Source organism: Verruconatronum alginivorum, assembly GCF_056590205.1.
Map to the genome: position 1 here is coordinate 2,133,712 of NZ_JBWPVQ010000001.1, position 115,343 is coordinate 2,249,054.

At 57.6% G+C, this 115,343-nt stretch carries 82 protein-coding genes, 1 tRNA gene and 2 pseudogenes (2 of these 85 only partly in view); 35 read left to right on the forward strand and 50 right to left on the reverse strand.

Translation table 11 applies throughout. From position 1 onward, the window contains the following. A protein-coding gene (locus tag ACWUI2_RS07540) for a PKD domain-containing protein (RefSeq protein WP_486982244.1) crosses the window boundary here: on the forward strand, nt 1-719 show its 3' end. Its footprint begins 1,732 nt before the window's first position; the window shows 719 of its 2,451 coding nt (coding positions 1,733-2,451); its start codon lies off the left edge, out of view; it ends in the stop codon at nt 717-719. A 199-nt stretch (nt 720-918) separates the two neighbouring features. After that, nucleotides 919-1,003: transfer RNA gene (locus ACWUI2_RS07545), tRNA-Leu, on the forward strand. A 645-nt stretch (nt 1,004-1,648) separates the two neighbouring features. Here ACWUI2_RS07545 and ACWUI2_RS07550 read toward each other — a convergent pair. Next, nucleotides 1,649-2,101 (reverse strand): hypothetical protein, encoded by a 453-nt coding sequence (locus tag ACWUI2_RS07550; protein ID WP_486982245.1) that lies wholly within the window; start codon nt 2,099-2,101, stop codon nt 1,649-1,651. An 858-nt stretch (nt 2,102-2,959) separates the two neighbouring features. Further along, nucleotides 2,960-4,714, reverse strand: coding sequence for a hypothetical protein (locus tag ACWUI2_RS07555; protein ID WP_486982246.1), 1,755 nt, complete (start codon nt 4,712-4,714; stop codon nt 2,960-2,962). 318 nt (nt 4,715-5,032) lie between these two features. On the opposite strand from ACWUI2_RS07555, the gene ACWUI2_RS07560 reads away from it, so the two are divergent. The 9 genes from ACWUI2_RS07560 (at nt 5,033) to ACWUI2_RS07600 (ending at nt 22,417) form a co-directional block, all read left to right on the forward strand. After that, nucleotides 5,033-5,815, forward strand: coding sequence for a PEP-CTERM sorting domain-containing protein (locus tag ACWUI2_RS07560; RefSeq protein ID WP_486982247.1), 783 nt, complete (start codon nt 5,033-5,035; stop codon nt 5,813-5,815). A gap of 95 nt (nt 5,816-5,910) precedes the next feature. Continuing rightward, nucleotides 5,911-6,588: a type II secretion system protein gene (locus ACWUI2_RS07565; protein WP_486982248.1), complete on the forward strand. Its 678-nt coding sequence runs from the start codon at nt 5,911-5,913 to the stop codon at nt 6,586-6,588. 42 nt (nt 6,589-6,630) lie between these two features. After that, nucleotides 6,631-7,581, forward strand: a complete 951-nt coding sequence (locus ACWUI2_RS07570) for a hypothetical protein (protein ID WP_486982249.1) — start codon at nt 6,631-6,633, stop codon at nt 7,579-7,581. A 65-nt stretch (nt 7,582-7,646) separates the two neighbouring features. After that, nucleotides 7,647-10,742, forward strand: a complete 3,096-nt coding sequence (locus tag ACWUI2_RS07575) for a PHP domain-containing protein (protein WP_486982250.1) — start codon at nt 7,647-7,649, stop codon at nt 10,740-10,742. A gap of 190 nt (nt 10,743-10,932) precedes the next feature. Beyond that, entirely contained in the window at nt 10,933-11,730 is a 798-nt protein-coding gene (locus ACWUI2_RS07580) for a PEP-CTERM sorting domain-containing protein (protein ID WP_486982251.1), read from the forward strand. 209 nt (nt 11,731-11,939) lie between these two features. Beyond that, nucleotides 11,940-13,805, forward strand: coding sequence for an alpha-L-fucosidase (locus ACWUI2_RS07585; protein ID WP_486982252.1), 1,866 nt, complete (start codon nt 11,940-11,942; stop codon nt 13,803-13,805). A 223-nt stretch (nt 13,806-14,028) separates the two neighbouring features. After that, nucleotides 14,029-16,545: an NHL repeat-containing protein gene (locus tag ACWUI2_RS07590; RefSeq protein ID WP_486982253.1), complete on the forward strand. Its 2,517-nt coding sequence runs from the start codon at nt 14,029-14,031 to the stop codon at nt 16,543-16,545. Between the two features lie 1,246 nt (nt 16,546-17,791). Continuing rightward, a complete protein-coding gene (locus ACWUI2_RS07595) occupies nt 17,792-19,987 on the forward strand; it encodes an NPCBM/NEW2 domain-containing protein (protein ID WP_486982254.1) in 2,196 nt (731 codons plus the stop codon). Nucleotides 19,988-20,167: 180 nt separating this feature from the next. Continuing rightward, complete coding sequence (locus tag ACWUI2_RS07600) at nt 20,168-22,417, forward strand: NPCBM/NEW2 domain-containing protein (RefSeq protein WP_486982255.1); 2,250 nt, start codon at nt 20,168-20,170, stop codon at nt 22,415-22,417. A gap of 71 nt (nt 22,418-22,488) precedes the next feature. Here ACWUI2_RS07600 and ACWUI2_RS07605 read toward each other — a convergent pair whose 3' ends face one another. Beyond that, nucleotides 22,489-22,803, reverse strand: a complete 315-nt coding sequence (locus ACWUI2_RS07605) for a hypothetical protein (protein ID WP_486982256.1) — start codon at nt 22,801-22,803, stop codon at nt 22,489-22,491. A 188-nt stretch (nt 22,804-22,991) separates the two neighbouring features. Between ACWUI2_RS07605 and ACWUI2_RS07610 the strand changes: the two genes are divergently transcribed. After that, entirely contained in the window at nt 22,992-23,126 is a 135-nt protein-coding gene (locus ACWUI2_RS07610) for a hypothetical protein (protein ID WP_486982257.1), read from the forward strand. Between the two features lie 752 nt (nt 23,127-23,878). Here ACWUI2_RS07610 and ACWUI2_RS07615 read toward each other — a convergent pair. Next, complete coding sequence (locus ACWUI2_RS07615; RefSeq protein WP_486982258.1) at nt 23,879-24,088, reverse strand: hypothetical protein; 210 nt, start codon at nt 24,086-24,088, stop codon at nt 23,879-23,881. A 270-nt stretch (nt 24,089-24,358) separates the two neighbouring features. On the opposite strand from ACWUI2_RS07615, the gene ACWUI2_RS07620 reads away from it, so the two are divergent. Then, entirely contained in the window at nt 24,359-24,946 is a 588-nt protein-coding gene (locus ACWUI2_RS07620) for a hypothetical protein (protein ID WP_486982259.1), read from the forward strand. 218 nt (nt 24,947-25,164) lie between these two features. On the opposite strand, the gene ACWUI2_RS07625 is transcribed toward ACWUI2_RS07620, so the two are convergent. The 7 genes from ACWUI2_RS07625 to ACWUI2_RS07655 form a co-directional block, all read right to left on the reverse strand. Beyond that, the gene (locus tag ACWUI2_RS07625; RefSeq protein WP_486982260.1) at nt 25,165-28,380 is read right to left on the reverse strand and encodes an NPCBM/NEW2 domain-containing protein; all 3,216 of its coding nucleotides are present in this window, start codon (nt 28,378-28,380) and stop codon (nt 25,165-25,167) included. 455 nt (nt 28,381-28,835) lie between these two features. After that, entirely contained in the window at nt 28,836-29,330 is a 495-nt protein-coding gene (locus tag ACWUI2_RS07630; RefSeq protein ID WP_486982261.1) for an NAD(P)-dependent oxidoreductase, read from the reverse strand. A gap of 225 nt (nt 29,331-29,555) precedes the next feature. Beyond that, complete coding sequence (locus ACWUI2_RS07635) at nt 29,556-30,257, reverse strand: RraA family protein (protein ID WP_486982262.1); 702 nt, start codon at nt 30,255-30,257, stop codon at nt 29,556-29,558. A gap of 29 nt (nt 30,258-30,286) precedes the next feature. Further along, nucleotides 30,287-30,643, reverse strand: a complete 357-nt coding sequence (locus ACWUI2_RS07640; protein ID WP_486982263.1) for a hypothetical protein — start codon at nt 30,641-30,643, stop codon at nt 30,287-30,289. Next, nucleotides 30,640-33,012 (reverse strand): NPCBM/NEW2 domain-containing protein, encoded by a 2,373-nt coding sequence (locus ACWUI2_RS07645; protein WP_486982264.1) that lies wholly within the window; start codon nt 33,010-33,012, stop codon nt 30,640-30,642. The genes ACWUI2_RS07640 and ACWUI2_RS07645 overlap by 4 nt, the downstream gene beginning before the upstream one ends. 136 nt (nt 33,013-33,148) lie before the next feature. Continuing rightward, nucleotides 33,149-34,678: a sulfatase-like hydrolase/transferase gene (locus ACWUI2_RS07650; protein ID WP_486982265.1), complete on the reverse strand. Its 1,530-nt coding sequence runs from the start codon at nt 34,676-34,678 to the stop codon at nt 33,149-33,151. A gap of 25 nt (nt 34,679-34,703) precedes the next feature. Continuing rightward, nucleotides 34,704-37,055, reverse strand: coding sequence for an NPCBM/NEW2 domain-containing protein (locus tag ACWUI2_RS07655; protein WP_486982266.1), 2,352 nt, complete (start codon nt 37,053-37,055; stop codon nt 34,704-34,706). Between the two features lie 49 nt (nt 37,056-37,104). Here ACWUI2_RS07655 and ACWUI2_RS07660 point away from each other — a divergent pair, with 49 nt between their 5' ends. The 5 genes from ACWUI2_RS07660 to ACWUI2_RS07680 all read left to right on the forward strand — a co-directional run bounded on the left by ACWUI2_RS07660 (nt 37,105) and on the right by ACWUI2_RS07680 (nt 44,418). Further along, entirely contained in the window at nt 37,105-37,407 is a 303-nt protein-coding gene (locus ACWUI2_RS07660; protein ID WP_486982267.1) for a hypothetical protein, read from the forward strand. Next, nucleotides 37,397-38,746 carry a CehA/McbA family metallohydrolase domain-containing protein gene (locus ACWUI2_RS07665; protein ID WP_486982268.1) on the forward strand — a complete coding sequence of 450 codons (1,350 nt, stop codon included), beginning with the start codon at nt 37,397-37,399 and terminating at the stop codon, nt 38,744-38,746. Before ACWUI2_RS07660 ends, ACWUI2_RS07665 begins: the two co-directional genes overlap by 11 nt. A gap of 121 nt (nt 38,747-38,867) precedes the next feature. Continuing rightward, nucleotides 38,868-41,216, forward strand: a complete 2,349-nt coding sequence (locus tag ACWUI2_RS07670; protein ID WP_486982269.1) for a glycosyl hydrolase family 95 catalytic domain-containing protein — start codon at nt 38,868-38,870, stop codon at nt 41,214-41,216. Nucleotides 41,217-41,410: 194 nt separating this feature from the next. Then, complete coding sequence (locus ACWUI2_RS07675; protein WP_486982270.1) at nt 41,411-42,817, forward strand: sulfatase family protein; 1,407 nt, start codon at nt 41,411-41,413, stop codon at nt 42,815-42,817. A gap of 89 nt (nt 42,818-42,906) precedes the next feature. Then, nucleotides 42,907-44,418: a sulfatase-like hydrolase/transferase gene (locus tag ACWUI2_RS07680; RefSeq protein WP_486982271.1), complete on the forward strand. Its 1,512-nt coding sequence runs from the start codon at nt 42,907-42,909 to the stop codon at nt 44,416-44,418. A gap of 107 nt (nt 44,419-44,525) precedes the next feature. Here ACWUI2_RS07680 and ACWUI2_RS07685 read toward each other — a convergent pair whose 3' ends face one another. Both ACWUI2_RS07685 and ACWUI2_RS07690 read right to left on the reverse strand, forming a co-directional pair. Continuing rightward, complete coding sequence (locus ACWUI2_RS07685) at nt 44,526-44,876, reverse strand: hypothetical protein (protein ID WP_486982272.1); 351 nt, start codon at nt 44,874-44,876, stop codon at nt 44,526-44,528. A gap of 75 nt (nt 44,877-44,951) precedes the next feature. Beyond that, entirely contained in the window at nt 44,952-45,590 is a 639-nt protein-coding gene (locus ACWUI2_RS07690) for a hypothetical protein (RefSeq protein WP_486982273.1), read from the reverse strand. Between the two features lie 333 nt (nt 45,591-45,923). Here ACWUI2_RS07690 and ACWUI2_RS07695 point away from each other — a divergent pair, with 333 nt between their 5' ends. Beyond that, nucleotides 45,924-47,471 carry an NPCBM/NEW2 domain-containing protein gene (locus ACWUI2_RS07695; protein WP_486982274.1) on the forward strand — a complete coding sequence of 516 codons (1,548 nt, stop codon included), beginning with the start codon at nt 45,924-45,926 and terminating at the stop codon, nt 47,469-47,471. A 294-nt stretch (nt 47,472-47,765) separates the two neighbouring features. On the opposite strand, the gene ACWUI2_RS07700 is transcribed toward ACWUI2_RS07695, so the two are convergent. From ACWUI2_RS07700 to ACWUI2_RS07725, 6 genes are all read right to left on the reverse strand, one after another. Beyond that, the gene (locus ACWUI2_RS07700; protein WP_486981012.1) at nt 47,766-49,364 is read right to left on the reverse strand and encodes a transposase; all 1,599 of its coding nucleotides are present in this window, start codon (nt 49,362-49,364) and stop codon (nt 47,766-47,768) included. A 235-nt stretch (nt 49,365-49,599) separates the two neighbouring features. Next, a complete protein-coding gene (locus tag ACWUI2_RS07705; protein WP_486982275.1) occupies nt 49,600-51,306 on the reverse strand; it encodes a hypothetical protein in 1,707 nt (568 codons plus the stop codon). Between the two features lie 494 nt (nt 51,307-51,800). After that, entirely contained in the window at nt 51,801-53,507 is a 1,707-nt protein-coding gene (locus tag ACWUI2_RS07710; RefSeq protein WP_486982276.1) for a hypothetical protein, read from the reverse strand. 43 nt (nt 53,508-53,550) lie between these two features. Beyond that, nucleotides 53,551-55,296: a hypothetical protein gene (locus tag ACWUI2_RS07715; RefSeq protein WP_486982277.1), complete on the reverse strand. Its 1,746-nt coding sequence runs from the start codon at nt 55,294-55,296 to the stop codon at nt 53,551-53,553. A gap of 225 nt (nt 55,297-55,521) precedes the next feature. After that, a complete protein-coding gene (locus ACWUI2_RS07720; protein WP_486982278.1) occupies nt 55,522-56,931 on the reverse strand; it encodes a sulfatase-like hydrolase/transferase in 1,410 nt (469 codons plus the stop codon). Between the two features lie 4 nt (nt 56,932-56,935). Continuing rightward, on the reverse strand, nt 56,936-58,351 hold the full coding sequence (locus ACWUI2_RS07725; protein WP_486982279.1) for a sulfatase-like hydrolase/transferase: 1,416 nt from the start codon (nt 58,349-58,351) through the stop codon (nt 56,936-56,938). 483 nt (nt 58,352-58,834) lie between these two features. On the opposite strand from ACWUI2_RS07725, the gene ACWUI2_RS07730 reads away from it, so the two are divergent. Beyond that, on the forward strand, nt 58,835-59,512 hold the full coding sequence (locus ACWUI2_RS07730) for a type II secretion system protein (protein WP_486985053.1): 678 nt from the start codon (nt 58,835-58,837) through the stop codon (nt 59,510-59,512). Between the two features lie 49 nt (nt 59,513-59,561). On the opposite strand, the gene ACWUI2_RS07735 is transcribed toward ACWUI2_RS07730, so the two are convergent. The 3 genes and pseudogenes from ACWUI2_RS07735 to ACWUI2_RS07745 all read right to left on the reverse strand — a co-directional run. After that, nucleotides 59,562-60,470: a helix-turn-helix domain-containing protein gene (locus ACWUI2_RS07735; protein WP_486982280.1), complete on the reverse strand. Its 909-nt coding sequence runs from the start codon at nt 60,468-60,470 to the stop codon at nt 59,562-59,564. Between the two features lie 102 nt (nt 60,471-60,572). Further along, nucleotides 60,573-61,175: pseudogene (locus ACWUI2_RS07740) on the reverse strand (aldo/keto reductase); the annotation flags it as partial. Between the two features lie 50 nt (nt 61,176-61,225). Then, nucleotides 61,226-61,483 (reverse strand): annotated as a pseudogene (locus ACWUI2_RS07745) (aldo/keto reductase); the annotation flags it as partial. Nucleotides 61,484-61,890: 407 nt separating this feature from the next. Here ACWUI2_RS07745 and ACWUI2_RS07750 point away from each other — a divergent pair. Both ACWUI2_RS07750 and ACWUI2_RS07755 read left to right on the forward strand, forming a co-directional pair. Beyond that, nucleotides 61,891-63,300, forward strand: a complete 1,410-nt coding sequence (locus ACWUI2_RS07750; protein WP_486982281.1) for a sulfatase family protein — start codon at nt 61,891-61,893, stop codon at nt 63,298-63,300. Nucleotides 63,301-63,695: 395 nt separating this feature from the next. Next, nucleotides 63,696-65,528: a sialidase family protein gene (locus ACWUI2_RS07755; protein WP_486982282.1), complete on the forward strand. Its 1,833-nt coding sequence runs from the start codon at nt 63,696-63,698 to the stop codon at nt 65,526-65,528. A 69-nt stretch (nt 65,529-65,597) separates the two neighbouring features. Here ACWUI2_RS07755 and ACWUI2_RS07760 read toward each other — a convergent pair whose 3' ends face one another. The 12 genes from ACWUI2_RS07760 to ACWUI2_RS07815 form a co-directional block, all read right to left on the reverse strand. Continuing rightward, complete coding sequence (locus tag ACWUI2_RS07760; RefSeq protein WP_486982283.1) at nt 65,598-66,374, reverse strand: HpcH/HpaI aldolase family protein; 777 nt, start codon at nt 66,372-66,374, stop codon at nt 65,598-65,600. A 450-nt stretch (nt 66,375-66,824) separates the two neighbouring features. Beyond that, nucleotides 66,825-68,087 carry a UxaA family hydrolase gene (locus tag ACWUI2_RS07765; protein WP_486982284.1) on the reverse strand — a complete coding sequence of 421 codons (1,263 nt, stop codon included), beginning with the start codon at nt 68,085-68,087 and terminating at the stop codon, nt 66,825-66,827. After that, nucleotides 68,084-68,389 carry a UxaA family hydrolase gene (locus ACWUI2_RS07770; RefSeq protein ID WP_486982285.1) on the reverse strand — a complete coding sequence of 102 codons (306 nt, stop codon included), beginning with the start codon at nt 68,387-68,389 and terminating at the stop codon, nt 68,084-68,086. Before ACWUI2_RS07770 ends, ACWUI2_RS07765 begins: the two co-directional genes overlap by 4 nt. A gap of 240 nt (nt 68,390-68,629) precedes the next feature. Continuing rightward, the gene (locus ACWUI2_RS07775; RefSeq protein WP_486982286.1) at nt 68,630-69,244 is read right to left on the reverse strand and encodes a BMC domain-containing protein; all 615 of its coding nucleotides are present in this window, start codon (nt 69,242-69,244) and stop codon (nt 68,630-68,632) included. Beyond that, nucleotides 69,241-70,314, reverse strand: coding sequence for a dihydrodipicolinate synthase family protein (locus ACWUI2_RS07780; protein ID WP_486982287.1), 1,074 nt, complete (start codon nt 70,312-70,314; stop codon nt 69,241-69,243). The genes ACWUI2_RS07775 and ACWUI2_RS07780 overlap by 4 nt, the downstream gene beginning before the upstream one ends. 225 nt (nt 70,315-70,539) lie before the next feature. Beyond that, nucleotides 70,540-71,376 carry an amidohydrolase family protein gene (locus ACWUI2_RS07785; protein WP_486982288.1) on the reverse strand — a complete coding sequence of 279 codons (837 nt, stop codon included), beginning with the start codon at nt 71,374-71,376 and terminating at the stop codon, nt 70,540-70,542. Between the two features lie 2 nt (nt 71,377-71,378). Beyond that, nucleotides 71,379-71,717 (reverse strand): L-rhamnose mutarotase, encoded by a 339-nt coding sequence (locus tag ACWUI2_RS07790; protein WP_486982289.1) that lies wholly within the window; start codon nt 71,715-71,717, stop codon nt 71,379-71,381. Continuing rightward, nucleotides 71,714-72,226, reverse strand: coding sequence for a MaoC family dehydratase (locus ACWUI2_RS07795; protein ID WP_486982290.1), 513 nt, complete (start codon nt 72,224-72,226; stop codon nt 71,714-71,716). The genes ACWUI2_RS07790 and ACWUI2_RS07795 overlap by 4 nt, the downstream gene beginning before the upstream one ends. Beyond that, nucleotides 72,223-73,389 (reverse strand): CaiB/BaiF CoA transferase family protein, encoded by a 1,167-nt coding sequence (locus ACWUI2_RS07800; RefSeq protein WP_486982291.1) that lies wholly within the window; start codon nt 73,387-73,389, stop codon nt 72,223-72,225. The genes ACWUI2_RS07795 and ACWUI2_RS07800 overlap by 4 nt, the downstream gene beginning before the upstream one ends. Nucleotides 73,390-73,422: 33 nt before the next feature. Beyond that, nucleotides 73,423-73,878, reverse strand: coding sequence for a MaoC/PaaZ C-terminal domain-containing protein (locus ACWUI2_RS07805; protein ID WP_486982292.1), 456 nt, complete (start codon nt 73,876-73,878; stop codon nt 73,423-73,425). An 8-nt stretch (nt 73,879-73,886) separates the two neighbouring features. Beyond that, entirely contained in the window at nt 73,887-75,038 is a 1,152-nt protein-coding gene (locus ACWUI2_RS07810; protein WP_486982293.1) for an extracellular solute-binding protein, read from the reverse strand. Next, nucleotides 75,035-76,117: a Gfo/Idh/MocA family protein gene (locus ACWUI2_RS07815; RefSeq protein WP_486982294.1), complete on the reverse strand. Its 1,083-nt coding sequence runs from the start codon at nt 76,115-76,117 to the stop codon at nt 75,035-75,037. Before ACWUI2_RS07815 ends, ACWUI2_RS07810 begins: the two co-directional genes overlap by 4 nt. A gap of 47 nt (nt 76,118-76,164) precedes the next feature. On the opposite strand from ACWUI2_RS07815, the gene ACWUI2_RS07820 reads away from it, so the two are divergent. Then, entirely contained in the window at nt 76,165-76,935 is a 771-nt protein-coding gene (locus ACWUI2_RS07820) for an IclR family transcriptional regulator (RefSeq protein ID WP_486982295.1), read from the forward strand. Nucleotides 76,936-77,280: 345 nt separating this feature from the next. Here the strand turns inward: ACWUI2_RS07820 and ACWUI2_RS07825 are convergent, their stop codons facing one another. The 5 genes from ACWUI2_RS07825 to ACWUI2_RS07845 are packed head-to-tail and all read right to left on the reverse strand — an operon-like array spanning nt 77,281 to nt 82,829. Beyond that, nucleotides 77,281-78,531, reverse strand: a complete 1,251-nt coding sequence (locus ACWUI2_RS07825) for an enolase C-terminal domain-like protein (protein WP_486982296.1) — start codon at nt 78,529-78,531, stop codon at nt 77,281-77,283. Next, nucleotides 78,528-79,286 carry an SDR family NAD(P)-dependent oxidoreductase gene (locus ACWUI2_RS07830; RefSeq protein WP_486982297.1) on the reverse strand — a complete coding sequence of 253 codons (759 nt, stop codon included), beginning with the start codon at nt 79,284-79,286 and terminating at the stop codon, nt 78,528-78,530. Before ACWUI2_RS07830 ends, ACWUI2_RS07825 begins: the two co-directional genes overlap by 4 nt. Beyond that, nucleotides 79,286-80,452, reverse strand: coding sequence for a mandelate racemase/muconate lactonizing enzyme family protein (locus ACWUI2_RS07835; RefSeq protein ID WP_486982298.1), 1,167 nt, complete (start codon nt 80,450-80,452; stop codon nt 79,286-79,288). The genes ACWUI2_RS07830 and ACWUI2_RS07835 overlap by 1 nt, the downstream gene beginning before the upstream one ends. Before the next feature lie 38 nt (nt 80,453-80,490). Beyond that, complete coding sequence (locus ACWUI2_RS07840; protein WP_486982299.1) at nt 80,491-81,723, reverse strand: cytochrome P450; 1,233 nt, start codon at nt 81,721-81,723, stop codon at nt 80,491-80,493. 23 nt (nt 81,724-81,746) lie between these two features. Next, nucleotides 81,747-82,829: an MFS transporter gene (locus ACWUI2_RS07845; RefSeq protein ID WP_486982300.1), complete on the reverse strand. Its 1,083-nt coding sequence runs from the start codon at nt 82,827-82,829 to the stop codon at nt 81,747-81,749. A gap of 437 nt (nt 82,830-83,266) precedes the next feature. Between ACWUI2_RS07845 and ACWUI2_RS07850 the strand changes: the two genes are divergently transcribed. Continuing rightward, nucleotides 83,267-83,437: a hypothetical protein gene (locus ACWUI2_RS07850; protein ID WP_486982301.1), complete on the forward strand. Its 171-nt coding sequence runs from the start codon at nt 83,267-83,269 to the stop codon at nt 83,435-83,437. A 155-nt stretch (nt 83,438-83,592) separates the two neighbouring features. Here the strand turns inward: ACWUI2_RS07850 and ACWUI2_RS07855 are convergent, their stop codons facing one another. From ACWUI2_RS07855 to ACWUI2_RS07870, 4 genes are all read right to left on the reverse strand, one after another. After that, complete coding sequence (locus ACWUI2_RS07855; RefSeq protein WP_486982302.1) at nt 83,593-83,757, reverse strand: hypothetical protein; 165 nt, start codon at nt 83,755-83,757, stop codon at nt 83,593-83,595. 44 nt (nt 83,758-83,801) lie between these two features. Further along, nucleotides 83,802-83,987 carry a hypothetical protein gene (locus tag ACWUI2_RS07860; RefSeq protein ID WP_486982303.1) on the reverse strand — a complete coding sequence of 62 codons (186 nt, stop codon included), beginning with the start codon at nt 83,985-83,987 and terminating at the stop codon, nt 83,802-83,804. A gap of 235 nt (nt 83,988-84,222) precedes the next feature. Next, entirely contained in the window at nt 84,223-85,068 is an 846-nt protein-coding gene (locus ACWUI2_RS07865) for a RecB family exonuclease (RefSeq protein ID WP_486982304.1), read from the reverse strand. Next, a complete protein-coding gene (locus ACWUI2_RS07870) occupies nt 85,065-85,565 on the reverse strand; it encodes a hypothetical protein (protein WP_486982305.1) in 501 nt (166 codons plus the stop codon). The genes ACWUI2_RS07865 and ACWUI2_RS07870 overlap by 4 nt, the downstream gene beginning before the upstream one ends. A gap of 561 nt (nt 85,566-86,126) precedes the next feature. Between ACWUI2_RS07870 and ACWUI2_RS07875 the strand changes: the two genes are divergently transcribed. The 7 genes from ACWUI2_RS07875 (at nt 86,127) to ACWUI2_RS07905 (ending at nt 96,756) form a co-directional block, all read left to right on the forward strand. Continuing rightward, nucleotides 86,127-87,938 (forward strand): type I restriction-modification system subunit M, encoded by a 1,812-nt coding sequence (locus tag ACWUI2_RS07875; RefSeq protein ID WP_486982306.1) that lies wholly within the window; start codon nt 86,127-86,129, stop codon nt 87,936-87,938. A 160-nt stretch (nt 87,939-88,098) separates the two neighbouring features. Beyond that, nucleotides 88,099-88,998, forward strand: coding sequence for an Abi family protein (locus ACWUI2_RS07880; RefSeq protein ID WP_486982307.1), 900 nt, complete (start codon nt 88,099-88,101; stop codon nt 88,996-88,998). After that, on the forward strand, nt 88,995-90,335 hold the full coding sequence (locus ACWUI2_RS07885) for a restriction endonuclease subunit S (protein ID WP_486982308.1): 1,341 nt from the start codon (nt 88,995-88,997) through the stop codon (nt 90,333-90,335). The genes ACWUI2_RS07880 and ACWUI2_RS07885 overlap by 4 nt, the downstream gene beginning before the upstream one ends. Before the next feature lie 9 nt (nt 90,336-90,344). Further along, nucleotides 90,345-91,430, forward strand: coding sequence for a DUF4268 domain-containing protein (locus tag ACWUI2_RS07890; RefSeq protein ID WP_486982309.1), 1,086 nt, complete (start codon nt 90,345-90,347; stop codon nt 91,428-91,430). Between the two features lie 7 nt (nt 91,431-91,437). Next, nucleotides 91,438-92,709: a PDDEXK-like family protein gene (locus ACWUI2_RS07895; RefSeq protein ID WP_486982310.1), complete on the forward strand. Its 1,272-nt coding sequence runs from the start codon at nt 91,438-91,440 to the stop codon at nt 92,707-92,709. 21 nt (nt 92,710-92,730) lie between these two features. Further along, nucleotides 92,731-95,853 (forward strand): type I restriction endonuclease subunit R, encoded by a 3,123-nt coding sequence (locus tag ACWUI2_RS07900; RefSeq protein ID WP_486982311.1) that lies wholly within the window; start codon nt 92,731-92,733, stop codon nt 95,851-95,853. A gap of 81 nt (nt 95,854-95,934) precedes the next feature. Further along, nucleotides 95,935-96,756, forward strand: a complete 822-nt coding sequence (locus tag ACWUI2_RS07905; RefSeq protein ID WP_486982312.1) for a hypothetical protein — start codon at nt 95,935-95,937, stop codon at nt 96,754-96,756. A gap of 102 nt (nt 96,757-96,858) precedes the next feature. On the opposite strand, the gene ACWUI2_RS07910 is transcribed toward ACWUI2_RS07905, so the two are convergent. The 3 genes from ACWUI2_RS07910 to ACWUI2_RS07920 all read right to left on the reverse strand — a co-directional run bounded on the left by ACWUI2_RS07910 (nt 96,859) and on the right by ACWUI2_RS07920 (nt 101,417). Beyond that, nucleotides 96,859-98,607 (reverse strand): PQQ-binding-like beta-propeller repeat protein, encoded by a 1,749-nt coding sequence (locus tag ACWUI2_RS07910; RefSeq protein ID WP_486982313.1) that lies wholly within the window; start codon nt 98,605-98,607, stop codon nt 96,859-96,861. Next, nucleotides 98,607-99,758: a hypothetical protein gene (locus ACWUI2_RS07915; protein ID WP_486982314.1), complete on the reverse strand. Its 1,152-nt coding sequence runs from the start codon at nt 99,756-99,758 to the stop codon at nt 98,607-98,609. Before ACWUI2_RS07915 ends, ACWUI2_RS07910 begins: the two co-directional genes overlap by 1 nt. Nucleotides 99,759-100,055: 297 nt before the next feature. Further along, a complete protein-coding gene (locus ACWUI2_RS07920) occupies nt 100,056-101,417 on the reverse strand; it encodes a hypothetical protein (protein ID WP_486982315.1) in 1,362 nt (453 codons plus the stop codon). Nucleotides 101,418-101,965: 548 nt separating this feature from the next. Here ACWUI2_RS07920 and ACWUI2_RS07925 point away from each other — a divergent pair. Continuing rightward, nucleotides 101,966-102,433: a hypothetical protein gene (locus ACWUI2_RS07925; RefSeq protein WP_486982316.1), complete on the forward strand. Its 468-nt coding sequence runs from the start codon at nt 101,966-101,968 to the stop codon at nt 102,431-102,433. An 18-nt stretch (nt 102,434-102,451) separates the two neighbouring features. Here the strand turns inward: ACWUI2_RS07925 and ACWUI2_RS07930 are convergent, their stop codons facing one another. Beyond that, a complete protein-coding gene (locus tag ACWUI2_RS07930) occupies nt 102,452-103,222 on the reverse strand; it encodes a hypothetical protein (protein WP_486982317.1) in 771 nt (256 codons plus the stop codon). Nucleotides 103,223-103,475: 253 nt separating this feature from the next. On the opposite strand from ACWUI2_RS07930, the gene ACWUI2_RS07935 reads away from it, so the two are divergent. Beyond that, nucleotides 103,476-104,807, forward strand: coding sequence for a hypothetical protein (locus tag ACWUI2_RS07935; RefSeq protein ID WP_486982318.1), 1,332 nt, complete (start codon nt 103,476-103,478; stop codon nt 104,805-104,807). 552 nt (nt 104,808-105,359) lie between these two features. Here the strand turns inward: ACWUI2_RS07935 and ACWUI2_RS07940 are convergent. Beyond that, entirely contained in the window at nt 105,360-107,219 is a 1,860-nt protein-coding gene (locus ACWUI2_RS07940; RefSeq protein ID WP_486982319.1) for an FAD-dependent oxidoreductase, read from the reverse strand. A gap of 238 nt (nt 107,220-107,457) precedes the next feature. Here ACWUI2_RS07940 and ACWUI2_RS07945 point away from each other — a divergent pair, with 238 nt between their 5' ends. Continuing rightward, nucleotides 107,458-109,575 carry a hypothetical protein gene (locus tag ACWUI2_RS07945; protein WP_486982320.1) on the forward strand — a complete coding sequence of 706 codons (2,118 nt, stop codon included), beginning with the start codon at nt 107,458-107,460 and terminating at the stop codon, nt 109,573-109,575. Here ACWUI2_RS07945 and ACWUI2_RS07950 read toward each other — a convergent pair. Both ACWUI2_RS07950 and ACWUI2_RS07955 read right to left on the reverse strand, forming a co-directional pair. After that, on the reverse strand, nt 109,569-110,003 hold the full coding sequence (locus ACWUI2_RS07950; RefSeq protein WP_486982321.1) for a hypothetical protein: 435 nt from the start codon (nt 110,001-110,003) through the stop codon (nt 109,569-109,571). The genes ACWUI2_RS07945 and ACWUI2_RS07950 overlap by 7 nt on opposite strands. A gap of 22 nt (nt 110,004-110,025) precedes the next feature. After that, nucleotides 110,026-114,666: an NACHT domain-containing protein gene (locus tag ACWUI2_RS07955; protein ID WP_486982322.1), complete on the reverse strand. Its 4,641-nt coding sequence runs from the start codon at nt 114,664-114,666 to the stop codon at nt 110,026-110,028. 408 nt (nt 114,667-115,074) lie between these two features. Between ACWUI2_RS07955 and ACWUI2_RS07960 the strand changes: the two genes are divergently transcribed. Next, on the forward strand, nt 115,075-115,343 hold the start of the coding sequence (locus tag ACWUI2_RS07960; protein ID WP_486982323.1) for a glycoside hydrolase family 98 domain-containing protein. It continues 3,277 nt past the right edge of the window; the window shows 269 of its 3,546 coding nt (coding positions 1-269); the start codon lies at nt 115,075-115,077; the stop codon falls past the right edge of the window.

Here is a 115,343-nt window from a genome sequence, read left to right on the forward strand (position 1 = left end):
CTTTGAAGGTTGATTTTACCGACGAATCGGATGGTTTGGCGGCGGCTTATTTCTGGGATTTCGGGGACGGAAACACATCGACCGAGCGCAATCCGACGCATACCTATCGCGAGGCTGGAAATTATGCCGTGGTTCTATCGGTCACGAATCCTCAGGGGAGAGTGACGTCCAACGTGACTCCCGTTTCGATTGCGGTGGCCCCACCGATGCCGTTTTGGCAAAAGGTGCTAATTGGAGCGGTGGCCGCAGTGATCGTGTGGGTTTGGCTGATCGTGCCCAATGTGTTGCGGCCGTTGTTCGCGCTGGAGAAAGGGACGAAGTTGGTCGGAGCCCGCACCTATTACTTGCACGGCCTTCGGGAACGCGGTGTTTCCCGGTTTTTCTGGCCGAAGACTAAAGCGACGATCGGGACTATCGCGCAGGCCGACATCCGGGTGTCGACAGCTGAAGGGAAGCGGGAAAATCTTGCGGTAATCGCCCGGACGCCGGGTTCGTCCAGTTATTCGATTCGGCCGATCCGGGACGGTGCGGTTTTCAAGTTTGAGAAACGAACCAGTCTGACCGCTCCGGAGTCGGAGGAGAAGGTGAAGGTGACCCGAGCCAGGATTCTCAAGGACGGCGAATCCTTTGAAATCGGCGGCGAGCGAATGACTTGGTGCAAGCCGGTTTCCCGTCGCGTTCGCCGCCCGGTCAAACGCGGAGCTCTGGCCCGCGCCTGAGCACGGGTCGAACATTCACCTGAAGTCTTTCCCGCGACAATCCCTGACCCGATCGGGTCAGGGATTGTCGCAAGGAGGATCGGTGGCCCGGTGGGAGAGTTGGTGTTCAAACGGGGGGCAGCAGTGGGAAAAAATAGGGGGGAAGGGGAAAAAGGAGGTTTACTTCGCCCGAATTGTCGCTTTATTTGGAACGATCATTGCCCGGATGGCGGAATTGGCAGACGCGCCAGACTCAAAATCTGGTTCCTTCGGGAGTGCCGGTTCGACCCCGGCTCCGGGTACCACTCGCTGAGTATCAGCGAGTTGCGAATGTGGGCATTTTGTTTTTTGACGAGGAACGCCTGTTGTGGTTACACCACGGTTACACCTTTTGTGCTTTTGAAACCTCTTCTTTTCGGTTTTTTGCTCGGCATAACTAAAAGAAAAAAGCTCCTTTCCCGGCGGAGGGGCGATTATTTTTTTTCCGTTGGGTCATCGACGCCCTTACGTCTGTCGCCGTGCAGCCGGTGCTGGCGGCCCGCCCGCAGACGGCGTGATCCCGAACCATAAACGGCTCCTCGTGGGACCTAGAGGACCCGACGGTTCTTCGTTCCGACAGCTAAACAGCTAAAAGAAAGGCCTCCCACCTTCCCCCTACGCGAGGGGCCGGCCTTTCTTTCTTCCGTCCCTTTAATCCATCGGCACCCGTAGGCGCCAGTCGCCGCTCCCCGGGCAAAAGGCCATCGACTGAATGGTGAAGTCGTGGGTGACCGGCGACGCGCCAGTTTTGCCAATGCCTCGTCCAAGGTCACCGGGATTCCCTTCTTCAATCGTCTGAGCAAGGCCTGGTAGCGGGGCCGGGTATCGTTCAGCCAGTCCTGCCCGAACTCATCGGTGGTGATTTCCCGCCCGTTCAAGCCGCGGTTCTCGACCCCCGCGAAATGGTTGGTTTAGACCAACACGCCGTTCTCCCCGGTGCGCCGAGAGGTCTCCGGGCCGAATCCCTGAAGGACCACCTGCTCCGAGGGTCGCCGTCCGACCACATGGGCGAAGAACGGGGTGAAGGTCTGGTATTCCTCCAGCCGCCTCAGCAACTGCGAGTAGGTCCCGAAACCGTCGCAGACCGCCCGCAGACGCTGCGCGACCGGCGCCTGGCCCAATTGGAACGGCAGCGCGTGCGATGGGGCCTGGTTCAACGTCAGCGCCCAGTTGCCCGGCCGCATCGCGGAGAGGATTCCGGTCATGCCGGCGACGCCCAGGGAAAGGTAGCTTTTGCGGCCGTGGTGAAAGCGGACCACGACGGCGTATTTCCCGACTCCCACCGGAGCGATCGAATGAGCGATGAGGGAGTCCAGGCGCGGGGCGATTTCGTTCACCAACATGTCTCCGGTTGCAGTATCCATGTGTTGTTCCTCGAATTGATAACCGCGTACGCAAAAAAACCGCCGGAGGGAGCGGTCGTCCCCACCGGCGGTTGAAAGAAGATAAGAGTTATCCTGTCACGTATTTATAACACGGATACTGATGGTGTTCCGGATTCGGCGACCCGCCCTATGCGCGGCTCCCTGCGCCTTCGATTCTGGCTACTGCTTCCTAAACTGGCGGCCGGGGATCTTCGGCAAAACCGAAACCCGGTTCGTTTTTCCTACTTTAGGTTCGGATTGGATGATGCCACTACCTCCACGGGCGTTGCGAGAACGACTCGGCTGCACGGGTCCTCCGCTGCCAGACACGCCAGGACTCACGGAGACCGTCCCCGGGGAAATTCCGGCCCTCTCATTCGACGGGTCATTTTGACCTTTCGAGGTTTTGTGTTCCCACGGCCGACCCGCGACGTTTCTTCAAACTTGGTCCTCGCTGGAAATATGCGGGACCCAAATTCGTCGCGACGGCCGTGCTGACTTCAGCCTCGGTTTGAACGGCCCGGTCATCTACTGATAAGGTATGGCAAGACGGAACGGCTTGCCGCTCAATGCCAGGCTTCGGAAGGCGCGACAGGCTGACACGCGGGCGTTAAGCCATCGTTAGCCGGTCAGCAGCGAATTTTATCTGCGCCCGTAAAAGTGGGCGCTGCGGCTCCAGCAAGGCAGAATGCGACGAAAACCGACAGGTGGAGCGGCCGGTGTGCGAGGGGGTGGTTGGGATGGTTTCATGGCAGTTAAAGGTATCAGACTATGTCAACTGAACCCATTCGGGGTGGCAAATCTTTGCTTTACAGCAAAGAAGACAAAGTTTGTCCTATTCGGATAAGCTTTGATTGTTCACTCTCGCGAGATTTCGATCAGACCCCACGGCTCGAGGAAGGGAATTCTCAACCGGAGTTCACCTCCGTCGTGCTCCGGCGTGAGAATGGTCTCTTCTACAAGGCGCTCGAAACGGCTGGTTGCATTGGCGAGAGCGTGGGCGTCCGCATCGTAGGGGACGGGCATGCGAAGGCGGAAGACGAGTGAATCCGGGTCGGTAAATGCCGTTGCGTCGATCACAAGGGTGAATGGCTCTGGGTCTGTGCGTTCGATGTTTTCCGATGGCGAATACATCCGGATGCGTTCACCGGAAGGGGTGCGGAAGTGGCTCGGTGCCCCCGGCGGTGACTTTGACCGACCCCAGTCGACGAGGTGTAGAAGAACCGGCTGTTCGGGACGGTGAATTGGGGCATGGGCAAACCCGTAAACCCCGCCGCTGCCCCCCTCTGTGCGGATCGCTTCAATCCCCGGGCTTTCCCCTTCAATCCCCGGGCCGAAGGCGGCACCTTCGCTATAACCGTGCCAGTCGTGGGCGCGCACGAAGGCGTAAAGGTCGGCGATGTCGGCGGGCTGAACAAAATATCGGCTGCGGCCGTCCGGCGACTGATCGAAGACATCCCAGGGGACCTTGCCGATCATGCCGCAGGCATACGCCGTGGCCACGACGCGGCGCAGGAGGGTGGTTTTAGCGGTTTCTGAGACGGGTTGCGCTCGTGTCTTCGGCGGACCGAGGACTTGCACTTTCCCTACCTCGCGCGCGATCCGGCTCCGTTGCCAGATATGCACGGGATTCGCCGTCTCAAGAAGCAACTCGGAAATGGCGAAGTCAAATTCGCGATGGTAGCTCTCCCACATTTGCAGGGAGCTGTTGTTGGCGGAAAAGGTCAGGCTATCGCCGCCGTAATCCTTGATCTCCGCGAGGAAACGGTTCCAAAAGGCCGTCGTCGTCTCTTCCCAATACCGTATCCAATAAGGTTTGACGGGGCAGTCGAAGTGGGCGAAGTCGTCACCGGCGGGCGCACCCGCGGCGCGGAGGTGTTCCGCGTAGTCGAAAGCCGCAACATCGTCGATTCCGAGGACCTTTAGTTCGGCGGTATTCAGATTGTTGGCCAGCCATTTCCGGAAGCCCGCGATTCCGGTCGGGGAAAACCCGCCGCCGTAGCGTTCGGCGGCAAACACGGGAGATTCGGGTTCATCGCGGTGCAAGGTTTCCGCGCCCCAGTCGATGATGCGGCGGTAGTAGGCGAGGTGGTGTTCGTAGAAGGCGGGGTTGGATGGATCGCCGATACCGCGGAACTCGTCCCAGGCCCGCATGTGCGGTTGCACGACCGGATTGCCATCGAGATCGAGCATGTGGGTGTCCCTCGGTTGCTGCGGAAACGCGCGAATGGAGCCGTGCAGACTCGCCGATCCCGCTCCGCCGAAGATCACCCCTGAACGCCGGACCTGCCGGATGTTCGTGCGGTCGCGTTCGTCGAAGTCGATATAGGTCCACTCGAGGCGGTTGGCGTGAAAGTCCCGGATGGCCTGGAACGGATCCATTAGTGATCCGGGCGCGACGTCGCGGAATTCGAGTGTGCGCATCGTCACGTCGTTGGGCCCCGGACCGATCCGCTCAAAAGCGGGGACGGAGCGGGCTGTCTCATGAAAGATCGACCAATCGGCCACGAGCGCCGGTGCCGCGATCGTGCAGGTGAATGCGGCGCTGAGTGACCCTGCGAGAAAGTGTAATGGGCGGGGCCGGAGAAGAGTGCGGAATCGGGCGTTGATCATCGTCGCGATAAAGTCTGGCGGTCAGACGGTTAAAACGGAATCTTCCGTGACTGTAGCGCTTCACTCCCGCCCGACTCAACCCAGCTCCACCGCGCAAACCGGACATTTCGTGCAGAAACCGGACGGCGCCATCTGCTCATTGACGTCGTTCGGCCACCCATTCGCCTTGAATTCATTCCGCGGGCAACTCCTCGCCCTGTCGCATGTCCGTTTTTGCTTAAGATTTTCAGATCTGAGATACTCTTCGAGCTGGTCGTTCAGTTGAATTTGCTGAAAAATTCCAATTCAAGCAGACTTCTCTAACCTGAAAAAACTCCTATGACATCAAACATCCTGAAGCAATCCGCCCTGTTCGCTCTCGCGGCATATTCTGCAACAACTCTGGCCGCCTCTCTTTTCACGGAAGATTTTCAGTCCGGTTACAATACCGGTAATTGGGTCGGGCAGCAGGGCTGGGTATTCGGTTCCCTCGAACATCCGGCCACGATCGAGGTGGAAAACGGAACCTTTTATGGAAGCAGTACGAGTGATAGCCGAACGATCAAGCAAGTCGACAACTTCGGGCTCACCACCAGCAGCGTTATTACCTTGATGTTTGATTTATATGTCGGAACGGGAACAACCTTTGCCGCGTTCGGAGTGAGCGGGTTTCAGCAAACCCCGGCCATGTTCGGCATTCAGGGGGGGAATTGGATGGTGCGCCCCTGGGGCTTTGGCACCACGGTTCCGGCCAGGCAGAACACCCCTCCGCCGACCACGATACAAGGAACGGAGGGCAGTTGGTATCGCGTCCAATCCGTGTGGGATCTTGCCGGCGAGGGAAGTGCAACCTTGGCTATCATGAATCTCACGGCCGGTGAAACTGAATTCACTCAGCTCTTTTTTGATACGGACCAGACAATCTCCAGCGTTTCGTTGGGGATTTCGGCTTCCGATCCGGTAACGGGATGGGACGGTGTCTATGTCCGGATTCAAAATGGAGGGGTCGACAATCTGAGCGTAATTCCGGAGCCGTCGACTTACGCTGCCGTCTTCGGGCTGCTGGCATTGGCGGGAGCGTGTTTGGTTCGCCGCCGTCGGCTCCTGGATGCCGCCAAATAATGAATGCCATTTATGTTCCACCCGGTGCCAGTGATTTCGCAATCAGAGCGAACCCGACCCGGTTTTCATCTAGCCTCGTCTGATAATAGAAAAAAATGACAAATTTCAGGTTACGCCTTGTTCGAAGCCCGGCGCGTCAAGTTTCAGGTTTCACACTGATTGAACTGCTCACGGTGATTGCGATCATCGGGATCCTGGCCGCGATTTTGATACCGGTTGTCGGGCGGGTCCGGCACGACGCCGCGAGGTCCTCGTGCGCATCCAATCTCAGGCAAGTCGGAACGGCCATCTACTTGTATGCGAATGACAATGACGGTCGTTTGCCCGGCCCGGCCTGGGCGGGAATCCCCTTCGACGTTCGGATGTTCACCTCGACTCCTTATACGGGCATGGGATATTATCTGGCGCCCTACTTGTTACAGGACCATATTGCGCCCGGGCAAATTGTTCGTCTGGAAGTCTTAATGAGTCCTTCCTACCGGTTGAATCCTCCGCCAGGGGTGGCGGAGGCTGATATTGATCGTCATTATGCCCGGACGCACGACAGTGTGATGCCATTCGGCCACCGGGAGGGATCCAGTGATGATAATATCAATGGACCCAGACGGATCGAAGAATTGTCGGCACTTTACAGCTTCAAGCCGTTGTCCCAGATTTGGGGGGTCCGGACCCAACATGACACTCCCCAAAATGGTCGAAACTATCTGTTTTTCGATGGGCATGTGGCCTTTTACCCACGCGGTCAGAATTTGAACAACGACCAGGCATGGTAGGATAGATCCTTCCTTCCGCTGGTTTTACCTGACACGCATCCTATGCCGCGCCATTTCGATTCGTTTTGCCGGAGAATGTGGAACCGGAGTGTTTTTATCGTTCCGATGCTGCTTCTTGGAACGCCCTTTGTGGAAGAGGTCGCTGGCGAGGGTGTTTTGACTGAAACTCCTGTCACCGTCCGCGGAGGAGCGTTTGGGGGCAGCGGTGTTGTAGCCGGGCCCATTCAGATTCTCGAGGGAGGTGCGCTTCTGGGAGGGGACGGAAGGGTCAACACTTTTTTGACGACGACCGGAAGTCTTGTTTTGGACAATGGAGCCGAGATTCGACTGGCCCTGGGCGCGGAAGAAACCAGCAGTTCAATTGTTCGTGCTGGACCTGGAACCTGGACTTTCGGAGAGGAGATTCGCTTCCGTTTCCAGGATTTCGATGCAACTCCCGGTTTATACCGTGACATCCTGACTGGCCTTGACGACGATCCAGGGGTTTCTCAATGGACGGTCCTGAATTCCGGCTGGGAGGGGGAATTTATTTATGACGATGGAAGTATTCACTTCAGACTCCTGGCTTTGGCTGCGGATACGGCCAAGACCTTCGCGCAGTGGCGAACTCAGCATTTTTTGAAAGAGGAACTGGACGATGACGAAATCAGCGGCCCCAAGGCCACTCCCGCCCGCGACGGAGTTCCCAATCTGATGAAATTCGCTTTGGGTCTCCTGCCCAAAGCCGCTGCTGACCGCTCCAGCTTGCCTGCGGTCGGTGTGGAAGGCGACTATCTTACCTTGAGCTATCGTCGTGCAAAAGATGCCAGCGGCGTGGAGATTGTGGTGAAGGTCTCGGACGACCTCATCAGTTGGACTTCAGGAATCGATGTCATGGAAGTGATTGATGAAGACGATCAAGGCGATGTGGACGTCGTCACTGTTCGCTTACTACCCGGAATCGCCGATGTCTCGCGGCTCTACGGTCGCCTTTTGATTCAACTTTCCGAGTAAGGCTGATACCGAGACCAACTCAAAGCTACGGCTTATCAGGAATGAACCCAATACAGACCAATTAGATGAAGAATGAAGTTATCCGAAATTTTTCGAACTTGATGTGCGTGACCGTTCTGTTTTGCGGCGCCACTTGTTTTGCGCAGACCACCTACACCTGGCAGACAGGCACGGGTGCATGGGAAAATCCCGCGAACTGGTCGCCGCCGGGTGTACCGGATATTGGCGATTCGATCATCACCAATCCCGGCGGTGCTGTCCGCATGAATATCGATTCATCGCTGACGCCCCGGATCTCGCTGGTCGATGCCGATTTCTCCACGGCTTCCGCAGACAACCAGATCTTCAATAATAGCGGGGGAGGTCATGTCGACCTGGAGATCACCGGCACGTTGCGGAAAGGCGGAAGTGACGACCGTTTGACGATCCGCGGCCATTCCGGCGGAACCATGAGCCTGACGATTAACAATATCGAGCTGACCAACGGGATACTGATTCTTGGGGCGGGAAATCAGCCGAACTTTCAGCTGACCGGTCTTGAGGTGTTGGGAACGGCGAATCTTGGAGGCACCCGTTTTCATATCGATACCGCAGACGGTGTCGGCGCTTATTTTAACCGTGTCAATTTGACGAACGGTATTCAGTTCCGGCTCAGTTCTAGTGGCGGCGGTGTGTCCAGGGAAGTGACAATCAATCACCTGAATGGGACCAGCGGAACCGAAATTGCCGGATCCGTCGTGAGCGATGCGAACCATTTGAATGTGACGACCTTGACTTTGAATCCGGATGCTGGTGTCAACACCTATGCCGGGGATCTGGTGGACGGGAGCGGAAACGGAGCCAAGGTCCTCCATTTAGTCAAGGACGGGGAAGGGGATCAGGTCCTGACGGGAACCGTGGCCCATACCGGGACAACCACCGTGATCAATGGCAACCTGTTGGTCAATACCCCGCCGGAGCCCGCCGCTACGATTACCTTTGGCGGAGTCGAATGGGCGGTGAACCCGCCCGGGACCGCGAGTTTGACCGGCGAAGGTCATTTGATCCTGGAGGCGGAACAATCGGCGGGAACCGTGACAGGGGCTCGTCTCCGGATAAATCCGCCCCCGGACTGGTGGCGGTATTCGGAGGATGGCGCATGGTTTGAGGTGACATTCCTGTATGACATCAACGACATGTTTTATGCGAGAGTTCTGAGTGGTGCGAACGGAGTTGATGCCTTTTATGGGATCAATTGGCCACTAAGTGTGGATCATCATTTTCACATAACAGAGGATGGGGCCCGCTATAGGCCGGGGCCCCGTTTCTTCCGGGAGAACGGATCCAGGCACACCATCGCGATGGAACGTTTGGCTGACGAAGTCCGCATCAACTATTATTTGAACGGAGCTTTGGTGGAACAAGGGCGGGGGCCGTCACAGAACATCGGAATTCTTGATTTGGCGACCCGCAAGCGAAGTGTCGACGGAGCCAGTGTCGGGGGGGCGATTACGTTGACGGACTTCAAGTGGGGGACGGGACGTTATCCCGGGATCGCCTATCTGGCTGGGGATGCGGTGATCTGGAATGGAGTCGATTGGAGTGTTTTGGCTGGCGCGGCGGGCTTCGATCCTGGCGGGAACCTCTTGCTTGATGGGGAAACATCGGAAGGTTCGAAGATTCAGGGGCGTTTCGATTCCGATTGGGCCGGATCAGGAGAAGATGTCTGGATCCAGGCAAAGTTCAAGTATACGGACGGCACGGATGCACGGGTCGGATTTGTTGATCGGATCTCCGGATGGCACCTCTTTTTGATTCAGGAGGAGATGGAGACATTTTACCTTCAGACGGACGGGTCGATTGTGGAGCTGGATGGGGCGGGCCAACCGCAGGCCGGAATCCTTTACACCCTCACCCTTAACGTTGATCCTGGCGAAGCAACGGTCAAATTGTATCTTGAAGGCGGATATGGATTGGGGAGGCTGCTGGTTTACGAAGGTCCTTACGATAATTTTGACATAACCAGCATCGACGCCGTATTCGAAGGCTGGCTCGCCGATGGTGCGTTGACAGGATCAGGAGTCGAGGTCCGGGATATCACCTGGGGGCAAGGATATCATCCGCCGGGAGAAGCAGTCCGTTATCGCAGGCAGATCCGTTTTCCCGACGTGGATAGCGATCCGCTGATGCCAAGCGGGGGTTCCGGAGAAACCTATTCCGTTCTCCGCGGGGACTTCCATCTTCATACGCTGCGTTCGGATGGAGATCTTTCTCCAGTCGACCGGGTCATGGAAGCATGGGAATACGGTTATGACGCTATTGCCATAACGGATCACCGGAATTTTTACGCCTATGACGAAGCCGTGGGCATTGCCGAAGCGTTTGGGATGGTTTTGCTCCGGGGAATGGAAACCGGATTGGGCGATCTCAACAACACGGATCGTGAACATGTCGTGGCGCTTGGTTTCGATTCCAGTTATGTTCCAACCGACGAACATCGATGGGCGCTCAATCGAGATATGCCGCAAGTTTATTACCAGGATCAGTTCAAGAAAATGGTGGATGATGCGGGAGGATTTGTGCTCTATGCGCATCCCAGTCGCGGAATGACGGATGAAATGCTGTGGGCCGCGAATGAAGGCTACCTCGAAGGAATTGAAGTCAGGAACGACAATGTTTCCGGTTTGGCGGGCCGGAGTTACACGGCCGCCTTTTGGGCTGCACTGAATCACAATCTGGCCTTTTTCGCCAATTGCGATGTGCATGGGATTAGATCCGAGTACAACCAGCCGATGTCGTCGACGCTGGTCTTTGTTCAGGACCGGTCGGAGGCCGGAGTCATGGCCGCGTTGCGTGATCGCCGAACCGTGGCGCACATCGGTCCCGATAACCTCTATTGGGGCAGGGAGGAATTGTTGGAAATGATGATCCTCAATTACGTGAACGTGCGGTTGTTGCCAATGGACGACGGTCAAAGCTCGATCCTTGTTGTAAAAAACCAGAGTCCGATGGAGCTTTTGATGACAAGGGACGGGGTTCAGGGGGAAGGAATGCTGCCGCTCGGCCCATATGAGGAAGTCGCGTTTCAGTTTTCCGGAAATCCGCCCGAGGAAATCGCCCTCGTCTGGAATAATCTTTGGATCGATCCGGATACCAATTTGCGAACGGTCCATGGGTTTTGAGTGCTGGACAGATTGACAATTTCCCGATGATTCCGAGCCATCCGCATATGAATTGCCGCAAGGCCAAGAGGCCGAAATGTCTGATTTATGATGGTCATTTCCGAAATTGAATAGAGTCTGAGGTGGTTGGAGTTGAATGGATTCGTGATGATGAAGAGGTCTCAAAACAACAAAATCAACAGACTCCACAATGATCACTACACGTATTCTAGCTGCATCGTGCCTTGCCCTCCTCACAGTATCTACGGTGTCGGGGGCAATTTACTCCGAAACTTTCCAGTCCGGTTACACGACCGGAGATTTGTCAGGTCAACAGAACTGGGCGCAAGGGTTTGGGGCAAGTCCCACGCCATCTGCGATCGTCGAGGAAAGCGGCGGCAATTATTTTGTTAGCAGTGAAAGTAATGGATATAGCATTAATGAAGTAGGTAACTTCGGTTTGACCAATACCGATGTTATAACTCTTACATTCGATTTATTTGTCGGACCGGGTTCAACTAATGTTGCCTTCGGGATCGGAATATACAATCAACTTCTCAGTAGTCATGGAACTCCAGCTATGTTTGGTGTGCAGGGCGGGAATTGGATTGTCCGCCAATACGAATTTGGATCTACCAGTCTCGTCAGACCTCCGGGCCCTGGCACCGGGACGGTTGCCGCCGCGGAGAACACCTGGTATCGCGTCCAGTCGGTTTGGGATTTGAGCGGGAATGGCACGGGCACCCTGGCTATCATGAATTTAACGGAAAACGAAACCGAGTTTACGACGTTGTATTTTGATGGAGCGCAGACTCAAACGACCGCATCGCTGGGACTGAACCATGTGAACAACACCGGGGTCAGCAATTGGAGTGGAGTTTATTTCAGGCTTCAGAATGGGTCGATCGACAATATATCGGTGATTCCCGAACCATCGACGTATGGACTGATGTTTGGTGGGCTGACACTGTTGGTTGCCTATTCCATTCGCCGCCGGATGCGTCCCTGAGCTGTTGGCTGATTTGCACAGGAATGCCGTTCCCTTTTGTGAAGGGATCGGCATTCTTCTTTTTCGCAAACTTGATTCCCCTCCATTCGCCGCGGAGATTCTCCCGGTGAGGTTCGTCGCAATTCTCCTGCGCCGAAACCGTCCGGAATTTGCATGAAATGACCGCAGGGGGGAAGTCAATAGGCTGGAGGCTTCGGTACGTTGCTTTCATGCTGTTGGCAATGAATTCGGTGCGCGAGAAGACGATCAAACCAAACCGGTTGCATTGGTGGCAGGAGTCCAAACTTGGGCTTTTCATTCATTGGGGGCTCTATTCGGCGACAGGTGGCCGGTGGAAGGGTTTGGAGGTGCCCTATATCTCGGAATGGTTGATGGAGCGGGCGAGAGTATCCAGGAAGGAATATGGCGCAATTGCGGATACCTTCGATCCGGCCGGTTTCGACGCGGACCGGTGGGTGGCGCTGGCCGCTGAGATGGGTGCCGGGCATATCGTGTTTACCGCCAAACATGCGGACGGTTTTTGCATGTTTCGATCGAAGGTTTCCGATTACAACGTGGTTGAGCGGACTCCTTGGGGGCGCGATCCCTTGGCCGAATTGGCTTCCGCGTGTCGCCGTCGCAAAATCAAGCTCGGGATTTATTATTCCCAGGAAATGGATTGGTATCATTCCGATGCCCCGGCCAATTATTGGGAAAATCCTCGTCGTGAGACGCACTATCAGAGATTTCTGGATACAATCGTCAAGCCACATCTGACTGAATTGCTGACAAATTACGGGCAGGTCGATCTTCTCTGGTTCGATGTTCCCAAGATTATTTCGGAACGGCAAAGCTCCGAATTGAGGAGCCACGTGGAGAAATTGCAGGGTGACTGTATTATCAATGGGCGGATTGGAAATGGTCTGGGGGATTATCAATGTTTTGGAGACAATGAACTGTCTGGACTTCCGATTTCGGACCCGTGGGAAACTTGCGGAACCACCAATCACAGCTGGGGGTTCAAGGCGTCGGACACGAATTGGAAATCGCCCAGGATGTTGCAGCGGATCTTTTCAACGATCCTTTCGCGGGGCGGTTGTTATCTGTTGAACGTCGGGCCTGACGATCAAGGCCGGATTCCACCGGCCGTGTCAAAGAGTTTGCGGAAGTTCGGCGAGTGGATACGAGTGAACGATCCGGCAATCCGGGGGAGTTCGGGAACTGATCCTTACTTGAATTTCCCCTGGGGGGTAACCACGGCCAAGCCGAAGCATTTCTATTTCTTCGACCATACGGAGGGTCGGGAGGAAGTCATCCGGATCCCGAACGTGACCGGGCCGGTGGAGGAATGCCGGTTGGTTCGGACCGGCGAACAATTACAGTGGAGACGGGTCCAAAGGGGGAAGGGGGCCGACTTAATTGAAGTCTATACTCCGCCATCGACAAACGGGGATGTCCGGGTGATCGACCTCCGGATGAGAGCGACCGGAACCACTCCCGGCCGTACGATTCAGGCGGACCCAGCGGGAAATGTGCTGTTCCCGGCTCACTTGGCGCGGATCCATGATCCAGAAGGGTCCGGATTGCGGGTCGGGGGCGGCGGAGTGGTTCAGAACTGGACGGATAGCGATGCGTTCTTGGAATGGACCTTCATTCCGGACTCGCCTGGTCCGTATCAAGTGGTGGCATTGGTGGGGGTGGACCGGGTCAATGGATTTGTTCCTGGATTCAACCTGGAGGTCACGATCAATGGTCACCGTCTCTGTGGTCCCTTGAGGGACGAGGGACGCATGGAAAATCTTTGGACTTCCAACCGGCAAGATGTTGTCTCCTTCCTCGGATCGGTCGAACTCCTGGGAGTCAAGGAGTCTCGAATCAGGGCTCGGATCGAAATCCCATCCCGGCATGAATGGGCGCGGAACGGCCTGGCGCTTCGGAGTCTTTGGCTCGTTGAGGAAGGGATGGTCGCCGAGTTACCGTTCCGGTTTCAACCGGCGCAGGAACCGCTGGCCGATGTGTTCCGCAATTTCCGGCGCGCGCTTGGTGTCGATGAAGCGCCGGCGCCGGTCGATTTGCCGGAAGAAGATGGGGGATGAGGCAGGGGGGCGGAATTTTGGGAAGTGACAATGAGTAGGATGACCGTTTTTCGATAGAAATAGCTCATTTGGAAAAGCCAATTCATTTGAAGCGGGTGTCCCGGGAAGTGACAATCGCTCTATGGTAAAAAAACTCCTTCTGCTTGCCTCATGGTCTATTTTCACGCTTTCGAATAGTCTCGGAGCGTCGTTGTACTCTGAAGACTTTCAGAGCGGTTACATTGTGAATGACCCGTTGGCCGGCCAGAACGGGTGGACCGTCGGATTCGGAGCCAGCCCGACACCGTCCGCCCTGGTCGGAAGTGAATCGGACACCCATTATATCTTCAGTTCTTTCAACGCTTACAGTATCAAGAATATCGGGCGTCTTGGGCTTACGGGGCGTTCTTCGATAACGTTGACGTTCGATCTGTATGTCAATGCGTCGGGACACGCCGCGGTCGGGGTGGGCCGGTTCCATCCCGAAGGTTCCGGAATGGGAACGCCTGCCCTGGTCGGAGTGCAGGGTGGAAACTGGATTGTTCGCGGCTTCGGCTTTGGAACCACGACGTTCGCTAGAACCCCCGGTGGGGTGGCGATGCAAGCGGTTCCCGGAAACTGGTATCGGGTCACGTCCACCTGGAATTTAAACGGTGAAGGAGCCGCCACCCTCGCCATTCGAAACCTGACGGCCGGGGAGACTGAATACACTCAATTGTACTTCAATACCCCTCAGACCATCGCGACCGCCTCTTTGGGACTCGGGAGCCCCAATAATCCCCAGCTGCCAAATTGGAACGGGGTCTTCGTTCGCACTCAAGATGGACGATTGGGGGCGATTGAAGTAAGTCTGGCAGAGTCGCCTCCGGAACCAGTCGGTTTCGAGGAAAGTTTTGACATCGGCTATTCGACCGGCCAACCGCTCAATGGTCAGCAAGGCTGGACGGTTGGTTTCGGGGGGAGTCCGACCCCCTCGGCCGGGGTCGGAACGGATGGAACCAACACCTACATTTTTAGCGCCGATAATTCGTACAGCATCAAAGATCTTGGGCTGTTGAACTTGAGCACCGACACGTCTCTTACCTTGACATTCGACTTATATATGGAGGCCGCCGGCGGAAATGCCGCATTTGGCGTGGGGAAGTTTAATCCGACGAGTTCCAGTATCGGAGTTCCGGCGGTGTTTGGCGTTCAGAACGGTAACTTTCTCGTGCGCGGCTGGAGCTTTTCGACCGTTTCCACCCTTGCTCGCCCTCCCGGAGGGGGGACCGTTACACCTGCTGTGGGCAACTGGTATCGGGTCAGGTCGACCTGGAATCTGAGCGGGAGCGGGCTCGCGACATTGGCGGTCAAAAATCTGACAGCCGGTGAGACGGAGTTTACCCAGCTCTTTTTTGATGTTGCCCAGACCGTTACCGAGGCATCCCTGGACCTCGGGGCTGCCAGTAATCCGGGGGTGATCAACTGGGATGGTGTTTTTGTTCGCACCCAAAACGCTCGCGTCGACAATCTCACTCTTGTGCCGGACGATGGTTGGGGTTTTCCCGGCGATTCCGAATTGCGGGTTTTCTGGACGGAAACCCGTCTGGGGGAAATTCAGTCCTCTCGCGGCGACGGATCCGGCCGGGAGTTCCTCATCGAAGGGCTCAATCGTCCAATCGGGATTCAATTGGATCAAGATAATGGATACGTGTATTGGGCGGAGGAAGGAATCTTGAATCAAAGCGGCGATGGGAAAATCATGCGGGCCAACCTCGATGGAAGCGGGGTCACAACACTGTACGCGTCAGTCGACGGCGATGTCGGCCTGGATATGCCTCAACACATCGTTCTCGATCCTGCCAACGGAATGATTTATTGGGCCGACCTGGAATCGGGAATCTACGCGGCTCCACTGGACGGATCCGGTCCCGTGGAAACGGTATTCTTCGCCGACTGGGAGAATTTCAGACCGATCGCTCTCGATGCGGCGAATCAACACCTTTTTTTCGGAAATCCGGAGAGCGGCAACGTCTGGAGGATAGATCTTGATCAGGGGGGGCTGGACGCGATCGGAACCGGACTTGCCGGTCACGACAACTTGAACGGACTGGCATTCGATCCTGCGACAGGGGAACTCTATCTCTCCGACGGCAACGCGATTCGGGTGTTTCAAACAGGTAACAGCAGTCTCAGTACGTTAGCGGATGGTTTGGGAACCGTGATGGGAATGACGCTTGGCCCCGATGCCGATGCCCTGGTCTTCCTGGAACGAGGCACGCGGCTTTTGAGTATGCTCAATTTGGATGGATCCAACCTTCACCCGCTGGTCCGGGAACTTGATTCACCGTCTGGCGTGGCGATCATTCGGCAGGTGCTGTCGGGATTCGAGCAGTGGCGTGCGGTCAAGTTCACTCCCGAGGAGTTGGAAGATATCAACATCAGTGGACCAGCGGCGGATCCAGCCGGGGATGGCATCGGCAATTTGTTGAAGTATCTGTTTGGTTTGGAGCCGAAAGAACCGGCGCGCGGTTCTCTGCCGAGCGGTGAGATCGTGGATGGGGAATTGCACTTGACCTATTTCCGTGATCCGGCCGCCACCGGAGTCGACGCGATCGTTGAAGTTTCCATTGATTTGATTGATTGGGATTCGGATTCGGCGCTGATGGATGTCACGGTGGACGACAGCGGAGAGTTGGAGGTTGTCACGGTGCGCCTCCTTGCCCCTGTTTCCGGGGAAGACCGCGCCTTTATGCGCATCCGTGTGGTAACCTCGGATTGAGCAACTTCAGGAGCCTGGACGCCTATCGCCGGGCGTCCAGAGCCGTCGGATCGGACGGAAAACGTTTGGAGGCAGTTAATGAACACCCGCCGAATCGGCGGGGGGAAGACTTGGACCGCGATATGAATCGTGCGCGGTTTTGTGTTCACAATACCGACGGCCGGCCTGAGAGATTTGCCGGCTGACGATCCTCCTTATCCTGATGGAAAGACGCAACAGATGGATTCCCATGGGCATTACGTCTTTCGATCGAGCGACGACCGTGGGCGGCCGCGGTCGAAGGAACGTGGCGTCATTCCGGTCCGGGAGTTCTAAATGGATCGGGAAAACTCGACCGGCGGCAGGATTCAATTGTTCTGGAACGTAGGGCGGGCCACCACATGGGGGCCAGTCTGCTCCTTCGACTTTATAAAGTCGGGGGGGAGGGGGACGGATGGTTCACCAGTTCCGAGGGAGCGCTCCTTCGCTCGGACGATCTATGCAGTATGGAGAAGCCGCTTGATCCCTCCGCGAGATGAATTTTGTCTGGAAGCTTCGCGACGGCGGGTTACCTCCATTTCTTCCATAATCATGGGGGCCAATCTCTCCGGGAACATCTCGACCGGCGGACTCTCCGTTATGTCGGCGGAAACCCAGTCCGGCTCTGCCGAAGGTGGGAAGCCGACTCCGCCGATGGGTGAACCCTGGAATGGTCGGAACCGGAAATCGCATTGTATGAGGACGATCCGCTGATCCGCGGAGTTGGAGGCTGTTAATTCGTATCCTTTAAACGGATACAATTGAAAGGACTTGCGTTTCTTCGATTTCGAAAGCGCTCGCCCTTCTTTTTGCCGATTTTAGAACCGAACCCTGACCCCGGCTGAGGTGGAACTTTTGGTCCACGAAGATTGGAACGAAATCGCCTCCCTGAACCTAATCTGGCCATCCGTGTCTGTATTCGTATAGATATGGCAGGAATGCCAAACCCTTTAGGCTGTTCCTTCTCCCCGTGTTCATGAAATATGGTTTAATGTTACCAGCTATGTATCTATCAAATCCCTTTCTCCTGGTCAGACAATTGGTCACTCGTCGAGTGCCTGCCGGTCTGCTACTTGCCTCTTTCGGAATTCTGGTGGTCGCTTGTGGAGACGTCGATTCATTTGAGGCATCGCAGGTTTTGGAACCTGCGGCACCTGTAGCGGACGGGAATGCCTACATTCAAGGCTCGCAGGATTCCCCTCCTCCAATCCGTTTGGGAGATGTCCTCATGCGTAGTCTGCGCCCTTGGCCGCGAGACGAGCAAGATGAACGAGACACCTTGGCGACGGCTAAGAAGTTTGGTGTCGATCGGATCCTTTGGATCTACGAGAACACCGCGGAGTTCAACGAGAGGGTCCGCGCCGAGGGGATTGGGATTGGAACCACGATGGCCCAAAACGGGCGCGAGCAATGGATCGACACCCTTTCCCGGCCGGATATCCTCGATTTTGTCGCGCGCTTCACAATCCGGAACATCGACGGAGAGCAGGTGATTCGCGCTCACCGGACTCATTTCGGCCCCGATCACAGGGTAACTCATTTTGAGCCGGACCAATCCGATCCGGAGTGGCTGGATTTCTACGTGGATTACGTTTCCGGACTCTATGAGACCGGCATTGATGCAATGCATCGGGACGATGCGGCCGGGACATTTTATGCTCCGCGTTCGGGGGGGACTTTTACCAATTCCGCGATGGCGTATTTCAGGCAGTATCTTTCGGAGAATCTGAGTGACCGGGAATTGATCGCATTGGGAATCGATGATCTGAATACATTCGATTTGCGGGGACATTTCAGGGCGGCCGGAGCTCCCGCGGATGATTCGCTGTGGCAATGGCGGGGAAGTCCGTTGATCGGTCATTATTCCGATGCCATGATGGCGGCGGACCGCGAGTTCTTCCTCAAGCTGAAGGAGCGGGTCGAGGAGAAGGTGGGACGGCGGATTCCATGGTCTCTCAATGCCACCGGACCGGTCCGGGATTTTGAGGCCGCCTTCGATTTCCGGATTGGCGAGTACCAGTCCCACCACAATCAGCCGCAGACACTCTTCATTATGAGCCAGTATGCTCAAAGAAACGGGATGAAGCAGGCCTGGATCTCCATGGTCGACGGAAATTACGCCAATTTGCCGGAGTTTACCTCGGATCTGCGCCGGAACATTGCCACCGCTTACGCAATGGGGACGATTCCGCTGGTCCCCTGGTGCATGTATATGCATCAGGCTCCTCGTTATTATGGCACTGTGGAAAATTATGGTGACCTCTTTCACTTTGTTTCGGCGAACCGCGAATTCTTCGACGAACATCAGTTGTATGGTGCGGCCGGTTTGGATACGCTGGCCAACCTGTATTCGTGGCTGCCGAATAAGGAGCTCGTTTACGATGGGAATCAACCGGGAGCGCGGGTCTGGCTTGGGGGGGCGAATTATTTCGCACTCACGCGCAAGAGTGAAGAGATCGAAGACCGGGCGGTGATTCATCTCATTGATTGGAATCCTCAACCCGAGGCCATGGAGGTCACCTTTAGCCCGTTTGGCATGGTCGGAACGCATTCGGCCAGGGTGACTCTTCTACGGCCCGGCGCGGATCCGATCGTGTTCGACGACTACGTTGGAGAAACGTTTAAGGTTCCGGCTTTGGCCCCATGGGGGATATTGGTTGTTGAAGCGAGCGACGGCTTGAATGGATCGATCCCGGCGCCATCGCTGAAGTCCCCTTTGCGGGCGGTTGTCCCTGCGGGGACATCCATTGACTTCCACGATCTCCCGGAAGGTCAGAGGGTGGAGGCACGGTTCCTTCCGGCCGTCGAGAGAAACGGGTCTGATATTCAATGGAGTTCTACTTTGGGGGAGACCGCGATTTTTCGCCAGGGAGTTTTAGAGGCGGTCACGGTGGAAACGGGCACCGCCCGTCGTTCGGCTCCGGTGCGGATTCCTTTCAGTGTATTCGAGGACCTGTCGGTTCCGGATCCCGCGACTATGGGGAGGAGGAGCGCTGTTGATCTGAGCGAACAATTCACTGCGATCTCAGGCGAAATCAAGGTGAATGGGTCTTTTCACACTGATGAGATGCAGTTGATGGGCCGGGTCGTTGAGCGTGGATTCTCGACGCAAGGGAACGCCCACCTTCGAGCGGATGTAGAAGAGAATTGGACCCATTTCGCGGTTGAGGTGGGAATCGATGATTTCGAAAGCCGTCGTCCGGCGGGCCGGTTTCAGGTTCGTTTCGACAATCGCCTGGCCTATGAGACACCAATTATCAATCCTTCCAAACTCGTTCTCGATGACGAAGCGCGCCGGGTATTCCGGATTGCGGTGGAGATTCCGGAAGGAGTCCGGACAATTCAATTACGAGCCGTGCCGGGCGGATTTTTTCCGGCGCAGAATACGTTCATCTGGGCCGAACCGCGTGCATATACCCGCTGAATGGACGATTCTTTTTACAGTATGAAGATTTTTTTTTCGCCCTTTCGTTCGTTTGGAGGCTTGGTGGGCCGACTCAAACGAAGCCGTTTTTGGATCGTTCCGTTGTTCGCGGTTCTTTGTCCTGTGCCCGGAGAAGCTGACTCGACTTTAAGCGAAGATCAGGCTGGAGCGTCTAAGGCCATGGATTCATCGGTTGAAATCCGTTATGGAGACGTGTTGATGCGGAGCCTGTTCATTTGGCCAGGTAATGACGGAGACCGGCACGACACACTGGCGACCGCGAAGGCCTTCAAGGTTGACCGGGTTCTTTGGGTTTACGAAAACACGGCCGAGCAGAATCTTCGTTTTCAGGCGGAAAACATCGGTATAGGGACGACGATGAGTCATAACGCCCGGGAAGTCTGGATTGATCGGCTTTCCAACGACGAGGCGAAAGAATTTGTACAACAATACACGATCACTAATCTCGATGGAGATCAGGTGATTTTGGAGCATTTTAAAAATTTCGCCAACCATTTGATCGCGTTTTTTCAACCTGATCAGACCAATGAAGAGTGGAAGAAATACTATACCGATTACGTAGTGTCTTTGTACGAAACCGGGATTGATGCCTTGCATCGTGACGATCAGGCGACATGTGGCTGGGCGCCCCGGTCTGGCGGTACTTTTACTGATTCGGCGGTAGAGTATTTCCGGCGTTACCTGGAGGAGCGGTTCACGACTTCCCAGCTGGCGGACCTTGGCGTGGACGACATTGAAACCTTCAATGTGAGGGAGTTCTTTATAGCTCTCGGTGCTCCTCGGGACGGACGGCTCTGGGAATGGCAGGGAAGCCCCCTCATGTCACATTTCAGGCGGGCCATGACCATTGCGGACCGTGATTTTTTCGTTGATCTAAGGCAAGCCGTTGAGGAGCGAACGGGACGGAGGATTCCGTGGTCGTCGAATCAGGATGGTCCGATTTTGCCGCTCGAGGAAGCGTTCGACTTCCGCGTCACCGAATACCAATTACATCACAATCAGCCCCAAACCGCGCTTGCCCTATCCGCGTATCCCCGAGAGGCGGGTATGATGCAAGCTTTAATTTCAGTCGTCGATTCCCAATGGACCCAGCATCCGGAGCAATTCGTGGCCGATACCCGGCGGCACATTGGGACCGCTTATGCAGTCGGAATGATTCCGTTGGTTCCATGGTGCATGTATATGCATCAGGAACCGAGGTACTACGGGACGCCGGAGGATTTCGGAGACCTTTATCATTTTGTTTCGGAGAACCGGCATCTTTTTGATGAGCACGAACTGGTAAGTGTGTCGGGCATCGACACCAACGAAGCCATGCAACGACGGACCGCTCGGGGAATGTCGCTTTACACCTGGCTGCCCAACAAGGAACTGATTTTCGAGGAAGGAGATCCCACGGCCCGAATCTGGATCAATCGTGAAAATCTCTTCGCCTTCCTTCGCAAGAACGCGAATACGAAAAGTTCGGTGATCCATTTGGTCGATTGGAGCGAGACACCTTCCCGGTTTGAATTGGCTTTCTGCCCGAATCAAGTGGTGGGATCCACCGCGGCCAGGCTTACATTGTTGCGTCCTGGGGCGGGACCGGTGGTGCTGGCTGAAAATTATCTCGGCGAAACGATCCGCTTGCCGGCCTTGGCCCCTTGGGGAATTGTCCAGGTGGAAGCGGCCGATGGCGTGAAGGATCTGGTAGCGGTGCCGAGGATAAAGTCTCCATCGCGGATGGTTGTCCCGGAAGGCGTTTCTGCGGACTTCGGTGAGCCTTCCGGGAAGACAACAGTCATGGCTCGATTTCTTCCCGGGGAACGGGTGGGGGAGGTGCCGTTTATGTCCATTCATGAAGCGGGATTCCCCAGGATCACGAGTGATGGACGAATTGAAGCGTTTGCTGTCGACCGGGAAAGCGGAGCTCGATCGGCCGTTTTAGGGGTGGAGTTCAGGACTTTTCGGGATCATACGATCAACGGCGTTCCGTCTGGTAATGCCACGGATCTGTCGTCACGATTTTCTATTGTGTCGGGTGATATGAGGCCGAATGCTTCGTTCTTGACCGGGTCGCTGGCATTGATGGGTGAGGAAGTCGGGCGGGGAATCTCGACCAAGGGAGACGCCACGATCAGTGCGACGCTTGATCCCGCGTGGAAATATTTTAGCGTTCGTGCAGGATTGGATGACGCTGAAGATCGTCGTCCGTCGACCCGGCTGCAGGTTTTGTTTGACGATCAACTCGCTTATGAAACCCCAATTATCAATCCGTCGAAGCTGATGCTGGCCGATGGGGTGCGACGACGGTTTGATATTGATTTGAAGATTCCTGAAGGCGCTCAAACCGTCCAATTGCGGGCGGTAAACACCGGTTTCTTTCGGGATCATAATCACGTGATTTGGGCTGATCCGACGGCGTTTTGACCCTTTGGGAACGTCCATGAATCCTTGGGCCGGACTTATGTTCCGTTCGCCACACCCCACTCGTTGTGCCGTCACGGGGAGGTCGTGACAACAACCGGTTGGGTCCATGCCTCCTGGTTCTTTCCCGTCGCCACCCGCTCGGAGACCTTTTCGGAAGAAACGACTTTTGCCCGGATGTAAAGTTCGGTTCCGTCGGCATGGTAGGAAGCTGGAATCGAAGTGGTTTCGTAGAGGACCGTTCCGATCTCGTCGCTGTAGCGGCGGGTCACTTCTTGCAAGACGTCACCGGCATCGTTCGTGACGGGTTCCGATCTGGGGTCGAAGTCGTGCCGCGTTCCATAGAAAGTGGTGGTGTAGGTGGCACCGGATTCGACCACTCTCTTCATCGCGGAAATGAGGCTGTCCAGATTCAAGTTGTCCGCGATGATCCGGACCCATCCAGGTCTGTTTTCCCTGTCCGGGTCAAAATGATAGCCGTGGTCGTCATTGGTGGCCACGCCATAAATGACATTGCCGGGGGTTCACGCAGGCGAAAGGCAAGAAGTATGTCCCATAACCGATCCATTGGCTTCAAATGACGATTGGGAATACCCCAATTCCGTCGACTTTGGCCGGCGTTGAAGATTTCGAAAAAGCGGAGTTCTTCGACCCGCAGGATTTCCTCGATGGGAATTCCGGCGTGGTGATTGATATAGCAGAGAAACGATAGCATCGGTTGTTGATACTCCGATTCTTGCTGTTGGACGCTTCGCACCATGCTGCTGATGTGAAAGTCACCGGTGGTCCGGTTCGGAGGACGGTATGGTGGTCGGTGATGAAGAGGAAATTGTAACCATTGTCCCGGTACCAGGCCGTTAAAACCTCCGGGGCACTGGCTCCGTCACTCCACAGTGTATGGGCGTGCGTCTGTCCTTTGAACCATTGTTTTCTATCCCCTTCCTGAAAGTGAAACGGACCTGTTGAAGCGCTTTGCTCTGAAGAGGGGGTGGCGGAAACCGTCAGGCAGGAAGAGAAAAGGTGGAGGGATCCGGCGAGTATCACAAAAAGCGCCGAGCGAGGCTTGAATGAATCGAGTCGTTCTCTATGAAGGGTGTGATGCAAGACGTGCATGTCGCTTATTTTTTGGGTGTTCGGGGCTATGGACAAGTTCAATGGATTGTGCCTGCCGGTCGTATGATTTGAGATACAGACATAAGTCCCGGTTTGCTGGGAAACGAAATGCTCAACGTATGGCGTTTCTACGACCTCAATGTCCGGTTTTCAACAAATATTACTGGAATTGGATAGGGCATTTGATTGATGTGGAAGGCAAGATTTGTATTTGATGGAATATCAAACCGAAACAGAACGTTTCATTTGCCGCGTCCGCGGTCATTGTAACCCGAAACCTGCCAAATATTCAATATGATGCTTGCTAGATCTCTCCCCGTAATATGCGCTGCGGTTCTTTCAATTACGAATTCAGCATTCTCCATTGCGTTCTTCGAAAATTTTCAGTCCGGTTATGTCGCGGGCGATTTGGCCGGTCAGCAAGGCTGGGTTCAAGGGTATGGCGAAAATCCAACGCTGTCTCCCATTATCGCGGAAGAGGACGGGAATTACTTCATTCAGGCCGACGACAATAATCGCTACACCTTGAAGGAAGTTGGAAACTTTTTTATTACGAATCAAGACTCAATAATTCTGACTTTTGATTTGATGGTAACTTCGACGGCTCCTAAACAAGCGAGCTTTGGCATAGGAAGATATTGGCAAAGCAGTTCGGGGATCGGACGGCCGCCGGCCGTTGGAGTCCAGGGGACCAATTGGAACGTGCGAGGCTGGAATTTTGGCACCTCCACGCCGGCGAGGAATAGCGCGGGGCAAGTTTTTGGTCCGGAGCTCGATACCTGGTATCGCGTGCGGTCAGTTTGGACGCTGAGCGGGAGTGGGACAGCGACTTTGGCGATTAAGAACCTGACAGCTGGGGAAACCGCGTTCACCCAGCTCTATTTTGACGCCGCCCAGACGGTCGATACCGCTGTTCTGGATTTGGATGATGCTCTGAATAGCGGAGCGCACTTGTGGAGGGGAGTTTATCTTCGAAACCAGAACGCACGCATCGATAATCTCAAAGTGGTTAGAGTCGGAGGTTTCGAGCATTGGCGCCATGAAATGTTTTCTCCCGAGGAAATGTCGGATGAAAGCATCAGCGGCCAGTTCGCGGATCCGGCGGGTGATCGGGTGCCGAACCTTCTGAAGTATTATCTGGGATTGGAACCGAGGGAGGCGGGCCGGGAGCATTTGCCAGGAGTAGCGATTCTTGGAGATGAAATGCAATTGAAGTATTCCCGCCCGACCAACACCCGGAGGGTGGTCCTGATACCGGAAGTTTCTACCAACATGGTTGACTGGAACTCTGGCGAGGAATACACGGAGACGGTAACCGAAAGCCAGGGCGATCAGCAACAGGTGACCGTTCGCCTTCTTTCACCTGTCTCTGGCGAGGATCGTGCGTTCATGCGAATGCGCCCTGTGAACCTCGACTGAGGATCGAGTTTTGGCCGGCCCGCTTACAAGAGTCCCGGAGCATCGCTTCACCGGAGGGCGAGGGGCTGAATCCGGTCCCAGCCCACGTCCGCGAACTCAGGCTTGGTGTCAGGCCATCCAAACACGATCTGCCAGGATCCTTCGGGATGGCTGTATGATCTGTTCGGGTTTCCGTTGAAGGAGGTGCCAGGCCGGCGATCGTCTGCTCGTCAGGCCGTTTACTCCATGAGATCAATGGTCACGTTCATGAACCCCGATCCTTCCTGGTTGATCGAAAAGGGAGATCGGTAGCGGAAGACTTCGACATCGCCTTCGTCCCAGGGACCCTGGTAAAGGACAGCCTCTTCTCCATGGGTTGCCAAATCGGCGAGGTGTCGAGAAGCGCGGACCGCCCAAGCGGCACCGGTCAGGTTTTTTCGAATACGGACATCAAGGACCATGAAATGGTCTTCTCCGGTCCCTGGCGCGATATCGCTATCATGGACTAGTTCGAGCCGAGGAAGGTTTGAACGAATCAATTCGGTTGAGGGCATGCCGAAGACGTATCGGGCGGCGTTTGAAATTCCGGTTGACGCCGGATCGGCCATCGGATCGCGTTGTCCATCAGGCAATTCTTCCGCCCATACTTCATAATCGAACGAATCGAGATAGGCGCGGGGATTGGCCCAGACGAGCGTGCTTTGTTCGGGAAAGAATCCGGAGGGTACCGATTTAAGGGTGACCTGGGAGACTCCTTCGGGAATGGCCACCACGATGTCGAACGATCGCCGGGCCTCGTCGAGAATGTCCCCCTTCAACGGATTGATGATCGGCGATTCGTAGGCCAGTGTGCCGTCGAACAGGATTTGCACGCGGGCGCAAGGCCGGCGGTATTCGGCGTCGTCGAAGCCGGCGGTGACGGTAAGGAATTTCCACCGGGGATCGACCTCGCAGACGATTTCAGAATGGTTCCGGACGGAGATGCCATTCGAAACCGGATTCCCCATCAATCGCAGGGAGTCGCCCATGAAAGATTCATTCACCAGCATTTCCCCCAGTACCGGAGTGAACCGGTGGGTCAGGGAAATGGAATTGCCGGCGTAGGGGGCAAGATCGTCACCCGGGGCTCTGACGTCTGCGAAGCCTCGCAGCCGAATCCGGATACGAGCGGATTCGTTGCCGGAAGCGGTTTCCCGCGTATAGGCTTCGAGAATGCGGTCTCCGTTGACTACGGGGACGGTTCCCGGCGGTGAATAGGAGGTGAAAGGGAGGCCGTCGATCTGGTTGCTGGTTCCGATTCGGTAGAAGATCTGTTTGCCCGGGCCGGGGTCTACAAAGGAGACAGCGGTTCCCAGCGGAATGATCGACCGAGCTGGAGACGCGAGGCGTGGCGCCACCGGGGAGGGAGAAGAGGCATCTGTTCCTTTCACCAGCAACATGCCCCACGGGGAAAGCGCGGGAATGGTGAGGGTGCCGCCTCGATAGTTGTTCCAGCTTTGAGTTGTGCCCTGGGGGGTGATCAAGGTGATATCGACTGTATCCGAACCGGAAATACGGTAAGGATCGAGACCGATCAGGAATGGATCGTTTTGCGAATTCCAATCCACCAAATGAATGACCGAGACTGTGTTTTCGGGCGATTGGCGAAGGAAGCCAAAGATATTGTTTTGGTTGATCCAAACTCCGGCGTGCATGGTGGCCTCCGGAAGAACCAGTTCCCGGTTGGGTATCCAATTGTAGAGGTTATGGCGGAAGTCGACACCGGAGGTGCCAACCAGATCGTATGAATCGAAGTAATTCCGGTAAGTTGAAACAAAATGGAAGAGATCCCCGTATTCTTCCGGTGTGCCGAAGTAGCGCGGAGCGTCATGCATATACATGTCCCACGGTACGAGTGGAACCATGCCGAGCGAGTAAGCCGTTGCGATATTGAGCCGGGTGTCCGGCAAGAACGAAGGTTTGGTTTGATAGTTCGCATCGACCATCGAAATCAATGCCTGAAGTTTTCCCTCGCGAGCGGCATTATTTGCCATCACCAGCATGGTTTGTGGTTGATTGAAGTGGGCCTGGAACTCGCCGATTCGAAAATCGAAGACCCGGTCGATGTCGTTCCAGTCATTCACCCCGTTGCACGACCAGGGGATCGCTTTGCCCGTAATGGTTTCGACCGCCTCGCGGACGCTTTGGTAGAAATCGACCGTGGCTTCCAGTTGTGCTTTCTTGAACACCGGCATCAAGGGGCTCCCGGTCCATCGCCAGAGGTCCTGGTCGTCCGGAGCCCCCAGGTCGAGAAAATGGGCGCGGAGATTGAAGGTTTCGACATCGTCGACTCCGAGTTGGCTCAATTCGGCGGCGGTAAAGTTCTCCTCGAGGTAATTCCGGAAAAATTCCACGGAAGCGTCGGTGAAGCTCGCGCCGTAACGAATGGCTTGATAATTTCCGTGCGGATCATCCCGATGAAGGGAGACGATGTTCTGGTTCAGCAAGCCGGTCAGATAGTCACCGTAGTATTCGATCCAATCGGGAATGTTGGTATCTGGGATGAAGTGGGTGATGGGGGCGTTCGGACCGAAGTTTTGGGCGGCATGGGTCGCGATGACCTGTTCGCCATTTACATTGCGGATCGTGAAGTGATTAACCAGATCCTGGATTTGTTGGCTCGATTGATTGGCCCAGACATCGCGGGCATTGGCCTGCATCGCGGTTCCTACATTGACTCCAAGGGCCTTGGCATCAGCGATCCAGCCATTGGTGACCTCATAGATCCAAAGGATGTTATCCACTCCGAACGCGGTGGCTGTTTCAAGGGTATTATGAGGATCGTTGGTGTTGACCGGACGCATTCGCAAACCTCGCATCAAGACGTCACCCCGTTGGATCGGGGGGCGGTTGGTGTTGATGGAGAGATTGAAAATCGAGTTGTTTCCGGATGCGTCCGGGTTGGTGCCGAGCCGGAGCCAGACGGCATCCCATCGGTTTGCCGGGGAGACCGCCGACAACTGGAGGCTGGGAGCGTTGATGGTCTGTCCTGAGTTGAAATACAAGGGAGTGAACTCTGTTTCGCCCGCGGTGAGATTCTTGATCTCCAGAGTCGCGGTGCCTTCACCGGCGAGATTCCAGACTGAACGGATCCGGTAGCGGTGGCCGACGATGGGCCCCAATCCGGCTCCGCTGGGAGCCCGGGCAATATGGGTGGCTCCGAATGAACTCCCCCGGATGACCCATACCCCATTTTGAACCCCGATATAAGCTGGAGTTTCGCCATATTTACCCGGACCGAAACCGAGATGGTCATGGGTGGTGGCCGACCAGGCGGTCAATTCCATTTCGACCACGACATCCGAGTCCGTCGTGAGATTCAGGCTGTTGATCGGACGTCTGGCCCGGGCTTGCTGGTTCGCGTCCGCCGTGCGCGGACCGGTGATGCGGTTCTCGTTCGACTGCCATTCGATCATGGGAGAAGGGAAGGATCCTATCGACTCCCAAGGCGGGTTCCCTACTCCTGCCAAAGGCCGGGCGGGGGTGTAACGGAAGGATTCGTGGTAGGATGCGGCCGTAGAATCCGGCGCAAGCGGACAGAGGCAAACCGTGATGAGAAATCCCAGGATTGTCTTGGGAAAACGAGATGCAGCGAGTGAGATGGCCATGATTGTCGTGATTGGAAAACCGGACGCCTGGCTTCGAGGCGGATCCGGCTGGTTGAAGAAAGGGATCGCATCGGACCTGGTCCGAATGAAGCTTAATCAAGCATCATTCGGCATCCGTCACCATGCGAAAAACCTTTGGCGTTTGGACATTGGTTGCGGAATCCTGACATCAACGAATCTCAAATGGAAGAGGCCTTGGAGGAATCGAGGGTGCTCACGGCCAGGTCTCTGTTGGACTATGTCCGAATTCCGATTGAATTTGCCTAAACACGAACACGGATTTGTTCGATCCCAGTCGAACAGCGTGGTCGGTTCAGTCGGGCTGATTGACGGGATCGGGAGGCTTTTGCCCGGCCAACACCGCGGCGACGTTTTCTCAAGCCATCCGCTCGGGATTCCCTCGTGCCTCCGCCGATGTGGGGAGTCAGGACAACGGTCTTCATGCCGATGAGCGCCGGACGCACGCTCAGTTCGTTCTCGAAGACATCGAGGCCGGCTCCGTCGAGATGCCCCCTTGGCAGGGCTGCGGTCAGGGCCGCCTCGTCCATGGTCTGTCCCCGTGCGAGATTCAAGAAGATCGCGCCCGGTTTCATGCTGGCGAAGCGGTCTTCGCTCATCAGGCGCCGCGGCTCGGGCTGGAGGGGAACATGCAAGGAAACCACGTCGGTCACAGGAAGAAGTTTGTCGAGGGAACGATCCCGAGAGTCTTGCGGATGAGCTCCATCCCATCCCGGCGGCCGGGCTGAAAACTCTTCCATTCGCTCGAGCGGACAAATATACCCGCCTCCAGGATACACCGGGCGACGTTGAGGAGTAACGCAAAGGTGCAATTCGCCGTCGATTCGACGAAAGTGCCGGGGGCATGAGGTCTCCGCCGGCTGGGCCCATGATAATCCTGGTTTTTCCCCGGAGGGATCTGGTCACGTTCTTCGGGACCGTGTTGGTGATGAGATCTGTTGGTTGCATAAGAGTCATTTCCGTCGTCAGAAAACGCCAAAACGATCCCAGGCTTCCTGGGCGCCCATTCCGTTTTTGATTGCCTGATACACCTGCTTTTCTCCTTTTGCCTTTTTGAGTGCTTCCGTGAAGGTTTCCCGTTCGAGTTCCCGAGGCACGACGCAAACGCCATCAAGGTCGCCGAAGATGATATCGCCGTCGCGGACGGTCACCTCGCCGAAGCGGATATTGCATCGGAAGTCGACGACCTTTCCGCGAGGGCGCTGGTCCTGGGAATATCGTCCCATCGAAAAGACGGGGAAATTGGCTTCAAGGATACCGCGCGTGTCGCGGGAATAACCATTCATGACCGCCCCCGCCGCCTTCCGGTTCTTCGCGGCCGCACTCATCAGTTCTCCCCAGAGGGCATATCTCGGCGACGAGCCGGAGCAAATGTAAACATCCCCCGGCTGAAGATCATCTAGGGCGCGCAGCATCAAGCCGAAAGGTTGCCGGACGACCTCACTGCGGCGGGACGGGCCTTCGCCTCCCTCGTCGTCAATTTCCAGCACCGGCATGGCACGGCCGATAACGACCATACTCTGGTGCAATGGCTGGATTGCCGGAGGAAGAAACTGGTTTCTATAGCCAAGAAGGTCGAGGATATCGCCGACGACAGCGGTGTAGAGTTCCGCTCGTGCCACCGCGAAAAGTTCGGCATCGTTGGTCCAGGAAATGTTGGTAATCATAAGTGATAAACGTTAAGGGAGTTTAATCCTCAGCTGACCTGCGGAACCAAGGGAGGGGAACTTGCGAGAGCTGAAGCTTCGCATACCATTAGAGCGCGACCATAGATCCGAAGGGAATGGGCCTGACGCGAGAGGGTCAACCGGGGGTGTCCGGCGACATCTTTCAATCCCGGGCTGAAACGGCTCCAGCCGAATTGGAGATTGTGCCCGCCGTCGCAGAAGCGACTGTCGACGACGAAGCTGACGATTTTCGGTCCGCCGTCGACGATGACGACGACGTGGTGGGTTTTGCCGGGAAGGAGCAGGTGAGGTTCGCTCCCGTGGAGCGGGCGACCGTCCGAGATATTCCTCCAATCCGGGAATCCTCCTCGGCCAACATCGGTCAAAAGACAGTCGGGTTTGCCCAGACGGCGTGGTTTTGTTCGTGAAAGAATCCATTGGGCACAACGCGGAGTTCCAGGCGTTTGGCGTCTCGTGGGATTTTGACTCGGATCGAAGTAACTTCCCTGTCTTCGTCGTTCAGGATCAATTTCGACGGATTGAAGACGCGGGATTCGTAGGCGAGCCGATCGTCGAACCAGAGTTGGAAACGTGCCGAAGGACGCCGGTCCTCGGCGTCATCGATGCCGACATCGACGGAGAAGTATTCCCACTCCGGTTCGAGGTCGAGGGCGAGTCTGGTATGTCCTCTTGTCGTCACCGCCTTCTCCACCCTATTGCCGAGCAAGGTAAGCGGGGCCGCCAGGAAGGAATCATTGACCTTCATTTCCCCTGACACGAGCGTGAAGGAGCCGGACAGATCCTTGCCGCCACCTGTTCCCGTCGCATCGTCCGGCGCGCCTGAAAAATCGCGGTAAACCAGGTGAAACGTGTTTAGTCCTTCGGAGCGATCTCCGGTCCTATCGTCGACGAGGTAAGCCTGAATATAGCCCCGGCGGTTCAGGACCGGCGGCGATTCCGCTCGAAACGGTATGAAATCGCTTTCAGTTGAATTTGGATCGTCGGTCAGGCGAACCATCAAGGTCTTCCCATTCGCAGGCTCGGCAAATTGGATGGGAGTGCCTGCCGCGGCGACGATCGATTCAGGGGAGTTCAAAACCGGCGCGGGGAGGGCGCCGGGAGATGCTTCGGATGGTTCGACGATGAGGAGTCCCCATGGCGTGACCGCGGGGATGTCGATGGTGTGTCCGCGATAGGCCGGCGCGATTGCCTCGGGGGGAAGGCCCGGACGCAACAGGGTGAGATTGGCGGTTTCCTGACCCAAAACATCTTGCGGGGGGAAGGTGATCGAAAACGAATCCGGTTCTTCCGACCAGTCGACCAGGTGAATGACCGCGCCGGTTCGATTTGGATGATTCCTGATAAAGCCGAAGATGCCTGGTTCATTGATTCGAAGAGGCGATGAGGGGGGCTCATGGCGGAACCGGATCTGGCGGTTTGGCAGCCAGGCATACAGCCTGGAGTCATGTGCGAGGCCCGAGACCGATGAAAACGTATGCCCGTCGAAATGCTGGCGGTTATCGGATACGAAATGGTAGAGATCCCCAAAGTCGTCCAGGGATCCGTAATACCGGGGGGCGTCGTGCATAAACATGCACCAGGGGACCAGTGGAATGGTTCCGACGGCATAAGCGGTGCCGATGTGTCGCCTGGTGTCCGGAACGAAATCCGGATTCGTGGCGTAATTCCGGTCAACAATCGAAATCCAAGCCTGGGTGAGATTGGCATCGTGAGAGTAGGTTGCCATTTCCAGGATGGTCTGGGGCTGGTTGTGGTGGTTTTGATACTCGCCGATGCGGAAATCGAATGCCTCTTCGAATTTCTGGATTGGACCTCCACCATTTAATGACCATGGAATACTCATCCCTGTTTCTTCCTCGACTCTTTGTTTGGCCATAAGGAAAAAGCGCCGGTCCGCCTCCATCATGGCGGCGAGGAAGAGAGGCATCAGGGGGCTTCCCCGCCATTGCCAGAGGGAATTGTCGCTCGGAGCGCCCAAATCGAGAAAATGCTGTCGAATATCGAACGTCTCGACATCTGTCACTCCCAGCCGGGCGAGTTCATCCTCGGTGTGGTTCTCACGGAGATACTCCCGAAAGAACCGGATGGAATGTTCGGTGTAAGTCCCCCCGGATCTGACGGCCCACGAATTCGAGGCGGGATCATCCCGATGAAGGGTGTCAATGCCGGTGCCGTAGAGCATTTTCAGGTAATCGACGTAGTAATCCAGCCATTCGGGATCGGCCTGATCGGGGACGAAATGGGTCACCAGGTGGTCATCGAAGTTTCGAAAATGCTGCGGCATAGTCTGTTCTCCTTCCAGGGTGCGAATGGTGAACCGGTCGACCAGTTTCTTCGCTTCGCTTCGCGACAGATTTCTGTGCCAAAACTCCCGGGCATTGGCGGCCATTGTAGTTCCAATACCGATACCTTCCTGGCGAACCTTTCGGTTGAATTCCGGAGAGTTTTCGTAGATCCAGACGATATGGTCGACCCGGAAGGCCTTTGCCGTGGCGAGGGTGTCGTGTTTGTCCTGTTCGTCGCGCGGCCAGACGATGAGACTTCGCATTAAAACATCGCCCAGTTCGATCTCGCGGTTCGAATGTGGAGGTGCCGGTTCAAGATGTTGTTGACCGGTTCCATTCTCGGCGGGGGTGACGGTGGCGGCGGTAGTGGGAGGTGCGTCGGCGCAGCCGGTAAGAGCGAAGGCCAGAAGCAGGCAGGAAGATTTAAGTATGGAAGAAAATACATTCATGTTGATTCAGGAATTGTTTGGGAGGTGAGCCGGCAGATTAATTATTCCCTTGTCCAGGGGCCAGGACCCGCCGTTTTGGAGTGCGCGGACATGTCCGAGCTTTCCCTCGTGACTTATTGATGAGAAAATATGGGCATTAATAGCGTTCCAGTTCTTTGGCGGTCGACTCCTCCGTAACGATGCCGGCTTCCTTCAGGCGGTGGAGAAATTCGTCGAAGCCGTATGGCATATCCGCGAAAACTTCCTGTCGCCATGCTTCGAAAGCGCGGGTCATTCGCTCCACTCGTTCGGGATACTGTGCGGCAAGATTTTCCGTTTCCGCTTTGTCTTGGCGGACATTGTAGAGCTCCGGGGGCCGGTTGATATGTGAACGAAGCAGTTTCCAGTCACCATCGCGCACGGCGAAAAGGCGGTTTCCGAAATATTCCATCCAGACCTGGTAGGGTTTTTCCCAGAAGAGCAGGCGTTCCTCGATCTCTCCGTCACCCCTGAGGAGAGGCGAGAGATCGGCTCCGTCCAGCGGTTTGGCGTGGGAGGGTAGAGAGATGCCCGAAAGCCCCAGGAAGGTTGGAAAGAGATCCATGGTCATGGTTGGCACATCGGAGATCCTTCCCGGTTCGATCGCGTTCGGCCAATGGACCACCATTGGCACTCGTACGCCACCCTCATAAACGGTCTGCTTGCCCATGTGCTGGTTGAGTGGAGGGTAGCCGTAGCCATTTTGCCCATTGTCCGATGTAAACAGGATCAAGGTGTCTTCTGCCAGTCCCATTTCAATGAGCCCGTCATGGATCATCCCGACCGCTTCGTCGAGCGCCTCCACCAGTTCCTTGTGTATGCGAGGATAGTCGGTGCGAAAGGTCTCCTGGTAATCCCACCGGTTCGCCTCTTCCCTGTCCCCCGGACCGATGCGGGAGGAGGGATGCGGGGCAGTGAAGGGGAGATAGATGAAGAAGGGACGATCGTCATCCTTCCGGATAAAATCCAATGTTTCGTGCGCTTGCACATAGGTCCAGTATTCGCCGGAGGCTTCGGCACGCTCGCGGCCCCGGAACAGGATGGATCGTCCGTTCCGAATCATGGAGAACATGTTGCCCGCGCTCCCCTCCACTCCGACGAAATGTTCGAACCCGTGATCCATCGGATGATATCCCGGAGTTTCGAGGGGGCCGAGGTGCCATTTGCCGATCATCGCGGTCCGGTAACCGCCATCGCGCAGGACCTCCGCGACGGACACGTTCTCCGGGGAAAGGCCACGGAACGGGGTCTCGGCATCCGGGAAGACACGCGCGAAGGCATGCGAGGTTTGCCCAAGGACGTTTACGATTCCAGTCCGGTGCTGGTAGCGTCCGGTGATGATTGCTGCCCGGGTGGGGCTGCAGACCGAGCAGTTGGCGTAAAAATCGGTCATGATCAAACCATCCCGTCCGAGGCGATCGATGTTGGGAGTCGCTATAGGCGGGAGACGAGATTCGGATTGACGCTCACGCTCCTGGGGAGAAGGGGGACCGTCGGTTCGAAAAAGCTCCACGCAGCCGTAGCCGAGATCATCGGCGACCATCAGGATGATGTTTGGGCGGCTCTCCGCGAATGCCAGGCCGGGAGCGACGCAGAGGAGAGAGGTGGCAAAGACGGAAACCGATAGAGGTGTTCGTGTTATGGTCATGGCAGGAATGATACGGTTCAGGCTTTCAGTACGCTCTGGGATTGGCCCAGATAAAGTTGTTTTGTCCGGGAAAGAAACCACCCGGAATGGCTCGCAGCTCGAGTTGCCGGGCGCCTTCGGGAATGCGAACTGAGATTTCGAATACGCGGCGACCGTCGTCGTGAAGCTGAAGCTTGGAAGGATTGATGATCGGCGTTTCATATGCCAGGCGACCATCAAACAGGACCTGGAAGCGCGCGCACGGGCGCCGGTCCTCGGCGTCATCGATGCCGACTTCGACGGCAAAGAACCGCCACTCTTCATCCAGATCCGCACGGATGGCCGCATCTCCGCGGGTGGAGACCCCGTGGTCGATCCTCTTCCCCATCAGTCGCATTTCATCGGCGAGGAAGGATTCATTGGCCTTCAATTCTCCCGAGGTTGCGGTGAAACGGGTGGAGAGACCGGCGCCCGGACGGGAGGGTAGATCATCCCGGGAGACCGAAAGGTCGCGATATGAATCGAATCGAACGCGGATGACTTCGGATCTTTCGTTCGCCCCGTTGTCCATGACGAACGCTTCGAGAATGCCGCTTCTCCGAATCGTGACTCCCTCATTGTTTGACACGGCGGAAAACTCGGGACTGGCATCCCCGTCCACCAGGAAACGCGCCATGACCCGCCGGTTTTCCGGCAACGCTTCGAACCGAACATCGGTGCGGGCAGGGAGAATGGACCGGTAGGGGGAGCGGATGCGCGGTGCCGGAACAGGCTGTTCCGTTCCTTCGTTCCCGTCCACCAGGAGAAGTCCCCATGGAGTGACTGGCGGCAGTTCGATTGTCTCTCCAGTGTAGCTGGTGATCGTCACGGGATCCTCTCCTGGACGAAGGAAAGTGAGCCGGGCGGATTCCGAACCGGCGACTTTTGCCGGATCGAAGGTGAGTTCGATCGGGGAGTTTTTTTCGTTCCAATCGACAAGGTGAATCACGGTCGAATCTTCCGCCGGGTTGGCGCGGAGAAAAGCAAAAACATTCGGTTGGTTGAGCCAGATCCGTCGTTCCGGGGCTCCCTGGTCAAAGAGCAGCTCTTTGTTCGGCAACCAGGAGTAGAGCCGGGCCAAAGTGTCGATTCCCGAGACACTCAGCATTTCATGGCCGTCGAAGTGTTTCCGGTAATTGGATACGAAATAAAAAAGGTCTCCGTAGTCTGCGAACGTGCCGTAGTAACGCGGAGCGTCGTGCATGTACATGCACCAGGGAACCAGAGGAATCGTGCCGATGGCATAGGCGGTTGCGATATGCCGCCGCAAATCATTGGTGAATCCGGGAATCTCTTCGTAGTTCCGGTCGACCATGGAGATCCAGGCTTGTGTCTTGCCCGCGGTCCGGGCGTATTCGCTCATGATCAGAAGGGTTTGGGGCTGATTGTGGTGGGATTGATACTCTCCGATGCGAAAATCGAAGGCCTCCTCGTAGAGGTGAACCGGTCCGACGGCATTGAGCGACCAGGGGATTTTCCGCTGGGTCCGTTCTTCTACCCGTTCCCTGAGCTTCAAAAAGAAATCCCGGTCCGCCTGCAGCATCGCGTCCAAATAGACTTGCATGAGGGGACTGCCGCGCCATTGCCACAATCTCTGATCGGTCGGAGCTCCGAGTTCCCTGAAATGGGAACGGACATTGAAGGAAGTGACATCTTCCACTCCCAAGGCGCGCAACTTCTCGATGGAAAAGTTTGCCTGCAGGAAATCTCTGAAGTAATTGACGGCGGAATCGGTAAAGTTCCCCCCTGAGCGCGGCGCGTAATAGCTCGAGGCCGGATCGTCGCGATGAATCGTATCAATTCCCGTTTCGTACAGGCTTAGCAAGTAATCGACGTAGTAGTCGAGCCATTCAGGGTTGGTGTGGTCCGGTTCGAAATGGGTGACCATGTGATCCGCTCCGAACCGCGTCCGGTGGTGCCGAATCACTTGTTTGTTCTCCACACTGCGAATGGTGAAGCGATTGACAAATTCGAGGGTCTCCGGCCGGGATAAGGTGTCGATCCAAAGTTCGCGGGCGTTTTGCTGCATGGTCGTGCCGATCCCGATATTTTTCGCCTGGACCTTTTGGTTGAATTCACGCGTGTTCTCATAGATCCAGACGATCCGGTCGACATTGAATTCGTTGGCCACCGCGATCGTATCCCTGGGATCCCTCTCGGTTCCGGGCCAAGGGCGAAGGCTTCGCATGAGAACATCCCCCAGGTCAATCGGCGCGGGCGGGGTGCCGGTCTCCGGAACATCCGCGTCCCCGGCGACAGGCCTCCCGCCTGTTTGGCTAAGACTGTCGAATGATTCGCGGCGCTCCTGCGTCGGCGCGTCCTCGCAGGCGCTCAGGAGCAACATGGAGGAGAGAAGCACCGGCGTGAGAAGTGCTCTTGGCCGAAGCTTCTTCCGGACCGAGCGCGGCTTGGGCAAAATCAAATTGAGCATCAGTGATGAGCATGCCATCGGCGGCCGGCCGCAAACAGCGGAAAACCTTTGTGTATTTCGCCATCTCAATAAGAAAACGGACATGACGGATTCGGGAGTGGGGGAACTCCCGGAACATCGACCCCATTCGCCTGGTGCGGCTGAGAGCGCGGAGCTTGTCCTGGCCAATGCGGTGGACCCGCGGATATGTCCGGTTATCGATGAGAATGGCGTTTTTTTTGAAGCCCCTGGGGTTGAAGGATTACCAGCTAAACCACAGTATGCCCGTAATGACAAATAAATCTTTCATACTTGCCGCGTCAGTTATTTTCACCCTGGGCACGGTCGTCATTCCTCGTTCGGCCTTAGCGCAGATTCATCTTAAGGAATGCGATGAAAGGCAATGGTACAAGGGCCAGACCCACGTTCATACGCTCTGGAGCGACGGTCAGAGCCCGCCTGAGTTGATAGCGGCCTGGCACAGGGACAACGGATATCATTTTGTGGTGATGACCGATCACCATGTGGTGCATCAAGGGAATGGATGGTATGAAATCAGGGAGGAGGGAAACCTGACACAGGCGCGCGTGGAAGCACTTGTTGACCGGTATGGTAAGGATTGGGTTGAAATCCGTCGCAATAACCACTGGGAAGAAATGCGATTAAAGACCATGGATGAGATCAAGGCAAAGTTCGACGAACCCGGCCGGTTTCTTGTAGGCCAGGGAGAGGAAGTGACCACAGTGACGCGTTTCACTGAGAACGGGAAGGACTTGCGGAGAATCGTGCATGTGAACGCGCTCAATACCCGCGAACCGGTTGCCGTACCTTCACTCCGGACGACGGGCAATTTTAACATCAGTCACATTGTCCAAAATGTCAGTCACCAGGAGGAGAAATACGGCATCCCGATGCTTGCATTTCTCAATCATATCAACCACCATGAAGGCTTCCCGCCAGGCGAGCTGATTGACGTCCGGGATTTCCGTTTTTTTGAAATCTTCAACAGTGGTCAGCGTGACCGGAACTGGGGAATTTCTCACCTGCATCAGGAATCCATGGACCGCATTTGGGATATATTGTTGGCATTCCGTTTACAGGACGATCCGGAGAATTTACTCTATGGAGTCGGAACGAGCGATGATCACGGGTATCGCTATGATCCGGAATCTGGTGACGATGAGGCCTGGATTCAGGTGCTTGCTGACGAGTTGAGCATGGAGAGCCTTATCCGGGCCATGAAGCGGGGTGATTTCTATGCGAGCACGGGAGTGAAACTTAACGAGATCTCCTGGGATGGCAGAGAATATAAGGTAGAGCCTGCAGTGGAGGATGGCGCAAGCTACCGCACGGTCTTCTACGGGACGCGGAAGGGCTTCGATCCGACATCGATGCCGGCATTGGACGACGATGGCAACGAGATCACGAGCGATTTGCGGGACTTTAGAACCTACAGCGACGAAATCGGCATAGTTTTGCATGAGACGAAGGAAGTGCCGGCCATATATAAGGCGAAAGGCGACGAACTCTATGTACGAGCGAAAGTGATTTCGTCGAAGGAAATGTCTGTAAGGGGAGTGCCAGATGCGAAGCAAAAGGCATGGACGCAACCAGTCGTGGTTCGAGATGAAATGCGATAAGGGGAAAATGCATGCTCATTCTGCTTCCGAAATGACTTCCGGGGATGGATTTCTTACAGGCCCCGCCCGGCATCCCATCGTTCATCAAGGTGCGGCTGAGGACTTCTTTGAAGGAGCGCTCATGGGAAACGGGGGGCTCGGATGTGTGGTGACGGCGCGTCCGGATGCCTTGCACCTTTATTTTGGCCACAATAATGTATGGGACCGGCGCATACCTGCTCCCCCGGCATCCGACGACGACACGTTTCAAAAAGTCTTCGAGAAAATCGCTCAATTGCCGGGGAACTTGCCCTCTCTGCGCGATGATCCCTGGTTCGAGCGTCATTTCGCGTATAACTTTTCCCGTTACGGCGAAGAGTATCCCCGGCCGCTTCCCTGCGGGAGCATCGTGCTGGGGTGGGACCGTAGAAAGTATGAGGTCATTCGGTATGAGTTGAGCATACTCGACGGGGTGCTCCGGATCGAATTGTTGCACGATGACGGGAAGGTTTGGTTGGAGTTGTTTCTCGAACTGGGGGCAGATTCCGTCTGGATACGTTCGGTGGATGAGCGGGGAAGCCCGGTTGAGAGTCCGGTCGAGAGGGTGGCGCTTTATCCGGATTCCTCCATGCCCGCGGAGTTTCCCATATATCAGGCCTTCGCCAATCCGGAGACCGGGCATCTCGGTTTTTCCCAGGAACTGCCATTCCGCACGGAGTCGCCGGAAGAGGGTGAAGAGGACCGCTTCTTTCAGTTGGAGTTCGTTGCTGACATCGTGTTGGAAGACCGGCGGGTCTCCCTGAATATGAATCATCCGAAACGGTACGTGGATGCCGTTGAACCCGATTTTTCCGCACTGAGCCAACGCACTCCGCTTCTGGAGAAATATTTTAAATCCAGCGACCCCCTGTTGGTCCGGATCGATTTCCGGGAGGGACTTCTCAGCGAGAAGCCGGCGGCGCAGGCGTCCAGGCCACCCGTCGCGGAAGGATGGAATTCCGCGTGCCGGGGGTCAGCGGATCTCTGGCGGGAATTCTGGGCAAGCTGCGCCGTGACCTTGGACGATGAATTCCTTGAGCGCATCTGGTACCACAACAACTATTTTCTGCGCAGTGTGTTGCGCCCGGGAGCCAACGCCCCGGGGATTTTTGGGCCGTGGGTCTTCGACCGGATCGGGACCGCATGGCATGGCGATTATCATTTCAACTACAACACGCAACAAGCCTTTTGGGGGTGCTTTTCGAGCAATCATCCCGAGTTGCACCTGCCTTACGTCGAACTCCTGGAGCATTGTCTGTTGCCAATGGCGGAAGCATGGGCGGAGGAGTATTACGGGATGCGAGGCGCCTGTTTTCCCTATTGCGCGGTGCCGGTCAAGATGAAGAAACCACTGCTATTGGGGGCTGACTGGAGCTGGGGCGTGGGGATCAGCGCCTGGATCGTGCAGAGCACCTGGTGGCATTATCGCTATACTGGCGACCGCGATCTCTTGAAGAACCGGACGTATCCATTGCTTCAAGCCGTGGCGCTATTTTTGGTCGACTACCTGTCGCGTCCTGAGTGCCGGGGGGAGCGTTGGGGGGATGACCGTATCCATATTTTTCCATCCCTTTCCCAGGAACTTTACCGGATGCGTCCCGGCTTCGCTTTTAACTGCGATGGCATTGCGGATCTGGCGATGGTCCGTTTCCTGTTTCGCGCCTATCTTGAGGCCTCGACCGTCCTGGAACAAGCAGGGGAAGCCCTCTGCTCCGAGGTGAGGGAAATCCTCGACAAGCTGGCTCCGTATCCGACTGCGACGGGGAATTCCGGAGAGGTGTTTGTTTCCATGCCGGGAGAGGACCCGGAGGTCGTTCACAATGCGCCCCAGCCGCTGATGCCGGTTTTCCCGGCAGAGGAATACGGCCTGCACTCCGCGCCGGAGGTTTTGGAGATGGCCCGCCGCACCTATCGCAGTCACCGGAACGAAGGCGGGAACGAGCTTGTTTTCTATCATTTGCAAGGAGCGAGGTTGGGATGCCTCGATCTCGACCGTTTCAAGCGTCAGGTGCAGTATTGCCTGCTCCCAAACGGCACTTGCACCGACAAAAATCTGATGGCTGGCGGGCGGTTTGGGGACATTCATTCCTTTTCCTACATGAAGCGCATGGGAATCTGGGTGGAGAATTTCTCATTGCCTGCGGTGATCAACGAGTGCCTGTTGCAAAGTTATACGGGCATATTGAGATTATTTCCAAACTGGACCCGGCCATCGGCTTCCTTTCGGAACCTTCGCGCGGCCGGCGCTTTCCTGGTGTCGGCGGAAAAGCGGGAGGGCAAAATTCTGCGTTTCGAGGTTTTCGCGGAACACGAAGGCAGCCTTCAATTTTATAATCCATGGCCTGGAAAGCCGGTCATTCAGAATGTTCGTGGCGTTGAGGAAACCCTCGAGGGGGATGAGATCGAGGTCTTCGTTATGGCCGGCACACGGAGTATCTTTATTTCTAGGTGACTTTACCGATGAAACTTCACTGTATATGCGGGGCCATGGAAGCGGCGGGTTCGGACCTGGATGGCGCCCCCGGGCCCATGACGCTGGAACATTTCCGGTTTAATTAGTCAAGTAATGGCTATGGCACGAACAAAGAGATGATTTGGGAAAGATTACGGCTTGGGTTCCGGCGCTGTTCCTGGCTTGGGTTGGCAATGAGCGCGATTGCGTGGCCGGTTTCCATTCGAGCGGAGACAGGCGTCCAGCCGAACATCGTCTTCATTTTGGCGGACGATCTCGGGCGGGAATGGGTCAGTGCTTATGGATCGGAGAAGATCCGGACGCCGCGAATCGACCAGCTCGCCGATGAAGGTATGCGGTTCGAAAATGCCTATGCGATGCCTCAATGCACGCCCACGCGCCTGACGCTCCTGACCGGTCAGCATCCCTACCGGCACGGTTGGGTGAACCACTGGGACGTTCCACGTTGGGGGAACGGGGCGCATTTCGATACCCGTGAGAATACTTCAATGGGCCTGATCATGCGCGAGGCGGGTTACAAGACGGCGGCCTCGGGGAAATGGCAGGTGAGTGATTTCCGTGTTGAGCCTGACGCCATGGACAAAGCGGGATTTGACGACTGGGCGATGTGGACAGGCGGAGAGGCGGGAAACCTGCTGGTCAGCCAGGAGAGGTATTGGAATCCCTACATTCACACCCGCGACGGCAGCCGGACGTATGACGGCGAGTTTGGTCCTGACCTGTTCTCGAGCTTCTTGATTGATTTTATGTATAAGCACGCGTCCGATCCGCTGTTTATTTATTACTCGATGGTCTTGCCGCATGTGCCTTTTACTACGACTCCGGACGAACCGGATGCAGAAGGAGAATTGGGCCAATACAAGGCCATGGTGCGATATTTGGACAAGATGGTGGGACGATTCATTGATGCGGTTAACGAAGGGGATTTTGCGCGGCCGACCCTGATCATCTTTACCAGTGATAATGGAAGCACCAACATTCCTGGAAGAATTCACGGAAGGGAGGTTACTGGAGGGAAGACGGAGCTGAACGAGTTTGGCACAGCGATGCCCTTCATCGCGTGGGGGCCGGGGTTGGTCCCCGCGGGAGTGGCTACGGCGGCGCTGACTGACTTCGCCGACCTTCTCCCGACATTCGCAAAGCTTGCGGGTGTTCCGCTGCCGGACGGACCCGGACGGGAAGTGGATGGAAGGTCGATTGTGCCGGTGTTATTCGGAGATTCGGATTCCTCGGACCGCGAGTGGATTCTGTCGATGGGCGGGCATCCGGCGGAGTTCAGAGAGGGCCGTGTGGTTCCGAGGGTGGACTTCGCCGCTCGTGTCTTGCGTGACAAGCGATGGAAGGCATGGGTCAACGAGGATCGGGAAATCCATCGCCTGCATGATCTGGGGAACGATCCCTTTGAAGAAGTAAATCTAGTCGGTTCCGATGATGTGGAGGCGATTGTCGCCCGAAACCGTTTGGCTGAAATTGTTCGTTCCCTGCCGGAGCGAGACGCTGCTCCGCGATATCGGCCGAATCCACCGCGGCCCTGGGATAAAGATCCCCGGTGGGGTGAGGACTCGCATGAGAAAGAATGATTCATGTCAGATCATAGCGCCGTTTTCTGCCTCATTTTATACACTAATATTAAATGGCCATATCAATGTTGATCGAAACCAGAAAACCGATGACACACACGCTCCGGAAGACATTCTTCTTTGGTCTCACCATGGCCGGTGTTTTCTTTCTCGATGGGCCGGTCCATGCGGATAAACCTCTCAACATCGTGCTGTTGGTTGCCGACGACCTGGGATACGGGGATGTATCGCTGTTCCGGGAGGAAGGTCTTCCTTCTCCCCAAGGAGAGAATCGACCCCCGATCTACACACCCGAGATCGACGCCCTGGGAACGGACGGATTGATCCTGACCGATTTCTATGCCAACTGCTCGGTATGCAGCCCGACCCGGGCCGCCATCATGACAGGGAGGTATCAACATCGGAGCGGAGTTACGAACGTGTTGGGTCAAACCAGAAACGCCTTCATCTCGGCCTATCCGGAAGCCGAAGAACCGTTTGTCGGACTGCGGTCCGATGAGACAACCGTCGCCGAGGTCCTCCAGGCGGGTGGATACCGGACCGGAATGATCGGCAAGTGGCATCTGGGTCCCCTTGAAGAACCGGGATACCATCCGCTGGACCACGGTTTCGAGCATTTCGTCGGGGTGCAGGGAAGCGCCGAAAACATGTTTTCCATGGTCCGGAGCGGCCAGTCCATCCTTTACCGCAATCGCGAACGGGTGCCTGCGTCAGGAAGGTATTGGACCTATGTTCAAGCTGAGGAGGCCTTGGCCTTTGTGGATCAGGAGGACGACCGTCCCTTTTTCCTTTACGTGGGGTTCAATGCTCCTCATGGGTCCTCCAGAGTCGGGCCTGGCGACAAGGATAGAACGGAAAACGAATGGAGTCCGACTGGCCCTTTCCGCACCGATTACGGGCGAATCCATAAGGAGCTCGTCGAGGCGCTGGACGAGGCAGTGGGAATGATACGCAAAGGTCTCGAAGCCCGGGGGCTGATGGAAAACACACTCCTCGTCTTCACTTCGGACAACGGTCAGTCGGGGTATGGTTATCCGCCCTTCAATCAACACCTGGGAAAGCAAACCGTGTATGAGGGAGGGGTGCGCGTGCCAACGGTGGTCTATTGGCCGGGGAGCATCGAGGCGGGCCGGATTTCGGGAGCGCCGACCATGACGATGGACCTTTTCCCCACCTTTCTGGGGTTGACCGGGGTGGAGCCGTTTCCGGATGCAAGGCCGTTCGACGGTATCGATCTTTCCGGTCTCCTCAGGCATGGCGAAGAACCCGAGAGGATATTGTTCTGGGAAAAACCTTACCAGGTATGGATGGAGCATTTCGAGAACCGGATTTTTGCGGTACGGGACGGCGACTGGAAGTTGATTCGCTCCCACGTGAGCCGCCCGTTGGAATTATATAATTTGAAGGAGGACAGATCGGAATTAAACAACGTCACCGACGAAAACCCGGAACGGGTTTTAAAGATGATGCGGGCTTTCGCATCATGGCGGGAGGATGTTTGGAGCGACGCTCCCTATGACCGGGATGATTTTGTCAAGCGGCTTCGGGAGAATGGGACTATCACCGATGAGACCACCAATGAAGTCAAACGCGGCTACTGACCTGTTCCGGTTTCGCGCCGGTGGAATACAATTCAATTAAGAGTATCGTAATGCGAAATCAGAATCGGCGTATTACAAGATGGCAGGGAAACCTGTTCATCGTGGGTTTATCGACAATCCTCACGGGCCTGTTGCACGGGGCGGCTTTGCGGGAGGATTTCCAAAAAGGCTTCGGTCCGGGGGAGCTTTCCGGGCAACAAGGTTGGACACGGGGCTTTGGCGCGGAGCCGCATCCCTCCGCCTGGGTCGAGCAGGAGAATGGAGTCCAATTTCTGGGCAGCCGCGACGACTCGCGGAACCTCTTGCGCGTCGAACGCCTTGGTATTGGCAAACGAAGCGGGCTGACCTTGATTTTCGATGTGCGGGCCGTCGCGGAGAACGCGAACGCGGCGTTTGGAATCGGAACCTTTGATCCGGGCCGGGCCAGCATCGGCCAGGCGGCCCATGTCGGCCTTCAAAATGGTGTTTGGATAGTGCGGGGTGAAATCCTGGGGGAGGCCGCTCAGGCCCGCGACACAAATGGAAATACAGTATCACCGGTCGTTGGTCATTGGTATCGGGTAAAGTCTGAGTGGGATCCCGCCGACGGCGGAAAGGCCACGCTTGCGATCAAGAATCTCACCGAGGGAGAGGCGGACTTCACCCCGCTTTATTTTGATGCCGGGCAAAACGAGAATCAAGCCCCCCTTGGCATTGGATCCCCCGGAGCGACGACCGGCTGGGATGGAATCTACATTCGCCTTCGGCAGGCCAATCTTGACAACCTTTCCGTCTCGGGGAGAGAGGCGGAAGTTCTGAATGCCGGGGGAGGCGCCGGGGACTTTGAAAACTGGAGGGAGCTTCGTCATGGGGATATCCTGATGCGCAGCATCCGGCCCTGGCCTCGGCCTCCGAGGGTGGAAAGGGACACCCTGGCAACCGCTGAAGCCTTCAAGGTCGACCGCATCGTCTGGATTTATGAAAACGATTTTGAATTCAACCAGCAGGCCAGACAAAGGGGAATTGGCATCGGGACCACCATGGCACAAAATGCCCGGGAGTTTTGGATCGATGACCTGCCCCGCGACGAAATCCTCGACCTGGTCGAGCGTTTTACCATCCGCAATGTCGAAGGCGAGCAGGTGATTCGCAGTCACCGGATGCGGTTCGGAGGAGACCACCTGGTCACCCATTTCGAACCCGACCAGACCAATCCGGAGTGGACGAAATATTATGCGGAATATCTTGTTTCACTGTACGGCCTTGGCATTGACGCCATCCACCGCGACGATCCGGCCGCATCCTATTTTGCACCACGTTCGGGAGGGAATTTCACCGATTCCGCGGTGACTTACTTTCGAAACTACCTGAAGGACAATTTCGACGAAACCCAACTGAGGGCCCTCGGGGTGGAGGATGTGGAAACCTTCAACGTGAGGAGGCATTTCAGGGAGTTGGGAGCGCCGCCGGACCACACTCTGTGGGCTTGGCGGGGCAGCCCCTTGGTTCCGGTTTACCTGGATGCCATGATGCAGGCCGACCGGGATTTTTACCTGGAGCTTAAGGCGATCGTTGAGGAGAAAACGGGCATAAAGATCCCCTGGTCGTTGAATAAATCCGGGCCGATGTTCGAGTATGAAGCAGCCTTTGACTTCCGGATAGGAGAATTTCAGGCCCATCTCAACCAGCCGCAATCCATGCTCATCAAGTCTGAGCGTGCCCGCGGGGCGAACAGAATGCAGGCGCTGGTGTCGATGGTAGACCGAAATTATGAGACCAATCCTGATTTTGTTCCGAATTTACGACGACACATTGCCACAGCCTACGGGACGGGAATGATTCCAATGGTTCCCTGGTGTATGTATATGCACGATGCTCCCCGTTATTATGGAACTCTAGAGGATTTTGGGGACCTCTACCATTTTGTTTCCGGGAACCGCGAATACTTTGACGATTATCACCTTGTGAGTACGTCCGGGATTGACGAAATCGCGCGCCTATACTCCTGGTTGCCGAACAAGGAACTGATTTATGAAGGGGGAGGGGATTTGACAGATAGAATCTGGATCAACACGAAAAATGTTTTCGGGTTTTTGCGAAAAAATCCCGATGCGAACGTCCAGGTGATTCATTTGGTCGATTGGAATGAGGAGCCGGCCGCAACACGGGTGACCCTGGATCCGGGGCCAATCGCCGGCTCGGAAAACGTGCGGTTAAGCTTTCTTCGCCCCGGTGAAGAGCCTTGGGTCGTTTCACCCTACCGGGGCGAGACCGTCGAGTTGCCAGCCATCTCGCCGTGGGGCATCATCTTGTTGGAGCCCCTGCGCGAAGGCGGTGCCGGGATTAAGGCTCCTGGAATTCGGGAACCGCGACGATCGATTGTTCCCAGGGGTTCTACTATTCTCTTTTCCGAAGCGGACCGGGGCCATAAGATCATGGCCCGGTTGGTCGACCCCGCGAATCGAGGCGACCGGGGATCCTTCCAGGAAGTCAATCCCGCAAAAGGTCTGAGCATCAATTCGGATGCTATTCTCGAAGCATACGTGCTGGATCCACAAACCGGAAGGCAATCCGCGCAGATCAACGTGCGATTGAGGGTATTTAAGGATTATACTGTCCCGCAAAAAATAGATCGCAACGGTCGCCGGGCGGTCGATCTATCTGAACGTTTCACGGCCGTTTCCGGCGCCTTGAAGACCAATGCCTCCTTCCATGGCGAAAAGATTTTTCTCATGGGCCAGGAAATCACACGAGGGTTCTCAACCCAGGGAGATGTTCGCCTGAGGACAGAGGTTAATCCGGAGTGGGAATTTTTCTCGGTCCGGGTGGGAATCGACGATCTGGAAGACCGGCGTCCTTGCGGGAGATTTCAGATTTACTTCGACAACCGGCTGGCTTACGAAACTCCTATCGTCAACCCCTCAAAACGACAACTGATTGACAGCGAAAGGCGCGAATTTTCAATCACTCTGCGCATTCCAGAAGGAACCGATAGGATTGAACTCAGGACCGTGCGGGGAGGTTTTTTTGAGGATCAGAATAATTTCGTCTGGGCCTATCCCTCGGCTTTCTGAATAACCGACCGTTCGCTTTATTATCACTCAAGCCTAAGCGTTAAAGGTTCAACCTCATCCCTTGAAATAACATTCATGTAGTTAGATTCCATCCGAAAAGGGTTTTTACGAGCGGCGATTGTTTGATTGAAGATGGATGTTTGGTGGATGGGTGGAATCCGGCACCCCCAAAGGCAGTAACCAAACAGTGAATACGGTCCGAATCGTCGTTTTGGAACCAAATTGAGCAGGATCGGTACAGGACCGATCCTCCGTCTTCGACGTTCTTTGTTTGGAATGACGGGGGGACCTCGCTCAAGCGACTTGGCACCGTCGTTTTCGCTTTCGCAGCAGGATCGTCCGACACGCATTGTAGGCCAGGCACTTCTCCAAAAATTCCTCGCGGGCTGCCGCAATGCCTGTCCGGCTGAGTTGGCCGAAGTCGAAGCCATACTTCAGGCAAAACATTAAAGACTCCACGGCCGAACGGCCGGCCCGGGCCAGGCGATACTCCTCCCCGTCCCAGTCCTCGCCAAGGAGCTTCTTTCCCTTCGATCCACTGATGCTGACGATCTCCACTCCCAACTCCCTGACCCGATCATGGCCCTCCCGCGAAGAATAGCCGTCGTCCACGCTGGTCAGGTGCGGTATGACTCCAGTGTTGGCGATCGCTCTTTCCACCATCGGCACCAGGTTGGAGGAATCGGAGGTGTTGCCTGAATCGACCTTCAGCGCGACGACATATCCATTGGCGCTTCGGGCCAATTGCGGCTTGTAGCCGATGACCGGCTGGCGACCTCCCTTTTGGATGTAAGCCGCCGAGCGGTCGTGAACGCTCAAGACGCGCTCGGTCGAAGGAAAGGTTTTTTCTTCGAAAATGCGTTGGCGCATTTGTTCGAGCGACTTCGTGGCGAGGTGCAGACTCTCGACAAACAGATCGACACGCGCTTTGGCCTGTTGGCGCAAGCTGGGCAGGATCCGCCCGTTGTCGAGTCGTTCGTTCCAGCTTGCCTCCACGCGCTTGAACTCGTTATCCGCATGGCAAAGAAGTTTGGCCGCCAACTCAATGAACTCCCGGCAAAACTTCTGGAACTTCTTCTTTTTCTTAGCGTTAAGATTGATTTGAAAAGGCTTTTTCGAGAGCTCTTCGAGGTAGCTCTCCATGCGTCCCGGGCGGATATTTGCCAAACCGAAAAGCTCGAACTTGCGGCCGATCTCATAAAGGCGCCGGGCCAGGACGAAGATGGTCTTGGCATCGGTCGGCCAGCACGAATTGGCCTTGGTCGCGGTACTATCGATCAGGACCTGATCGAAGCTGTCGAGCTCTTCCCGGCTGGCCCGGTTTAACTGGGCGGAAAGGATCGCCTCACGCGTTTCAAGGCTGATCGCATTGAGCAACTCGCTCATGGTCGAACGCCCCGGCAGGCTCAGCCCGCGTCCGACCAGAAAAGCTTCCAGGCTTTTGGACTCGCCCATGAAATCCAGCGCTTCCTTGTTGGTGCAGGAGCCGTGATAGCCGCGCGTCAACAGCAAAACCCCCGCTACCGCGCCAGGCATCCGTGGCCGCCCTTGTTCGAGCACCTCCAGTTTACCCGGCAGTTTCCGGCCCTTGGCATCGAAGCGTGGCGGCGGAAAACTCTCGGGAAGGTTTTCGAGCCCGGCCAACGCACCGTTTTGGCTCTGGAGAAAAAGACGGTCGGCCCGCCGAAGCTTCTTTTTCTCCAAGCCGTGCCGGTCGAGATCGGCCTCGATTTTCACCACCAAATCGGGCCTCGAATCGAATAAATCGGCACTTTCGGCCAAGAACTCGCTGAAATCCGTGCTCGCGGCGTAATAAAAGTTATTGAAACAGGGCGTGAAATGTGCAGGATTGCCGTTGGCCTCAGTTGTTGAACTATGGTTAGGTTTAGTCATTTAACCACAACAGCTTGAGGCCGCTTGTATTTCAAGCTTAAATACGGTTAATATTCCCGTTTTCCTGGCCGATTTTCGATAGCCAATCACCTTTTCGGACACGCTCTAGTTATCGGGGCATTCCGTTTGGATGGAACCACAATTCTGAAGTGTACCGCAATGAGTCTTTGGATACAGAAAGAATTTTCGGAATGGTTCAATCGCCGATCGACCCAGTCCGCACACTTCCGCGCGGTCACTCTATCACGAGGACACTCCACGGATCGGCGGCGATCCCGCGGAAGCGCAACCAGCCATTGGTCTCTTCGGGTTCGACCACGGTGTGGTCGACAAGGATTTGGTAGGCCGGGTGTTGCTCCGGTCCTCGAAGGTTTCCGGACGGGCGCAGGGCGGATTGGCGGCGTTCGGCGAGACGGTGGAGGCGGTCGTCGTAGGGGGCGGGACGCAGGAGACGGGCGACGGAGTTGCCGGTGTTCCGCTGAATGGCTTCGGCCCGCACGAGGATGTCGGCTTCCTCGTCGGCGTCGCCCCAGTTAACGAGGTGGATGACAATGGGGGAGGCGGGGTCGCGCGGGCGCACCCGGAGGAAGGCATACGCCTCTCCGGACCCGTTGACGCGCAGGGGGTGGGTCTCCCAGCCGTGGACATCGGGGATGCCTTGGCCAAAGGCGGCGGCCTCTTCGAAGCCCTCCAGGTAGGGGGCCATGGCGCGAACAAAGCCGTAGAGGTCCGCGTAGTGGGCGGCTTCGCCGAAGTAGCGCCCGCTGCCGTCGTCGGTTTGCAGGAAGAGATCCCATGGGGCTTTGCACAGTCCGCCGAGGGCGTAAGCTTGGGCGGTCACCTTGCGGTTGAGGGTGCGGAAGGCGGCGTGGTCCTTCACCTGACCCATCGGTTTCGGGGTGGAGAGGACCTGTACTTTGCCGTGGCGGATGCCGGCGCGGTAGCGATCGTAGATGTGCTCCGGATTGGCGGTGCGGAACATCAACTCGGACATCGCCCAGTCGAACTGCAGGTGGGCTGGAGTCCATTGTTGCAGGGATGTGTTGTTGCAGGAGAACGGCACGGGACGGCCGGCGTGTTCGTTGAGGCCGGCGCGCAGGCGTTGGTAAAAATCGACTACGCCGTCGACGATAAATTGGTCGTAGAGTTGCTTGACGGGATTGTCGGGCTGCCACCGGTGGAACCAGCGCTGGGGCCGGTCCTCGGGCACACCGAGGCCGCGGAAATATTCGGCGACGTTGAAATTCGAAGGATCGGCGATACCCCATTCGCGCAGATCGTTTTCGTTGGCGTGTTCGACCAAGTAGCGCCCGAAGGCGGCGATGGCCTCGGGCCGGAAATCGTAACCTTGATTGATCGACATCCATCCTTCGTCGCGTTGCAGCGAGGTCACCCCGAGGTCGAGCTGGAGGGTGTAGTGACGCAGATGGGCGCGGAAAAATTCTTCGCTGAAGACGCTTCCTTGGCCGGGCGGCACATCCCAGCCGCGCTGGTGGTGCATGACGAAGACGTTGCCGTCGATATCGAGTGCACAGATGGCTTCGGGAGGCTGGTCGGTAAGGCCGCGCACTTGGTTGATCGTTCCCGCACCGGCCCCACCGACGAGAAAGCCGTCCGCCGTCGCTTCGCGGACAAAGCGGGCAGCGGTATCGTGGTCGACACCATCCATATGCGGATTGAGGTAGGTCCACTCATGCCGGGTGACATGGAAAGCGCGGCTCGCCTCAATGGAATTGTGTTCGTTGTCGTCGACCCGGGGCCGCAGGCTGCGCATGATCACATCGGAGGCGCGGGGAGCGTGGGCGGGCCGCCAGAGCGGATCGGACTTGCTGAAGACCGTTTCGGCGGTTGTTTCGGCGTGTGCCGCCCCGGCAAGTAGCGCAATGAAGGCTAGAAGGATCGGCGTGTGATGCCAACGAAACGAAGTGGATACGGAGATCATTTTATGATGCATAGCTAGGTTTGAACCACCGGACGGCGCCGGGGGTTATTTTTGCCTGAAATTATCCTGAGATGGTATTGCATGCAACGGTGCGGAACTGCACAATCCGGACGATTTTTGTCGCAAAGCGGACCTCCGTAACCCGGAGTTTGGTCGGTATTTTCACAGGTCAGTTTCCAGAGGTATTCATCGCTTGAATGGTGAAGAAGCCGCGATCCTTGCGTGAACTCGAAACCGACATCGCCGTTCCCCGCGGCCGGAACCAGGAGTCCGAGCATAAGCGCCAGCGACCAGCGTAGCAGATGTTTGGTCTTCCGGGTCCTTTCGCTTGATTGTGCTTTGTGCAACACATTCGTTTTGTCGGTACGAAGGTCGGGCGCGCGGGAGCGTCTGTGAAAAGGCGCGGTGTTCGGCGATGGCGTCGAGTTCTCCGCCGACGCGGTAGCGGACTTCGCCGCGCCCGGCGGAGGTTTTTGAGTTTCCGGTCACCAGGATTATGGTTTTTCGATAACGAGGATACTCCACGGATTGGCGGTGATGGACTGGAAGCGCAGCCAGCCATCGGCGGTCTCTTCGGGATCGATCACGGTGTAGTCGACAAGGATTTGGTAGGCCGGGTGTTGCTCCGGTCCTCGAAGGTTTCCGGGCAAGCGGAGCGCGGCCTGACGATGCTCGGCGAGGCGGTGGAGGCGTTCGTCGTAGGGAGCGGGACGCAGAAGACGGGCGACGGAGTTGCCGGTGTTCCGCTGAATGGCTTCGGCCCGCACGAGGATGTCGGCTTCCTCGTCGGCGTCGCCCCAGTTAACGAGGTGGATGACAATGGGGGAGGCGGGGTCGCGCGGGCGCACCCGGAGGAAGGCATAGACCGCGTCGGCCCCGTCGACGCGCAACGGATGGGTTTCCCATCCGTGGACATCGGGGATGCCGCTGCCAAAGGCGGAGGCTTCCTCGAATCCCTCCAGGTAGAGCGCCATGGCGCGAACGAAGCCGTAGAGGTCCGCGTAGTGGGCGGCTTCGCCGAAGTAGCGCCCGCTGCCGTCGGCGGTTTGAAGGAAAAGGTCCCATGGGGCTTTGCAAAGGCCGCCGAGGGCATAGGCCTGGGCGATCACCTTCCGATTGAGTTTGCGGAAGGCGACGGGGTCCTCGACTTCCCCGCCGGGCTTGGGTGTGGAAAGGACCTGCACCTTGTCGTGATTGATTCCGGCGCGATACCGATCGTAAAGGTGTTGGGGGTTGGCGGTGTTGAACATCAACTCGGACATCGCCCAGTCGAACTGCAGGTGGGCCGGGGTCCACTGCTGCCGCGAAGTGTTGTTGCAGGAAAAGGGCACATGGTTTCCGGTATGGTCGTTGAGACCGCCGCGCAGGCGTTGGTAAAAATCGACCACGCCGTCGACGACGAACTGGTCATAGATCCGTTTGACGGGATCGTCCGGGAGCCAGGTGCGGAACCAACGTTGACCGCCGTTCTCGGGGGGATTGAGACTCCTGAAGTAGGCGGCGACATCGAAATCCGCCGCATCGCCGATGCCCCATTCTTCACGTTCCGCGGCGGTGGAGTGGCGGGCGAGGTATTCGCGGAAAGCAGCCACGGCATCCGGGTTGAAATCGTAGCCATGGCTGATGGCCATCCATCCCTCGTCGCGTTGCAGGGACGTTGCGCCGAGGTCGAGTTGCTCCGTGTAGTGAGCAAGGTGAATACGGAAATATTCGTCGCTGAAGACGCTGCCCATTCCCGGAGGAGTATTCCAGCCGCGCTTGTGCGGCATGACATAAAGGCTGCCGTCGAGTTCCTGGACGCAAAAATCGACGATATTCATATCGGTGAAGCGGTCGACGTGGTGAGACGATCCCGAGCCCGCGCCGCCGACGAGGATGCCTTCTTCGCGCGCCCGCCGCATGAATTCGGCGGTCGCTTCAGCGCTTCCGCCCTGCATTTCGTAATTGAGGTAGGTCCATTCGTGCCGCGTGACATGGAAGGCTTGGCTCGCCTCAATGGAATTGTGTTCGTTGTCGTCGACCCGGGGCCGCAGGCTGCGCATGATCACATCGGAGGCCCGGGGAGCGTGGGCCGGCCGCCAGGCGGGATCGGCCTTGTCAAACACGGTTTCAGGCGCGCCCCCGAAAGCGGGCACCGCGGCGCCGACCAAGCAGAACGCGACGAGAATTTGCGCTAGGGAGAGATGGTTGGATAGTTTCATGATTATCTTGGATAGTTTTTTGATTCGACAAGACGTTTGTTGATCACTTCCGGGAGATTTCGATCAGGCCCCAAGGTTCGAGGAAGGGAATGCGCAATCGGAGTTGATCGCCGTCGCGTTCCGGCGTGAGAATGCTCTCTTCAACGAGGGGCCCGAAGTCGGCCGAGGCATTGGCGAGGGCGTGTGCGTCCGTATCGTAGGGGGCGGGCACGCGAAGGCGGAAGACCAGCGATTCCGGGTCGTCAAAAGCTTTGGTGTCGACCACGAGGGTAAACGGTTCGGGGCGCGTGCGCTCGATGTTCTCCGAAGGCGGATACATTCGGATGCGTTCCCCGGAAGGCGTGCGGAAGTGGTGCGGCGCTTCCGGGGGCGACTCCGGAAGGCCCCAGTCGACGAGATGCAGAAGGAGCGACTGATCCGGATCCTGAATCGGAGCACGTACGAAGCCGTAAACACCGCCGGTGCCCCCCTCCGCGCGGATCGCCGAGCCGTTCGGGCCGGCCCCTTCAATCCCCGGGCCGAAAGCCGCGCCTTCTTCGTAACCGCGCCAGTCGTGGGCGCGCACGAAGGCGTAGAGGTCGGCGATGTCGGCGGGATCGGCGAAGTACCGGCTAAGGCCGTCCGGCGACTGGTCGAAGACATCCCACGGGACTTTACCGATCATGCCGCAGGCGTAGGCCGTGGCCACGACCCGGCGCAGGAGACGGGTTTTGGCGGCTTCCGAGACTGGTTGGGCGCGTGTTTTCGGCGGACCGAGGACTTGGACTTTGCCTGCCTCACGCCCGATTCGGCTGCGCTGCCAGATATGCACGGGATTCGCCGTTTCAAGGAGCAATTCGGATATGGCGAAGTCGAATTCGCGGTGGTAGGTCTCCCACATTTGGAGGGAACTGTTATTGGCGGAAATGGTCAGGCCATTGCCGCCGTAATCCTTGATTTCCGCGAGAAATCGGTTCCAGAAGGCTGTCGTCGTTTCTTCCCAATACCGCACCCAATGGGGTCTGAGGGGACAGTCGAAGCGGGTGAAATCGTCGCCTACGGGCGCGCCGATGGCCCGGAGGTGTTCCGCGTAGTCGAAAGCGGTCACATCCTCGATGCCGAGGGCCTTCAGTTCGTCCGCGTTGAACTGGTCGGCCAGCCATTTCCGGAAGCCCGCCACTCCGGTCGGGGAAAATCCGCCGCCGTAGCGCTCGGCGGCAAAGACGGGCGATTCGGGTTCGTCGCGGTGCAGGGTTTCCGCGCCCCAGTCGATGATGCGGCGGTAGTAGGCGAGGTGGTGCTCGTAGAACGCGGGGTTGGACGGGTCGCCGATCCCGCGGAACTCGTCCCAGCCGCGCATGTGCGGTTGCACGACGGGGTTGCCGTCGAGATCGAGCATGTGGATGTCTCGCGGTTGTTGCGGGAACGCGCGGATGGAGCCGTGCAGACTCGCCGATCCCGCTCCGCCGAAGACGACGCCCGTCTGCCGAACCTGTTCGATGTTCGCCCGGTCGCGTTCGTCGAAGTCGATGTAAGTCCACTCGAGGCGGTTGGCATGAAAGTCCCGGATGGCCTGGAACGGGTCCGTAAGCGATCCGGGCGCCACCTTGCGGAACTCGAGTGTGCGCATCGTCACGTCGTTGGGCCCTGGACCGACGCGTTCGAAAGGCGGGAGGGCGCCCGCCGCCTCATGAAAGACCGACCACGCGGCCAACAGCGCCGGCGCGCCGACCGAGCAGGCGAGGGCGACACCGAGAGGTCCCACCAAACTGGAGAAGCGGCGGGGAGCGTGAAAACGGGTGTTGATCATCGTTGTGTAAGCTGTGGTTGAAGCCGGTTTAAACGAATCTTTCGAAACACTAATTTTCCGCTCCCTCGCGCTTTGCGCTCGCTTCTGTTGAGCGTGATTTTTATCTTTTTGTAAACCGCTTCGCGAAAAGCGAAGCGGCAACCGAAGCGATCATGAACGCGACGCGGTTCCGCTTCTTATGAAGTGTATCACAGGGTGGCGTTACAGGAAGACTCGTGCGCAGGATCAACGAAAGTGACATCTCACATTTTGTTTTCGCGCCTGCTGGAAGTCCCGCATCATTTCCTCCCACCAGGCATCCCATTGCCGGGTCATTTCCTCCATCCTCTTGGGTTCGAGCGCGGCAAGGTCCCTCATCTCCTGCGGGTCGTCGTCGATGTGAAAAAGTTGTGGAAGCAGAGGTTCTCCGACCTCTGGACGGACGGTTGGCGTCGGGTCGACGGGCATGAGGCGATGCGGTTCGACGCACCCCTGCTGGTACCAGATGTTGTCGCCTTCCCATTTCCAATTTCCTCCGTTGCGGAAGGGGAAACAGAGCTTCCAGGGGCCGTCGCGCATGGCGGCATTGCAGCGAGGTAGAGGATCGTAGCGGTTGAATTGCCAGTAGCGAAGGCGGGAAACCGTCTGGGTTTCCCCCCGGAGCAACGGCGCGACGCTGACTCCGTCAAAGGGGTGGAGGGGAGCGAAACAGGACAGCCCGGCCAACTCCATCAGAGTCGGAAACCAATCAACGCTGTTTATCATTTCATTCGAGTCGCGTCCGGCGGCGATCAGGCCGGGCGCATGCACAATGGCCGGTACGCGGATCCCGCCCTCGAGGACGTCCGATTTCATTCCGCGGAAGGGTCCATTGTAACGTTGGAAATCGTCTCCCAGCCAGGCGCCGTTGTCACTGGTAAACAAGACGATCGTCTCCTGTTCCAGATCGAGTTTCCGAAGCTGCTCCATGATCCGCCCGATCCCCGTATCCAAAATTTCGATCATCGCGTACAGGGTTGCTACGGTTGGGGAGAGATTGTGTTCCCGGGCGTATTTTTCGACGACCTCGGCAGGCGCCTGCATCGGGGCGTGGGGGGCATTGTAGGCAAGGTAAAGAAAGAATGGTTCCTCTGCATGCCGCTCAATGAAACCGACGGCCTCGTCGGTGAATACATCGGTGAGGTAGCGGCCGTCGGCGTGTTTGGTGGAGCCATTATAATCCAAAGCCCATCGCCAGTAGTCCATACCGCCGTTCAGGAAGCCTGCGAATTCATTGAAGCCGCGCGCATTCGGGTGGTAGGCGAGGTCGTGCAAACCATTGTGCCATTTCCCGATCATACCGGTCGCATAGCCATAATCCCGGAATGCCTCGGCCATGGTCCGCTCGGAAAGAGCGATCCGGTCAAGTCCCTTGTTGGAGGGGACGTCGACCGCGCCGCAGCGATGATGATGGCGGCCAGTGAGCAGACCCGCCCGCGAAGGGGCGCAGATCGGGGCCTCCGCATAATGCTGGAGCAGACGCGTTCCCCCTTGGGCCAGCGCGTCCAATGCCGGAGTTTGAACGATCGGATTGCCATAACATCCGAGGTCGCCGAAACCGAGGTCGTCGGCCAGGATGAGAATGACATTCCTGGGTTTGATTGATTCGTTCTGCATGAGGCTATTGATCAATGGGCGTGTCCGAAACGAGGCTGGCCGCCGGATCGTTGTTCTCCTTTTGCCAGTCAATTAGTCTGGCGCGCAACGTTCTGGCGGTGGACAGGATTTCATCGGGCGAATGGGCCGGGGAATAGTTCCAACGCGGGCTCGGATGCATGCGGTAAGGCTCGAGGAGGTTGTTCAGTTCGAGAGGGTCTTCCGCGAGGCAATAGAGCTCGTAGCGTCTGGAGAGGGGGAAGAACATCAACTTCCAGTCTGTGGTTCGGATCGCGCGCTGGGTTTCCCGCAGGCGGGGCTCTTCGAGATTCTGATCGGATGGCCCGGGGCTGCGAAACGCCGAGACGATGAAATCGCGGGTGCTCGAAGGTTGACCTGTTAGCATGGCGGCGTGAGACCGGCCATCCATGATCGTCTTCGGAGGCTCGATACCGCACAGGGTGCATAAGGTGGGGAAGATGTCGCAGTTCGTCGTCAATCCATCAATCGACGACCGGGCGGGGATTCCGGGTCCGGCCATGATCCATGGGACCCGGCAACTATGATCGTACATGTTCTCTTTGCCCAGCAACCCATGGCTGCCGACGGCCAACCCGTGATCGGAGGTGAAAACGATAATGGTCTTTTCGACTTGGCCGCTTTCCTCCAAGTAGTCGAGAAGACGACCGATGTGATGATCGTGGTGAGAGATCATCTGCCAGTAGCGTGCCCGGTATCGTCGAATATCGGCTTGCCGTCTTGGCCATGGAAGAAGGAGTTCATCCCGGATCGTAAGGTCGCCGTTGTCGTTTCGCGGTTCCGGAGCGTAATCCTCCGGGAGGGGCGTCTCCTCTGGAGGATACATTGAATTAAACGGTTTGGGACAATCGAACGGGTCGTGGGGGGAGTGATAGCCAAGATAACAGAACCACGGCCGGTCCGCGGGAGCCTGGCGGATCTCGGTGAGGGCCGCATCGGTGAAGAGATCCGTGGAATGGCCTTCGACTTCTTCCCTTTCCTCCTGGAAGCGCATGGAATGACCGTAACGGGAATACTCCCGCTGGTTCAGGTTGTCGCTGGGAAACACCCGGCGGGCCTGGTCAAAACCCCGGTCGAAGGGGTGCCCGTCGTTATGCCATTTGCCGGCAAATATCGTGTGATACCCCTGCTGGTGAAAGCACTCCGGCATCAAGGTCAGGTCCTTGTGGATCGGCTGACGAAACCACGTGACACCATTGTGGAAGCTGTGGCACCCGGTCAGGACTTCCGCCCGGCCCGGTGTGCAAATCGGTGTCGTTACAAACGTATTACGAAAAGAGGTTCCGCGCTGAATCAACCGGTCGAGGTTGGGAGTGAGCGGACGGATTGAGGAACCTCCCCAAAGCAGGTCGGCCCTCTGGTCGTCCATGAGGATGAAGAGAATGTTTGGATAGCGCGTCACAAGTTTGGTCCAGGTTCTTCATTGACTCTGTTGTACGAGGGCGGGAACTACAAAGTTAAACGCTTTATGGAAAACGCCATTGCATCATCAATCCGGACATTCGGCATGGCTGGGGAAGAGCCCAGGGTTATTTCATCTGGCCGATAACACCCCCGCGGTGGGGCTTCTGCCCTGTTGGAGTCCCGCCTTAAGGCCGAAATTTGAGTCGAGGTGGGGACCGCCTGAAGGCGGAACTTCAACAAATCGGCCAGATGAAACCTCCTTGGGGAGAGCCGGTGTCTAATCGTGTCATCTCGACCTCGTGGATCTTCGCGTAGGACCTATCCCGGCGGGAAGGGCGGGCCGTCAATTTGGACTCATTTGGCGGTCGAGTGACCGTTTTAAGCAAGAAATAGCCATTTTGGGAAAACATATCTCTTTGAAATCCGGGATCGGTACGGGAATTGTAACAGGATGAACCCAACAACGATTCTGCGAAAACGGATGAATTCACCCCGGCAGGTTTCAGAATCTTTACCGCCGTCGCGAGTTCGGGGATTTACCCTTATCGAACTTCTGACGGTGATTGCCGTCATTGGAATTCTGGCGGCAATCCTGATACCGGTTGTAGGACGGGTGCGCCAGACGGCAGCAAGGGCTACGTGCGGGTCGAATCTCAGGCAGGTAGGGACGGCGATCCATGTTTACGCGGGTGACAACGACGGGCGTCTTCCGGGGCCGGCATGGGTCGGGATCCCGTTCGACGTCAGGATGTTTACGTCCACCACCTATACCGGTCTCGGGTATTTTCTCGCCCCGTATCTGGTCGACCGCGTGCCGGCGCCGAATGAAATCTTCCGGGCGGAAATATTGATGAGCCCATCGTACCGGTTGAATCCTCCCCCGGTAGTCAGCGAAGCGGACATTGATCGTCATTATGTCCGCACGCACGATAATGTGATGCCCTTTGGGCACCGCGATGGAGCTAGCGACGATACGATTCGGGGGCCCAAGCGCCTGGAAACGCTCTCCCAGTATTACGGGTATCGGGAATTGTCCCGGATCTGGGCGATCCGGGTGCAGGATGAAGTGGTTCAAGATGGGCGAAACCATCTGTTCTTCGACGGTCATGTCAGTTTTTATCCCCGCGGGCAGAGCCTGAACAATGACGTCAGTCCGTAAAATCTGAAGGCTTCCGGGAGAGCAACGGGCCGATAACCGCGGGGAGGTTTTATTGCTGATATTGGCTCGGTGAGATTCCGAACACTTTCTTGAAGGTGGAGCTGAAGTGGGCGGGAGAGATGAATCCGGTCGCGTAGCTGACCTCCTTGATTGAAATTGCCGGGTTGGCCTGAATCATCGCCCGCGCCACATCCAGGCGGCGTTCCATGACGTAGCGATGGCAACTTCTGCCGGTGACCTCGATGAACAATCGATGGATCTGACGGGCGCTCAAACCGACAGCTTTTTCAAAGCGTTCCATCGAAAGATCTCCATCGATGTTGGCATCGATGAAACGGATGATCTTGCCTACCACCCGTTGGCTCCGTGAGGTGACTTCGGGGGTGTCGCGATGGTCGTCCGGTTTGGGGAGCGGCAGCGTCTTGTTCAGGGTTTGGGTGATGATAAGATACATCCAGCAGGTCAGACGTTTCGCGGCGAAAACGGGAGATGGTTGTGGACGCCGGAAATCCGCGAGGAGGGAGTCTGTGAGAGGGGAGATTTCGACCGGACGGACTACCGCCGGGTTGATCGAGGATTGCAGGGGAGTCGCGAGCGAGTTAGGGCGCGGGATCAAAGCGAGGCCGATTCCGATCATCAGAGCCTCCTGGGTGCATTTCCAGCGATGGACGATTTCGGGTGGCACCGAAAAGACGTCTCCCCTTCTTACATAGACCGGTTTTCTTCCCCGGGCGCCGAATTCGAACTCGCCGGTGAGGATCACCTCGAGTTGCAACTCTTTGTGCATATGCCAGCCGAAGTGATCGCCGACTTTGTAATGGCCTTGCCCCAGGTGAAATTCAACGCAACGGAAATCCCAGGGCGGCCAGGAAAAATCTTCCAGATTGGCCAGTGCCTCATGAAGCGCGTCGTTTATTTTCGGGATCTCCTGTGGTTTGAATGCGGGTGGCGGTGCCATGAAAACGAAAAGAGTTGTTGGATGAATTCCCTAAGAAAGAGAGCGGCCGGGAGAATCCCCTTCGACGCCGCCTGCATTATGTCAGGGAAAAGAACCGGCGTGTCAATCAGATCCTCGAGGAGCGCGTTTGGCTGTTTTGCTCCGGCTGGGGGCGGCACGGTGGAAGGTTGCCCGAAAGTCGTGCCAGAAATCGGCCTCCATCGCGGAGGCAAATCCCTCTTCTACTTCCGTTTGGTTTCCCGGTCCGAACAGGACGATTCCATTGATCGGCGCGGCCAGGCAAAACTGAAGGGCCAGACTTCGGAGATTCAGTCCGTTTTTCTGGCACCATCGCCACATCGCATGAGCATCGGGATCCTGGAGGGGATCGGGTTCCGTGCCGTTGAGTTTCCCCATGGCCAACGGGCTGGCGAGAATGATCCCTACGTCGTTTCGGTGCGCCAAGGGAAAAATGGTTTCCGCGGCCGATTGGTCCAGGAGCGTGTAATCGAGAAAGGTGATCAGGAGGTCGGTTCTCCCGGATTCGATGGTGCGACGATGAAAATCGTGGCATCTGGCCCCCAGGCCGCCGTGGCGGATCAGTCCCTTTTCCTGCATCTTGAGCAGTTCGTCGACGGCGTGTCCCGGCGCCAGGGGGACGGCGATATCGGGGGGATCGTGAAGAAGACAAGAGTCCAGGTAATCGGTGCGCAAGGACCTGAGGCTGTTTTCGACGCTCCCCGGGTGGTCTTGGCGGAGAAGTCGCCGCGGTGTTCCGGGTGGGAGCCGACTTTAGTCTGAAGGTGGACTCGCCCGCGGCAATCGCCGGCCAGTGCGACGCCGATTCGGCGTTCGCTTTCACCATAACTCGGAGAAGTATCGACGAAGTTGAGACCGAGCTCAATCGCACGCCGGAGCCCTTCAACGGTCTCCCTTTCGCTGGAACGCGGGCGACCGAACGTCGCCCCTCCCACGCCGAGCGCGCTCACCTCGAGCCCGGTTTTCCCCAAACGTCGAATTGGCAGTGATTTCATTGTGGAAAGAATAACACAAAACTTCGGCCGATCTGGGGCAAGAAATGTCCGTTCTTCGATAAGGTGAACATTTGCGGAAGGATTTAGCTCTCAAAATAACATTACAAATCCATGAAGGAAATAAATAGTATGACCGGAAAAGGAACTGTGCGTGCTGTGCGTCTCGTGGGCTTGGTTTGGAGTTCGCTTGGAAAACATTCTCCGGTTGATAACGGGTGTTGATTGACAGGAATAGACAAAATATGTCTATTCTGTGAAAGCCAGCGTGTTTGGCGAAGCGCTCTTTTCCTATAGGATGAAGTCGGATGTGTTTATTTAATTCAAGCCTCTGATGATGAAAGGTATTTGGCGTATTGTCACAACCTACGAGTTCATTGCATCGTATTCAGAATAAGGATTTGCCGTTTATGATTCAACGTCCGAAAAACGTTATTTGGATTACCACCGACCACCAGCGGTTCGATAATATCGCCGCGCACGGCAACTCGGAGATCGTTACGCCGAATATGGACCGGCTGGTCGAAGGCGGGGTTAGTTTTACCCGAGCCATTGTGCAAAGCCCCGTCTGTATGCCGAGCCGTTGCTCCTTTATGACCGGGCTTTATCCGCAGCAAACCGGAATCACCTGGAACGGAAGCAGCTTGCCGGACGACTTCGATCCCAGCGTCGCCCGGCTCTTCAAAGGGCTGGGATATCAGACCATTCAGATTGGGAAACTGCATTTTCAGACGCACGAAGACAACGACCTCGACCCGGCCCCGCGCAACCGCTATGGATTCGACGTCTTCTATGGGGCGGAGGAACCGGGGTGTTACGAGGACGCCTATCGCACCTGGTTGGGAACGGAATATCCGGAGTACAAGGAAGCATTGAAGGTCGAACGTTCTTCGTCGCCGAATCGTCCCCGGTCGAACAACCCCGTGGGTGGGTATGAAGGCAAGGTGATCGATGCTCCCTGGCAGGCGAGTTTCAGCGGATGGATCGCGCAGATGGCTTGCAATTTTCTCGATCAGAGAAATCGCCGGGCTCGACATCAGTTCATGCACCTTGGGTTTTACGCGCCCCATCCGCCATTAAATCCGACTGCCGAGATGATGGCCTCCTACGAAGGACGCGAAATTTCTGTTCCGGAATTTACCCCCGAGGAGAGGGCGAACAGTCGCACCCTCTCCCCGGAGACTTGGGACGAGAAACGGCTTCTCGCCTACAAACGGCATTTCTATGCGATGACCACCGGGGTGGATATGGCTATCGGACAGTTGCTGAACAAATTGGAAGCCCTTGGCGAACTCGATGACACCTTGATTGTTTTCAACTCGGATCATGGCGACGCATGCGGAGATCACTTTGAGCTGGAGAAATACTACGACCTCTTCTACGACGGAGTGGTGCGGGTGCCCTTGGTTTTTTATTGGCCGAATGGAATTCCGGCCCAAGGACAAAAAGCGGATGCGCCAGTGGAGTTGATCGACATTCTTCCGACCGCAATGGAGTTGTGTGGCTGCCCGGCCAATGACGTCATGATGGGACGCTCGTATGCCGCGGATCTTCGGACCGGAGCGGCTCCCGTGGGACGGGAGGATACGCTGACTTATTCCTGCGACCTGGATGGCCCCCATGCGATGCTGGCGAATCGAGACTTTAAATACATCCATTCGAAAGGCCGGGAAACGTTGTGGCAGTTGACAGGGGAGTCTGGAGAAAACCGGGATGTCTCAAATTCCCATGCGGAGGTGCTTCATCGGATGCGAGCCCGTCTTCTTCAACGGATGCTCGAAGCGGGACGTTCCTACCGGGCGCATCCGCATCTTTTTTGAAGGGTCTCTTGAAACCTCGTCGAGAACAAATTGATTCATGGAATGAATGGGTGGCGGTAGGAAGGGAGGAACTTCGACCAGGTCGGGAATGAGCGACAAGTCCCTTGCCGTTTCATCCAACCGGACGCCGGGAAACCTCCATGTTGTCGTCACAGTCGAAGACGCTCCACGCAGGGCAAGCGGTCCAGTCGGTGGTCGTCTGACCGGGATATGGGCATCCTACCGCTATCTGCCGTTCGAAAAACGGCCGATGACCCGTTCGAAATGGGGCAAATGTCCGTATTGGAGAGGAAATGGCGGGTTTTGCGAAGAGTATAATTTTGTCTTTTGCCGAATCGAATCGAGAATTTGAAGTTATGTTACTAGGAGAATCCAAAGCGCCCGTTTTTGATCCAATGTGGTTGCCGTCAGTTGACAGCCGTTACGATGAACGCGAGCTTTTGCAGGGGGAACTGATCCCAACCCAGTTGTACGCGGATCAACCGTATTGGACGCGGACCCATGACGGCGGGCTCCTGTGCGTGGTGACGACCGGGTCAGAGCGGGAAGGGTCGCGGGGACAACATGTGCGGTCGATGAAGACGTTTGACCAGGGAAAGACCTGGGAACCGGCGGTGCCGGTGGATGACCCCAACGGACCGGAATCCTCGTGGGGGGTCCCGTTCACCGCCCCCAGTGGCCGGGTGTTTGTCTTTTACGTCCATAACACGGACGACCTGAGAGATTTGCCGGCGGACAATCCTCCTTACCCGGACGGGAAGACGCAGCGAATGGATTCTCATGGTTATTACGTGTTCCGCTGGAGCGATGATCATGGGGGGTCGTGGTCGAAGGAACGCGGGGTTATTCCGGTGCGCGAGTTTCAAATGGATCGGGAGAACTCGACTGGCGGCAAGATCCGGTTGTTCTGGAACGTGGGCCGGGCTTTCGCGTGGGAGGGCAGTCTTTTCCTGCCGCTTCACAAGGTTGGTGGGCTCGGCGATGGCTGGTTCACCCGGTCGGAAGGGGCGCTGCTTCGTTCGGAGGATCTTTTCGAGAAGGAGAACCCGCTGGATGCTTCGTGGGTTACGCTTCCGAAGGGGGATTTGGGAATCCGAGCTCCGGACGGCGGGGGACCGATCGCCGAGGAACATTCGATCACGACATTGAGCGACGGGACTTTTTTCACGGTCTTTCGCACCATCGCGGGCCATCCCGCCTGCTCCTACAGCCGCGATCAAGGAGAGACTTGGGAACCGAGTCAATTCATGCGGTTCGCCGAAGGCCGGTTGATCAAGCATCCCCGGGCCGCGAACTTCGTGTGGAAACTTCAGGACGGTGGATATTTGTATTTCTTTCACAACCACGGCGGGAAATTCGTCCGGGAGCATCCCGAACGCCGGACGATGAGCTATCAAGGAAGGAATCCGATGTGGTTTTGCCGGGGTTGGGAGAAAGATACTCCGCAGGGAAAAGTTTTGGAATGGTCGGAACCCGAGATCGCGCTGTATGACGATGATCCATTGATCCGGATCAGTTATCCCGATTGTATCGAGGTCGACGGTGAGTTGCTGTTTACCGAGACTCAAAAAGCGGAAGCCCGGGTGCATCATATCTCATCTGACATTGTCGCCGCTTTGAGCGCGGATCCGGCGGTTCGCGGCGCCCGGCTCGGTGATTTGAGGCAACTGCTCGATTGGAATCTCCGAGACGGCGAGCGTGAAGTTGAAATGCCGCAATTGTCGGCGTTCGTTATCCGGAGCTCACAACCGCCGTTTGGGGGCATGCGAATGCGGGAAGGATTTTCCGTCGATCTGGAATTGGTTGTCCGCTCAAGGGATTACACGCTGCTTGCAAGTAACCGAGGGGACGACGGCAGCTGCTTCCAATTCGAGTGGATGCCCCAGGGGACGTTACGGCTTCGGATGAGCGACGCCCAAACCGAAGTCTCGTGGGAATCCGATCCGGTTCCGGCGGGGAAGGGAACCTACCGCTTCATTGTCAACGTGGATGGAGGTAGTAATACGATTTGTTTCTTCCGCGATGGAATCCTTGATGACGGAGGAGACTTGCGGCAATACGGATGGGGTCGGATCAGTCCGCACTTCAAGAACGAATATTACGGAAAGAGGTTGGAGTTTTTCAACGGGGGCGGCGCCCACCTCTCCGCCTGTCGTTTTTACAATCGAACCCTCACCACGGCCGAGGTTCAGCTGCTTGTCGGTCGGGAAGGGGAAGAATACCGTTGATCGGCATTCGAAAAGGAACCTGTCCGGCGGTTGGCCGGCAGGATCCTGATTCCGGCTGTTCCGGCCGGTTCAGGTTACTCCCGCCAGATTTGGCGAGGTGGTTGATTGGGGGATAGCGGAAATCATTCTTCGAATTCCGTTTTTGAGAAATTCCTGGTCTAGGCTTAGGGCGATGAACCGGTAACCATCCCGGACCGCATCTCCCGCTTGTTGCGGATCATCCGGGACGACGTGAATACCGGGACGAATTCCATGCCGTATTGACGCATCGAGGAAAACCTTGCGGGCCGCCAGGACCTCCGGATGGTCCAGTTGTCCGGCCAGACCCATGGATGCGGAAAGGTCGTAGGGCCCGATGAAACTGGCGGTGATTCCGGGCACGGAGAGGATGTCATCGACACAGTCCAGCGCATCCTTGTGCTCCAACATGACGACGACTTCTACGGCCTTGTTGTGGGCCGAATAATAGTCCGTGAAATTGCGACCGTAGTCGCTTGCGCGGCACAAGGAAGCACCCCGGATTCCTTCGGGTGGAAACTTGGCGATCGCGACCGCTTTTTCAGCCAGTGTCCGGGAGTTGACGGCTGGGACGATGATTCCCGTGGCTCCGAGGTCGAGCGCCTTTTTTGCGGCGACTTCGTCGCAAGCAGGAAGGCGCACGAACAGCTCCTTGCCGCTTCCTTTCAACGCCCTTGCGATGTTCTCGAGATCATCCAAACCGGTGGCGGTGTGTTCCATGTCAACGCAGACGAAGTCGATCGCCTCGCCGGCAAATATCTCCGCAATTCCCGGATGCCCGAACATCATCCAGGCTCCGATCATCAAGCCCTCTCTGTTTTGCGCCATGAATTATGGTTTCAGGCCGAATGGTGGAGGAACAACCCGGAAGATATTCCTGATTCGGACATTCCATGAGTATTTCGGAAACAGCCACCCCAGGGATTCGGTAAGGGGGTTGAGGCGGGCGATCACAAGAGTCGAACGAGCGAGAAAGTCGACATCCATGCGGCCGAGAAGGGTTAGCCGGTCACTGTAGAGATTTTACCTCCGTCAACGGCAAGACAGCCTCTTTGAATGAATGTTTCGCGGCGCTTCTGGCGAGGCGTTTGTGCCCGTACGGAAAGTTCGGGAAAGCCGATTCGGCTTATGGTATGGAGCCTGGTGCCACCCACGGGGGGCTGGGGCCTGCAGCACCCGGAAGTATGAACGGATTGGAAATGCCCCGGGGTTTTGATGAAGAACATCGGCCGGTCGCCTTGCAGCTGTCTGCCTACGCGGGCGGGAATTCAAAGTCCTTCAATCATCGGATTCCGATGGTGGAATTATGAGGTTTTGACGGGAGTCGGGATTGGTAGTCGGGTGGCAGTCGGGACCGATCGGGTCGAAGGATTTGTAGCCGAGGACGAATTCCTGGTGGCCGAGTTTTTCGGAGGCGGTTTGGCGGCCTGAGGCGACTTGGACCACGAGGTCATGGATTTCATCCCCGACCTGCTGGAGAGTCGCCTCATCCTCGAGGATTCGCCCGGCGTTGACGTCCATGTCTTCCGTGAGATTCCGATAGGTGTCGGGATTGGCGCAGACCTTGATCACTGGAGAAATCACCGAACCGACCACCGATCCGCGACCGGTGGCAAATAAGGTGATGTGGGATCCGCAGGCGATCAATTCAGCGATTTCGGCGTTGTCGTTGATATTAGGGAAACCGAAGCGGACCGGGCCGTCGGGGACGACATCGAGCAAGTAAAGCCCTCCCGCCGCAGGCCTGTCTCCGGGCTTGATCAGTCCGGAAATAGGTGAGGCTCCACTTTTTGAATACGCTCCCATGCTCTTTTCCTCCTGGGTGGTCAAGCCGCCGTCGGCGTTTCCCGGTGCGAAGCTGCCATGTCCAAGAGTCGTGTAGTAGCGTGCCGCCTTGGCCACGGACTCGGCCAGGATCTCTCCCAAGGCGGGTGTGATAGCCCGGGAGACGAGAATATATTCGCAGCCGATTAGTTCCCCGGTTTCCTCAAAAATACATGTGGCGTTTTGGGCAACCAATCGATCAAGGGCTTTGCCGATGGCGGGATTCGCGGTGATCCCGCTGGTGCCGTCGCTTCCTCCGCAAATGGTGCCGACAACCAGTTCGTCGATCGTGAGGGGCGCTCGCGGGACCGACTCCAATTCTCGGAGAGTTGCTTCCACCCACTGGCGGCCTCGGGCGATGGTCGAGCGCGTGCCGCCGGTTTGTTGAATCACCAGAAGCTCCGCGGGACGTCCCGATTGGCGGATCGCTTCCAGCAGCTTTCCGCGATTGAATCCTTCGCATCCGAGGGAAACCAACAATACGGCTCCGACATTCGGGTGGACACAAAGAGCATGAAGCATCCGGAATGAATAGTCATTCGGGTAACATCCCCCGAAGCCAATCAGGTGGACGCCTTGTTCCCGGAATGGAATCTGGATTTCCCGGGAAACGTGATGCGCGCATTCGACCAGGTAAACCACGGTGAGGGTGTTGCGAATCCCCTTCCGTCCGTCCGTCCGCAAGAACGCGTTGTCACTGACAATCGGACCACTCATACCGGGTGGTGGAAACCGTGCTCCTCATCCAGGGTGAAAGTGGGGAGATAGTCACTTTTCATATTATGTAAATGAACATGCTCGCCAGGTGCGATGTCGATGGTCGCCGAGCCGATCGGGACGCCATATTTTAGGATTTTCTCGCCCTGTTGGATTTTCCGGGCGGCGACCTTGTGTCCCAGTGGAAGGGAGACCTTCAAAACTTGGGAACCTTCGGCGGTTTCGATGACTGCGCCGGCCTCGAGGTTTCGGGTCAGCACCAAAATGTTGTCCGCGGGCGAGAGCTGGAGGTGCGAAGGCATCTTTAGAATTTACGATAGTGCAGGTAAGCGTCGACGGGATCGACGGCGGCGAGAATTGGCGTAGGAACTTTGTTTTCCGTTTGGAGGACCTCTTCGACCTTGCCGGTGACTTCTTGATTGATCTCCTAAGGAATTATCAGGGCGCCATCGTGATCGACGAACGTGTCGTTAACGTAATCGGAAGAGGAAGGATTGGATTTGTCAGAAAAACCAGCGGATGAAGGGGAAAAGCGGAAAGAGTTACATTTTGGGCATGATTCGCGTCATCTCCTCATGGGGACGGGCGATGACGTGGGCGGCGATGAGTTTGCCGAGGGAGCCGACTGCTTGTGCTCCGGCCTCAATGGCGGCTTTTACGGCCGCCACATCGCCTTCGATGATAATGGTGACGTAGGCGGCCCCGATTTTTTCTTTTCCGACCAGCCGGACATCGGCGGCTTTGAGCATGGTGTCGGTAGCCTCCAGGATCGCGGCGAGCCCCTGGGTTTCGAGAATGCCGATAGCTTTGTTGTTGGTTTTCATAGATGTGGGTTCGGGGCGCATTTCCTCGCGGCCCCCGTAAAGAGCGTTGATCCCGACTGGTCCGGAATTCAGGTCGTGGATGGCGGAATCGGGCGAAGGGATAACGGTGGCGACCGGTTCGACTCCCATATGTCGAGCCTCCCGGAGACCGTGAGCCACGGCGGCTTCGAGGGCGGCGGGACCTTGTGCCCCAAGTCGGACCAGGATCCGTTCGTCCCCGATTGGTTCGAGACCGAGCAGGACGACCTCGGCGGACTTCAGCATTTGTTCGGTCACTACCGCGGTGATGGAGAAGAATGGGATCTCCATAAATGCCATGCTGGATAGGTTCATGATCCGGGGAGTTGGCGGTGGACGACCTCACGGACAATGGATTCGAGTCTGAGGCGGAAATCCTCGGGCATATTGAAAGTTGATTCGGAGGGTGAACGGGTGCAATGGCGCGCGGCCTCGGCGAACCCGCATTCGGTCAGGACGCAGGCCACTCGCGACCGGACTTCGTCCATGATTTTGAGTTCCGCCGGTGAAAGGGGAAACCGGGCGCGTCCGGTTTCAAAGCCGCGCAACTGATAGCCGGCCCGGAAACCTTCCGGAAAATTAGGGGCGTTGAGCATCAGGGCGAAAAGATCGAGCAATTTGAACTGAATCCGTTTGGCTTCGTCCCAGTTTTCACTCGCGGCTTCCTGGTAAATCTTCATCACCACCTCCGGAACGATGCCGGCCGACGAAAGGGTGCCTCCGTCGCCGCCCATGAAGAGTGAGGCGCAGAGGAGTTCCTCCCAACCGATCAACACCGAGAAGTCGGGGCGTTGCGGTTTGATCTCGTGCAGGACCTGTTGAAACCGCGGCATGTCCCGTGAAGTGTCCTTGGTGCCGATGATCCGCGGGCAATCGAGGGCCAGGCGCTTCAGGACCGGGATGCTGATCTCGTTGGCGAAAGCGGGGATGTTGTAGATGATGATGTCGATGGGCGACTTGGCCGCCAGTTCCCGGAAGTAGGTTTCGATGCTCTCCTGGGTGAGCCGGTAATAGTAGGGACCGGTGATCGAGACCGCCCGGCATCCGAGGTCCGCGCAATAGCGGCACATCTCGAGGACCAGATCGACATTTGGCTCGGCGGCGCCGGCCAGGACGGGTCGCCCGCCGGCTTCCTCGGTCACGATTTTCACCACCCGCCGGCGCTCTTCGTAACTGAGGCGAATGAATTCCCCCATGCTGCCGTTCGGGTAAAATCCCGTGACCCCCTTGCCGGCCAGCCAGCGAATGATGCGGCGAAGTTCTTCTTCGTGGATACGCCCTCGCTCATCGTAGGGAACGATATTCGGAACGAAAATTCCTTGCACACTGGCGGTCATGATGGATCGAAACGGATGATAGGCCGTGCCGGGCCCGGTGAACAACATGGAGTGAAACTGGTCTCCGAGGCGGAGCCTGTTTGAAGTGCTCCGCGTCCCCGCGGAGTTTTCGGGGGTGCGGAAGGATTTCGGCCGTCGAAGGACTGTCGAGCGTGCGGCCATCGCAAGCCGTTTGAAAGCGGTGCGGGGACGCACCAGCATTCCAAAGCGCTTCGCGCGAAAACTTGGTCGCCCTCCAGAGCGGATGGACAGGGAAGTTTCATGGGAGGGAAATTACGAATTCAGAGAATAGATCCGCCGGGCGTTTTCGGAAAGAAACTTTTCGCGGTTTTCTGAAGTTTCCCCGCTGAGAATTTCTCCGGTGATGGTGCACCATTTCTGGAGGGACGCGGTCAGGTTGCAAACCGGCCAATCGCCTCCCCAAATCAGGCGGTCCCAGCCATAACAATCGATCGCGTGTTCGACCCACGGCCGGATCACGTTCGCCGTCACCGCTTCGGGAGAGCAATAAGCGACCACTCCGGAAACTTTGCAGACGACATTGGGGCGTTGGGCGATTTCACGAAGGGCGGTTTTCCACGGTCCGGGTTCGCCTCCGGCGATGTCGGGTATCCCGCAGTGGTCGAGGACGAAGGAAACCTCCGGGCAGGCGTCGACCAGTTCCGCCGCGATCTCCAACTGGCGGGGCAACGCGCAGATGTCGAAGGTCAGACCACGGCCGGCGAGCGTCCGGATGTTTTTCCGGAAGGTGGAAGAGCGGGAAAGGTCGTCCGGCTGGGTATGAAGGACGCGCCGGATTCCCTTGACCGCTGGGTGGCGAATCGCGTCGAGGTGGGATTCGAAACCGTCGTTCTCCGGCCGGCCGGAGGCGATCACTCCGAGAATTCCGCTGGAGGGGTCTTCCGCGAGATGGGCGAAAAAGAGCGCCTCCTCCGCCGACTGGGAGGAATCGACGTCGACTTCCATGAAGACCGTTCCTTCGATGCCGCATCGGTCGGCGGCCTGACGGTATTCATCGAGGCGGAAATCCCCTTGGAGGGCCGGGAGACTCGCCGTCCACGGATAATTGAATCGGTCTGGGTAAAGGAGGTGTTGATGTGTGTCGATCATGATCAGTCGCAGTGAAAAACTTCTTCCATTTCGCTCCACCATTCGTCGGGAGCGCGGTCGGGGAGGGGGGCCTGACATGGTTTGCAGACCGCCCACCATTCCTGGGTTTTCGGATCGGCCGCCATTTTCGCGGATTCGGCTTCGAAGTCGGTTCCGGTGTATTCAAAATAACTGAACAGGTAATGGTTCCCGTCAGCCAGTTTTCGAAGAAAGATTGAATAGTTGCGGATGTTGCACGCGCGGATTTGATGCAAAACCTCCGGCCAGACGGCGGCGTGGAGACGTTTGTATTCCGCGACTTTCTCGGCACGAAGTCCAATGATGCTTCCGTATCTTTTCATGATGGTGCGCCGCAAGCGGCAGGATCCCGGTATTTGACGGTTTGGAGGTGTTCGCAATAAAGTACGAGTTCGCCGTCGCCTTTGAAAATTTCGTAACTGGCTCGGTAAAGACCCATTTCCGGATATTTCGGAGCCTTTTCCAAGTCGGTTTTGATGGTGTAAATGGTGTCGCCGATGAAGACCGGTTTGATGAACCGCAGCTTGTCGTAACCGTAGCTGAAGGCGTTCACGCAATTCGTCGCCACCAGGCCGAGTCCGACACTGAAGACCATGGCTCCGGCGATCAGTCTTTTTCCGAAAATGCCTTGCTCGCGGGCGAACGTCTCGTCGGCCACGTAGGGATGCATGTCGAGGACGAGGGCGTTGAACTGCATCGATTCCCCTTCGCTCAGGGTGCGGCGAATCGAACGTATCCGCCGGCCGATTACGATGTCTTCGTAAAACCAGTCTTCGGCGTTCCAGACGGAAATTTCCTTGTGCTTCGCAGGATCCGGATTCGGGTTTTTCATAAAGCGAATTCCCCTTCGATCAACCGGTTGTGTTGTCCGACGGACGGGGCTCCCCGTCGCGATTTGTGGATGGTGCCGTCGATGCGGATCGGACAGCGCAAGGTCTTCATCGGGGTGCCGGCCGGGCAGTCGATCTCCTGTTCCATGTCCAGGGCCCGGTAGCCGTCGGTCTGGCGCAAGGTCGCCCACTCCATCACCTCGGCGCACCAAATGTCGGCCGGCTCCAGGATGGCGAGCCATTCCGCTGTGGTTTTCGTTGTGAGATGATCGCGCAAGACGGATTTGATTTCATCGCGCCGGGTAAACCAACTGGCCGGGTCGGTGTAGGTGGTCAGTGGTGGACAATCGAGCAATTCGCCCAGCCGGGTCACGGCCCCCATGGCGAGCGCGAGATGGCCGTCCGCCGTCGCGTAGAGGCCGTAGGGGGCACCGAGGTAGGCGTGTCCGTTGTTGACCGCGCTCCGGGAGGCCGGTTTGCCGCCGTCGTTCAGATGGGTGGTGATTACCTCAAACTGAAGATCCAGAATGGACTCCATCAAACTGACTTCCACCCGTCCTCCTTTTCCGGATACTCCACGGCGGACCAGGCAGGCGAGGATCCCTTCGACCAGGTGGGCGCTGGCGGTCAGGTCGGCGACGGCGAGTCCCATCGGAACCGGGGGACCGTCGGCGTTACCGGACAACCAGCAGAGGCCGGACATCGATTGTGCCAGGAGATCCTGTCCCGGTTTTCGAATCCACGGTCCGGTCGGGCCGTAGCCGGTTACGCTGCCGTATACGGCTCGGGGATTCATTTCGCGCACCGTCTCGAAGTCGAGTCCGAGTTTGGCCATCACTCCGGGCCGGAAGTTCTCGATGATCACGTCGGCCTGCTCGATCAGTTTCCTCACTTTGGCGAGGTCGGCGGGATCCTTCAGGTCGGCGGCGAATCCTTCTTTGTTGCGATTGATCGAGTGAAAAAGGGTGCTGTCCCCCTCGACGCCAAGATTGGAAATGTATAATTGGCGGCAGATGTCACCGCCCCGGGGACGTTCGATCTTGATGACCCGGGCGCCGAGGTCGGCCAGGCGCATGGCGGCGGCAGGACCGGCCAGGAATTGAGAAAAGTCGAGCACCAGCAGCCCGTTCAGAGGGCGGTCGACAGCGGTGGAATCGGTTGACATGGTGGTGGTTGAAGAGGTTTTGTGTGTTTGACGTTAGGATTCCTTCCCGGCTTCGCGGCGGTTCACCAGGAGGAGATGCTCGCAGGCGAGGACGGTTTGGTCGCGCTGATTGAAGACCTCCACCAGTTCACTCACGACTCCCTGGGCGGGACGCTTGTGATCGCGCTTTTCCTTGATAGTTACCCGCACCCGGATGGTGTCTCCGATGAAGACCGGTTTGATGAAACGGAGGCGGTCGTAGCCGTAGGAAAAAGCTTCCGCGTTGATGACGCCGGCGGTCATTCCGATCGCCACGCTGAAGATCAGGGTGCCGTGAGCGATTCTCTGTTGGAACTCCTGGGTTTTGCACCATTCGGCATCCATGTGGTGCGGATAAAAATCACCTGTCTGTCCGGCGTGCATCACGATGTCGGTTTCCGTGATGGTCCGGCCACCGGTATCGCGGGTATGTCCGATTTCGTAGTCTTCGAAAAATTGATGGGTGAACATTGTTGGACTCAGGTTTGATTGGCGAGGCACTGGGTGAAAAGCCGGTTCAATTCGCGGGCGGCGTCGCGCGGGGTCGAACGACCGGCGACGCAGGCGTGGGCAATCGGAGTGGCGGCATCCTGAAAATCCATGTATCCGGGAAACTGTGGCCGCACCAGGGCCGCATCGAGAGTTTCCAGGGTGTTGGCGAAGAAATCCATGCTCGCGGCATTCACCCGCGTATCCGTCCAGGCGCTACGATGGCCCGGTTGTCCCCCCGATTCGAAATAGATTCCGCGTTGGATCTCCGGGCTGGCGGTGAACGCCGCGTAGTCCATCGCGGCGCGGGGATGTTGGGTCAGCGCCGAGACCGCGAGTCCGGCCCCGCCCAACGTGGAGCGCAACGTCGATTTGCCGAGCTTCACCAATCCACCGGCTTTGAGGGGATGCCGGGCGTATCCGGGCCGCGAGTAGTTGGAATAGCCGTAGGCGAAGGGACAATAGGCCGCTCGGGGATCTTCGTCGACCGAGGACATCCATTCGGCCGTCCGGATCGGATTCCGTTCGAGGCAGGCCGGGTGGCAAAGCGCGACGAGAGCGCGGAGTTCCTCGAGTGCCGCGGCCAGGGCCTCCGGTTCCGCCAGGCGCTCTTCTTCGAAGATCTTTCCCCCGAAGGCCATGCTGAACATGTAGCTGTGCATCAGCACGTCGATCGGGAAGGCGGAAACGGTCACGAAGCCCTCTCTGGCCAACCGCTTAACATCCTCCCAGGTTCGGGGCAAATCGATATCGAATCGCTCGATCAGATCCGGGCGCCAGGTGGCGACCGGCGCGGCGGCGTCGGTCGCCAGGGTCCATTGCCGGCCGGTGAAGCGATAGCTCGCATGCGACTGCCCGACGGAGTTGGCCGCCTGGTCCTTAAGGATGTCCGCCGGGATCCATTCCTCAAACGGGAGCAGGAGGTTTTCGGTCGCGGCCAGGGCGGTGTGCGGGTGGTCCATCACGATCAGGTCGAACCGCGCCGCCAGCTCGGCCATAGAGGCGTCGGCGAAGGCCTGCAACGAACGCTTTTCCCATTCGATCGAGACATCCGGGTTGAGCTCCTCGAACCGTTGACCGGTGGCGGCGACGGAGACGAAGCCGCGGGTATGGTTCCAGGCTATGCCGCGTAGAGTAATCATTGATCGGAGGAGAGGAACTTCGATGGGTCGATCCCGCCCTGGGCGCTTGATTCGTAGGCGGCTTCGACGCACGCCATGGTGTGAATGCATTCCTCGACCGAAGTGACCAGTGCATGGGCTTCGCCGTCGGCCGCCCGCATCACCTGGGCCATTGCACCGACGAACGCATGTGGAAACCACGACCCTTCGAGCGGGATCTCTTCCCAAACGGGTTTTCCCTTCTGGAACGTGCAAACCTCGAACACATCGGGCACGCCATCAGGATAATTCATCAGCAATCCCATCTTGGCCTTGATCGCCCCTTCCGTCCCCTCCCATTTGATGTAGCTCTCCTGGTGCCTGGGACCGAACCGGTGGAAATGGTTGGTCTGGATGTTCGCCCGGACCGTATCGCCGTAGTCGAGGATCATCGCGGTGCGGCTCTCCGGCATCTTCAATTCCGGGAAGCGAAGGGTTTTGGCGTAAATACCCGCGGGATTGCCGAGGAAATGCCGGATGCAATCGAGATGATGCACAGAGTGGTAGACGATTTCGAGGCGGGGGACGTTTTTCAGGAAAGGAAAATGATCCCACGGAGTTTCGACCGTGACCCGGATTTCCATGTCGCGTAACTCACCGATCACTCCGCGGCCGATCAGGTCGTGGGCGGCCATGACGAACGGGGCGAAGCGCAGCTGGAAATTGATGGCGGCGATCAGGCGGCGCTCCCGGCAGACCGCCAGGATCTCCCGCGCCTGCTCCATTGTTTCGCCCATCGGCTTTTGGATTAAAACCGGCGAGCCCTCCGGAAGAAGCCGAAGCACCCCCGCGAATTTGTCGGCGGGAAGGGCGAGATCGAAAACCGCATTCGCCGGGGCGCTTGAAACCAGTTCCTCGATGGTGTCGCAAACTTGCGGGATGTTCCAGTCCGCCGCCACCTGCTCCGCTTGGGACTTCGTGCGATTGGTGATGCTGTGTACCGGAAAACCGGCGAGCCCATAGGCGGGCAAATGCGCGTCACGCACGATGCTTCCCGCTCCCACGATGCAGATTGGACGAGGCTTGGATGGCAGGATAGGATGGTAGATCGGGGGAGTCATATGGTTTTATGGTTGAAAAAATATTTTATATTTAAAAACTGATGCAAATGTCAACCCGAAATAAAACCGCTGAAAGCTATTCGGCGCCGGCCTTGGTCAAGGGGCTGGAAATCCTCGAACTGTTGTCGACCAGTCCCGAGTCGATGACGCTCACCGAAATTGCACGAGCGCTGGGTCGGTCGTCGGGAGAACAGTTCCGGATGCTGGCGGTTTTGCAGCGGCTCGGGTATATCCGCCGGAACTCGGCTGGAGCCTTCGCCCTGACCTTAAAGCTCTACCGGCTTGCCCAGCAGACCCGTCCGTTCGATCAGTTGCTGCAAGCTGCCCGGGGTCCGATGCGGCGCTTCTCCGAACTGACCGGACAGGAGTGTCACCTCAGCGCGTTGGAGGATGGCCGACTGGTGGTATTGGCTCAGCAATCGGGCACACAGGCGGTGACGCTGCTGGTCCGCCCGGGATCGGCTCACCATCCCGCGAAAACGGTTTCCGGGCGGCTCCTTCTTTCGCAGCTCTCCCCGGAGGAAGCCGCGTGGCACCTGGAGCGGGCCGAAGAGAACTTTTCCGGGGCCGTCAAAGCCACGTCGCTGAAGACTGGATTGAGCGAGTTGCGCGGGTACTGCATCGGCCGGGCCAGAGACGAGTCGTTGAAGGGCGTATCCGACGTGGCGGTACGGGTGGGAGGCCCCGGCCCCCCCTGGAGCGTGGCCCTGGCGAGTTCATGTTTTCATGTCGCCCTGACGAAGCCCGAATGGGACCGTCTGATCTCGAGCTTGATCGACATGGCGGAGCGGATTGAAAGCGAACTCGGTCTTGATTGAAACAGACCGGTAGTGGTTCATTCATCGGGATACGCGTGGACTTCGCAGGTCCGGGCCTGCCCGAGTCCGTTGGTCGCCGGACCATGATCTTCAGGGCGGTGACCCGGACCGGTTCGGGGAATAAAGGGCGGCGCAATCTCTGCTAATTGCCGGTTGGGAAATCACAACGGCGTTCATCCTGCTCGATTTGGCGTTTTGGTATAGCTGAATGCGGAGTTCCGGTACTGGATCTTCCCACATTACCAGAAATGTTCCTGGGTTCCTCCCCGGCGGAAACCGGTCCAATCAAGTTGGACCGGTGGGAGCATGTCCGTGGACGTTTTCATCCCGGTTTTCCCACGGGAATCAGCAAGAGTCGAGTCCGGCGGGTTGGCCTTTAAGCTCGCAAGAACTCCCGGGATGACGCGGGGTCTGGTATACGCCGTTTTCGATTACGACCGGTTCGACGAAATGCGTTCGGAGGTGGGGGATATACTCGAGGAAGACTACATCATGTCCGATCGCAATGTGATTGAAAAGAACGAGGTGCTGGTGAAGCTGCCCCATGTCTCCGACGTGGGGGACCACGGAAATACCGGATTTTCTTGCAATCAGGCTTATGACGATAAACTCGCTGACCCCGGCGACTCGCACGGCGTCGGCCTGGCAGAACGACAGTGCATGCGACTGCAAGTAGTTCTTGAATACAATGCGGTTCGGGACATGTTCGCCGGCTGCGACCTTGACCGGTGAAATGGTGGAGGCGATGGTCTGATGGCCAAGAATGTCGTCCGGGTGGGTGGGCTCTTCTATCCAGAAGAGGTTTAGGTCAGCGGTACGTTGGGCGAAGGTGATCGCGTCCGCCACGGTCCATTGCTGATTGGCATCGACCATGATCCGTGCATTCGGGCCGGCGGCCTCACGCACGATGCGGGTCCGGCGCACATCCCGGTCCAAATCGTTCGATCCGACCTTCAATTTCATGGCGTCGAATCCGGCCTTCACCGAGCGGGCGACGTTGGCGGCGACTTGCGCGTCGGAATAATTGAACCAACCGACGGACGTATCGTAACCGGGATAACCGGTCTCGAGAATGCCGGCGCGCTTGTCGCGGGTGAATCCGGCGGATTCAAGAATTCCGCGAGCCTCCTCAAGCTGCAAGACGTCTTCGAGGTAAGATAAATCGAGGGTTGCGAGAAGTTCATCCGGAGAAAGATGGAGGAGCAGTTGCCAAAGCGGAACCTTGCGAGTCCGCGCCCAGAGATCCCAGCAGGCATTGGTGACCGAGGCGAGTGCGAGGTGAACGACGCCTTTATGCGGGCCGAGCCACCGGAGCTGCTGTTCGTTGCTGGCTGCCCGTTGCCAGGCGCCGAAGCCAGCCATGATCTCTTCGATATCGCGTCCGGAAAGGTCTCGGGCCAGGAACTCCGCCGCCCGGCAGACGAGATCGTTTCCTGCGCCAAGGGTGAACGCGAAGCCGGTGCCCATCGTGCCGTCCTCCGTGCGAAGTTCGGTGACGGCATAGGAGTAAATCGGATCCCGGTGGATCGCGTCGCTGCCATGGCCGTTCCCGATCGGGAACCGGCGGTCATGAGTTCGAATCTGCCGGATTTTCATCGCTTATATCCAATTTCCGCGCCGCCACTCACATGCATGATGTGGCCGGTGATGAAGCGGGATTTTTCTGATAGCAGAAATACGCAGGCGTCCGCGATTACATCGCCTTCCGGGCAATGGCCGAGGGGGTGAATCTCATCGAGGTATTTCTCAATGCCGGCTGGATCGGGTTGCTCGGCAGCCCACCGCCGCAGCATGGGGGTCCAGACCCCGGCTGGACAGACGGCATTGACGCGGATTCCGTAGGGCGCGTAATCAAGGGCCATCGATTTGGTCAATGTATTCATGGCTCCTTTAGTTGCTGTATAAGCCGCGTGGATACTTTGACCGATGGCACCGACGAGGCTGCTGGTATTGAGAATATTTCCCCGGCTTTCCTTGAGGGCATCAAAGCCGTGTTTGGCGGTCCAGAAGACGCTCTTGATGTTTGTGTTCATCATTGCGTCCCATTCCTCCTCGGAAGTTTCATGGAGCGTTTTGCTCGGACTGGCGATACCGGCATTGTTGTGAATGGCGTTGAGGCGGCCGAACTTGGCGAGGGTGAAATCGACGGCTGCTTCGACATCCGCTCCACGGGAGACATCGCAGTGGATTCCATAGTGCTCGCCCGGAAGGGAAGCTGCGGCCGCGGCGGCGGCATCGCCATCGAGCGAGCAAAGAACGATTTTTGCCCCTTCCGCAGCGTAGGCTTTGGCGCAATCGAACCCGATTCCGGTCGAACCGCCCGTTAGAAATATGACTTTATCGTGTAACATCAGATGTAGAATGTCCGGTCCTTCGGTTGCTTTCTTATGCCTGGATGTGCGTCGAGAACGGATTCGTCGATGTCAAATCCGAGCCCCGGACGGTCGGGCAGGATGAAGAATCCGTTTTCGACCGGAAGGGGGTGGGTGAGGCATTCATCACGCCAAGGGACGTCTTTCAGCATGAATTCCTGACGGAAGAAATTGGGCACGGTGGCCATGGTGTGCGCGGAGGCAATGGTTGAGATCGGTCCGTTGGGATTGTGCGGGGCGATCGGCACATTGAAGGTTTCGGCGAGGTTGGCCATTTTGCGCATTTCGGTGATGCCACCGCAACGGGTGATGTCGGGCATGACGAAATCGGCCGCTTGTTTCTCGAGAATCGTCCGAAGCATGAAGCGGCTGTGCAAACGCTCTCCGACGCAGACCGGCAACGGGATCTTACTCCGGATGTCGGCGATGGAGTCCGGGAACTCGGGGAGCGCGGGCTCCTCATACCACATGCACCGGAAGCCGAGCCTGGCCAGGCGGTGGGCCATCTCCACGGCGGTCGGGCCGTTCAGGAAGGCGTGCGTTTCAATCGCGATTGCCACATCGGGGCCGACCGCGTCGGCGACCGCGGCAACCACATCGAGGGCGAGCTGTTTTTGGCTTTCGGAAAGAGTACTGTCCTCATTTAGATCTTCTCCGTACCAATAATGGACATGGGCGAACGGATCGAATTTGAGGGCGGTGAATCCTTGAGCCGTCGTCTCGCGAGCCTGCCGGGCGTAATCCTCTGGGGAATGGCTGCCGGAAATGAACCAATAATTGGCATAAAGCCGGATTTTGGAGCGGTAGGCGCCGCCAAGCAGTTGGTAAACGGGTTGTCCAGTGAGTTTACCCTTGATGTCCCAAAGGGCGATGTCGACGGCGCTGATGGCCGACAGAAGGGGGCCGGCCTGTCCCAACCAGTTCATGTCGCGGTAAAGTTTTGTCCAAATAAAATCAATACGCTGAGGATCCTGGCCGGTGATGAAATCGCCGGCGTGGCGACAGGCGGCTTCAACGAGGGGCGAGCCGGGCCAGTTTGTCGCCTCACCCCAGCCGTGAATGCCGGTGTCGGTTTCGATCTTGAGGAGGGTCCAATTGTATTTGCTACCTTCCACAAGGTAAGTTTTGCAGCCGGTTATTTTCATTCGCTTGATTGAGAGAAGCTAAGGGTGGAGGGGGATTCTTAATGAAGCTGTAGCTTGAGGCGCCGAATCGATCGCACCATGCCATCGTGCCAATCCGGTGTGGGATCGGCGCAGCGGAAACCGGGATAACGTATCAGCAATTGCCGGAACGCCTCGGTCGCTTCCAGGCGTGCGAGCCTCGCGCCGAGGCAATGGTGCATTCCGTGTCCGAAGGCAACGTGCTTGTTGGGTGTTCGGGTGAAATCGAACTTGTTGGGATCCGGAAATTGTTCGGGATCGCGATTGGCGGCGCCGAGGAGCAGGAGAATTGTCTCGCCGCGGCCGATCGGATGGCCGTGGCACTCGGTGTCGTATGTAGCCACCCGAACAATGCGTTGGAAAGGGGGTTCGAACCGGAGGAATTCCTCGATGGGCGACGGAATGGTCGTGAGGGTGTCCCTCAATCCCGGGCGGGTGCCGATGTGCCATGCCGCGCTGGAAAGAAGTGATGTCGTTGTTTCATGGCCGCCGATTAGCAGCGTGACGCATGTGCTCAAGAGGTCTCCTTCGGTCAGCCGGTCGCCGTTTTCGCGCGCTGTGACGAGCAGGCTGATGATGTCCTCTCCGGGAGCCCGTCGGCGTTCCTTGAAGACGGACTTGAAATATCCCCGCAAGTCGAGCAAGGCGGATTGGGAGCGGCGCATCACTTCCAGCGAAGGGTTGAGGGTTGCCATGAATTCGACGATCCTGATCGACCAGGCTTTGAACTGGTCACGCATTTCACGGGGAATTCCGAGCATCTCGACGATGACGGAAACCGGCAATTGAAACGGGAAATCGGCGACAAATTCCGTCGGGTCTTTTTCGCCCATCCGGCTGATTAGATCGCGGCAGATCTCTTCGATCCTCGGTTTAAGCTGATCGAGGGTGCGGGGAAGGAAGGCCGATTGAGTCAGTCGGCGAAGGCGGGTATGATCCGGGGGATCGGAATTGATCAAGCCCCGGGAATAGTGATCGGCGAGAGGCTTGAGCTCGCCGGCCGCCTCGGACGGGATGGACTTTCTCAGGTGATTGACTACGCGGCCCCTGTTGGAAAACGTCACCGGATCTCTCAGGATGGCAGCTGTCTCCCGGTATTTGAAGAAGACCGGTGCGTTCCACTGTTGGGAGAGGCAAAGGCGTTCGCCGGTTGCATGCATGGCGGTGTAGACCTCGCATGGCACGGAGGCGATGCGGCCATCAGATATCGATTGATCGAGAATGCGGGAAGCTGGGGAGAGAGCTTGAGTCATGGTTCAAGCAGGACGACTGGCCCCTAGCGATTCGCATCAGCCGGGTGGCCATTGCGCGGCATCGGCAAATACGGAATGATAAACAACACAAGCAAGCCGACCGTGCTACTGACGATAAAGACCCCGACGTAACCGATGCTCGCTTGAACGAATCCGCTCATCATCCCTGGCACGAGGAAGCCGACGTTCATCAAGGCGAATGAAATCGCCAAAATCGATGTCTTGTTGCGTCCGGACTCCGTCGCCATAATATGCATGTAATAAAACATCGCGCTAAAACTGAGGCCATAACCCAAGGACTCGACGCTTGAAGCCGCAATCAACCAAACGTTTAAGCTCTCTCCTAGGAATCCGACGTGCGTCATCGGCTGAAACCAGGCAACCAGGACGTAAAAGATATTCGGGATGCTCATAAACAGAGCCAAGGGTATGAATGTTCGGCGGATGCCATACCATTTGATGAGATACCCTCCGAGGATTCCGCCGATGATCATCCACGGCGTATCGGTGAGGATGGCGTAATAGGGCAGTGCGGTCGCTTGAGCCGCCAGGCCTCCCTGGTCGATAGGATCCAGGTAAAACGGCTGCTTCATCGCCAGAAATCCTTCGCCGAAACGGTAAAGGAGGATGAAGAGAATAATAAGGAAGACGCCGCGCTGCACAAAATATTCGCGCAGCACTTCCACAAACGCAAGACGCTCGTGTCGAACCGGTTGATCCTGAGGGATGACAGGAACGTGAAATATGTTCCAAATCAGTGCACCCACCAGCGCGAGAGCTCCCACGACATAAGCCACCGAAAAACCGATGTAGAATCCTGTCTTGTCGGGAGAATCGACTCCCGTGGCGCCATAGGTGGCGGCAATTTTGGTCGCCCCCAACATGAGAACCATGATCACGGAAAGCGAACCGATGCGGTTGGCGGCAGCCTTGATTCCGATAAACTGCGCCTGGAGCTTGGCATCGAGGGCCCGAATGTAAAAGCCGTCCGCTGCGGTTTCATGCGCGGCGCTGATCAGTGCGAGCGCCACCAGCATCAACGCCATCAACCATAGAAATGTGGTCTCGGGGGGACGCAGAAACAGAATTATGGCGATCAGAATCATAGCGGACGCCGCCGCCCCGATGGTAAAGAGCGACAATCGCCGTTTGGTGGTAGCGCCGTCCAGCCAAGGGGCGTAAAGAAAGCGAAACGCCGCAATCAGACCGATCCCGGTGAAAACTCCCGCGACTTGGTTCGAGAACCCAAGTAGTCTGAAAAGGGCGACGGGAAAACCGGTCATCAACCCCATCAGGATTCCGAACGGGAGATAAAGGGTAACGATATAACTCCAAGGAGAGGGCTCGCGGTGATTGGGAGGAGAGGTTCCCGAGGACTGGTTGAATACGCTGCTGACGGGAGTCGTGTGGTCGCTCATGTTTTTTCAATTCGCCGTAGTCTTTACCGGCCGAAAGTCCGGAATGAATGATCAGCTTTTGAGAAAAAGTCTGACTCATCCATCCCGGAGAGCCAGGCATTATTTATTGCCATACCGGACAGCTTATGCGAAATCGTGACATCGCTCCGGAGCCGGTGCGCGTTTCCCTCGTGCCGATTGGTCCGCAGGACGGTGCACTACAAGCTTCCGAAGGGAAGGGATCGGCGAATTACTTGGCGATTCTGATGAGCGCCATCGGCGAACTTCCGATTCCAGTCTCCGCGGTGATAGTTTGAGCAGACGGAACCCTTTCAGGGCCTCCGCCAGTTCTTCCTTGGGCAAATTGATCATGATGTTTCTGTCTCTTTTCGGTTGTGGCGTCCCCGCCGCCGGGGCGGAAGGAACGCCGCGGGTTTCGGTTTTCCGGGGGTTTCCCCGGACGGCCGGGCCGTCACTCCTTGCGGAAGATCAGCGGCAGGAGGATTTTCCCTCCGACGATGACCCCGGCGATGACGACCAGCGGCAGGACCAGCCCCGACATCCCGAGCAGAATCCCGAAGAGGATTCCGATGACCAGGATGGCCAGGGCCGCGTTCAACATGGCTTGCGGATTCATAAACGTGCGTTTCGCGTGTTGGCTTTTCCGGTTCGCCGTCCTCCCTACCGGCGGCGCAGCGACGACACCAGGAAACCCAGGACCGCCGCCAGGATCGCGGTCGAGAGGATGACAAACGGCAGGAGGATTTCCCGGGCGGTGCGGAACATCTCGGCCATCGCCCAGGCGAAGAATCCCCCCGCCGCGACGGACAGGCCCAGCAGCAACACCAGGCGGACGATCAATCCCATGGCGGACCTCCTTTCCGGTCGGGTCGGTTTATTTGCGGTTTTGGCCGAACAGGACGATTGCCGCCGCCCAGATCAGCGAGGACAGGACCAGGCAGACGCCCAGCCATTTGATCGCGTCGGCGAACGGTTTCAGATCCGGCTCCCGGGGGGCGCATCCGGCCGTGAGCAGGAGAACCCCCGCCAGGAGCGCCGCGCAGGGCGGCGAAGGGGAGGGGAACTTTCCGGCTCGGCGGCTTCATCGGACTTCTCCATTCCACTCCCGGCATTCGCCGCGGTAGGCACACCAGGAACAATGCTGCCCCGGCTGCGGGTGGAAACGCTCGCTCCGGACCCCTTCGGCGAAGATTTCCGCCAGGCGGTAAAAACGCTCCCGCTGTCCGGGCGAAGGAGGCGGCATCACATGCCGGATCATCTTCGGGGTTTTGGTCTTCACCATCCAGATCAGTTCCGTCCCGCCGACCGGTTCCCCGGTCGCCTCCTCCAGCAGGATGGCGTAATGGACCAGCTGGATCTCGTGGAGGAAACTCTCCAGCTCCAGGTCCGACGGCGTGGAAGCGACCGTCTTGAAATCGACCGGGATGTTCCCCGGCCGGACCAGGTCGATGATCCCGTACAACGGGGCGGGTAGTCCCGCCACCTGTTCCTCCAGCCGGACCTCCACCCCCGCCGGTCTCCCGGTGACCAGGGCCGCCTCCGATTCGAGATAGGCGACGACCACCCGCTCCCCGGCGGCCAGGCAGTCGGCCTCCTGTTTGCCGTCCTTGAAGGCGACCTCCTCGTCCTCCCGCAGGGCGGCGAAGGCCGTCCGGTAGCTCTCCAATATCTGCTCGGCGGTGAGGTTCTCCTCCCGCCAGATCGACAGGTGGTAGCGCCGGACCGCCTCGTGGACCGCCTTCCCCAGGTGGAGGCTCGGCGAGGTCGGGCGGGGCAGGCGCAGCACCTTCTCGAAGTAATACTTCAGCGGGCAGGCGAGGTAGCTCTTGATCGAGGACGGACTGATGTAGGGCAGTTCCGGCCGTTCTCCTTTCTCCGGCGGCGTCGGGACGGGCGGTTCCGGGCGGGTATCGATTCGCCGGATCATCCGCGCCTCCTTCCCGGGTAGGCGCTCCGGTTGCGGGGGGCGCCCCGCCTTCCGTTCGGATGGTTGCCGCCGTGGGTCTCCAGCAGTTCGTCGATCAACCCGGAGGCGGAGAGCTTGTTGAGCTCCTTCACGCCGGCTCCGAAGCGCAGCCGGGCCAGTTCGTCGACCTCGTTTTTATCCAGATCGTTTTCGTCGACAATCTTGAGGATCAGGTCGCGTTGTTTGTCGGAACAGTTCCAGTGATCGCCGGCCCCGTTTCCATTTCCGTTGCCGTTGGCGGATCCGTTTCCGTTGCCGTTTGTCCCCGGCGGGACATACCCCGTGTTGACCATTTGGTCATCAACCGCCTTTTGCAACAGGGCGTAAACCCGCTCCGCCTCGGTGCCGATCCGGGAAAGATCGGCCACCTCCGTTTTGATCGAGAGCGTGAACTTGTGCGAGGAGTAACCCGGGAGCCCAACGGTTTTTCCATAAGTGGATTCGATTAAGACAGCCATGACAAATGGCCTCCTTTCGTTTCGTTTGTTCGTTGACCGCGTACACGAAAAAGCCGCCGGCGGAGGCGGTCGCGTCCCCACCGGCGGCTTGAGAGATAACGGTTATCTACGCACCTTTTTATGACACGGATTTGGAAGTTGTTTCAGTTTTTGGAGCGGTGATAAGGCGGATGCGGACCGGACTGACGTTCTAACCGAAAGGTCAATTTGACCCGTCGGATGGGAGGCCTCGGATCAGAGGGTGGACACGCTTTTTGTCACGCTCCGGCACCTCATTTTGTCTCGATCTTCTCTTCCTTGAATTCGTAAGTGCCCTCTTCTCATTATGTTTCTCGAATCCCGGAAAGGTCAGCCCTCCGTCTTGGCCCTTTCGCCAGCCCACCTCCCCTCAGGGCGGATGCAAAGGCCGATTGGTTCGCCCGCCGAAAAATCCAAGGGCGGAACGAAAGCCTGCCCGGACCGGGCAACAGGAATAACAGGAAAGGCGAAGCACAAGTAATCTTGCCGATATCGCCGAATTGTTTCAATCCTCTATCCCCAGACTTTTACCTACTAATTCGCATGGCCAGAACCTCTTCCACGTCTCGCAAAACCTCCAGTAACGGAACCCGCAACGGTTCCGGCAACGGGGGAGCCGAGCAGAATCTCTCTTCTTTTATCTGGTCCGTGGCCGATCTCCTGCGGGGCGATTACAAGCAATCCGACTACGGCAAGGTGATCTTGCCTTTCACCGTCCTGCGCCGCCTCGACTGCGTGCTGGAGGAGACGAAGCCGGCCGTCCTGGCCGAGTTGGCCAAGCGCGAGAAGGCGGGACTGAATCCCGAGCCGTTCCTTCTGCGGAAATCCGGCGAGCATTTTTACAACACTTCGCCGCTGGACTTGAAGAAGCTGATGGGCGATCAGGACCACATCGGCGAAAACCTCCGGGCCTACATGCAGGCGTTTTCGCCCGCCGTGCGCGACATCTTCGAAGGGTTCGATTTCCACACCCAGATCGACCGGCTCGACAAGGCCGGGCTGCTCTACCTCGTGACGGAAAAGTTCGCCAACATCGACCTGCATCCGGACGTGATCAGCAACGACCGGATGGGGGCGGTGTTTGAGGAGCTGATTCGCCGGTTCGCCGAGCTTTCCAACGAAACCGCCGGGGAGCACTTCACGCCCCGGGAGGTGATCCGGCTGATGGTGAATCTACTTTTCATTGAAGACGACGAGGCTCTCACCAAACCAGGCGTCGTCCGCTCCCTCTACGATCCGACCGCCGGGACCGGCGGCATGTTGAGCGTCGGCGGCGAACATCTCGGCAGCCTGAATCCCGACTCGCGCCTCGTCATGTATGGACAAGAGCTCAACAGCGAGTCCTACGCAATCTGCAAGGCCGACATGCTGATCAAGGGCCAGGACATCGCCAACATCATCTTCGGCAACACTCTCTCCAACGACGGCCTTTACGGGAAACTCTTCGATTACATGCTTTCCAATCCCCCGTTTGGCGTGGAATGGAAAAAGATCGAGAAGGAGATCCGAAAGGAGCACAAGGAGATGGGTTACAACGGCCGCTTCGGTCCCGGCCTTCCGCGGGTGAGCGATGGTTCGCTGCTTTTCCTCCTCCACCTCATTTCCAAGATGCGGCCGGCGAAAGATGGCGGCAGCCGGTTCGGCATCGTCCTCAACGGTTCCCCGCTCTTCACCGGCGGCGCGGGTTCGGGCGAGAGCGAAATCCGCCGTTACGTGCTGGAAAACGACCTGGTCGAAGCGATCATCGCCCTGCCGACCGACATGTTTTACAACACCGGCATCAGCACCTACATCTGGATCGTCAGCAACCGGAAACCGGCCGCCCGGAAGGGAAAACTCCAGCTCATCGACGCCAGCGGATTTTGGCAAAAGATGAGGAAGAGCCTCGGCAGCAAACGTAAGGAATTGAGCCCCGAGCAGATCGAGGAGATCACCCGCCTCTTCGGCGATTTCCGCGAGGAGACCCGCGACGGAAAACCGATCAGCCGCATTTTCAAAAACGAGGAGTTCGGCTACCGCACAATCACCGTGGAACGTCCGCAACGCGACGAGAAGGGAAAGATCGTCCTCGGCACGAAGGGCAAAGCCAAAGGCAAGCCGGTCCCCGACACCAGCCTGCGCGATTCGGAGAACGTGCCGCTCACCGAGGACGTGGAAACCTACTTCAAACGCGAGGTGTTGCCGCACGCCCCCGGCGCCTGGATCGACCACGCGAAAACCAAGGTCGGCTACGAAATCCCCTTCAACCGCCACTTCTACGTCTTCCAGCCGCCGCGCCCGCTGGCGGAAATCGACGCCGAGTTGAAGGGTGTCACCGACCGGATTTTGAAAATGATCGGGGGCCTGACGAAATGAGTCCGGAACGGCGGAAAATTTCGGCGATCCTCCTTGCCAAAGGTGATCTTTCGTCACATCGTTTCGATAACAGAACCCGCCAAGGCTATGCGCGAAAGCGTATCCTCAAACCGGCGGGTCGTTTTTTTTCCACCCCCGGCCATGGAGGGAGCGCGGCTTTATGAACAAGCGTCCCTTCGCCAAACCAGCCACCACCCACGCCGCGCAGGTGGAGTTGCTGCGCTCCCGGGGAATGGTGGTGGAGGATGCCGCCGCGGAATTTCAGCTCCGGCACCTCAACTATTACCGGCTCCGCGCCTACTGGCTTCCCTTCGAGGCGGATGACGCCGCCCACCGGTTCATGGCCGGCACCCGTTTTCAACAGGCCGTCGACCTATACCAGTTCGACCGCGAATTGCGCCTGCTCGTCCTGGATGCGCTCGAGCGCGTCGAGGTCTCGGTTCGATCCCACTGGGCTTACGAACTCGCCCACCGTCACGGATCGCACGCCCACCTGAAACCCGAACTGGCGTTCCGCCATGAACACTGGCTCAGCAACCTCGATTCGCTTCGAAAGGAAGTCGAACGCTCGGACGAAGCCTTCATCCGCCACATGAGCGAGACCTATGCGGAGGACCTCCCTCCGGTCTGGGCGGCGTGCGAAGTGATGTCGTTGGGACTGCTCTCCCGCTGGTATCGCAACCTCAGGCCGATGCCTACGCGGGCGGCCATCGCCGGCGCCTACGGCGTCGATCAGAAGGTCTTCGAATCCTGGCTCCGCCATTTGACCCTCGTGCGAAACGTCTGCGCCCATCATGGACGGCTTTGGAATCGCGAATTCGCCCTTCTTCCCGCCATCCCTAAAAATCCGGGGCGACTCGCGACCCAATTTCAACGAGGCTCCCGCAGGATCTACAATTCCCTGTTGATACTGCTTCATTGCATGGACCGTGTCTCTCCCGGCCATCGGTGGCGGGACCGGCTGAAAGCCTTGCTCACCGAGGATGAATCCCGCCTCCGGGCCATGGGCTTTCCGGCGGACTGGCGAAACCATCCTCTCTGGCTGAAGGAAACGAAATGAGTTTTCCCAAGTATCCGAAATATAAGGACAGTGGCGTCGAGTGGCTCGGCGAGGTTCCGGAGCATTGGGAGGTGAAACCGCTGAAATCCATCGCAAGCCACAACGATGAGGTATTGGACGAGAAGACTGACTCAGATTTTGAGCTACTTTACGTGGACATTTCCAGTGTGGATTGCATCGAAGGAATAAGGGAAAAAACTCCAATGCGGTTTTCGGCGGCACCGTCCCGAGCAAGGCGAAAAGTGCGGCATGGGGACGTCATCGTTTCGACCGTTCGTACTTATCTGAGGACAATCGCCCGGATTTGCGAGCCGGAAGACAATTTGGTCGTTTCAACCGGGTTCGCCGTTGTGCGACCGCGGGAAGACGTTATCCCTGACTACTTGGGATACACTCTTTCCGCCTCTTATTTTATCGAGCAAGTGATCGCACGATCAACTGGTGTTAGCTACCCTGCCATCAACGCCAACGAGCTTGTGCGCATTCCCCTTGGGTTACCCCCTTTGCACGAACAAACCGCCATCGCCGACTTCCTAGACCGGGAGACGGCGAAGATCGATGAGTTGGTGGCGGAGCAGCGACGGTTGATGGAACTGCTGAAAGAAAAACGGCAGGCCGTGATCTCCCACGCCGTCACCAAGGGTCTGAACCCCGACGCCCCCATGAAGCCCTCCGGCACAGAATGGCTCGGCGACGTGCCGACGCACTGGGAGGTTGGAGCCTTACGATATTTCGGGACGTTCCGAACCGGTTCGACTCCTGACCGCACCGTCGAAGGCTATTGGAACGGGGGGATTCCGTGGGTAAAGACTGGAGAGATAAACTATACCACAATCACTGCTACGGAAGAGACTATTTCGAAGGAGGGAATGGAAGCCTCAGCCGTTTCGCTTGCTCCGCCAGGGACGTTACTTATGGCCCTTTATGGTCAAGGTGTAACGAGGGGGCGGGTAGCGCTGCTCGGTGTCCATGCAACCTTTAACCAAGCATGCGTCGCTATCCAACCGGATCGAAGGTTGGACGTTGCGTTTTTAAAAGCATTTTTTACCTTCGCGTATCCGTTCATTCGGGAAGGCGGAAACGAAACGACCCAGATGAATCTCAGCGCTGAATTCATTCGAAGGATTCGGATCCCGATTCCCCCGCGAGACGAGCAGCAGAAGATTGCGAGTTTCCTAAGGAACGCGACATCTCAAATTGAGGATCTCATCGTCGAAGCCCAGCGCGCCATCGACCTCCTCCAAGAACGCCGGTCCGCCCTCATTTCCGCCGCCGTCACAGGGCAGATCGATGTGCGCAACGCCGTCTCGCCCGAAGCAAATCTCATTACTGCCTGAATCTTCGCCATGAGTCTTTATCGCATCACCTCGGAAAAGCTGGAGCCGGTGCTCCGGACGAGCTTCGCCACAGAAAAGCTGTTGGAAAGAAAAGACATTCAGCGCCTGCTGCGAGGCGATATATCCGTGGTCGGTGAGGACCTCATGGTGATCGCGGAGGAATTTGGCGAGTGGGAAGATTGCAGCCGGCGCATCGACCTCTTGTGCCTGAGCAAGGATGGCGGACTCGTCGTGGTGGAGATCAAGCGGACGGATACCGGCGGCCACATGGAGCTGCAAGCGATCCGCTACGCGGCCATGGTTTCCAGCATGACTTTGGAGCAGTTGGTCGAAGTGTTCGCGAAGACGAACGGGAAGGATTCCGACGATGCTCGCGATGAAGTCCTTGCCTTTCTCCAAGCCGACTCCGAGGAGGAGGCGGAGCTGACCGGTGATGTGCGGATTATTCTCGTCTCCGCGGACTTTTCTACCGAACTCACGACCTCGGTGCTTTGGCTCAATCAGCGCGACCTGGATATCACCTGCATTCGCTTGCGGCCCTACCGCATTGGAGATGAAGTCCTCATTGATGCCACCCAGATTATCCCGCTACCGGAGTCGGCGGACTACGAGGTAAAACTGCGGAAGCAGGAAAAGGAGAAGCGCAAGGTGCTGAGTGCGCGGCATGAAATTCTCCGCAGGTTTTGGGTGCAGCTCTTTGATCGATCACGAGAGACGACGCCACTGCTGGCCAATCGGACCCCTGGAAATGATACTTGGATTACTTCCGGAATTGGTCGAAGCGGTTTCCAGCTAAATACGGTTCTGAACCAGCACCGTTCGGTTGTGGAGTGCTACATCCGCCTGCCAGCGGGCGAGGAAGCGAGCAAGGCCGCCTTTCACTCTCTTCAGCGGCGGAAGCGGGAGATCGAATCGAGATTTGGCGACGAGCTAAAATGGGAGGAACTTCCCGGGCGCCAAGGAAGCCGCATTTCGAAAGAACTGGCGGGCGGTTGGAAGTCGCCCGAGTCTGATTGGCCGGAACTTCACGACCGGCTCATCGACGCACTCGTTCGAATGGAAGGCGCATTGAAGCAGGTGGTGCAGGAAGTATAACCGACATATGAATCCTCCATTGGAAGTTCTGCCAGAGTTCTGCCGACTCGCGAGCATGATCGCCGAAGCGACCATTCGTTCCGAGGAACGGGCGAGGGCCGCTCACGCCCGGTTCAATGTCTTCACCACTCTGTTACCGGCGAGCGACGAGGTCCGCCTCCATACCCGCTTTCTCCATTGCCTGCTCGACCCACACGGGTTTCACGATTGCGGCGCGCTTTTCCTCGACTTGTTTTATCTTACGCTCGGCGAGATTCCGGGTTCGGACCATGCAGATAGTCCCGTAACTATTGAGGTTCTGTCGTCAGATACGTCATGGACCGTCCAAAAGGAGGTTTCCTGCTCATCTTACGGTCAAATCGATCTTCTGATCGAACGTCCCGGGTTCGGCATAGGGATCGAGAATAAAATTCATGCGGTCGAGCGACCACACCAACTCGCCTGCTATGACGCGTACCTCCGAAGTAAATACAACAAATACGGCGGCTCGTCTCACCTGATCTTCCTCACGCTCGATGGGAAGGCGGCCACCAGCCACGAAAGTGCTTCTTACATCCGAATTTCCTACCGCGAACATATCCTTGCCTGGCTGGAGAAGTGCCTTCGGGAAACGCACCGCATGATCCCGGTCAATCAGGTGCTTTTACAATACCGGCAGGTGGTCCGCTCGCTCACCGGTAAAACCCTTGAATCTGAAAACATGAAACCTATTGCCGATTTCGTTCTCCAGAATCCCGATATCGTTCGGTTCAGGAAACAAATGAACAATGCCATCGATGAGGCCATAAGTCGGATGTGGAAACGGCTTGCCACAGAAATTGCGGATGAGCTTCAAGATCGCTTCGAAGTTCACGATAGAGACGGGAGATTTGGCTTAAATACGATTAGTCATCTCGTTCTAAAGCCAAAATCCGAGAGTGTCCTGCTTGATGCCCCTTTTGAAATCTGGGCGGAACGCGATGAAACCTCTTTCGGAATTGGCCCCGTCCCAAAGGCCGACCACAGATCCGTTTCTGGGGATGATGCGAAGTTATTTGATCAAATGCTCGCCTTGATGAAGGAAACCATTGAGCCCGGTTTTCACCAGTCCGAAAAAACACCCCGCTTTCCCGTTGGTTGGCATGGCCTATTATCGATTGATGACCAGCAAATCGCGCAGTTCATCGAAAGCCCGGAAACCCACCGGATTTGCAACGAGATCCGCACTTATGTCCAAAATCTGGAAAAGGTTTACATACGGGCGAGAGAATTGAATACTTCCGCCGGTGCATCAACATGAGACCTTGGGCAGGCGAGCGTAATGACCCTTCACAAAGAAATCAGCTTCGAAGAGGAAATCTGCCAGCACCTCGCCGATAACGGCTGGCTTTACGCCGAAGGAGATGCGGGGGATTACGACCGGGGGCGGGCGCTATTCCCGGCGGACGTGCTGGCGTGGGTGCGGGAGACTCAACCGAAGGCGTGGGAGATTCTTGTCAAAAACCATGGCGGGCAGGCCGGTGAAACGCTGCTGAGCCGCCTGCGCGATCAACTCGACCAGCGCGGGACCTTGGGCGTGCTCCGGCACGGCATCGAGCTCCTCGGGCTGAAACAGCCGCTGAAGGTGGCGGAGTTCAAACCGGCCCTCGCCATCAATGAGGAAATTCTCCGGCGCTACGCCGCCAACCGCCTGCGGGTGGTTCGTCAGTTGCGGTATTCATCGCACAACGAAAATTGCCTCGACCTTGTTCTCTTCCTGAACGGCGTCCCGGTGGCGACGGCGGAGCTGAAAACCGATTTCACCCAAAGGATCGGAGATGCCATCGACCAATACCGTTTCGACCGCCACCCCCGCCCGAAAGGGCAGGCCGTCGAGCCGCTGCTTTCTTTTCCCAACGGGGCGCTGGTGCATTTCGCGGTGAGCAACAGCGAAGTCCACATGGTGACGAAGCTGGAGGGGCCGGAGACCGTTTTCCTTCCCTTCAACCGCGGGAATGATGGCGCGGCGGGCAATCCGGTGGATCCGAAGGGCGGACACCGCACCTCCTATCTTTGGGAAGAGGTATGGGAGCGGGAAAGCTGGCTGGAAATCCTGGGCCGTTACCTCATCGCCCGGCAGAATAAAAAGAAGCAAATCGAGCAAATTATTTTTCCCCGGTTTCACCAGCTCGACGTCACGCGCAAGCTCCAGGCCGCCGTGGTCGCGCAGGAGACGACCGGCCCCGGGGGCAAGTATCTCGTGCAACATTCAGCGGGCTCGGGCAAGACCAACTCGATCGCCTGGACCGCGCATTTCCTGGCCGAACTTCACGACGCCGAACACCGGAAGGTATTCGATACGGTGCTGGTGGTGTCGGATCGCACCGTGATCGATTCCCAACTGCAGGAGGCGCTTTTCGATTTCCAGCGGCAAACGGGAGTGGTTGCGACGATCAAAGGCCGCGATGGAAGCAAAAGCTCCGAACTGGCCGATGCCCTGTCCGGGGACAAGAAGATCGTCGTCTGCACGATTCAAACATTCCCCTTCGCGCTCCAAGCGGTGCGCGAACTTGCGGCCACCCAGGGCAAACGTTTCGCGGTGATCGCCGACGAGGCCCACAGTTCCCAGACAGGCGAAGCGGCATCCAAGCTGAAAGCGGTCCTGAGCCCCGAGGAGATCGCCGAACTCGAAGACGGCGGCGAAGTCAGCACGGAAGACCTGCTCGCGGCGCATACGGCCGCTCGGGCGAGTGAGACGGGAATCACATTCGTGGCGTTCACCGCGACCCCCAAGACCAAGACGATGGAGTTGTTTGGCACCCGCCCCGATCCGACCCGGCCGGCCGGTCCGGACAATCTGCCGGCGCCCTTTCACGTGTATTCGATGCGGCAGGCCATCGAGGAGAAGTTCATTCTCGACGTGCTGCAAAATTATACGTCTTACAAACTGGCCTTCAAGCTGGCCCACGAGGGCAGGGACTACGACCAGACGACGGTGGAGCGAAGTGCGGCGATGAAAGGCATCATGGGTTGGGTGCGGCTCCATCCCTACAATATTTCGCAAAAGGTCCGGATCGTGGTGGAACACTTCCGCGAACATGTTTCGCCGCTCCTGGACGGAGAAGCGAAAGCCATGGTGGTGGTTGCCAGCCGGGTCGAGGCGGTGAGGTGGAAACTGGCCATCGAAAAATACATCACGGAGCGAGGTTACCGCTACGGGACGCTGGTGGCCTTCTCGGGAGAAGTCACGGACGAGAAGTCGGGACCTGATGCTTTCACAGAGGCCAGTCACACCCTAAACCCCAACCTTAAAGGCCGCGACATCCGGGAAGCCTTCAAGGGGGACGAATATCAAATCCTTCTGGTGGCCAACAAATTCCAAACCGGTTTTGACCAACCGCTCCTGTGCGGCATGTATGTGGACAAGCGTCTCGCGGGTCTTCAGGCGGTGCAGACCCTCTCCCGCCTCAACCGGGCCTATCCCGGCAAGGACACAACCTACGTGCTGGACTTCGTGAACGACACCGAGGAGATCCTCGCCGCTTTCAAAACCTACCATACCACCGCTCAGCTCTCGGCCGCCACCGATCCGAATCTCGTGTATGACCTTCGCGCCAAACTCGACGCGACCGGACACTACGACGACTTTGAGGTGGATCGGGTCGTTTCGGTCGAACTCGATCCCAACGCGAAGCAGAGAGACCTCCTCAAGGCGCTCGAACCCGTGGTGGACCGGCTCCTGAAACAATACAAGGCCGCCCAGGAAAAACTCAAAGTCGCCAAGGAGACGGAGGATGAAGCCGCGGTCGAAGAAGCGAAAAACGAGTTGAATGCCCTGATCTTGTTTAAGACCGACATGGCCGCCTTTCAGCGCCTACACACCTTCCTCTCCCAGATCTTCGATTACGGCAACACCGCCATCGAAAAGCGGGCGATCTTTTACAAGCGCCTTTTCCCCCTGCTGGAGTTTGGGCGCGAACGGGAAGGAATCGACCTTTCAAAGGTTGTCCTGACCCATCATAACCTCCGGAACCTCGGCAAGCGCCCGATGCCGCTCACCCAAGGCGATCCCGAGTTGCTGCCCCCGATCACCGAAGCGGGCAGGGGGCAGGTCCAGGAGAAAGAATGGGCTTACATGGCCGAACTCATCGAGAAGTTGAATGAACTTTTCGGGGCGGACACGACCGACCAGGACCAACTCGTTTACGTGAACCACGTGATCAAAGGCAAGCTCCTGGAGTCGGACCGCCTGGTGCAGCAGGCCGCGAACAATTCGAAGGAACAGTTTTCGAATTCCCCGGACCTCCAGGCCGAACTGCTGGATGCGCTGATGGAGGCCCTCGACGCCCATACCTCCATGAGCACGCAGGCGCTCAATTCCGCCACGGTGCAAAACGGAATCAAAGACATTTTGCTGAACCACTCCGGCCTTTGGGAAGCGCTCCGGGCGCGGGCGGCGGGTTGAAGAACGGTATCCCGGATGTCGACCATGCCAAACCACTCGTATCGCGTCTCGCTCGCTCTTCCGTGGAGATTATTGAAGCAAGTGCCCACTATCGCACCCGGCGCCACAGCCGAAGAACTGGCGGCGCGACTCAAAGAAAATGGGGTCGAGGTCGACCGGGCGAGTGTCGAGTCGCAGCTGGAAGAACTGTCGACGTTCTTCGCCGTCGTTCGCGATCGGGCCGCGCCGTCTCGTTGGCACTGGAGGTCATCGGTCAGGCGGGAGGAATTCGAAAGCCTGGAAGTCAGCCATGCCGTGACCATCTGCGTGGCGGAGATGGTCCTTAAAACATGGAAGGATGGACTCGTTCCCGCGGAATTGGGACCTGTCTTCGAACAGGCGCGGAAAACCGTGGCCGCGTTCCGCGGGAAACCGTCCGATCATTGGTCGTCCAGATTGCGTTACACCCTCGGCAGCCTGTACACGCGGCCACCCGGCCAGGCCATGGTTGAAGCGATGGGAGTCGCGGTGAAGATCATGGGGGGAGAAAGCCCGGCACCGTTCACTCTGTATCGACAATTTGAGATTCCGTATTTGGTGATGCCGGCCTTCGAGTCCGCCGACGTCCGACTGATCGCCTTCCACCGGATGCGGCCGCTCGAAGCTTCCGACGTATTGCCGGGCCGGTCTCCTTTGATGAACGCCCCGGAATACACCCATCAGGATGCGTCCGCCCTCGAATCAGCCGTCGAAGCGCGGCCCCGAAGGATCGGTCGAGGCAGTCCTTGGCACTTACGGAAAAACGTGGGAGAGATTTGGCAGGTTCATTCCTGGTACTTCGAACAGCGTTCGCGGGAAAAAGGACAGATTTCACAAGTCTCCCTCCGTTCACGCCTCTCCCACGCGCAGGCCGTCCGGAGCTAACAGCTGAAACGTTGTGGCCCTGGGAGACTGAAACTGACGTGACGCCTCGCAGCACCGGGGTGGTCAAAGCCTCTCACCCGCGGTTCAGCACCGGGAATTGTGTCACCGGCCGAAGAGGGAAATCAGGACGACAAATAGGACGACCGCTCCCGTGACCGCGCTCACCCGGTTCCGGTTTTTCCAATTCAAGATCACCAGCACGGTGAAATACATGGCGGACACCAGCAGTGAGAAAAGGATCGCGTGATGGCTGGCGCGGTCCGTCCATCCGACGAGAAACAGCAGGGCTCCCGTTCCGACCATCGAGAGGAAGCCCAGCGAGGTCGCCCATTCGAGAGCGAGTTTCCGCTGCCAGGTTGTGCGGGAAAGGAAGACGACTCCGCCGATGATGCCGATCGCGCCGAGCCAGGCGAGGGAGCTTCGTAGCCAAAGTCCGGCGAACGGATCCGCCGGGGAGGGGTCGTAGTGGACGTGTTCGGGCGCCGGGAGAGGGGGATCTTGGATTTGCCGGATGATACGGCTTCCGGTCGCCGCATCTTCGAGGGTCTCTCCCTCGGGGAGGGGGTGAAATATTCCGGGATTATCGGGCCTCCGGTTCCGTTTCCGATGTTCCTCGGCCAATTCGGAACGGAAGGGGATCGGCCCCCGCAGGCCTCCGTAGAATCGCCGGTATGGGAAGAGGTAGGTCCAGTTGGATTCTCCCGTTTCCCGCGACAGGGACTCGATCCGTCCGTAGTTCGTGCCGATGATGACGTTCCCGTTCCATTCGGCGACGGCGACCAGCGCTTCGCGGCCCGGGAAGCGGTGGAGCCGGGGGGGTGCGAGTAGAGAGGTCCACGTTTCACCCGTGCCGAAGAGTTCCAGCAGGTGGAACGGATCGTGCGGTCCCGGCGCATCGAAAACCGTCGCCTTCCAGCTGACCAGTTGGGCTCCATCCCCGAGAAAGAAGGTCGCTTCGACCTCGCCGATTCCCCAGGGGAAGTCCCGGTATTCGCCGGGCGAGCGAGGGGTTGGCGCGGAGGGATCCAGCGTTCGCGCTTCGGTCCAATCCCGGTGGATCCACAAATCCCCCCAGCGGACCGGTGCTGTTCTCCATCGTCCTTCCGCCCCGAGTTCCTCGGGAACCTCGCGGTCGACGGCGACGAGTCGGCCCTCGAGATCATACCGGACCAGTTTCGTCGCCCGGGCCATTCGTGCCGGCTGGCGGGCGGGATCGTAATTCCCCGCGATGACGATCACCTGGCCTTCGTGGAAAAAAGCGGCCTTTTGGATGGTTCCGGGCGGAGGAGTCTCCCGGTGGATCTCCCGGCCGCTTTCGATGTCCAAAAGGACCAGGACCGGTTCGCCCAAACCAAACTGTCCGGTGCAGTGGAGGAGGACCCGGTTTTCATGCACGGCCATCCGGACCGCTCCGGGATGTTCGAATTCCCACAGGTATTCCCCCGTCGCCAATCTCCGCGCCTCGAAGCGGCCGTTGCCATCGCCGGTCACCAGGATGCCTCGGGACATTCGGTTGCCGGAACTTTGGGGGTTCTCCCGGATCACCCGGCCCGACTCCCATTCGTGGAGCGCCCACCCTCGGAAACCGGTGGCCAGCAACCCTTCGGGCAAAGCGTGGAGTTGCCCGCGGATGCTTCCGTCTCTCCTTGAAAGGGGAATCCCGGTCCGGGCGTCGAGGATCGTCAGGCTCCCATCCCATTGGGCGAAGTGGATCCGGTCTTCATGGATGAGCAAGTTGCTGTCGATCCCGACTTGCACGACACTGCCGGCCTGAAGGGTCGAGGTGAATATGAGAACGGTCAGAGTTGCCGGCCAGACGACCCGGATGGAAAATGAAGCAAGGGCGGTCATTACCAGTCATTGGGGTAGGGACCAGATCCGCCCCGGGTTGGATGAAGGAACTGGCGCGGCTTTTCCGTCATAACCTCAATCCTCGTGACCGGTGCGGAAAGGTCAAATGTCTGGGGCACTCGCACTTCCGGGATGGCTCCTGTCCGGATTCCCTCCTCGAACTCATCTCTATCGATTGCCTCACCGCCATTGATGGAAACGTAGTCGGCCCCTCTGACAAAGACGTTCACCTGGCCTGGGGGAACGGATTCGAAAACGAAACTGCCGTCCTCGGCGATCTGCTGAGAGTCCGTCCAGCCCCGGAATCTCCCATATTTTCGGGTGGGGTAGGCGACCGCTTCCGTCTCGAGCGGATTTGAAAATACCATGATGTGGGCATACCCATCCGTTACCGGTCGCGGGGCGTTGTCGTCGAGGCGTCCCTCCAGGCGGATGCCGGGATGCATTTCCAATGCCAGGCTGTGCTTCTCGCCAGGCTCGGCGGTAAAATTAATGGTCTTGCTATAGGCAGTTTCCCCGGAGGGAAGTCGTCCCTCTAGTCGGAGCAGATAGGAGCCGGGAGAAAATCGGTTCGTAATAATGGCGCCGTCTTCTGTTTTGGTCCAGAGCCGGTGATTCCAGCCGATTCTGCTGAAGCGGGGGAGGATGTCGGCAACTGGCTCGCGGCCTTCGCCGATGTAACCGGAAATCTGCATTTCCATACCTCTGGTGAGTCGGATTGGCTCGGGCGAGCCATTCACCGGCAACACCGTTCGGAATACGTAAGCAAAGTCGGGATGATCCACCGATAGGACAAGCGAGCGCGTCGGCTGCCCCCTTGCACGAATCGCTTCGACCGGATATCGCACTGTGGCATGGCCTTCGAGGTCGGTTCTGTAGCTTTTCGGACCATCTTCCTGCTGGCTCCACCCGAGGGAACGCCCTCTCATTTTAAGTCCGGTGAGTTCAAGTATGGCATTTTCGACCGGGTTCCCGCTTTCATCTTCTACGGCAAGGGTCAATTTCTCGAACCTCACCTCCGTCAGGGAATCCGCTGTATCGGCATCTGCCAAGTCACGCTGTATCCCTAAATGCCATCCCGCTGCCACGACGATGAGGACCGCGATAAAAGCTAACAAAGTAAGTGTGTTGACCCTTTTTTTCGATTGCATCTTGTTTTGCCATCAGTAGTCGCCCGCTTGTCTCATGCAGAGGGGGCCCTCCGGTAAAGGCTCGCACACTTGTCCCGTTTGGCAATCTTCCTTTAGGCGAAGCGGGGTTAGAACCCTGGAAGAGCAAGGGAGGATGATTCCGGGTCCACGACGTGGATCGGAAAGTGGAGCTGCGGGCCGACGGGCTCGGGATGGCTTCAAGCGTTCTTGTATGCGGGGCTTTCTGTTCTATAAGATCGGCTTGCTCGGCGCGCTCCCATGCGATATTCGTCCACCGGCATGATCGCTCTTTTTTGCTCACCTCCCCCGCCCCCGCAGCACGTTCACCCCGGCCACGACGTCCCCGGGCAGGTCCGGTAGCGGCCGGTAGTTTCGTTCCGGTGGTTGGCCGGGGCGGATCATCGGCTGTCCGCCATTGTCCTGTCCATCCGGACCCACACTGTAGAGGAGGAATCCGTCCCCGTCGGTGTGGTAGCGCAGGGGGAGGCCCCCCGGGTCGAAGGGATCGCGGGGGAGCGCCTGAACGAAACCGTGTTCCAGAGCGTCGAGGCGATCCGGGTAGCGGCCCGACTGCTGCCGGTATGCCTCCAGGGCGAGAAGGGTTTTCAGCATTTCCTGGGTGGCCTGATCGAGGAGGACCGTGAACCAGACGTTCCGGAATGTGTCGGCAAGATCCTCACTGCCGAGAAACGCGAGATGCCCGCTTGCTTTGGGCCAGGCCTCGGCGCTTTCAACGAAAGGTTTTTTCATCGCTGCCTGCGCGTCATGCATCATTTGGCAGTAAGCGCGGAGCATGTTGCCTTTGTGGAAGCGCCACGCAAGCAGCCGCATTTGAACGCGCTGCCGGAGAGGGAAATCGTCCCAGTCCGTCCACATCATCTCAATGTCCATGGAATGCTCCATCCGGGCCATCCTGGCCAATCCGATCCGCCACTCCTTCTCGTTGAACATATCTTGCAGTTGGCGCCGGCCGAAGTGTTTCTCCCGCTGGAGCGCTTGGCCGTAGTCGACCTTGGTTTCAGCCAGCCGTTCAATTCGCCCTATCGCTTCGTTCAAAGTTTCCGGGTTCAGTCGGCTGATCATATCCGGCAGGTGGACGCGTGCGATACCGGAGATCGCCACGCCCGTCAGCACGCCGATGATGACGCTGTCCCGGCCGACCATATTTCCGAGCTCAAGGCAGTCGAGGGCCGAGGCCACGGCCAGGTCATAGCGTTCGTCGGCTCGGTGGATCCCGACTTCCAGATCCAGGAGGCGGGCGAGGATCCGGAAATCGGCCAGCCGGATGAGGCCGTCCCCGGATATTGTTTCATGTAAATCCGGGTACATGAAGGGATGTTTTAGCGCCTCCCGCACAAGGTGCAGTGTTAATGCGTTGGCTTCGACCACTTCGCGCTTTTCTCCAATCGTGGGGTCGTGGAATACGCCCGTTTCCGGGTCGCGCCGGCCGTTGACCGCATCGGTGATCGCACGTGTGTCCGGGACTGCCTCTACCGCCTGCACCAAAATATCGAAGGCGTTGGGGTCGGGAAGGGCGGCCGGCTCCTGTCGCGGCTCTTCGAAATCGGGTATCCGCTCGCTGTCGATCCGCCACCAGACGGCGGCGGCGATCATTCCCAGCAGCAGGAAGGAGGAGCCAAGGAGCAGCTTGCGAATCATTGGTTGATCTTCCATTTTCCGGGGCGACGGTCAATCCGCCTGTCGCAAGGATGAAAACCGGATTTGCCACCCCCGCGCCCGGGGGCCGGAATGGCGGTCGAGGATGGCGGGGGGTGGCGTCGGGTGAGGATACCCCATTCCTCCAAGGGAGTCGGGAGGTCCTCGCCGAGAGAGCGCGGTTCAGTCGACCAACCGCACCGCAATACGCCGTATCCTATAAGGCGTATTGCGGTTCTGCGGTAGGATGGGCCTCCACCGCGAATGCGGTGCTTCTGCGGTCGTTCTGCGGTGGGGGGTCGCGACTCCCCATCCAGCATGGTTATGCGCCCGGTCGCCGCAAATCGGTTTTTGCGGTAGCGGGGAACCTCTCCTTGCGGGAAGGGGCCTTCGCCCGCCGGGCACCGCAGAACGGGTTTTGCGGTGGCTCCCCCGCGCCATACGCTCCCGGGAAACGTCCTATCCTACAGTTTGGGAATTCGCCCGACGAACGATGCTTGGGGGACAACAACCTTGAAGAGCCGCTCGCCCTCCGGCATCTTGACCGAAGCATGTCATCCTCCGGATCCCATCTTTACGCCGTCATCCCTCGGGCCGGTTTGCCCGCGTTGCTTTCAGGAGAGAAGGAATTGCGGGATTTGGTCTCCGAAGACCAAAGGGACGGGGACGGCTGCCTTCTCGATGATACGAAGTCCGCCGGGTTCGCCCGGGATCAAATCCTCCTGCGGATCACGCTCCCCGCGTCGTTGGATCTCGCCTCCCGCCGCGCCCCGATCCTCGACGTCCCCGGGTCTGTTTATCTGCTTCCGCGAGAGGTCTTGGCCGACGCCGAATTCGAAGCCGTTTCCGAGGCGGAGGTTATGGATGTGGCGAGGAAGCAGCTCGATTTCCCACAGTTGCCCTCGTGCGAGCCCCTGGTCGACGCGATAAGGAGGACCCCGCCGGAGAACAGGGAGGAGTTTTACGGTCCCCGCCTGGTACGGGCATTCGAGGAGCGGGAAGCGGGCCGAGGTGGCTGACGCTCGATATTCGGCCACCTATTCCATCGCGGTCCCGGGCATTCCGTCGCGGGCGCCGGTCGCGGTGGCCGGATTGCTGAAGATCCGGGCGCGGGCGTCGATCATTTCCAGGACATTGACGGTCGCGGCCCCGGACGGGGTTTTCAGCGGCGGGTCGGCCTGGCGAAGGTCGGGGAAAAAGGCGAGGTTTCCGGAGAGGAAGACGATGTGGCCGCCGTCCCGGCCGTAGACGCCGATGTGGCGGTCGCGGTCCCACCTCCCGTCGGGCCGGAGTCCCCGGGTGAAGACGACCGGGGTGGAGGAGCGCATGTTGTTCTCGAGCCCGGCAACGAATTGGAAACTGAGCGGGGATGCGGCGAATTCCGGCGACAGTATCCGGGGATCCTCGTGCGACAAGACGAAGTCGAGGTCGTCCCGCCTGATCTCCGGATGACGGTCGTAAGTGGAGATCCAGGCATGGGCGTCGTTCAGGTATCCGTGGCGGGCCAGCGCGGCGGCGATCGCATGGAGGTTCGGCGTGGCGGACCCTTCGGCGATTTCGCCGACTTGGTTCAGCCCCAGCCCCGGCAGTTTTCCGCCGTGGTCGTCCGCGTAGATCAGGGAGCTCATTCCGAGATAACGGATGTTGGAGGCGTCGACCGCCCGGATTCCCGGCCCCCTAATCCGGCTATGATGGGTCGAGAAGATGGCGGCCGCGAGGGCGAGAACGCCGAGGAGGACGAAGAGTTCGATCCACGAGAAACGTCGCTTGGCGCGGGGCTCCATCAGGTTGGAGATTTGATGATCCAAGAAGGAATGTCGAGGAAAGCCGCAAGGCCTTGGGAGACGACTCGAATTGCGGTGAATCCATCGCAGTGGATCGACGCGGGTCGCACAGCCGAAATGGTGTTCCACGTTTCTGTGGAGGGATCTTGTCCGGGACAGTGCCTGCTTGCCGGTGCGCACCGTGGCGTCGGGGCTCGGGCGCTCCTTGCCACAATTTGGTCAAATTTAACCGCACCCAGCTTTGGGTGTTCAACCGAAACCTAAAAAATACGAACCTATGAAAGAAGCTGAAATCAAGAAAACAGATGTGGTGGATTTCCCCCTCGGGGCATGTCCGAAACCAGTGAGGGATGCTGCGGAAGTACTTCACCGCCACTACGGACTTCCGCTGGGAACCGGGGCGATAATGGCGTTGACCGCCGCACTCGCGGCGGCCGGGAATCGAGGGACGCTCACGACCGATGGAGAGACCTTCCGGTCGGCGAGCCCGTTCACCGTTCTGGAAGCGCCGGACGATTCCCGGATTAGCGCGGCCCTGTCGTGGCTCACCATGCCGATTTGGGGGAAACGGGGCTGTCTTACGGCCGATGGAATCGTAAGCGGGCACAATCAGTTGGCGCGGACAAGCCGGAGGGTTACTCCCGACTTCACCAAAGCGCTCGATGAAAATCTGCTTCAGGATGCCGTGCCGCTGCTGGATGCCCGGATGATTGGTTGCAATGCCTCCATCATGATCCGAGACCTGGGTCGGTTGCCGGTTTGGCAGGACGCTATCTCCCACTCGTTCGACCACGGCCTGCTCGGCGCGAGCGATTCCGAAGCGCTGCACTCGCTGTGGGACATGGAGATGATGGACCGTCAAAATCTATTTGGGTGGATGCGCGAAATCTGGTCGGGGGAGAAAACGGAACCGGGGAGTTTGCCGGGGCAACTCGTCCTGCTATGGCAGATGGTGCCGGATCAGGCGATCGAGTTTCGCCACGTGATTTTCCGGGAATGTTCTCGTCCGCTCCCCGTTTTTGTTGTTCCGTGGCGGGAGACCCAAACCGGTGAGGAATTTCAGACCGACCTCCCTACCAGAGGGCCTTGGGAGCGATGGCTTGATTCTCTCCTGGAGCATCGCCTGGCTCCCCATTGCACGGTGCTTTCCTATGAACTGCGCGCGGCGAAGGTCCTGGCTGAGTTTACTAGCGATCTCGGATGCAAGGAGCCGGACGATTCCGAAATGGTTGAGCGAACGACCGAAACGGCGCGGCGTTTGGCGGTATTGTTCGCGGTTGCTGCTAACGTGAATGAGAAGCGGAGTGGGGTTGTCAACTCCGACCATGTGGAGCGAGCCTTTCGTATCGCCGATTGGCTGTTCCATCAACATCAGGCATGGATGTTGGCCGGCGACCCTGCGAGCGGAGAGCCAATGGAGAATCCCGCCAGTGAGGAGTTCATTCAAGGGCTGGAGATCTGGGTTGACCCGACCCCGGAGCGGGTGCATCGGCTACTTACCGGGCAGGAAAGACTGGACGCGTCGACGGTGCGGAAGATGTTGGAGAACCTGGCGGCGGGAGCCGGGCCGGACGAGATCTACGGCGCCGACTCCGAGCTCTATCGATGATCAGGAAGGTCCCCATGGCAGAGCTGCGATGGGGGATTTCCCCGCCTGCCCGGGGTCCGATGCGGCGTTTCTCCGAACTGACCGGACAGGAGCGTCGTTTCAGCGCGTAGGAAGATGGCCGACTGGTGGTATTGGCTCAGCAATCGGTCACACAGGCGGTGACGCTGCTGGTCCGCCCGGGATCGGCTCATCATCCCGCGAGAACGGTTTCCGACCGACTTCTTCTTTCGCGGCTTTCCCCGGAGGAAGCCGCGTGGCACCTGGAGCGGGTCGAAGAGAACTTTTCCGGAGGGGCCGTCAAAGCCACGGCCCTGAGACCGAGATTGCGGGCACTGCATCGGCCGGGCCAGAGACGATTTCTTGAAAGACGTATCCGACGTGGCGGTACGGGTGGGGGCGCCGGGGCCGCCTAAAGCGTGGCCCTGGCGAGTTCATGTTTTCATGCCGCCCTGATGAAGGCCGAATGGGGACCATCTGGTTTCGCGCCTGATCGACATGGCGGAAAACGGGTGAAAACGAACTCGGTCTCGATTGAAACAGACCGCTCGCGGCTCACTCACCGGGATAAGCGCGGACCTCGCAGATCCGGGCGTGATCGAGTCCGTTGGTCGCGCTGACCGTGATCTTCAGGGCGCTGACCCGGACCGGTTCGGGGAATGAATGGCGGCGCAATCTTTGCCAGTTGCCGGTGATTTCGGTGAGAACGGTCCATTCGCCGTCGACCTCCCCCTGGACGAGGTAATCCTTCACCAGTTCCGGTTGGGGGCGGCCCCAGATCATAGTCGGACTGTAGGAGTCGCAATGACTTAACGTCAGGAGGCGGTGCAGGCCGCTGTCGAAGGTCAGCTCGATTGATCCGATACGGACCGGTTCCCTCCAGCGAAGCTCGAGCCAAGCGGGAAGTCCCTTTTCAGGAGCGCTCATCCAACGGTGCACTCCGGGGAAGGCGCGGTCCGGGGGAGCTCCCTTGGGTCCGTGCACGCTGCGGGTTTGTCCCGAAACCACTTCCGTGGCGGCCCCGCTCTCTTGCTCGCTTGAAGCCGTGATGGTGGCCTGGCGGGCCAGGTCGGCGGGATCGTTGTTTTGAATTCCGACCAGATAACACCCGTCGCGAAGCAATCGTTGCTGGACAACCCGCATGCCAGTGGAATCGCGGGTCAAGGCTTGCGGGCCGACATCCTTGGAAACTGAATATGCGGCCGCCGTGCCGACCCCTTGGCCGACCAGGGCGCAGGTCGCCATTACCCGGGTGGACGCGAATGCGATGTGGGTGGCGGAGATGTTCCGGCCGGCGAACATCAGGTTGGGAACGTCCTGGGAAACGCAAACGCTCAAGGGGATGTCGAAGAGAAACGGAACGAGGTGCTTGGTGCATGGATCTTCATCGGGACAGTCGACACCTTCGGGAGGATGGGTGTCGATGGGCCACCCGCCGTAGGCGATGGCGTCGGGAAACGGACTCGATTCAAGCACGTCGTGCTCCGTGAGGGTGTGAAGGCCGCGGAACCGGCGGCTTTCCCGCTTGCCGGGGAGAAAACCGAACCATTCGAGCGCCCAGTTGTCCGCATTATGGTCGCCACCGTTTTTGACGTGGTCCCATATCCCCAGGGTGATCGCTAGCAATTCGTCGCGGATCTCCTCGTTATCCTTGATCGTATCAAGGTGTCCTCCCCATTCAGCCCACCAGTAGCCATATTCAAGGCCGTTATCCAACCCCGGTTTTCCATGGGGGCGTAGCTTCAGGTCTTCCTCGGAGAACTTCCGCGCCCAGGGTGGGGGAATGAACGGCATAGGCTGGTCATGACGCCTGGCTTGAAAGAGAATAGTGGAGCCGAGGGTCTTGGAGTCGGGCCGGGGTTGGGCGAGGGACTCACCGTATTCGTCGTTCCCCTCTCGACCGTGTTGAAAGGTTGCCCCTGCTTCGACTCCGAGTCGGCCGTCGCCTGTGCAATCAATGAAAAGTTTTGCGTCGATCCGAAAGGAATCTTCCGTGCTGGGCCGTTCGGCCTGAGCGTGGGTGATGCGTCCCTCTTCCATTTCGACGCCGACAACGGTGGTGTTCAAAAGAAGAGTGAGGTTCTCTTCCGCGCGGCACTTTTCATAGAAGATCAGATCCAGCATGGAGGCGGAACGCTGAGGGTTGCGCACCGATGTTTCGATCCGAATCTCTTCGATGATGCCGGTCTCTCGTGCTTCGGTGGCGAGAGCTTTGGCCCGGTCGCCTTGGTTATCCGCTCCGACGATGTGCATTCTGACTTCGCTTGAGGCGTTTCCGCCAAGCACCGGTCGATCCTGGCAGAGTATGACCTTGGCTCCATTGCGGGCGGCGGCCAGGGCGCAGGGGACTCCAGCGGGTCCGCCGCCGGCTACGAGAATGTCACAAGAAAGTGAATGCGGTTTTGTTCGTTTCATATCGATGTCGGATTCGAGAAGTCGGGCGTTTGGGTCAAAACGCCATTGTTGCCTGATTGAAACGCTGGATTCCCGCTGTAATCTTACGACACGCGATTCAGGTATTCCGTCAACCTGCAACGTGTGGCGGAATTCCTAATTCAAGTGTCGTAAAATTGTCTGCCGGATCTCCGATGGCATGCTCTAGGCTTCGACTCTGTTATTTCCCCGCAAAGCATTTATATACACTGTAGCAACAATGATGATTCCCCCTCGCTGGTTCTTCCGCATTCTGTCGATCGCGGTGTGTCTCGCCTCTTACGTTTCCCCGGCGGAAGTTGCCGCCGGATTGGATTCGTTTAACCGGTCGATCGAATCTCCCGCCGATGGCGGAAGTGGTCCGGTCATTTGGTATCGGACGGCGCGCACCCCGAATTATGGAAGCGGCGGCAGCGGGATGGTGTTGACCAGTCAGGGAGCGATGACCGAGCAGCGGTCGGATTTTTTCGGAAACAGCCATGGGGCGTTTGCGCTTGCCGCCGGGCAGACCGCCGGAGCGGCGATCGCCGAATCTTCGGCTACCGGTTATCTGACGGGAAGTGAGGCGAGTCTGGTGATGACCTTCAAAACGCCGGCCCAGATCACGGCGAACGCTTCGTTAATTGGCCGACGGCCGGCCGCTTCGATCGCGGGCCAGCCAAAGTTCGAGCTCTATCTGCTTACGGACAAGCAGTTGAGGCTGACCACGGGATCCACTCAATTCGGCGATTTCAAGTTCATGGGAACGTTGGTCGAGGACACGTGGTATTATTTCGCCGTCACCTGGGACCTGGAACGCCCCGCGAATCAAGTTTCCTGGTATCTCGGAAAAATGGGGAGCACGATCTTGAGCAGCGGAAAGACGAGCGCCTCGGTCGTCGGAAGTCCGAACGACGCGATCCGGGTCGCGGGCCGGCCGACTTCGGATCTTTTTTTCGGATCCTACCAAAACATCGCCATCTACGATCGGGAACTCGAAGAGATCGCGGTGATGACGCAGTTCCTGAGCATTCCGAAGTTTCGGATCACCCATTTTGATTTTCGTCCGGGAGATTCCCCGAACACCACGATCCGTTGGACCGATCTCGCGACCGATTATGCGATCGTCGCCACCAACACCTTGCCGTTTGGAACGGAGCACGATCACGTCATTCCGGTCGATTCGAATCATGGAGAAGTGAATACAACCGGCCATCCGAACGAAGTGGAGTTCTCCTTCCTCGATACCGGCGCGACCGGGGCCTCGCGTTTCTGGCGGGTGCAGGTCGATCTGATGAAATCTTCTATTCAGAACATCGTCCTCAGAGGACAGATCGTTTTGGCTGAAGGCATGGAAGGAGCGGCGGTCGATGGGTTCATTGAAGCCGCTGAGTATGAAGTGAGCAATGGTTCCGACGAGGTTCTATATCAATGGTATCGGTCGGAGAGCGCGGAGGGAGGTTTCCAGCCGATCGGCGGCGCGACGGAGAAAACTTACATCGTGACGGAGGCCGATGCCTGGAAATATCTTCGAGTCGGCATGTCGGCCGTTCGAAATGGCATGGCTGACAGGCCCGCCTATTCGGACCCGTTGCAAGTCCGTTGGAGGCTCTCGTTCGCCGATGAGTTCGACTATACCGCGGCGAACGGTTTTGATCCGGTGTTTCGTCAAAAGTGGCATTCCGAAGCCGGGCAACGAGTTTTGGAGCCGCACAAGATGGCGCGAATTCCGGAGAACATCGAAGTCCGGGACGGACGGTTGATCATTCACAACCGGAAGGAAACCCATCCGAACTACAGCTTTGAGCATGACTGGACGACGGGCAGCATCTTCACCGTGCGAACCTTCTCGAACGGTTATTTCGAAGCCTCCTACAAATACGCGCCGGCGACCGGTTTGAACCAAAGCTTCTGGGCGATGAGCCGGACCGGATTCGAGTATCCGAAGTTTATCGAGTTGGACTTTAATGAAGGGCATTATCCCCGGACGGTGAATACAAACCTGCATTACTTCGATTCCGACGGGCAACGGCGGACCAATTCCATCCCTTATCATCCGTTCGGGCAGGGCTCCCAGGCACCGACGTTGGCCGATGACTTCAACAAGATCGGTGGACTTTGGCGGTCGAACAATCCCGCCTTCGCCTGGGATGCGCCGCAGAACAGCGACACCTTTCAGGTTTTCATCAATGATCAAAAGTATCGCAGCACCCGGAGTCTTCCCTACCGTCCCGACAACGTGAACATCTTCATCTCGGTGGCGATTTTCGATTGGGCCGGTCCGGTCACCGACGCGATCGATGGAACGCAATTGGAAGTCGATTACGTCCGCTACTACCAACCGCTCCCGCCTCAATGAAGGGGGCACCATCGGATCCCGTTACAACCACCCGGGTAATCCGCGACGAGGTTGGTCGACACCATGATGGCGTCGGGTGACATCTTGCCGACGCACGCATCCGTCGCGATGGGGTAGGGACCTGTCGCCTGCCCTGTCCAGGCCGCCATGGAAGAAGGAGATTTGCTGGTGTCGGACGCGACCTTGGAAGAACTGGCCGAAGTGATCTCCCGGCCCAAGTTTGACAAATACCTCACTGCGGCGAGCGCCGGGAATTCTTCGAAATACTCTCCCGGGTCGCGATCCGAGTCGAAATCGTCCGGCGGCTCAAAGCATGCCGCGACCCAAAAGACGACAAATTCCTGGAGGTTGCGCTTGCCGGGTTCGGACACCTGTGCAATCGGCGTCGGCTCTTTGAGGCTCAGGGAAGGGATTTTGACAAGATTCACGACATGACCCCTTTGGCCCCGGCTATCGCTCAATCTTGCCTAGTTCAGATTCCAGATCTCCGACTCCAAATTCGATCATTTGGTCGATGGCGTCGAGACACCGGCTCTTGGTTCTGTCATCTATAGACTGCCGATAAAGCCGCATCACGAGTTCCGGAACATAGTAGCTGTGGCGCGTTCCAGGACTCTCTCCGTTCTCGGAGGTGTTTCGGCGGAGTTCGATGAGTTGGGCGGCAATACCCAAAACCACGCCCGGGAGGAGTGCGGTCGAGTTCTTGAGAGCATACACAAGGTGTTCGCCGCTATCTCCAAAAGCGGGGCTCTGGATGAAATCCTCCATTAAAGCCGTTTCATCCGAAAGGCTCTCCCCCGGAAGGTTCGAGAAACAGTACGATGCGGCTTCGCGCACTTCTTTGGCCGGATCGCGAAAGAGCTTTACCAAGTGTTCCCGGCAGACCATTCGGACGGATTCGAAGCGCAGGTTATGGGCAAACACTTCCGCCGCTACGCCCCGACAGGTCGTATCGGCTGACAAAACAATAAGTAAGTCTTCCTGAGCCGTTCCATCATTGAAGGAGGCTACAGTAATTTGGCACGCAGCAGCTTTCCTCGCTTCGGACTGTGGATGGTCCAGCATCCTCAAGAGCAGGGGTCGGAGCTGATCATAGTGAGATGCCGAGGCATAATGAAGAAATCCATCGACCTCGGGCGCTGCAAGGACCCGATCGGCGTCGTTAATTAGCTGGAAAAAGAGACGAACCGCTTCATCACGGTCGATGTTAAGCAGAGCGAGCAAACATCGGACTGTGCAGGACCTGACAGCGATCGACGAGTCCCTCACCAGACGTTCGACGGTAGATCTCACCTTCGGCCAATGAGAGTCATTCGCGAAAAGTAGATCTCCGATTGCCCAGGCTGCCTTTCCTCGAACCGAATTGATCCCGGCAGTCAGTGGGTCGCCACCATAGTAAGCTTGGCCACCAGAAGCTTCCGTCTCCCACATCTCCTCCTCCGGATCCAGATCGTTGATCGCGTAATCGCAAACGATCGCAATCACGTCGTCGGGAATGTCGAATTCAGCGCAATGCTGGACGGCATCGCAGATCGCGCGTCTCAGAGGACGCCCGGGAAGTTCATCGGCCCGCCGGAGTGTCGCCGCCAGCGTCTCGGAATCCAATGGTTCCGCCATGCCCGGGTACGAAACGGTGGCGTTTCCGTCCTCGCCTTTCGTCTGCGAGATTCCGCGGAGAATAGCGGCGAAGTATTCAGAGTCGATGTCCTCCGGCATTGTCTCGGCGATCTTGGCGAAGCGAGGTTTGTTCGCCTGTGCAACTCGGGTGAGGTCGCCAGAGAGTTGGTGCATCCCGCCTTTGAAGAAATCGCGAGGATCTCTCCGATCGCGTTTAGGATATTTGCGCATCGCGGATATCCACTGGTTATCGGTCATCTTTGCAATCGCATCGGCGGGGATGGGTGATCCAACAAATCCCGCCTTGATCCTCCCTGGCGGTGCGTCATTGAGGCCGGGAAACTTTCGCTCCAATTCCTCGAGGCGTGCAATCGCGCTCTGGCTCATCCGTGATAACCCCAGTGCCTTAAGAAGCAGGCATTCTGTGGCCCCAATCGCCGGCGGATGCTTTTGCTCCCACGAATCGCGAAAATTCAGGATGGCCGACTCCAGGTGTCCTAACCTGTCGGGCGAACAACATTCGCTCGCCGCCCGAATCGCTTCCCGACTGACGGCCGCGCTGCCTGTCCCACCTCCACTCCACGAGTCGTACCCGATGTCCAACCGTAGCGAGTCCGCGCAGACGAAATGTACAATATCATCAGCAAAAACCGCTGGATTTCCACTCCATGCCGAAAGTAGCAGGAATCCAAGGGTGTGACTTCGAACCGTCCCGTAGGGTGCCGCCAACTCACGAAGCCGATCTGGTGAGGAAAGCGCCAAATCCGTCATAGCCTTTTGAATACCGTGCAACAAGGAGGACTTGAAATCATGGTCTCTCTCATGACGCGAAAGAAACGGCCAGATCAAATCTCGCGAGTCGTCGAAATCGAAGTTCGCCGGGCGTCGATCGATCTCCCTCACCAGGATTGGAAGCACCTGAGCCACGACTGCTTCGGCTCGTTCTGCCGCAAGCCGAGAGCAGTAATCCATTGGAAAGGTGCTTCTGGATCGTAACCCCTCAAACGGATCACCCTCTGAGTGCGTGGCAAACCGACGTTCGAGGAAGTCCACCAGGAGTTCCAGTGCCAAATCGGGGGCATTGTCCGGGAAATCGTGCAGGTGGTGCCACCAATCGTGCTCCATGTCTTCGAACCACCCTTTTCTAAATTCCTGCAGAAACAGGTCGAACATTGCGCGACCATGATGGATCTCTGCAAATCGAATCAAGTTGCGAAACCGCTCTTGCCATAGCTCCGATCCATCGAGACATGGCGCGATGAGTGCGGCGACCTTGTCCGAACGTTCCCGCATGATCGGCTCCAGACTGAGAAGCCAAATAGCGTGGTTGGCGACGCTGTCATCGCTGGAGGCCAGCCACTTGGCCCACGTTCCATCCGCGAGCAACAGGTCGAACCATTCCGGACTGTTATGCGGAACCGTTTTCCACCAAGCAACAAAGGGAGGAGTCGAAGCCAGCGACTGGACGAACCTCCACTCGGCAGGCTTCGGATCCGCCAAGCTCCGAAGCCAATCCATCACAAGCTTCTTGATATGAATTCGCACCTTGGGCTCGGTCAGAGTTCGACTGAGGTCTTTGAGGTAGTTCTCGAACGAGCGGTCGCGTTCGTAGGTGAGAATTTGTCGAATCTGGGCGCGACGAAAAAGATGCTGCTCGGCATCGGAGTTCAACAGGAGACCTGCCGCTGTGCCACCCTCGGAAACATAGGTTCGGGCGAATGCATAATCGAAAACCGATTCGTGAAAGAATCTCACCTTCTGATCCTCGAAAACAATTACATGTTCGGAGGCCATAGCCTTGGTTTCTCTTTCGAACCCGTCCAATATATCCTTCGGAGCGCTCAGAGTTTGATGGTCACTGAGCCAGGCCGCCAGCTTCCGAATGGCTTCGGTCCATCGGGAAGCTCCTCCGACTCTCTGTTGAATGAGCTGGCCCTTGTGCTCCCAATAGCGATCGAGAAGACTTTGAACGGAATCCACCCGACCGTGAGACGCGGGATCGCTTTGCAAAAAGAGACTGAGGTTTTGCGGAGTTTGAAGAAGTGCCAGATCGGAAGGAGTGAGCTTCTCGGGAGAGACCTTCGCTACCTCAACCGCCTTTTTCACCACTTCGGTCGATAGCGGTCGAAGGTCGATCCGCTTGCAGGTTTTCTCATCTGATAGCAGCCGCTTAATCCGATGATCGTGGTCGGTGTCGAACGCACGGCATGCAAGCAGCACACGCATTTGCGGATAGCCTTTCGACTCCTGGAGGATTTCTTCAAAAACCGCCCAGAGGTGTTGATTCCGCCCGGAAGCGTAGCTCAATGCGTCGAGCTGATCGATCACGAGGACACAACGGCCTCCGTTAGCCATCCCGGCAAGAAGGATGGCGGGTGAAGTGGGAAAACCCAGTTCCCGCCCGAATGCGTCGGAGGACAAGACCGCCGTCTGCAGATCCATCCGCAGCGCCAATACCGGAACACCCGCCTTTGAGAGCCCGTCTATTGTCTGGGCGAGGGCGCAGCTCTTACCGAGGCCGGCGGCACCGACAATCACGACGGCGCAGTGCGAGGCGTCGGTCAGGGCTGTCAAGGCGGTCTTTGACTCCGCCCGCTCGATGGCCTGACCATGTATCAGCTCACTCTCGACGTGACGAACGTAAGCGGCGTTGCGGTGGTTAACCACATCCCAGAGCGACCTGTCGCGCTGCCAATCACGCATGCGCAAACCGTGTGTTACAAAAAAAGCGGCTATCCTGTCCCGATCGACGCGGGTTCCGAGCCAGCCGTGGACAGCCTCTCCCAGGAGGAGCCGGACAGCGTGAGGATCGATTGGACGCCCATCCGAAGAGTAAAGCAGATAGAGAATCCGTTGTTCGAGTCGCCGAATCAGTTCCGCCTCGCCGATGCCGACGACAGTGAGACGGGTGAGCAACTTCCAAGAACCTATCCCAGCCGGATCGGCCGCCCTTCGAAGATACTTGTCATGTTGTCCCCTCAACCGAGGTTGCGCATCGAGGAGGTCACAAAACGACGTTTCGTCCGGAACCTTTTTGGCGATTTCGCAAAGCTCCCGAAGGTCGTCGGCGGACGTTTGCGACACAAAGAGTGCCGAGTGCATCGGATCTCCTTCAATCTTCCGAAAAAGATCCTGAAGAATCGACCGCCCATTTGCTTTGATGGCGGTGAGTGCGCTGAGACTCCATGTCCCGGATGGCGTTTGCCGCTTCGCCGAGTGAAATTCGAGGCACCCGTTCGCCATTTCCTTGATAAACTCGATCCCGAGGCTGAGGTCGCCAACAGGCTCTAATGTTATGAAGAGAGCATCTTCGCAAAAAACATCAAGCAGGCAATCAACCGTCCATACACCCTCGAATCGGTTGCCTAATTTTCCAGATTCACCTCCACTGCGTGGCATCGGAAATAACCATGATTGATAGGCTTCGAAACGCAAGAACGTTGGACGACGCATTATCTCGGCGGCTCGACCCATGCAAATGTTTAGTCGTTCCAACTGATCGTTCGCTCGTTCCTACCAAAATTGTTTAGTCGTTCCTACTGGTCGTTCAATCGTGGGGGATCATGACGTGCTCACACACCCCGCCATGCTTGCGCATGGTTCCCCGGCGCGAGGGGGATCTATCATTTACAAGGTGGCTGAGAAGACCGATTAACTCTGGAGTGCGCGGCATGACGCCGCTTTGGATCGGGGCGACATGTCGCCTGAGGGAAAGCTCGGACATGTCCGCGCACTCCAGAGGCTGATCCGGGCCTGCTTTCCTGCCGGTGAATTGGGGGTGGCGGGATTTTTCCATCGAATGTCGCAGAATTGTAGGGGGCGGGGAGGTTTGATCCGGTCATGATGGTGCTGAGCGGATTGAATTTCTTTCTTTTTTTCGTGATGCGTATCCCTTTCATTTACCCAGTTTACCGGATCTTCGTCTGTCTTCTGCCTGCCGTTTGTTCGGCCGGTTCCTTGTTCGCCGGGAGCGACATCCGCGTGGTGGAGAATCTTTCCTCCCATCGTTTGACCGGGGCGGTGGTCGATCTGGGCGATGCCGGGCAGTGGGGGTTGTCCGGGGAGGATGGAACCGTGAGGTTGACCGGAGCCGATGGAACGGTCTGGCCGGCCGAAGTGCTTCAAGGTCGATTGATGGGGGCGGTCACTCT

Coding starts and splice junctions, on each gene's coding strand:
- ACWUI2_RS07900 (WP_486982311.1), top strand. CDS start 92,731: ATGACCCTTCACAAAGAAATCAGCTTCGAAGAGGAAATCTGCCAGCAC.
- ACWUI2_RS07760 (WP_486982283.1), bottom strand. CDS start 66,374: ATGGCGCAAAACAGAGAGGGCTTGATGATCGGAGCCTGGATGATGTTC.
- ACWUI2_RS07850 (WP_486982301.1), top strand. CDS start 83,267: ATGCGAAATCGTGACATCGCTCCGGAGCCGGTGCGCGTTTCCCTCGTG.
- ACWUI2_RS07675 (WP_486982270.1), top strand. CDS start 41,411: ATGAGCGCGATTGCGTGGCCGGTTTCCATTCGAGCGGAGACAGGCGTC.
- ACWUI2_RS07795 (WP_486982290.1), bottom strand. CDS start 72,226: ATGAAAAACCCGAATCCGGATCCTGCGAAGCACAAGGAAATTTCCGTC.
- ACWUI2_RS07870 (WP_486982305.1), bottom strand. CDS start 85,565: ATGGCTGTCTTAATCGAATCCACTTATGGAAAAACCGTTGGGCTCCCG.
- ACWUI2_RS07770 (WP_486982285.1), bottom strand. CDS start 68,389: ATGCCTTCGCACCTCCAGCTCTCGCCCGCGGACAACATTTTGGTGCTG.
- ACWUI2_RS07855 (WP_486982302.1), bottom strand. CDS start 83,757: ATGAATCCGCAAGCCATGTTGAACGCGGCCCTGGCCATCCTGGTCATC.
- ACWUI2_RS07945 (WP_486982320.1), top strand. CDS start 107,458: ATGATGATTCCCCCTCGCTGGTTCTTCCGCATTCTGTCGATCGCGGTG.
- ACWUI2_RS07585 (WP_486982252.1), top strand. CDS start 11,940: ATGCTGTTGGCAATGAATTCGGTGCGCGAGAAGACGATCAAACCAAAC.
- ACWUI2_RS07565 (WP_486982248.1), top strand. CDS start 5,911: ATGACAAATTTCAGGTTACGCCTTGTTCGAAGCCCGGCGCGTCAAGTT.
- ACWUI2_RS07720 (WP_486982278.1), bottom strand. CDS start 56,931: ATGCAGAACGAATCAATCAAACCCAGGAATGTCATTCTCATCCTGGCC.
- ACWUI2_RS07775 (WP_486982286.1), bottom strand. CDS start 69,244: ATGAACCTATCCAGCATGGCATTTATGGAGATCCCATTCTTCTCCATC.
- ACWUI2_RS07570 (WP_486982249.1), top strand. CDS start 6,631: ATGCCGCGCCATTTCGATTCGTTTTGCCGGAGAATGTGGAACCGGAGT.
- ACWUI2_RS07885 (WP_486982308.1), top strand. CDS start 88,995: ATGAGTTTTCCCAAGTATCCGAAATATAAGGACAGTGGCGTCGAGTGG.
- ACWUI2_RS07860 (WP_486982303.1), bottom strand. CDS start 83,987: ATGGGATTGATCGTCCGCCTGGTGTTGCTGCTGGGCCTGTCCGTCGCG.
- ACWUI2_RS07825 (WP_486982296.1), bottom strand. CDS start 78,531: ATGAAAATCCGGCAGATTCGAACTCATGACCGCCGGTTCCCGATCGGG.
- ACWUI2_RS07910 (WP_486982313.1), bottom strand. CDS start 98,607: ATGACCGCCCTTGCTTCATTTTCCATCCGGGTCGTCTGGCCGGCAACT.
- ACWUI2_RS07830 (WP_486982297.1), bottom strand. CDS start 79,286: ATGTTACACGATAAAGTCATATTTCTAACGGGCGGTTCGACCGGAATC.
- ACWUI2_RS07815 (WP_486982294.1), bottom strand. CDS start 76,117: ATGACTCCCCCGATCTACCATCCTATCCTGCCATCCAAGCCTCGTCCA.
- ACWUI2_RS07695 (WP_486982274.1), top strand. CDS start 45,924: ATGATGCAGGCCGACCGGGATTTTTACCTGGAGCTTAAGGCGATCGTT.
- ACWUI2_RS07550 (WP_486982245.1), bottom strand. CDS start 2,101: ATGGATACTGCAACCGGAGACATGTTGGTGAACGAAATCGCCCCGCGC.
- ACWUI2_RS07575 (WP_486982250.1), top strand. CDS start 7,647: ATGAAGAATGAAGTTATCCGAAATTTTTCGAACTTGATGTGCGTGACC.
- ACWUI2_RS07765 (WP_486982284.1), bottom strand. CDS start 68,087: ATGAGTGGTCCGATTGTCAGTGACAACGCGTTCTTGCGGACGGACGGA.
- ACWUI2_RS07625 (WP_486982260.1), bottom strand. CDS start 28,380: ATGATCGAATGGCAGTCGAACGAGAACCGCATCACCGGTCCGCGCACG.
- ACWUI2_RS07780 (WP_486982287.1), bottom strand. CDS start 70,314: ATGTTGTTCACCGGGCCCGGCACGGCCTATCATCCGTTTCGATCCATC.
- ACWUI2_RS07710 (WP_486982276.1), bottom strand. CDS start 53,507: ATGAAACTATCCAACCATCTCTCCCTAGCGCAAATTCTCGTCGCGTTC.
- ACWUI2_RS07690 (WP_486982273.1), bottom strand. CDS start 45,590: ATGGGTGACCAGGTGGTCTCCTCCGAACCGCATCCGGTGACTGCGAAT.
- ACWUI2_RS07865 (WP_486982304.1), bottom strand. CDS start 85,068: ATGATCCGGCGAATCGATACCCGCCCGGAACCGCCCGTCCCGACGCCG.
- ACWUI2_RS07705 (WP_486982275.1), bottom strand. CDS start 51,306: ATGATCTCCGTATCCACTTCGTTTCGTTGGCATCACACGCCGATCCTT.
- ACWUI2_RS07580 (WP_486982251.1), top strand. CDS start 10,933: ATGATCACTACACGTATTCTAGCTGCATCGTGCCTTGCCCTCCTCACA.
- ACWUI2_RS07880 (WP_486982307.1), top strand. CDS start 88,099: ATGAACAAGCGTCCCTTCGCCAAACCAGCCACCACCCACGCCGCGCAG.
- ACWUI2_RS07915 (WP_486982314.1), bottom strand. CDS start 99,758: ATGCAATCGAAAAAAAGGGTCAACACACTTACTTTGTTAGCTTTTATC.
- ACWUI2_RS07845 (WP_486982300.1), bottom strand. CDS start 82,829: ATGATTCTGATCGCCATAATTCTGTTTCTGCGTCCCCCCGAGACCACA.
- ACWUI2_RS07875 (WP_486982306.1), top strand. CDS start 86,127: ATGGCCAGAACCTCTTCCACGTCTCGCAAAACCTCCAGTAACGGAACC.
- ACWUI2_RS07920 (WP_486982315.1), bottom strand. CDS start 101,417: ATGATTCGCAAGCTGCTCCTTGGCTCCTCCTTCCTGCTGCTGGGAATG.
- ACWUI2_RS07890 (WP_486982309.1), top strand. CDS start 90,345: ATGAGTCTTTATCGCATCACCTCGGAAAAGCTGGAGCCGGTGCTCCGG.
- ACWUI2_RS07700 (WP_486981012.1), bottom strand. CDS start 49,364: ATGACTAAACCTAACCATAGTTCAACAACTGAGGCCAACGGCAATCCT.
- ACWUI2_RS07730 (WP_486985053.1), top strand. CDS start 58,835: ATGAATTCACCCCGGCAGGTTTCAGAATCTTTACCGCCGTCGCGAGTT.
- ACWUI2_RS07610 (WP_486982257.1), top strand. CDS start 22,992: ATGACGATTGGGAATACCCCAATTCCGTCGACTTTGGCCGGCGTTGAA.
- ACWUI2_RS07790 (WP_486982289.1), bottom strand. CDS start 71,717: ATGAAAAGATACGGAAGCATCATTGGACTTCGTGCCGAGAAAGTCGCG.
- ACWUI2_RS07895 (WP_486982310.1), top strand. CDS start 91,438: ATGAATCCTCCATTGGAAGTTCTGCCAGAGTTCTGCCGACTCGCGAGC.
- ACWUI2_RS07810 (WP_486982293.1), bottom strand. CDS start 75,038: ATGATTACTCTACGCGGCATAGCCTGGAACCATACCCGCGGCTTCGTC.
- ACWUI2_RS07555 (WP_486982246.1), bottom strand. CDS start 4,714: ATGATCAACGCCCGATTCCGCACTCTTCTCCGGCCCCGCCCATTACAC.
- ACWUI2_RS07805 (WP_486982292.1), bottom strand. CDS start 73,878: ATGTTCACCCATCAATTTTTCGAAGACTACGAAATCGGACATACCCGC.
- ACWUI2_RS07560 (WP_486982247.1), top strand. CDS start 5,033: ATGACATCAAACATCCTGAAGCAATCCGCCCTGTTCGCTCTCGCGGCA.
- ACWUI2_RS07645 (WP_486982264.1), bottom strand. CDS start 33,012: ATGAATGTATTTTCTTCCATACTTAAATCTTCCTGCCTGCTTCTGGCC.
- ACWUI2_RS07955 (WP_486982322.1), bottom strand. CDS start 114,666: ATGGGTCGAGCCGCCGAGATAATGCGTCGTCCAACGTTCTTGCGTTTC.
- ACWUI2_RS07840 (WP_486982299.1), bottom strand. CDS start 81,723: ATGACTCAAGCTCTCTCCCCAGCTTCCCGCATTCTCGATCAATCGATA.
- ACWUI2_RS07680 (WP_486982271.1), top strand. CDS start 42,907: ATGACACACACGCTCCGGAAGACATTCTTCTTTGGTCTCACCATGGCC.
- ACWUI2_RS07935 (WP_486982318.1), top strand. CDS start 103,476: ATGAAAGAAGCTGAAATCAAGAAAACAGATGTGGTGGATTTCCCCCTC.
- ACWUI2_RS07670 (WP_486982269.1), top strand. CDS start 38,868: ATGGGAAACGGGGGGCTCGGATGTGTGGTGACGGCGCGTCCGGATGCC.
- ACWUI2_RS07600 (WP_486982255.1), top strand. CDS start 20,168: ATGGATTCATCGGTTGAAATCCGTTATGGAGACGTGTTGATGCGGAGC.
- ACWUI2_RS07785 (WP_486982288.1), bottom strand. CDS start 71,376: ATGATCGACACACATCAACACCTCCTTTACCCAGACCGATTCAATTAT.
- ACWUI2_RS07665 (WP_486982268.1), top strand. CDS start 37,397: ATGACAAATAAATCTTTCATACTTGCCGCGTCAGTTATTTTCACCCTG.
- ACWUI2_RS07650 (WP_486982265.1), bottom strand. CDS start 34,678: ATGACCATAACACGAACACCTCTATCGGTTTCCGTCTTTGCCACCTCT.
- ACWUI2_RS07630 (WP_486982261.1), bottom strand. CDS start 29,330: ATGGAAGAGTTTTCAGCCCGGCCGCCGGGATGGGATGGAGCTCATCCG.
- ACWUI2_RS07605 (WP_486982256.1), bottom strand. CDS start 22,803: ATGAAGAGAGTGGTCGAATCCGGTGCCACCTACACCACCACTTTCTAT.
- ACWUI2_RS07635 (WP_486982262.1), bottom strand. CDS start 30,257: ATGATTACCAACATTTCCTGGACCAACGATGCCGAACTTTTCGCGGTG.
- ACWUI2_RS07715 (WP_486982277.1), bottom strand. CDS start 55,296: ATGATCAACACCCGTTTTCACGCTCCCCGCCGCTTCTCCAGTTTGGTG.
- ACWUI2_RS07925 (WP_486982316.1), top strand. CDS start 101,966: ATGTCATCCTCCGGATCCCATCTTTACGCCGTCATCCCTCGGGCCGGT.
- ACWUI2_RS07820 (WP_486982295.1), top strand. CDS start 76,165: ATGTCAACCCGAAATAAAACCGCTGAAAGCTATTCGGCGCCGGCCTTG.
- ACWUI2_RS07595 (WP_486982254.1), top strand. CDS start 17,792: ATGCGTAGTCTGCGCCCTTGGCCGCGAGACGAGCAAGATGAACGAGAC.
- ACWUI2_RS07800 (WP_486982291.1), bottom strand. CDS start 73,389: ATGTCAACCGATTCCACCGCTGTCGACCGCCCTCTGAACGGGCTGCTG.
- ACWUI2_RS07940 (WP_486982319.1), bottom strand. CDS start 107,219: ATGAAACGAACAAAACCGCATTCACTTTCTTGTGACATTCTCGTAGCC.
- ACWUI2_RS07750 (WP_486982281.1), top strand. CDS start 61,891: ATGATTCAACGTCCGAAAAACGTTATTTGGATTACCACCGACCACCAG.
- ACWUI2_RS07755 (WP_486982282.1), top strand. CDS start 63,696: ATGTGGTTGCCGTCAGTTGACAGCCGTTACGATGAACGCGAGCTTTTG.
- ACWUI2_RS07835 (WP_486982298.1), bottom strand. CDS start 80,452: ATGAAAATAACCGGCTGCAAAACTTACCTTGTGGAAGGTAGCAAATAC.
- ACWUI2_RS07735 (WP_486982280.1), bottom strand. CDS start 60,470: ATGGCACCGCCACCCGCATTCAAACCACAGGAGATCCCGAAAATAAAC.